Origin of the sequence: Streptomyces sp. NPDC001868 (assembly GCF_040297125.1) — a bacterium.
Lineage (GTDB): Bacteria > Actinomycetota > Actinomycetes > Streptomycetales > Streptomycetaceae > Streptomyces.
This window is the reverse complement of sequence record NZ_JBEOYO010000021.1, coordinates 57,672-157,543: the sequence shown is the minus strand read 5'-3', so window position 1 is coordinate 157,543 and position 99,872 is coordinate 57,672. Positions and strand designations below refer to the sequence as shown.

The window sequence follows — 99,872 nt, the reverse complement described above, 5'->3', positions numbered from 1 at the left end:
TGGCCATCGGCATCGAGTGTGTCACCGGCGTGACGGACAATGGAGCGCCCCGTGCTTCTCAGGCCCGCAGGGGCCTGATCTTTTAGGGGCGCGGGGAACTGCGCGAGAAGCCCCACCGGAGCCGCGGCCGCCGACGAACCCGCACCCCCGAGCTCATAGGCGCCCCCCAACCCGCGGAGCGCCCTGGTGACCATCTGACCATTCGCTCGTTTTGCTGAACGTGCAGTCACAGGATGTCGCCCCGCCCCCCGCAACTCCCCGCGCCCAGGAGTCGGCCGTGGACGTCGAGCAGGCGGAGGCCGCGCTCGTCGAGCACTACCCGCGTCTGGTCCGGCTGGCCTATCTGACGTTGCCGCCGAGCCTGGGCCGGAACCGTCGTGTGCTGACGGCGCACGCGCTGGCGCAGCGGGCGTTGCCGAGGGGACGCAAATCGGCGGCGCTCATCCCCGCACAGGCGACCGGCCGGGAGCGCAACCCCGGGTACGCCTACGTCCGGCTGCAAGTCGTACGCACCGCACTGGAGGCGGGCCTCCCCCTGCGCCGCAAGGCATGGCCGAAGCGGGCGCAGCTGCCGCCGCTGCTTCCGCGGGTGTGGGGGCTGCGGCTCTTCCCCCGTTCGGGCGGCGCCGACGAACTGGCCCTGGACCAGCGGCTGTCGGCGCTCACCTCCCCGGCCCGCGCCGCCTATGTCCTGCGCGGCCTGGAGCGGCTCCCCGACCCGGCGATCAGGACACTCCTCGACGAGGCCGGCGTCGACGACCCGGCGGCGGCGCTGAAGGAGGCCGACTCCGTACCGGCCCAGCAGTACGCGCTGCTCTCCTCCCCCGAGTACGACCCCTGTTCGCTGCACGCCCGCCCCACCGATCTGATGCGCCGCCGCCAGCACACGAAGGCCGCGCTCGCCGCGACGGCCGCCGTGGTCGTGTGCGGGGCGCTCCTCGGCCTGCCCGGGGAGGGGTGGGGGCCCGACGGCGCGGCGGCACCCTCGTACGCGCGGAACCCGGCGGCCCAAGCCGCCCTCGATCCGGGCAAGTTGACGACGGCGACGGCCACCGCGTGGCAGGCGACGGGGCGGACGGACTTCACCACCTGGCCCGCGCGCGGTGATCTCGTCAAGGACAAGGCGCTGCTGCGGCGGGCGCTCGCGGTCTGGGCCAGGCCCGGTGAGTCCGTGCAGGTCGCGGTCACGCTCGGCACCCAGGCCGGTCCCCCGCCCGGCCCGCCGCAGCTGCTGTACGCGGGCCGGGTCGACAACCTCCGGGTGGTCCTGCTCCACGACGGTCTGCGTATCGCCCGGTACGCCGAGCCCCTCGACGACCCGGGCCTGGCCGCCCTCGACCTGACCAGGGCCGACGGGGCGACCGGCGTCGGCGCGAGCGCCCTGGTGCTGGGCCGGTCCGACGGCAACGTCCGCTATCTGACGGCCCCTTGGGTGCGTGCGGCGGCCGTACGGGATCTGACGAGGCCCGACGCGGCGGTGCGCCGGCTCGCGCTGGCGAAGGACGGGACGACGGCCCCGTTCGCCAGTCCGGCGCTGCGTACCGGGGAGTGCCGGTCGTGGGACGTCCTGCAGCTGACCGAGGCCACGGGGGGTACGCGGCTGCTGACCGACCTGTCCGAGGTGACGCCCGCGCATCTCACCGTCGGCCGCCCGACGAGCGGGGCCGCCCGTGACGCCTCCGCCTCCCCCGCGACCTGGTCGCCGTTCGCCTGTTCCCTCGCCGCCGTACGGTCGCAGGGCGTGCGGACCGTGAACGCCTGGCAGTTCGCCCGCCAGCCGCTGCCCGACGGCAGCGGCACGGCCGACTGGGTGTGCACCCGCACCGAGACCTGGCGGGGCGCGGGGACCCGGGCGCTCACCCAGTTCGACACCCCGGCCGGCGCGTACATCACGGCCGCCGCCGACGAGATCCCCGCCTGCGGCCCGGCCGACCCGCATGTCCTCGCGGCCGGCCCGTGGAAGTCCGCGACCGGCGACTCGTATCTGCTCGCCGCCGGCAGCAAGGACACCGTCTCCGTCGAACTGAGCGGCGGGGCACGCGGTTCGGCGACGGGCAACCTCCTCGCCGTACCGGTCGAAGAGGGCGCACAGGCCGAGTTGAAGGGCACACTGGCGAACGGCCGGGAGATCGGCGGACTTCGGCCCACCCAGTAGCTCGGCGACCCGGCGGGTCGAACACCTCCACACGATCCGGTCCCTGCCGGGCCGGAATCAATCGGTAAGGTGTTCGTATGCGAACCGGTGCGCGCCGCAGGATGGGTGTGGAGGAGCGGCGGCAACAGTTGATCGGGGTCGCCCTCGAACTGTTCAGCCTGCGCTCGCCCGACGAGGTCTCCATCGACGAGATAGCGTCGGCGGCGGGCATCTCACGCCCGCTCGTCTACCACTACTTCCCGGGCAAACTCAGCCTGTACGAGGCGGCGTTGACACGTGCCTCCGACGATCTCGCGCACCGTTTCGTCGAGCCGCGCGAGGGCCCGCTGGGTGCCCGGCTGCTGCGCGTCACCCATCGCTTCTTCGACTTCGTCGACGAACACGGTCCCGGTTTCTCCGCCCTGATGCGCGGCGGCCCGGCCGTCGGCTCGTCCCGCACCAACGCCCTCATCGACGGCGTACGCCAGGCCGCCTATGTCCAGATCCTTTCGCACCTGGACGCGCACCTGGACGCCGACGCCGCTCCCGCCCGCCTCGAACTCGTCATCCGCTCCTGGATCTCCCTCGCCGAGTCCACGGCCCTCCTCTGGCTGGACGGCCGCCGCATCCCGCGAGCGGAACTGGAGATCCAACTCGTCCACGACTTCGCGGCCCTGGCAGCGGTAAGCGCGGCCCAGGACGAGGAAATGGCCGCCCTGCTCCGCAAGATCCTCGCGGAGGAACCGGCGGACGGGCCGTTCAGCGATCTGGCAGGGCGCCTGGTAGCTCTGGGGCGCGCCTGATCTTTTTGCTCTTGAGGGGCGCGGGGAACTGCGCGAACAACCACGACGCACCCGCAGCCGACAACGCCCCAGAAGCCCCAACGGCGCCTAGGTCTGTCCAGATCTACCTAGATCTCGAACTTCCGGTACGACGGATCAAGGTCCCGCACCTCCGCCGACGCGTGAAACGCCAGCCCGTCCCCCACCTTCACGTACTCCCGAAGCAGCTCCAGCACATTCTCCGTCAACGCCACCTTCGTCTCGTCGGTGCGCCCCGCGAGCAGCCCGAGCGTGACATGCACGATCGCGTGCCCCTCGGTGTCGGCCCCCACGGTCGTGTCCGCACCAGGCCTGAACTGCGTCTTGCAGGCCTCCGGCTTCGCGGCGGCGGTCCGTACGACCTCTTCGTGCAGGGCCTTGGCGAACGCGGGCCGGTCGAAGCCCTCGGAGAGAACGGCGGAGTAATCCACGGTGATCTGCGGCATGGGGCGCCCCTCACAACAAGGTCGGCAACAAAGACCCGGTCAGCCTAGCCGCAGGCGCAACGCCAGCATCGCGATGTCGTCCTCCCGGTCCCGCCCGAAGCAGTGCAGCAACGTGTCGCACAGCGCGACCGTCCCGCCCGGGGCGTCCGCCGCGGCGGCCCGCAACTGCTCCAGGGAGAGCGAGAGATCGATGCCCCGGGTCTCCACCAGCCCGTCCGTGACCATGAGCAGCCGGTCGGTCGGCCACAGCACCGTCTCCGTGGGCTCGGGCCGGTCGAGGCCGAGCCCGAGGAGCGGACCGGCGGCCTTCACATACTCGGCCTCGCCGGAGTCGCGGACGATCAGCGGCGGGATGTGGCCCGCGTTGGCGATCCGTACGCGCCCGCTGCCCGGCTCGACGAGGGCGAGACAGACGGTCGCGGTGACGTCGGGGTGGTAGTGCTGGAGCATCCGGTCGAGCCGTCGGGCGAGCGTCACGGGGTCGGACTGTTCGACGCAGTAGGCGCGCAGGGCGTGGCGGATCTCGACCATCACGGTGGCCGCGTCCAGTGAGTGCCCGACGACGTCGCCGACGGCGGTGAGGACACCGCCGGGGGTGGACAGCGCCGCGTAGAAGTCGCCGCCGATCTCGGTCTGGCGGGACGCTGGGACGTACCGGACGACCACTTCGAGGCCGGGGAACTCGGGCACCCGCTTGGGCAGGAAGCTGTGCTGGAGGGTGAGCGCGACATGACGCTCGACCTGGTACATGAGCAGGGGCTGCGCGGCCAGGGCGGTGGCCTGGGCGAGGCGGGCGACCAGGCCCGTGGTGCCGGCCGTCGCGCCCCGGGCGCCGCGCACGGGGGTGGCGACGCAGACGGGCGTACCGCTCTCGGTGCGGGCGAGGACCAGCCGGGCGTCCTCGGTGACGCCGGGCCGGAAGAAGCCCGGCGGCCACAGGGGCGCGGGGACGACGGTGTCGTGCGGTCCGGGGTTGCCGTCGGTGACGCGGCGGATGAGCCGGGCCACGGCCTCGTGCGCGCTGGCGTCGGGGAGGGTGGTGCGGGCCCGGGCCCGGGAGGTGCCGCGGTAGAGGTGGCCGTCCTCCCCGAGCACGAACACGGCGGCGGGCGACCGGGTGAGCCGGGCGGCCCCCTCGGCGGCGGCCGAGGCCAGCTCCTCCAGGGTGCGGGCGGCCTGGACGTCGACGATGGTCTCGGACAGCAGCGTGAGCCGTCGTACGAGGGCCTCGGCGCCGTTGCGCATACGGGCGCCGCGGACGGCCGCGCGGACGACCGCCTGGATCTCCTCCGGCTCGGCGGGGACCGTCAGATAGGCCTCGCCGCCCGCGTCCAGTCCCCGGCAGCGGTCGCTGGGGGCCACGGAGGCGGCGGAGAAGTGGACGACGGGCAGGGCCGCCGTCGGGGGCTGGGCCTTGAGTCGGCGGCACAGTTCGAAGCCGCTCATGTCGGGGAGACCGACGTCGACGAGGGCCACGTCGGGCAGGGCTCCCGAGCGGAGCCGCAGGTCGAGTTCGGTGAGTGCCTCGCCGGCGCTGGCGACAGGGACGACGCTGTGCCCGGCCCTACGGAGCACCGCGCCCATGGCGTACCGGCTGGCGGCCGCGTCGTCGACCACCAGGACCGTGGTGCTTGCTTCGTCGGACAGCAGGCTCATCGGGCTCTCGTCGTCGCGGTAACAGGGGTGGTGCGAGCGGTCCCCGTCCGCCCGCACCACCAAACTAGCGCCCTACCGATCGGATCGTGCGAATACCGCCACGGTCCGCCCCGGAACGACGAACGTCCCCGATTCCGCTTCGTAGGAGGAGTCCCGGACGGTAGAGTCCGCACCCGTCGCCTGTACCTGATGCAGGGCGTAGCCCTTGCCGGCCAGATCCTTGACGGTCTGCTTCCGCTTCTCGGGAGTGGCGTTGAAGACGACGACGAGGTCGCCGAGTTCCATGGTGATCACGCCCGGTGTCTCGTCCTTCCCCGACAGCGGGAACGAGAGCTTCGACTGCACCTGTCCTGCCGTGTCGAGGGAGAACACGTCCTCCGTCGTACGGATCCTCAGCAGGTCCCGGTAGGCCGCCGAGGCCCCCTCGATCTGTTCGCAGCCGACGCCGACCGAGGTCAACAGGGGCTTGGCGTAAGGCCACTTGGACTGGTTGTCGGCCGCGAGGGGCAGTCCGCGTCCGAAGCCGTTGCCGTCCCGGCAGTCCCAGTGGATCGCGTTGAACCAGTCGCCGCTGTCGTACGAGTTCCGGTCGAGCGACTTGGAACGCAGCAGGTCGGTGCCCGCCTGGGAGAGCGCCGGGCCCTGCGAGAGGGCGGCCGTCGCCATGGCGAGGACCTGCATCCGGGCCCGGTCGGCGGCGCTGGTCGACTTCGGGAGCTTGAAGGCCAGCGCGTCGAACAGCGACTCGTTGTCGTGGGCGTCGACATAGGCGAGGGCGTCGCCGGGCGCGTCCGCGTATCCGGCGGGCGCCCCGTTGTAGTCGACCTCGGAGCCCTTGACCTCCTTGCCGTCGGTGTCGGTGAACCGGTAGTTCGCGAGGTTGCCGCTCAGGCCGACCTTGATGAGGTCCTGGTAGTGCAGCAGCCGGGCCTTCTGCTCGGCCGGAGTGCCGTTGTCCTCCGAGGAGTTGGGCTCGGTGTAGAGGCCGGACGCGAAGCCCTGGACGCCGGGGTCCTCGTCGAAGGGGCCGCCGCCGCGCACCGCGTCACGGGCCCGGTCGGAGAAGGTCGCGATGCCCGTCCCGGCCATGTTCTTCTGCGTGGCCTGGACGAAGCGCGCGTCGTCGGCGACCTCGCCGAAGTTCCAGCCCTCCCCGTACAGGATGATCTTCTTCCCGTCGACGCCGTCCTTCTTGAGCGTCAGCGCGTCGAGGGCCTTCCTGACGGCGAGGATGTTGGCCTTCGGGTGGTGGCCCATCAGGTCGAAGCGGAACCCGTCGACCTTGTACTCCCTGGCCCAGGTGACCATCGAGTCGACGACCAGCTTGCCCATCATGGTGTTCTCGGGCGCGGTGTTGGCGCAGCAGGTGGAGGTGGCGACCGAACCGTCGGCGAGGAGCCGGTGGTAGTAGCCCGGGACCACCTTGTCGAGGACGCTCTTGTCGGCCTGGCCGCTGGCCGGGGTGTGGTTGTAGACCACGTCGAGGACGACCCCGAGGCCGTCGCCGTTGAGTGCCTTCACCATCTTCCGGAACTCGACCGTGCGCCGCGTACCGTCCGGGTCGGTCGCGTACGAGCCCTCCGGGACCGTGTAGTGGTACGGGTCGTAGCCCCAGTTGTAGCCGTCCTTCGCCGCGGCCTTCGCCACGCACTTCTGCTGCTCGTCGGAGTCGGCGGCGTACGAACCGAGGTCGCAGTCGACGGTCGCCTGGTCCGCCTTCCGCTCGGGGATGGTGGCGATGTCGGCGACGGGGAGGAGGTGCACGTACGACGTGCCCGCCTTCGCCAGCTTCCGCAGATGCTTCGAGCCGTCGCTCGCCTTGTCGGTGAAGGCGAGGTAGGTCCCCTTGTCCTTCGCGGGCACGGTCTTGTCGTCGATGGAGAAGTCCCGGACGTGCAGTTCCTGGATCCGCGCGTCCTTCAGCGGTACGGCCTTCGGCTTCGGGTACGACGACCAGCCGGCCGGGGCGAGGGACTTGTCGCCGAGGTCGACGACGAGGCTGCGCTCGGAGTCGGCGGTCAGGGCGACGGAGTACGGGTCGGTGACCTTGTTGGTGACGACCTTGGCGACGCTCGGCGCCCACACCTTCACGACGTACCGGTAGGGCTTGTTCTTCCAGGACTTCTCACCGGTGACGGACCAGACACCGGTGGTGTCGTTCCGCTTCATGGGGAGCGTCCTGCCGTCGAGGTCGAGCTTCACCGACTGTGCCGTGGGGGCCCAGACGGCGAGCGTGGGACGCCCGTCGCGGAAGGTCGGGCCGAGGTCGGCGTCCGCCGCCGCTCCGTACAGGTCGTCGAGCACGCCCGCGATCTGGACACCCGTGGCCGCCAACACGGCCCCGTTCGCGGCCCGTTGTGAGGCCACGAGCTGACCACGCAGGGCCTCGCGGACCCGGTCGCGGTCGCGTGGGTCGACGGTCCAGGCGGTGTACGACTTCAGGTGCGGGAACTTCGCCTTCTGTGCGTCGGTGAGGGCCGACTTGGTGAGGCGGAGCCACCGCTCGTCGGTGCTGGTGAGCGTGCCGTCCTTCGCCGTGATCGATCCCGTGCGGGAGTACAGGAGCTGGGTGGAGGCGGCGGTGTCGTCGCCGTTCCAGGCGACGGTGTTCCGGTCGATCCAGACCGCCTTGGAGGTGGTGAGGTCGAGGGCGGCGGCGGAGCCGGCCGGCTGCGGGAGGAGGTACTTCTCCTGGCCGTTGAGCAGCCACACCTCGTGGCCGTCGGCCTTGAGGTCGAGTGCCTGGTCGGCGGACTGATCCTTCTCGTCGCCCTTGTGGATGATGTAACTGAGGCTGGTGGCCCCGTCGGTGAGCGGTACCTCGAAGACGGCACCGTAGGCGTCGGTCCGCACCGGCTCCAGCGGCTTCGACCAGTCCGTGGGGTTCGCGGCACCGGACCAGACGTGCAGGCCCCAGCCGGCGTAGTTCCCGTCGGCGCGGTGGTAGTGCAGGACGGCCTTGCTCTTGTCCTGCTCCGGGTACTCGGCCGTGGGCTTCTCCGTCCGTACGGCCTCCTTGCCCTGTTCGACCCAGATCTCACCCGTCCTGGTGACGTCGATCGAACGGTCGGCGGGGACGTCCTTGGTGCCGTCCTTGTCGATCACGAGGTAACTGACGTTCGAGGCCCCGGGCTTGAGCTTGACGTAGGCGAAGGCGCCGTACGCGTCCCGCCCGACGAAGTCATGGCCGTCCGGCCAGGTCGTCCCCTCCCCCTCGGCGATGTCGCCCCAGGCGTAGAGCCGCCAGTCGGTGTAGTCGCCGTCGGCGCGCTTGTAGTGGACGATCGCGTAGTCGCGCGAGGAGGCGGTGGGGACCTCGGGGGCGGGTGGGGCGCCGGTGGTGGAGGTCGCGGTGGCGCTCGCCGTACGTCCTGTCCTGTCGATCACAACCGCCTTGTACCGCAGGGCCGTTCCGGCGGCAACCCGCTTCCCGACCGTCTGGGTGACCCGGTACGGGGCGTGGTCGGCGGAGCCCAGCGTCCGCCACTCGCCGTTGCCGACCTGGGCGGCGAAGACGACACGGTTGAGCTCTCCCCCTCCCCCAACGTCGGCGCTGATCTCGACCGTGCCGGTGGCGCCGGTGGCCGGGGCCTTGAGGGTGAGGGAGGGCTTGGTGGCGGGCTTCGCGAGCGGGCCGGCGGCCTTGAGGACGATCGCGGACCCGGCCGGGACGGTGACGGTGACCTTCTTGTCGGCGCCGCTCGTCACCTTGGCGTCGGTCCCGTGGATGCCCTTGAAGACCATGCGGGCCGAACCGGTCGCGAAGGTGGCCTTCTTCGCCTCGCCCGCGTTGTTGAAGGCGACGACGTACTCGGTGCCGGTCTTGGCGTCGGTGCGGGAGAAGGCGTAGACGCCCGCGCCGTCGGCCGCGTAGCGCTCGGTCTGGACGCCGTCGGCGAGAGCCGGGTTGGCCTTGCGGAGCTTGGCGAGAGCACTGATCTGCCGGTAGAGCGGTGCTCTCGTGTCGTACGCGTCGGAGGCGTGCGTCCGGTCCGTGCCGAGCTGGTCGTCGTCCAGGTAGTCGGCGACCTTGGAGGCGAACAGCGTCTGGCGGGCGTCCTTGTCACCGCCCGCGCCGGTGAAGCCCTGCTCGTCGCCGTAGTAGATGACGGGGTTGCCGCGGCTGAGGAACATCAGCTCGTTGGCGAGCCCGGCCTTCTTGACCAACTGGGCGTCGCTCGCCCCCGCGTCGTCCTGCTTGAGGAAGGTCCCGATGCGGCCCATGTCGTGGTTGCCGAGGAAGGTGACCTGCTCGTACGCGTTGGCCTTGTCGGTCGTGTACTTGTAGTCGTCCCCGAACACCGAGGCGAGCCTCTGCGCACTGCCGCCCTGGGAGGCGTACGCCCGTGCCGCGTCCTGGAAGGGGAAGTCGAGCGTGGAGTCGAGGCGGCCCTGGGTGACGTACGGGGAGGTCACGGAGGTGTCGGCGGAGTAGACCTCGCCGAACATGAAGAAGTCGTCGCGGCCCTTCTTCGCGGCGTACGCGTCGAGCGCGGTGGCCCACTGGGTCCAGAACTCCGTGTTGACGTGCTTCACGGTGTCGATCCGGAAGCCGTCGATTCGGAAGTCCCGCACCCACTTCTCGTAGATCTTCTCCATCCCGGAGACGACCTCGGGACGCTCGGTCCACAGGTCGTCCAGCCCGACGAAGTCGCCGTAGGTGGCGGACTCTCCGGCCCAGGTGGAGTCGCCCCGGTTGTGGTACATCGTCGGGTCGTTGAGCCAGGAGGGGACCTTGGCGTTCTTCTTGGCGGCGGGGACGACGGGGGTCTTGGGGAACGACTCCCGGTCGACGGACGGGAAGTCGGTGTCGCCGTCCGCGTAGTCGGCGTCGTCGAAGGGCTTCCCGTCCTTGGTCAGATAGGGGAACGCGCCCTTGGAGAGGTAGTCGTAGGACTTCTCCTCGTAGTCGACGACATCGGCGGTGTGGTTGGTGATGACGTCGAAGAAGACCTTCATGCCCTTGGCGTGGGCCTTGGAGATCAGGGTCTCCAGGTCCTTGTTGGTGCCGAAGTGCGGGTCGACCTGGGTGAAGTCGGTGATCCAGTAACCGTGGTAGCCGGCGGAGGCGTCGGCCCCCGTCCCCTGCACGGGCTGGTTCTTGAAGATGGGGGCCATCCAGATGGAGGTGGTGCCGAGGCCCTTGATGTAGTCGAGCTTCTTGGTCAGGCCCTTGAGGTCGCCGCCCTGATAGAAGCCCTTGTCGGTGGGGTCGTAGCCGGTCGCGAGGCGCGTGCCGGTGAGACCGCCCTTGTCGTTCGCCTTGTCTCCATTGGCGAAACGGTCCGGCAGGACGAAGTAGAACTGCTCACGGGTGAGGTCGTGACGCGCGGCGCTCTTCGCCAGCTTCGCGTCGGACGGCGGTGCGGGCGGGGTCGCGGCCCCGGCCGCGAGGGGCTGGACGAGCGCTGCGGTCAGCGCGGTCACGGTGACCGCGCCGACCACTGCGGCCCGTCCGGCGTGGGCGGTACGGCGCCTCGACGGCGTCGGCCATCTCGGTATCACGGATGGACTCCTTGCGATGACGGCTCTGGTGGGTCCGACCCCGCGCGACCGTATCGCCGCCGAAAGCTTTTCAGCAAGAGGCTTGAAAGTAACGGTAAGGACTTACAGGCGGGGTGGCTCAGCAGCTGGACTTGCCCGCGTAGATCGCGAGGGCCGTGTTGGAGGCGAGGGTGGCGGTGAGCTGGCCGGAGCCGTTCACGGTGACCGTCGTGTTGTTCTGCACGTTGCAGTACGTGCCGGCCGCGAGGGAGGTCTGGTACGTACGACTGAGGCTGCCCGACTCGTGGTTGATGGCCACGAAGCCCTTGCTGCCGCGTCCGAAGGCGATCGCGTCGTTGCCGTTGTCCCACCAGTTGGTGACGGCCTCACCGCGGGTGGCGTTGCGGAAGGGGACCATGCGCATGATCTCCGGCCAGGCGTGCTGGCACTTCCACCCGTCCTGCCAGCAGGCGTTGACCGTACCGTTGTTGGGCGGCCCGGCGTCGGTGGAGGAGAACTCGTAGCCGGAGTTGATGTCGGGCGCGCCGTACGGGTAGGCCAGCATGAAGACGTTGGCCATCGTGTAGGTGGCGTTGTCCTTGTAGCTGAGGGTGGAGCCGTTGCGTTCGGTGTCGTGGTTGTCGACGAAGACCCCGGCGACGGATCTGCTCATGTACCCCCAGCCCTCGCCGTAGTTCTTCAGATAGGCGAGGTTCTCGCTGTTGAAGACCCGCTTGAGGTCGAAGGCGTACCGGAACTCCTGTACGTCCCCGTTGCCGGTGTACTCGCTCGGCTGCACGGCTTCCCCGGAGCCGAAGATGGCCTCCTGCTTCCAGTACACGGAGGTGTTGCTCAGCCGGGACTTGATGTCGGCGAGGTCGGCGGCGGGGATGTGCTTGGCGGCGTCGATCCGGAAGCCGTCGACGCCGTAGCCGAGCAGGCTGTTCATGTACCCGGCGATGGCCGACCGCACGTAGTTCTCACCGGTGTCCAGGTCGGCGAGGGTGACGAGCTCGCAGTTCTGGACGTTGGCGCGGTTGGTGTAGTCGCTGATGGTGGCGGTGCAGTCGTCGAAGTCGAAGGAGGAGTAGAGGCCGGGGTAGTTGTACTTCGTGTACGACGAGCCACCGGTGCCCGTGCCGCTCCCCGCCGACATGTGGTTGATGACCGTGTCGACGACGACCTTGACTCCGGCCGCGTGACACGTGTTGACCATGTTCTGGAAGGCGGTGGCGTCCCCGAGCCGCCCGGCGATCTTGTAGCTGACGGGCTGGTACGACGTCCACCACTGCGAGCCCTGTATGTGCTCGGCGGGCGGCGAGACCTGGACGTAGCCGTAGCCGTTCGGGCCGAGGGTGTTGGTGCACTCCTTGGCGACGGAGGCGAAGTTCCACTCGAACAGGACGGCGGTCACGTCCTTGGTCCCGGGCGGCGACGCGTACGCGCTCCCCGCGGGCACCGCGAGCGCGATCGACGCGCCCGCCGCGAGAGCGAGCGCGCCGGAGAGGGTTCTGCTGGTCATGTGTGGGGTCCTTCTCCGTTGAAGGTGTCCGAAGGATCGGGAGGGCTGGGGACCCGAAGCGATCCACGCAAGATCCGCTGACGTTTCTTGCTGCAAGATGGCTGAAAACTTTCAACCGAGAGGAAGGTACGAGTCCACTTGTCAAACGGTCAACCCTCCGGACACACCTTCTTCACGCGCCCGAAATCTCTTCACGGGGTGGGGTGTTGGGGTGGAGCCGCAGGCCCTCGTCGCCGTCAGGAGAGGTCGGCTCTCCGTCAGGAGAGGTCAGCGAGATCCTCCCCGGTGAGGGCGATCGACCCGGCGGCGGTGTTCTCCTCCAGGTGGGCGAGGGAGCCGGTGCCGGGGATGGCCAGGGTGACGGGAGAGGTGGCGAGCAGCCAGGCAAGGGCGATCTGAGGGACCGTGGCGTCGTGCCGTTCCGCGACCTCGGTGATGCGGTCGCCGGTGAGGTCGGTGAGGCCGCCGCCGAGCGGGAAGAACGGCACGAAGGCGACGCCGGCCTCGTCGCAGGCGGACAGGAGAGCGGTGTCGTCGCGCTTGTCGGCGTGGAAGTGGTTCTGGACCGCCGCGACGGGGGCGATCGTGCGGGCCTCGGCGAGGTGGCCGGCGTCGACATGGCTCAGGCCGAGGTGGCGGATCAGGCCCTCCTCGCGCAGCGCGGCCAGGGCCTCGAAGCGTGCGGCGACGGACTCACCGTGCGGCGGCAGGCCTACGCCCCCGATGCGCAGGTAGACGAGATCGAGACGGTCGACGCCGAGGGTTTCGAGGTTCTCCTCGACCAGCGGCCTGAGGTGCGCGGGGTCGGTGGTCGCGGCCAGACCGCCCTCGGGGGTGCGGAGCGGGCCCACCTTCGTGGCGATGACCAGGTCGGCCGGGTAGGGATGGAGGGCCTCACGGATCAGGGCGTTGGCGCGGACGGTGCCGTCGCCGCTGGCGTAGAAGGCGGCGGTGTCGATGTGGTTGACGCCCAGCTCGACGGCTCGGCGCAGGACGGCACGCCCGGTCCCGGGGTCGCGGGCCGGGCCGTGGAAGGTGTTGGTGGGCAGGCGCATGGCACCGAAGCCGACGCGGTTGACGGGAAGGTCGCCGCCCAGGCGGAAGTCATCGCTCATGAACTCAGCCTGGGTGCCACGGCGTTCGGGCCGCGAACCGCTGGCAGCTTGCTGCCATCGGGCAGAATGGCGGGGTGGCAGAGATCGTGACGATCCGCGGTGACCTGGAACTCCTCACCCGTACCGAGCATCTGTTCTCCTCCGTCCAGGAGGAGTTCGTCTGCGCCGCCCGCGATCTCGCCACCTGGCCCCGCCCCGCAGCCCGGCAGACCGCACGGGCCCGGCTGCGGAGCGGCGGCCCTCACCGCATCCGCAAGCTGCTCAGCCCGGCCGCGCTGGCCGACGAACACAGCCGCGAGCACCTGACCGAACTCGCCGACAGGGGCGCCCAGGTGCGGATCGCCGCCACCGCACTCCCCCACGAGACGATCATCATCGACCACCGCTTCGCGATCCTTGCCGGCCTGGACTCCCCCGGCGGCCGCCAGTACACCCTCACCACCGCCCCCACCCTGGTCGGCGGTGTCTACGCCCTGTTCGAAGCCGCCTGGGAGACCGCGACCGACCTCAAGACCTTCCTGCGTGGCGAGCAGCCCCACCTCGACGCCGGCAGCCGAAGGGTCCTGCGCGCACTGGGCTCGGGCGCCACCGACGAGACGGCCGCCCGGCAACTCGGCATGTCCCTGCGCACCTACCGCCGCCGGGTCGCCGAACTGCTCGACGCGTTCGACGCGGGGTCACGGTTCCAGGCGGGGGTACGGGCGGGTGAGCTGGGGCTGAGCGGCTAGGTGCCGGGGCCGGTCCCGGACAACCACCGGACTGGGGGCGTCCAGACCGGACGGCACAGCGGTACAGGTCGCTTTGTCGGCCTCAGCCGTCGACTGCGGCCGGAGCTGTCGGTACGACCCTCACTCCGGCCTCGCGCAGGGCCACACAGGTCGCGTCGTCCTCCGGTGCGGTGGTGATGAGCGCGTCCAGATCCTCGGGGCCGCAGATCTTCACCATGCCGGTCCCCGGAAACTTGCTTCTGTCGGCCAGGAGCACCACTTTGTCGCCGGCGGCGATCATGGCGCGGCGGGCCGGCACCTCGGCCACGGTGGTGTCCATGACCTGGCCCCCGGGGCGGAGACCACAGGCGCCCATGAACAACCAGTCGGCGTGAACCTGGCGGAGGTTGTCCTCCGCCATGAAGCCGTCCAGCATGCGTGACTCACGGATGACCATGCCGCCGAGCAGCATCAGGTCGATGTTCTCGTCGTCGATGAGTTCGTCGTACACCGCGAGGTTGTTGGTGATCACGGTGATCCGGCGACCGTGCAGCTGTAGGGCCAGCCGGTGGACCGTCGTGCCGCTGTCGAGAATGACCGACTGTCCGTCCTCGATCATCGTGGCCGCCTGGGCGGCGATGGCGTCCTTCTCCGCCACCAGAACCTCGGCGGCCTCGTCGAAGGGAGCTCGCTCCTCGTCGATGACCGCTCCCCCATGGACACGGGTGAGCAACCCGTCCGCCTCCAGCTTCAGGAGGTCACGGCGGATGGTGGCCGCGCTGGAGTCGAGCTGCTCGGCGAGGTCGGCCACGGAGGCGGTGCCGCCGGAACGCAGGGCGCGCAAGATGAGTCGGCGTCGTCGTTCAGCCAGCACGCAACGGGACACTACACGCTGCCGCCTCGCACAATCCGCCGCCTTCTGGCCGCAGTTGGCGGCGACTCGCGCCCCGGACAAAAACCTCAGGGCCCGCCGCCCCATCGGGCGGCGGGCCCCGAAGCCGACCGCGGACATCCCGCGGTCGGCGTCCTCGCGGGACGGACGCTCAGCCGGTCGTCCACCAGACCGTAGTGTCCCCCGGCAGCTTCGCCTCGTCCTCCGCGATCGTCACCTCGCCGCTGGCGAGCAGGATGCGGCCGTACGCAGGGATCGTGACGGCCTCGGACGTGGTGTTCGCGGCGCAGACGAAGTCGCCGCGGCGGAAGGCGAGGACGCCGGTGGGGGACTTGAGCCATTCCACCGCGTCGCCGGCGCCGAGGCCGGGCTGTTCGCGGCGGACGGACAGGGCCGTGCGGTACAGCTCCAGGGTAGAGTCCGTGACCCCCGTCTGGGACTCCACGCTCAGGTCGCCCCACTCGGCGGGCTGCGGCAGCCAGGAGCCGCCCGTGCCGAAGCCGTAGGACGAGCCGGTGCGGGTCCAGGGGATCGGGACCCGGCAGCCGTCGCGGAAGCCGTCCTGGCCGGCGCCCCGGAAGTACGCCGGGTCCTGGCGGACCTCGTCCGGGAGGTCGACGACGTCCGGGAGGCCCAGTTCCTCGCCCTGGTAGACGTAGGCCGAGCCCGGCAGCGCCAGCATCAGCAGGGAGGCGGCGCGGGCGCGGCGCAGGCCCAGTTCACGGTCGCCCGCCAGGCGGATCTGCGTTCCGAGGCCCGGTTCGTTGGCGAAGCGCGTCGCGTGGCGGGTCACGTCGTGGTTCGACAGGACCCAGGTGGCGGGGGCGTTCACCGGGCGCATCGCGTCCAGGGTGCGGTCGATGACGACCTTCAGCTCCGCCGCGTCCCAAGCCGTGCCCAGGTACTGGAAGTTGAAGGCCTGGTGGAGTTCGTCGGGGCGGACGTAGTTCGCGGTGCGCTCCACCGTCGGGGTCCACGCCTCCGCGACGAAGATGCGGTCGCCCGCGTACTCATCGAGGACGAGGCGCCACTCGCGGTAGATCGCGTGGACGCCGTCCTGGTCGAAGAACGGCATGACATCGTTGCCCAGCAGCTTCAGCTGGTCGTGGGCGCCGAGGTCCGGGAGGCCGTCCGCCTTGACCAGGCCGTGGGCGACGTCGATACGGAAGCCGTCGACGCCCATGTCGAGCCAGAAGCGGAGGATGGAGCGGAACTCGTCGCCGACCGCCGGGTGGTCCCAGTTGAAGTCGGGCTGCTCCGGGGCGAAGAGGTGCAGATACCAGGCGCCGGGAGTGCCGTCCGGTTCCGTCACCCGCGTCCAGGCCGGGCCGCCGAAGATGGACTCCCAGTCGTTGGGCGGGAGTTCGCCGTGCGCGCCCTTGCCCTCACGGAAGTGGTAGCGGTCGCGCAGCGGCGAGCCCGGGCCCTCCGCCACCGCCCGCTTGAACCACTCGTGCTGGTCGGAGGAGTGGTTGGGGACCAGGTCGACGATGATGCGCAGGCCCAGGTCGTGGGCGTCGCGGATCAGCGCGTCGGCGTCCAGCAGGTTGCCGAACATGGGGTCCACCGCGCGGTAGTCGGCGACGTCGTAGCCGGCGTCGGCCTGCGGGGAGGCGTAGAAGGGGCTCAGCCATACGGCGTCGATGCCCAGGTCACGCAGGTACGGGAGTCGGGAACGTACGCCCTCCAGGTCACCCATGCCGTCGCCGTTGCTGTCGGCGAAGCTGCGCGGATAGACCTGGTAGATGACCGCGTCGCGCCACCAGTCGCTGCGCTGGGCGACGGTGGCGACGGCGGAGGTCGGGGCCGTGTCGGCGGAGTGCTGCTGGCTCATGGCGTCCTTGATACGTAACGGGGGCACAGGTCGTCTTACATGTGTACGGCGGCTGGTGTGACGAGACGGTCGCGGTGACAGCGGGGTCGGATGGCCACCGCGACCGCCTCGTGTCTTCGGGCACCCTTTGAGGGGCGCAAGCCCTTCAGGGGCGCGGGGAACTGCGCGAGAAGCCCCACCGAGCCGCGGACAACCGACGGCCCCTCGCGGCTCAGCCGGGCGGTCATCCCTTGGTGCCGCCCGCCGTCAACCCGGTGACCAGGTTCTTCTGCACCAGGTAGAAGAACGCCGACACCGGTATGGCGACCAGCACCGCGGTGGCGGCCATCAGGTTGCGCTGGGCGTCGTGTTCGCTGACGAAGCTCTGCAGACCGACGGCGAACGTGTACTTCGTGTCGGACAGCATGAACGTCGAGGCGAAGGCGACCTCCCCGAACGCGGTGATGAAGCTGTAGAACGCGGCGACCGCGAGACCCGGCTTGGCGAGCGGCAGGATCAGCCGGGCGAACGTGCCGAAGGGGGTCAGCCCGTCGACGCGGCCCGCCTCGTCGATCTCGAAGGGGATCGTGTCGAAGTAGCCCTTGAGCAGCCAGGCGCAGTACGGCACGGCCGTCGAGCAGTAGACGAGGATGAGGCCGAGGTAGCTGTCGATGAGCTTCAGTTCCGACAGGATCTCGTACATCGGCACCATCAGGACGGCCACCGGGAACATCTGCGTGACCAGGAGCACCCACATGAACTTCCGGTAGCCCGGGAAGCGCATACGGGAGACGGCGTAGCCGGTGGTCGCCGCGATCAGCACCCCGATGACGGTGGTGCCGAGCGAGACGACGAGCGTACTGACCAGCCAGTCGAAGAACGGTGTCTCCTGGAGCACGTACGAATAGTTGGCGAACGTCATCTTGCCGAAGATGCGCCCGGGATGCAGGTAATCGTCCTTGTCCGGGCCGAGGGACAGGAAGACCAGCCAGGCGATCGGGAAGAGCGCGGCCAGGCTCGCCACGACGAGGATCGCGTGGGAGGCGAGGGAGCCGGCGAGGCTGTTCTCACCGCGTCGGCGGGTGGCGCGCGGGGGCGTGCCGCCGGCGGACCGCGCCGACGAGGAGTCCGCCGAAGCCGTGGTCGTGACGTTGGTGGGCGTCGTGGTGCTCATGGGGGCTCCTGCCTCAGATCGCGAGCTGCTGCTCATCGCGGTTCAGCCAGCGGCGGTAGACGGAGGTGAAGACGATCAGGATGGCCAGCAGCAGGATGCCGTAGGCCGCCGACTGCGCGAAGTCACGCGGCTGCTGTCCGAAGCCGAGGTAGTACGCCCAGGTCACGAGGATCTGTGCCTCGGGGGCGGTGTCGCCGAACAGCAGGAAGATGACGGCGAACTGGTTGAACGTCCAGATGACGCCGAGCAGGACGACGGTGGAGCTGACGGAGCGCAGGCCCGGCAGGGTGACGTACCGGAAGCGCTGCCAGGCGCTCGCGCCGTCCATCTCGGCGGCCTCGTAGAGCGTGGAGTCGATGGACTGGAGTCCGCCGAGCAGCGAGACCATCATGAACGGCACCCCGCACCAGGTGTTGACCATGATCGCGGCGAACCGCTGCCAGAAGGTGTCCTCCAGCCACTGCGGCGCCGGCAGGTGCAGCGTTTCGAGGGCGGCGTTGATGACACCGCCGTCGGCGAGCATGAACCGCCAGCCGAAGACGGTGACGAAGGTGGGCACGGCCCACGGCAGGACCAGGATCAGCCGGTAGAAGGTGCGGCCGCGCAGCTTCTGGTTGAGCAGCAGCGCGAGGCCGAGGCCGATGACGTAGTGCAGGGCGACGCACAGGGCCGTCCAGACGATCGTCCAGATGAAGTGCGACCAGAAGCGGTCGTACGAGGTCGGGCCCCACAGGATGTCGGCGTAGTTGTCGAAGCCGATGAACTCGTAGGTGGCCTCGATGTGGTTGACGCCGATCGTGCGCGCCGAGTTGAGGCTGTTGGCGTTGGTGAGGGTGAGATAGAAGCCGCGCGCCAGGGGGTACAGCACCAGGACGCCGAGCACGACGACCACGGGGGCGATCATCGCGTACGCGTACCAGTACCGCTGGTACGACTGCCTCAGGCGCGTCAGCCGGCCCGGGCGCCCGCCCGGTTCACCTCGGCGCTTGCCGGTCGCTCGGTCGATGGCGACTGTCATCGTTCGACACCTTCTGGAAGATCACTGGAAGATCGGGGGCAGGTCTGCTCTGGGGCCGGGCCGCCGGGGCGACAGGCCGGTGACCGCCGCATCCGTCCCCCGGTACTGCTCCAGGCGGATGCGGCGGTCACTCGGGGTCACTTGCTGAAGTCCGGGACCAGCTTGGCGATCGCGGTCTCCGCGTTGCCCAGGCCCTTGTCCAGGGACGTCTTGCCGCCGGCGATCGCGAGCAGCTCGGTGTCGAGCGGGCCCCACAGGGAGCTGTACTCGGGCAGCTCGGGGCGCGGCTGGGCGGCGGCGAGGACGGTCTGGTAGCCGGCGATGCCCGGGTCGGCCTTGACCTCGGCGGTGTAGGCGTCGTCACGGGTGGGCAGCGTGGAGTTCTTCAGGGCGATGGTCTCCTGGGACTTCGCCGAGGTCATGAAGTCGATGAACTTCAGCGACGCCTCCTGCTTCGCCTTGTCCGAGCCGGCGTAGACCGACAGGTTGTGGCCGCCGGTCGGGGCGCCCGCCTTGCCGGAGGCGCCGGCCGGGACGGTGGCGATGCCGAGGTTGGCCTTGTCCTTGAACGCCGAGCCCTTGTAGAAGTTCGTGATCTCCCACGGGCCCTGGATGATCGAGGCGACCTTGCCGTTGACGAAGGCGTCCTGGATGTGGGCGTAGGCGTCGGCGGTGGTGTCCGCCTTGTGCAGGCCCTTGCCGTCGAAGAGGTCCAGCCAGGTGCCGTACGCCTTCTTCGCCTCGGCGGAGTTGACGGTGATCTTCTTGGCGGCGACGTCGACGGTGTCGGTGCCGTCGCCGTACAGGAAGGACTGGGCGTAGTAGGCCTGGGTGGAGCCCCAGTAGCCGTCGACGCCCGTCTTGTCCTTGATCGTGGCGGCGGCCTTCTTCAGGTCGTCCCAGGTCTTCGGGGCCTCGGTGATGCCGGCCTTCTCGAAGAGCGCCTTGTTGTAGACCAGCGCGAGGGTGTCGGTGACGAACGGGACGCCGTAGGTCTTGCCGTCGTACTGGGCCTGCTTGATCAGGCTGGGCTGGAACTTGTCCTGGCCCTTGAGGGCGTCGGTGCCGTCCAGCGGCAGGAAGAAGCCCTTCTTGGCGAAGGCGGGGGTCCAGCCGACCTCGGAGCGCAGGATGTCCGGGGCGCCCGTGGCGCCGGCGGCGGTGTCGAACTTGTTCTGCGCCTGGTCGAAGGGCACGTTGACGTACTTGACCTTGATGTCCTTGTTGGCGGCCTCGAACTCCTTGACCAAGGCCTTGTACGTCGGTGCCTCATTGGTGGCGTTGGAGGTGTCCCACCAGGTGATGGTGACCGGACCGTCGGCCGAGTCGCCGCTGTCGCTTCCGCCGCAGGCCGTCGCCGTGAGGGCGATCGACGCCACCAGCGCGGTGGCCGCTATGCCACGCCGCATGAGATCTCCTTGAGGGTGAAAGCCCGTGTGCCGGGTGGGAGGGCCCCGTCTGCCGTCCCACCGGATTGCCGCCGCGCCGTCGCCGCCGCCGGGCGTGGCCGAACGTAACAGCGATGTAAGCGGCGCGAAAGGTCTTGCAGCAAAAAAGTGCAAGAAGCGGTGATGGTTACTCCGCCGTGACCTGCTCGACGCCTTGCGGAGAGCCGGGTCTCCCCTGGATAAGCGCATGCGGGAGCCGCGCGCGAACCATGGAGGGACCGTGCGGGAACGGGTGTGCAAGACTCTGCAAGCTCTTGCCATCCCTTGCGGAGGCGGACATCATCACCCCGTCAGCGTCTTGCGGAAGTCACCCCTTTCCGTGCACGGGCGCCCCCACGGACACCGACCAGAATCACGAGGGACCGCGATGACGCAGCAGCCCGCAGCGGGCCGCACCCCCGCCCGCACCCGGCGCCGGGCCGGTGGGCAAGCGCAGGCCCGGCCGGTACAGTCCAGTGCTGTGACCACACGGCTTGCCGACATCGCAGCCCAGGCGGGGGTCAGTGAGGCGACTGTCAGCCGCGTCCTGAACGGGAAGCCGGGCGTCGCCGCCACCACCCGTCAGTCCGTTCTGGCCGCCCTCGACGTCCTGGGCTACGAGCGGCCCGTACGGCTGCGGCAGCGCAGCGCGGGTCTGGTGGGCCTCATAACCCCGGAGCTGGAGAACCCCATATTCCCGGCCCTGGCCCAGGTCATCGGCCAGGCGCTGACCCGGCAGGGCTACACCCCGGTCCTCGCCACCCAGACCCCCGGCGGTTCCACGGAGGACGAGCTGACGGAGATGCTCGTCGACCGGGGTGTCGCCGGCATCATCTTCGTCTCCGGTCTGCACGCCGACACCTCGGCCGACATGCAGCGTTACGAGCAACTGCGCGCCCAGGGTGTGCCGTTCGTCCTCGTGGACGGTTTCTCGCCGAAGGTGCAGGCCCCCTTCATCTCGCCGGACGACCGGGCGGCGATGTCCCTGGCGGTGACGCATCTGGTGTCGCTGGGGCACACCCGGATAGGTCTGGCCCTGGGCCCGAAGCGGTTCGTGCCGGTGCAGCGCAAGATCGAGGGCTTCGTCCGGACGATGCAGGACCAGCTGGGCCTGGCGGCCTCGACCGTCGAGTCCGAACTGGTCCAGCACTCGCTGTACACCCTGGAGGGCGGCCAGGCGGCGGCCCTGGCGCTCATCGACCGGGACTGTACGGCGGTGGTGTGCGCGAGCGACATGATGGCGCTGGGCGCGATCCGAGCGGCCCGGCAGCGGGGTCTTCAGGTGCCGCAGGACGTCTCGGTCGTCGGCTTCGACGACTCCCCGCTGATCGCCTTCACCGATCCCCCGCTGACGACGGTCCGCAAGCCGGTCCCGGCGATGGGACAGGCGGCGGTGCGTACGCTGCTGGAGGAGATCGGCGGGACTCCGGCGCCGCACAGTGAGTTCGTGTTCATGCCGGAACTGGTGGTGCGGGGGTCGACCGCCTCGGCCCCCGGGGACCGGTCTCGTACCTGAGACGGAGAAACGGGGAAGCGATGCCATACGTGCGTAGGAGACGCCTCTCGGCGCTACCCCGACGAACGTGCGTGATGAACCCGACCAGAGGATGATCGGTGGGGTACCGCTTATCTGGCAGACTCTGTGCCCATGGGTGACTCAACCGTGACGACACTGGAGGAAGGCCGGGAGCAGGCCGCTCCGCGGTCCGTCACGGATGCGCCGGGGCAGGGGTTCCTGCACCGGCTGAGGGTTCCGCGACGCCCACGCTTCTGGTTCGAGATCCTGCTGATCGCGGTGAGTTACTGGACGTACTCCCTGATCCGCAACGCGGTCCCCGAGCAGAAGACGCAGGCGCTGAACAACGCCGACTGGATCTGGAAGGTGGAGCACCACCTCGGGATCGCGGTCGAGGAGTCGATCAACCACTCCGTGAACTCGGTGACATGGCTGATCGTCGGCATGAACTACTACTACGCGACCCTGCACTTCATCGTCACGCTCGGTGTCCTCGTGTGGATCTACCGTAGTCATCCGGGTCGTTACGCGGCCACGCGTCTGGTCCTCTTCGCCACCACCGCGGTCGCCCTGGTCGGCTACTACTTCTATCCGCTGGCCCCGCCCCGTCTGATGACCAACGAGAACTTCATCGACACGGTCGTCGTCCACCAGACCTGGGGCTCGATGGCCTCCGGCGATCTGAAGAACATGTCGAACCAGTACGCGGCGATGCCGTCGATGCACATCGGCTGGTCCCTGTGGTGCGGGTTGACGATCTTCGCGCTGGCGTCGGTGCCGTGGGTGCGGGTGCTGGGTCTCCTCTACCCGACGCTGACGCTGGTCGTGATCGTCGCCACCGCCAACCACTTCTGGCTGGACGCGGTGGGCGGCATGATCTGCCTCGCCTTCGGATACACGGTGGCCCGGGTCTGGTACGGGACGCTGCCGTACGCGCTGCCGCGCCAGGTGGCGGGCAGGGCCGTGGAGCCGGAGCTGGAACCGGTCAAGGCGTAGCGCCGGGGGCGGGTGCCGCCTGCTGGTGCTGTGCTTGTGCCGCCTGCCGCGGGCCCGAGGCCCCGGCGGCGTCCCGCAGCGCCCGTACGAACGTCCTGAGGGCCGGTTGCGGCGGAGCCGTCGCGCGTACGGCCGCGTGGATGGAGCGCCGGGGTTCCGGGCCGGTGAAGCGGCGTACGACGACGTCCGGGTGGGGGCTGCCGAGGCCGAGGCGGGGGATGAGGCCGACGCCCAGTCCGGCGGCGACGAAGCCCTGCGCGGTCGTGTAGTCCTCGCTCTCCACCACGAAGCCGGGCCTGAACCCCGCCTCGGCGCACGCCTCCAGCTGGGCGTCCAGACAGGGCCCCGGCCACTCGCTGCCGACCCATGGCTCGTCGGCGAGGTCGGACAGGGCGAGGGCGGGCCGGTCGGCGAGAGGGTGCGCGGCGGGCAGCACGGCGAAGTAGGTGTCGTCGAGCAGGTGCAGCAGCCGTACGCCGTCGGGGTCGGCGCCATGCGGCCGTACGACGAGCGCGAGGTCGGCCCGGCCCTCCCTGACGGCCGGGAGCGGGTCGTCGGGGTCGATGAGCTTCAGCTCGATCCGGACGCCGGGGTGCTCGGCGCGCAGCCGGGCGACGGCGGGGGCCACCAGGGAGGCGCCGGCCGTGGCGAAGTAGCGCACGGCGAGGTGTCCCGTGCGCCCCGCCCGCAGATCGGCCAGGGCGGTCTCCGCCTCCGCGACCTGGCGGCCGATGGTGTCGGCGTACTCGGTGAGCAGCAGTCCGGCCTGCGTGGGCCGCACCCCGCGCCCGACCCGCTCCAGCAGCGCGGTGCCGGCCTCCTTCTCCAGCGCGGCGATCTGCTGGCTCACCGCCGAGGGGGTGTAGCCGAGGGAGGTCGCGGCGGCCGTCACCGAGCCGCTGGTCACCACGGTCCTGAGCATCTGCATACGCCGCACATCGAGCATGTAGACCAGCTTAAAGGTATGTGCACTATCTTTCGCTTGTCCTTATGGGTCTGGGCGCCCGATCGTTGAGCCCATGCCACCCATGCCTCCCATGCCTCTCGCGTCCACCCTCCGCATGGCCGTGCTCGCCCTGCTCTGGGGCTCCGGCTTCCTCTGGATCAAGCTCGCCCTCAACCACGGTCTGTCCCCGCTCCAGATCACGGTCACGCGGTGCGCGCTGGGCGCCGGGGTGCTGCTGGCGCTGGCCCTCGCCGCGCGTCAGCGGCTGCCGCGCGACCGCCGGGTCTGGGGCCATCTGCTGGTGGCGGCCTTCTTCTGCAACGCCCTGCCGTTCGCTTTGTTCAGCATCGGCGAGCAGACCGTCGACTCGGGCACGGCGGGCGTCCTCAACGCGACGACACCGCTGTGGGCCCTGCTTCTCGGCCTCCTCCTCGGCACCGACCGCCCCCTCTCCCCCGCCCGCCTCACCGGCCTGCTGCTCGGCTTCGCCGGAGTCCTGCTGATCTTCGCGCCCTGGCAGCGGACGGGGCTGATGACCGGCGGCGCGCTCGCCCTGCTCGGGGCGGCCGTCAGCTACGCGATGGCCTTCGCGTACATGGGCCGCCATCTGACGGGCCGCGACGCCCCGCTCGCCGTCTCCGCCGCGCAGCTCCTGACGGCGACGGGGTGGACGGCACTCGCGCTGCCCGCCGGGAACCCGGGCACGGCCGGGGTGGACGCGACCGCCCTCGTCGCGGTCACCGTCCTCGGGATCTTCGGCACCGGGGTGACCTTCTACCTCAACTACCGTCTGATCGAGGACGAGGGCGCGACGAGCGCGGCGACGGTCGGCTATCTGCTGCCGGTGGTGTCGGTCGCGCTGGGGGCGCTGTTCCTCGACGAGCGGGTGGGGCCCCGGGTGATCGTGGGGATGGTGGTGGTGCTGGCGGGGGTGGCGCTGACTCGGCGGCGCGGGGGCTCGGCGGGCCGGACCCCGGGGCGCGGAGGGTCGGCGAGCCGGACCCGGGGGCGGCTCGGGCCGGCCGGTCCGGCCGTCGCGCCGGTGGCCGATCGGCCGATTGTCCGGTCGTCGTGAAGCCGGGGCGCCCCGCCCCCGAGACGTCAGCCCCCGTAGAACAGCTCGTCCACCACGCCCCGGGCCCGCCGGGTGATCCGGCGGTAGTCGTCGAGCATGTCGCCGACGTGTCCGGGGCCGTACCCCAAGTACCGTCCCACGGCGGCGAGTTCGCGGCCGTCGGAGGGGAAGGTGTCGCCGGCCCGGCCGCGGACGAGCATCACGGCGTTGCGTACGCGGGTGGCCAGCACCCAGGCCTCGTCCAGTACGGCCGCGTCCTCGGCGCTCACCAGGCCGGCCGCGTGGGCGGCGGCCAGGGCCGCGCGGGTGCGGGTCGTGCGCAGACCCGGCACACCGTGGCCGTGGCGGAGTTGGAAGAGCTGGACGGTCCACTCCACGTCCGACAGGCCGCCCCTCCCGAGCTTGGTGTGGAGGGTCGGGTCGGCGCCGCGCGGCATCCGCTCCGACTCCATACGGGCCTTCAGGCGCCGGATCTCGCGTACGGCGTCGTCGCCGAGGCCGGCCGCCGGGTAGCGGAGCGGATCGATGAGGTCGATGAAGCGGCGGCCCAACTCCTCGTCCCCGGCGACGGGTTCGGCACGCAGCAGGGCCTGTGACTCCCAACCGAGGGACCAGCGGCGGTAGTAGGCCTCGTACGACTTCAACGTCCTTACGACGGGCCCCGACTTGCCCTCGGGGCGGAGGTCCGCGTCGACGATGAGGGGCGGGTCGGCGCTCGGGAGCTGGAGCAGGCGGCGCATCTCGGAGACGACCGCGTTCGCGGCGCGGGACGCCTCCTGCTCCTCGACGCCCTCCCTCGCCTCGTGAACGAACAGGACGTCGGCGTCGGAGCCGTAGCCCAGTTCATGGCCCCCGAAGCGGCCCATGCCGATGACGGCGAAGCGGGTGGGGAGGGTGTCGCCCCAGCGTTCGCGGACCACGGCCCGGAGCGTGCCCGCGAGGGTCGCGGCCGTGAAGTCCGAGACCGCGCCGCCGACGAGGTCGACGAGGGTGCCCTGGTCGGCGGCGGCGGGGGACGCCTCGGTGCCGTAGGAGCCGACGATGTCCATCGCGGCCGTACGGAAGAGTTCGCGCCGCCGCACACCGCGCGCCGCCGTGACGGCCTGCTGGGCGCCGTCGGCGCGGCCGACGGCGGAGAGGATCTCCTGTTCCAGATGGGCGCGTTCACGGGGTTCGAGCCCGCCGGCGCCACCGGCGACGCCGTCTCCGTCGCCGAGGAGGGAGACGGCCTCGGGGGCGCGCATGAGGAGGTCGGGGGCGAGCCGCCCGGCGGACAGGACCCGGGCGAGGTTCTCGGCGGCGGCGCCCTCGTCGCGCAACAGCCGTAGATACCAGGGGGTTCGGCCGAGGGCGTCCGAGACCTTGCGGAAGTTGAGCAGGCCCGCGTCGGGGTCGGCGGAGTCCGCGAACCAGCCCAACAGGACGGGCAGCAGCGTGCGTTGGATGGCCGCCTTGCGGGAGACCCCGGAGGCGAGGGCCTCCAGGTGGCGGAGGGCGGCGGCCGGGTCGGCGTAGCCGAGGGCGACAAGGCGTTCGCGGGCCGCGTCGGCGCTCAACCTGGTCTCACCGGGGGCGAGTTGGGCGACGGCGTCGAGCAGCGGGCGGTAGAAGAGCTTCTCGTGCAGCCGGCGTACGACGGCCGCGTGGCGCCGCCACTCGCGGTTCAGCTCGGCGACCGGGTCGGTGCGCAGGCCGAGCGAACGGCCGATGCGCCGCAGGTCGTTCTCGTCCTCGGGGACGAGGTGGGTGCGGCGCAGCCGGTAGAGCTGGATGCGGTGTTCCATGGACCGCAGGAAGCGGTACGCGGCGTCGAGCTGGGCCGCGTCCGTCCGCCCGACGTATCCGCCGGCGGCCAGCGCGCCCAGCGCGTCGAGCGTGGTCCCGCTGCGCAGTGAGGCGTCGCCGCGCCCGTGCACCAGCTGGAGCATCTGCACGGCGAACTCGACGTCCCGCAACCCGCCCGGACCGAGTTTGAGCTGCCGGTCGACCTCGGCGGCCGGGATCGTCTCGATCACCCGTCGCCGCATGCGCTGCACGTCGGGCACGAAGTTCTCCCGCTCGGCCGCCTTCCAGACGAGCGGTTCGAGCGCGGCGACGTACTCCTCGCCCAGCGCGAGGTCCCCCGCGACCGGCCGGGCCTTCAGCAGTGCCTGGAACTCCCAGGTCTTCGCCCAGCGTTGGTAGTAGGCGAGATGGCTGCTCAGGGTGCGCACGAGCGGGCCGTTGCGCCCCTCCGGCCGGAGGTTCGCGTCGACGGGCCAGATGCTGCCCTCGACGGTCGTCTCAGAGCAGATCCGCATCATGTGCGACGCGAGCCGGGTGGCCGCCCGGATCGCCTTCTGCTCGTCGGCCCCGTCCGCCGTCTCCCCGACGAAGATGACGTCGACGTCGGAGACGTAGTTCAGCTCATGGCCGCCGCACTTGCCCATCGCGATCACCGCGAGCCGGCACAGCGCCGCGTCGTCCGGCGCGGCGGCGCGGGCGATCGCGAGGGCGGCGCGCAGCGTGGCGGTGGCGAGGTCGGCCAACTCGGCGGCGGCCTGGGCGACATCGGTCGTCCCGCAGACGTCACGGGCGGCGATGGACAGCAGACAGCGGCGATAGGCGACGCGGAGCGAGACGGGGTCGGTGGCTTCCGCGAGCCCCCGCTCGAACTCCTCGACGCCCGGATGCAGGTCCTGCGCCTCATACGTGACGAGCGCCCGCCAGTCCTGCGCGTGCCGGGCCAGATGGTCGCCGAGCGCGGCGGACGCGCCGAGCACCCCCAGCAGCCGGTCCCGCAGCGGCTTGGCCGCTATCAGCGTGTCCAGCACCGCCCGCCGGGCCGTACGGTCCGGCTGCGCCTCCAGCAGCCGTACGAGGCCCAGCAGCGCGAGGTTCGGGTCGGCGGTCGCCCCCAGCGCGTCCAGCAGCACCGGGTCGTTCCGTACGGCCGACAGCTCCTCGCTCTCCAGCAGGCGCTCGGCGGCGCTCGGATCGGTGAAACCGTGCCGCAGCAGTCGCGAGAACGTGCTGCTCCTGCGCCCCGGCGCCGTCATCCCAGGCCTCCCGTCGGATCAAGCCCGCTCGTCCGCTCACCCGATCGCCCGACTGCGTCGATCAAGGTCGTACGGGCTTGAGCCTAACCGCAGTGCCCGGGAGAAGCGCCGGTCGGCCGGGGACCGCCGCCCCGGCGGCCCACGTTTGCCGTGTTCACGACTACTCTGCCGATGTGGCCGGAGAAGAGGGTGCGGGAGAGGGCGGCGAAGGCGGCGGGAACGACTCGGCGCGGCGCCCCTCGTGGGCGGCGGTGCCGGCGTCGGAGCCGGTGGTCTCCACCGTGCTGCTGGAGCTCGCCGGTCTCGCCCTGTACGGGGTCGTCGCGCTGGTGGGGTGGCTGATCGGGTGGCAGCCCTCCCCGCATCTCGCCGCGCTCACGACGAGCTTCGCCGCGGTCGGGCCCGCGGCCGAGCTGTACCACGCGGGGCGCCCGCCGCGTCGGCTGGCCGTCACCGCCGCCCTGTCGACGTTGGTCGTGGTGAGCCTTCTCGGTGCCGCGGCGACGAGCTGGGTCCTTCCCCCGGCGGCCGACCAGGGCATCGCGCTCCTCGTCGGCTACGTGGTCGCGCTGCCGGTCGGGGTGGCGGTGCTGGCCCGGTTCCTGGGTCCGGCGCAGACCCCGTGACAACGCGTGGTGTCGCATCGCGTCGCATCGCGTCGTGTCGCATTGTGCCGTGTCGTGTCGTGTCGCGGAACACTCCGCCCCCCTGTGAGATGAGTTCGCGAGCCCCGCGGAGTCCCCCCTGTGACGACGACAGGCCCCCGGTGACAGGAAGTGACACCCCATGTCGGACACCAGCACCCCGCAGACCCGTCTCGACCCCCGCTACAGCGACCCCACCGCCGCCGCGGTCCCCTGGCCGGAGGCCGAAGCCCGGCTGTCCGGGGCCGAGCTGTTCTGGATCTCGACGGTCCGGCCGGACGGGAGGCCGCATGTGACGCCGTTGCCGGCGGTGTGGTCGCAGGGGGCGCTGCACTTCTGCACCGGCCCGGAGGAGCGGAAGGCGAGGAATCTCGCGGAGAACCCGCACGTCGTGCTGACGACCGGCACGAACCGCTGGGACGAGGGCTACGACCTGGTGGTGGAGGGCGAGGCCGTACGCGTGACCGACGACGGACGGCTGCGGGAGCTGGCCGCCGCGTGGGAGGCCAAGTACGGCAGTTTCTGGCACTTCGAGGTACAGGACGAGTGTTTTCAGCACGGCGCGGGACGGGCTTTCGTGTTCGCGGTGGCGCCCGGCACGGTTTTCGGCTTCGGTAAGGGGGAGCCTTTCAGCCAGACGCGGTGGCGGTTCGGCTGACGAACGACCGCCGCGCGTCCGCGCTCAGGCACTCCCGTCAAAGGCGACTTGGAGGACCAGGGATGCAGTACACCCTCGAAGTGATTCCGCTGCCGGTGAGCGACATCGACCGGGCCCGGGATTTCTACCGGGACAAGGTCGGCTTCCATGTCGACATCGACCAGGAGGTCATGCCGGGCATGCGGATCGTCCAGCTGACTCCCCCGGGCTCCGGCTGTTCCATCGCCCTCGGCGACGCCATCTGGGACATGGCCCAGGGCCCCAAACCGGCCCCCGGCACCTACCAGGGCCTCCAGCTCTGCGTCGCCGACATCAAGGCCGCCCACGCCGAACTCCTCGAACGGGGCCTCGACGTCTCCGAACCCGTCCAGTACGCCCCCGACGACGGCGCCACCTTCATGTACTTCAAGGACCCGGACGGCAACGGCTGGTCGGTCCAGGAGTACCGACGCCGGGTCACGGAGCCGCTGCACCAGGTGCTGGCGGACCTGGCCGAGCGGCAGTAGCCCGGCAGGGAATTCGCTCGCGGCTCCCGTGCGGCGTCCGGCAGGGTGCCGTGCATGGCTTCCCAGTACGAGATCCGCGCGGACTTCGACGCTCGCACGATCGTGCTCTACCAGGCGTACGCGCCCGCGATCGCCGACGCGGCACTGCGGGCCGGCCGTTTCGTCGAGCCGTTCTCGTTCCGGCGGATGACGTGGATCAAGCCGTCGTTCCTGTGGCTGATGCACCGCAGCAACTGGGCCCGCAAGTCCGGCCAGGAGCGGGTGCTCGCGGTGCGGATCACCCGCGAGGGCTGGGAGGAGGCACTGGCGCGGGCCGTGCCGACGGCGGCGGACCCGGCGGCCGTGGCCGGGGCCGCCGTCCATGTCCAGTGGGACCCGGAGCGCTCGCCACGGGGGGCCGCGCTGAACCACTACAGCATCCAGGTTGGCATCGGCCGCCACCTGATCCGCACCTTCACCAACGAGTGGACCGTCGGCCTGACGGACCTCACCCCTCAGGTCCGCAAGGCCGCCGCCCTGATGCGGTCCGGCCAGGCGGCGAAGGCCCAGCGGCTGTTCCCCTCCGAGCGCGTCTACCCGCTGCCCCCGGCCCTGGACGGCCTCCACACATCGCGGTGAGCCGCCCGGCCCGGACCGGTGAGCAGGGCGGGCGGTGGTAGCACGTCAGACGGTCCCGGTCGCCGCGTACCGGCAGCCTTCGAGGCGGCGGTACCACCAGTCGCCGGGCCGCCACACCCGGCGGGTGTCGACGAACGGGTCCGGCAGAGTGCGTTCCAGATAGAGGACGTCGAGGGCCGCGACCAGGCGGCCCAGTTCGGCGCGGGGCCGTGGGGGAAGGTGCCGCAGGACCGAGTCGAGCATGTCGCGGACGTGTCTGATGTCCCTGAGGGCACAGGCGCGGCATCCGCAGTCGTCCAGGAACGGGTAGCGCGGCCGGCGTCCCGGCGTCGCCACGAAGGCTCGGTAGCGCCGCAGGGCGTAGGCGGTCACGCCGAGGAAGACGTCGTAGTCGGTCGAGACCGCCTCGTAGCGGTGTACGGCGGCACTGGTACGGGCCGAGAGGCCGTGGATACGGCTCTCCGGTGGCCTGTCCCGGCTCCGGGGGCGGTCTCCACCGAGTCGCCGCTGTGCGGCACGCAACGCGCCGGGCCGCTTACGCGGCATGGGCCTTTCGTCGGGATGCGTTCATGGAGATCATGATGCCGTCTCCCACCGGCAAGAGGAAGGGGAGCCCCGAGGCCGGGGCTCCCCTTCATGCTGTACGGCCGCCGCACGGCCCTACAGCACCGGCAGGTTCTTCCGCAGCTCGAAGGCGGTCACCTCGGAGCGGTACTCCTCCCACTCCTGGCGCTTGTTGCGCAGGAAGAAGTCGAAGACGTGTTCGCCGAGGGTTTCGGCGACGAGGTCGCTGCGCTCCATGAGGGACAGGGCCTCGCCCAGGTTCTGGGGGAGGGGCTCGATGCCCATCGCGCGGCGCTCCGCGTCGGAGAGGGCCCAGACGTCGTCCTCGGCGCCCGGCGGGAGCTCGTAGCCCTCCTCGATGCCCTTGAGGCCGGCGGCCAGGAGCATGGCGTAGGCGAGGTAGGGGTTGGCGCCGGAGTCCAGGGAGCGGACCTCGACCCGGGCCGAGCCCGTCTTGCCGGGCTTGTACATGGGGACGCGGACCAGGGCGGAGCGGTTGTTGTGACCCCAGCAGATGTAGGACGGGGCCTCGCCGCCCGCACCCGCCGTGCGCTCGGAGCCGCCCCAGATGCGCTTGTAGGAGTTGACCCACTGGTTGGTCACGGCGGCGATCTCGGCCGCGTGCTTCAGCAGGCCCGCGATGAAGGAGCGGCCGACCTTGGAGAGCTGGTACTCCGCGCCGGACTCGTAGAACGCGTTCCGGTCGCCCTCGAAGAGCGACAGGTGCGTGTGCATTCCGCTGCCCGGGTGCTCGCTGAACGGCTTCGGCATGAAGGTCGCCTGGACGCCCTGCTCCAGCGCCACCTGCTTCATGACCAGGCGGAACGTCATGATGTTGTCCGCCGTGGAGAGCGCGTCGGCGTAGCGGAGGTCGATCTCCTGCTGGCCGGGGGCGCCCTCGTGGTGGGAGAACTCGACCGAGATGCCCATGGACTCCAGCATGGTGATCGCCTGGCGGCGGAAGTCCATGCCGACGTTCTGGGGGGTGTGGTCGAAGTAACCCGAGTTGTCGGCCGGGGTCGGGCGGGAGCCGTCCGTCGGCTTGTCCTTCAGGAGGAAGAACTCGATCTCGGGGTGGGTGTAGAAGGTGAAGCCCAGGTCGGAGGCCTTGGCCAGGGCCCGCTTCAGCACATACCTCGGGTCCGCGAAGGACGGGGAGCCGTCCGGCATGAGGATGTCGCAGAACATCCGGGCCGTGCCAGGGGCCTCCGCACGCCACGGCAGAACCTGGAAGGTCGACGGGTCCGGCTTGGCGATCATGTCGGACTCGTACACACGGGCGAAGCCCTCGATGGCCGAGCCGTCGAAGCCGATGCCCTCGTCAAACGCCTGTTCCAGCTCGGCGGGGGCCACGGCGACGGACTTCAGGAAGCCCAGCACGTCCGTGAACCACAGGCGTACGAAACGGATGTCGCGCTCCTCCAACGTACGGAGCACGAACTCCTGCTGCTTGTCCATCTTCCGCTTCCACCCATTCCTTGCTGGTCAGGCCGCCTTGCTCCCGAGCGACGGGAGGCGGTCGGGCACCTGAGCATCCCACCACAACACCATTTCACGCGCGTTGCGCACCTTGATCGGCAAACCGACCTCCAGTCGAACGCCCGGCGTACACCAGGTGTACCTCCCACTCCGCGGGAGTACCTCTCGCTCCGCCGCTCAACCGCTCTGCCGCCCATCTTGCCTGCTCGGGCCGATATCCGTAACGCCCGGCCCGTTCCGGGGGCGGGCCACGGGGCCCAGGGGGCAGCATGGGAGGCGGGATCCCTCGTTTACGAGAGGGAGCGGATCAAATTACGATCAGTCGATCCGACCGCCCCAGCTGACCTTTCCAGCCCATCCCCCACTAAGGACACACCCCATGGCCGCCAAGACCAACAGCAGCGCCGAGCGCAAGGCGCGCATCGAGGCGATGCGCCGTGCCGAGCGCTCCCGCGAGCGCCGGAACCGGATCCTCACGATCGGCGCCAGCGTGCTGATAGTCGCCGGCCTCGTCGTGGGCGGGACGGTCCTGATCCGCTCGCAGGCCGACGACAACGGCAGCGACAGCGTGGCGAGCGACTCCAAGACGAAGGGCAAGTGGGAGACCGGGGCGGACGGCGTCAAGACCTGGAGCACCAAGCTCACGCAGAACCACGTCACCAAGACCGTGAAGTACCCGATGGAGCCCCCGGTGGGCGGCGACCACAACCCGGTCTGGCAGAACTGCAACGGCGACGTCTACGACAAGGCGATCAAGAACGAGAACGCCGTGCACTCGCTGGAGCACGGCGCGGTGTGGGTGACGTACAACAGCAAGGCCTCCGACGCCGACGTCAAGGCGCTCGCGGAGAAGGTCAAGAAGACCCCGTACACGCTGATGAGCCCGGTCGACGACCAGAAGGACCCGATCATGCTCAGCGCCTGGGGCGCCCAGCGCACGGTGACGAGCGCGACCGACGCGAACGTCGACAAGTTCTTCGAGACGTACGTCCAGGGCAAGCAGACGCCCGAGCCGGGTGCCGCCTGCACCAACGGCGTCTCCTGACGACGCCGGACACTGGCACAGTGGGAAGCATGAAGCACATCGGTTGGATCGCCTCCGGGGCCGCGGCGGCGCTCGTCGCGGCCGGGGCGATCACGTACGCGGTCGCCGACGGCGACGAGTCCGGGCTGAAGGCCCCCGCCGCCGACTCCGCCGACGCGGGGTTCGCCCGGGACATGGCCGTCCACCACCAGCAGGCCGTCGAGATGTCGTACATCGTGCGCGACCGGACGGACGACGAGGAGGTCCGGCGGCTCGCGTACGACATCGCGCAGACGCAGGCCAACCAGCGCGGCATGATGATCGGCTGGCTCGATCTGTGGGACCTGCCGAAGGTGTCGTCGGACAAGCCGATGGCCTGGATGGGCATGGGCGACATGGCCTCCGGCGAGGACGGCTCGCTGATGCCGGGCATGGCGACCAATGCCGAGATGGAGAAGCTCGGCAAGCTCAACGGCAAGCAGGCCGAGATCTTCTTCCTCCAGCTGATGACCGACCACCACAAGGGCGGCATCCACATGGCGGAGGGCTGTGTCTCCAAGTGCACGGTCGGCGTGGAGAAGAAGCTCGCCCAAGGCATGGTCAACGCCCAGGAGTCCGAGATCTCCTTGATGACGGGCATGTTGAAGGAGCGGGGCGCCGCGCCGCGGTGACCCGGTATTTCCTTTACGCGTACGGCCCTTGGGGCTTCCATACGTTTCCATACGCGCGCTTGGACAGTTCTTGGCGCAGCCCTGTCCGTCCGCATTCCCTGGCATGAACGGTTCGTCGCGAGAGTGACCACGACTGAGTGATCCACTCGCGACGAACCGCATTCCAGGGGGTTCATCCCATGAGATCCATGAGGCCCAGAGGGGCCGCGTGCGCCGCGCTGCTCGCCGCCGGCGCACTCGTGCTCGGCACACCCGTGGCCCACGCCTCGACCGACCCCGGCCGGGACACACTGCGGGGCACCAGACCCGCGTGGGCCACGGCGAAGGCCGACGCGGGGGCCGCGTCCGACAGTTCCAAGGTCTCCGCGCGCGTCTATCTGGCGGGCCGGGACGCGACGGGGCTCGCGGCGTACGCCAAGGCCGTGTCCGACCCGGCGTCCACGTCGTACGGGAAGTTCCTGAGCGCCGGACAGACCCAGGCGCGCTTCGGGGCGACGGCGGCGCAGGTGGCGGCCGTGCGGAAGTGGCTGAAGGGCGCCGGGCTGACCGTCACCGGCACGAACCGGCGCTACGTCTCCGTGACCGGTGAAGTAGCGGACGCCGAGCGGGCGTTCGGCACCCAGCTGCACAACTACCGCAAGAGCGGCCACACTTACCGCGCCCCGGCGACGACGGCCTCCGCGCCCGCCGGCCTGAACGGGGCGGTCCTGACCGTGACCGGCCTGGACACGGCACCCCACCGGGCCACCCACGACGACCGACTGCCGCCTCCGGACACGGTGTTCCGCAACGCCGGGCCCTTCTCCTCGTACTACGGCTCGAAGACCGCGAGCACGCTGCCCACCGCGTACGGCACGAAGATCCCGTACGCGGTGAAGGGGTACACGGGCAAGCAGCTGCGGGCGGCGTACGGGGCCGGGAGCCGTACGGGCAAGGGGGTGCGGGTCGCGATCACGGACGCGTACGCCTCGCCGACGATCGCGTCCGACGCGGCCACGTACGCGAAGGGGCACGGTGACGCGGCCTACCGGGGCGGGCAGTTGCGGCAGGTGCTGCCGAAGGACTACACGGCGACGGAGGCGTGCTCGGCGTCCGGCTGGTACGGCGAGGAGACCCTCGACGTCGAGGCCGTGCACGCGGTCGCGCCGGCCGCGGACATCACGTACGTCGGCGCCGCGTCCTGCCACGACGACGATCTCCTGGACTCGCTCGGGAAGATCGTCGACGGCCGTCTCGCCGACATCGTCTCCAACTCCTGGGGCGACATCGAGGCCAACCAGACCCCCGACCTGGCCGCCGCCTACGACCAGGTGTTCCAGCTGGGCGCGGTCGAGGGCATCGGCTTCTACTTCTCCTCAGGGGACGACGGCGACGAGGTCGCGAACACGGGGACCAAGCAGGTGGACACCCCGGCGAACTCGGCGTGGGTGACGGCGGTCGGCGGTACGTCGCTGGCGGTCGGCAAGGGCGACTCGTACCTGTGGGAGACCGGCTGGGGGACCTTGAAGGCGAACCTGTCGGACGACGGCACGAGCTGGACGGACTTCCCGGGCGCCTTCACCTCCGGCGCGGGCGGCGGGACCAGCCGGACCGTTCCGCAGCCCTTCTACCAGCGGGGTGTGGTGCCGAAGGCGCTCGCGACGGCGAACGGGGCCGCGCCGATGCGTACGGTGCCGGACATCTCGGCCGTCGCCGACCCGAACACCGGGTTCCTGATCGGGCAGACGCAGACCCTGCCCGAGGGCGGACAGGCGTACGGCGAGTACCGGATCGGCGGCACCTCGCTCGCCGCGCCGGTCGTCGCGGGCGTGCAGGCGCTGGCCCAGGAGGCGCACGGCGGGCGTCCGCTGGGGTTCGCGAACCCGGCGATCTACGCCCGGTACGCGGCCTCGTCGTTCTCCGCGTACGGGCCGACGGTGTTCCATGACGTGACCGACGACCCGACGGGCGCCGGTGCCGGGCTCGCGGTCGCCCGCGTGGACTTCGTCAACGGCCACGACCCGGGCGACGGGCTCGCCACCTCCGTACGCACCCTGGGCGCCGACAGCTCGCTGCACGCCGTGCGCGGGTACGACGACGTGACCGGGGTGGGGTCGCCCACGAAGGGTTACGTGGAGTCGTACCGCCGTTAGGGAGCACGCGCGGGGTGTGGGGCGTGCGAACGTGGGGCGCCCCACACCCCATTGCGTCGCATTGACGATTACACTGGGCCCCGTGCCTCAACTTCGTCTCGCTTTGAATCAGATCGACTCGACGGTCGGCGACATCGCCGCGAACGCCGAGGCGGTGGTCCGCTGGACCCGGCACTCCGCCGAGCAGGGAGCGCATCTGGTGGCGTTCCCCGAGATGGTGCTGACCGGGTATCCCGTCGAGGACCTGGCGCTGCGCGGGTCCTTCGTGGAGGCCTCGCGCTCCGCGCTGAGGGTGCTGGCCGCGCGGCTCGCCGACGAGGGCTTCGGGGAGCTGCCGGTGATCGTCGGCTACCTCGACCGCTCCGAGTCCGCCGCCCCGAAGTACGGCCAGCCGGCGGGCGCCCCGCGGAACGCCGGGGCGGTGCTGTACCGGGGCGAGGTGGCGCTCACCTACGCCAAGCACCACCTCCCCAACTACGGCGTGTTCGACGAGTTCCGCTACTTCGTGCCCGGCGACACCATGCCCGTCGTACGGCTGCACGGCGTCGACATCGCCCTGGCCATCTGCGAGGACCTCTGGCAGGAGGGCGGCCGTGTCCCGGCGGCCCGGTCCGCCGGGGCCGGGCTGCTGCTCTCCATCAACGCCTCGCCGTACGAGCGCGACAAGGACGACACCCGCCTGGAGCTGGTCCGCAAGCGCGCCCAGGAGGCCGGCTGCACGACCGCCTATCTGGCGATGATCGGCGGCCAGGACGAGCTGGTCTTCGACGGCGACTCGATCGTGGTCGACCGGGACGGTGAAGTGGTCGCGCGGGCGCCGCAGTTCGCGGAGGGGTGCGTGGTCCTGGACCTGGACCTCCCGGCGGGCGCCGCCGAGCCGGTCACCGGTGTCGTGGACGACGGCCTGCGCATCGACCGGCTGGTCATCTCCGAGGAGCCGCTGCCCGCGTACGAGCCGGAGCTGACCGGCGGGTACGCGGAGCGCCTCGACGACGACGAGGAGGTGTACTCGGCGCTGGTGGTCGGCCTGCGGGCGTACGCCGCGAAGAACGGCTTCACGTCGGTGCTGATCGGCCTGTCGGGCGGTATCGACTCGGCGCTCGTCGCGGCGCTCGCGTGCGACGCGCTGGGCGCGCAGAACGTGTACGGCGTGTCCATGCCGTCCAAGTACTCGTCGGACCACTCCAAGGGCGACGCGGCGGAGCTGGCGCGCCGGACGGGCCTGAACTTCCGCACGATCTCGATCGCGCCGATGTTCGATGCCTACATGTCGTCGACCGAGCTGACGGGCCTGGCCGAGGAGAACCTCCAGTCCCGGCTGCGCGGCACGCTGCTGATGGCGATCTCCAACCAGGAGGGCCACATCGTGCTGGCTCCCGGCAACAAGTCGGAGCTGGCGGTGGGGTACTCGACGCTGTACGGCGACTCGGTGGGCGCGTACGGGCCCATCAAGGACGTGTACAAGACGTCGATCTTCCGCCTCGCCGAGTGGCGCAACCGGGCGGCGGCCGAGCGGGGTCAGACCCCGCCGATCCCGGAGAACTCCATCTCCAAGCCGCCGAGCGCGGAGCTCCGTCCCGGGCAGGTCGACACGGACTCCCTCCCGGACTACCCGGTCCTGGACGCGATCCTGGAGCTGTACGTCGACCGCGACCAGGGCGCCGACGCGATCGTCGCCGCCGGGTTCGACCGGGAGCTGGTCGTCAAGACGCTGCGGATGGTCGACACCGCCGAGTACAAGCGGCGGCAGTACCCGCCGGGGACGAAGATCTCGCCGAAGGGGTTCGGGAAGGACCGGCGGCTGCCTATTACGAATCGGTGGCGCGAGCGGGCGTAGGTGGTGGGTTTTCGCCCCCGCCGCCCCTACCCGTCCCATCCCCCAGGGGCTGCGCCCCTTCGACCCCCTTCGACCCCCTTCGGCGCCTGACAGCTCGGAGGGGGTCGGTTCGTTGGCGGGTGCGGGTGGGTTGGGGTTGCTCGCGCAGTTCCCCGCGCTCCTCAGAAGGCGCGCGTTCCGCGCGCCTTCTGAGGAGCCGGCGTCTGCCGCCTCAGACCCGTACCGTCTCCGACTCCCCCGGCACGTGCGAGGCCACCACGCGGCCGCGGTGCGGTGTGGGGGTGGTGGCGCGGCGGTTGTCCACCGTGTAGGCGATGCCCGCGACCGTCAGGCCGATCACCGCCAGGGCCGCGCCCATGGTCGCCGGGGCCGTGGCGCCGAGGCCGGCGGAGAGGGTGAGGCCGCCGATCCAGGCGCCGCCGGCGTTGGCGAGGTTGAAGGCGGCCTGGTTGGCGGAGGAGGCCAACGAGGGGGCCGCGGCGGCCTTCTCCATGACCATCAGCTGGAGGGGGGAGCCGGTGGCGAAGGCTGCGACGCCGAGGAGGAGGACGGCCAGGGCGGCGCTCCACTGGGCGGACATGAGGACCGGGAACAGGGCCAGGACCAGGATCAGTGAACCCAGGCCGCCGAAGAGGGTGCCCCGGAGGGAGTGGTCGGCGAGGCGGCCGCCGGCCAGGTTGCCGATGGTGGCGCCCACGCCGAACAGCGCGAGCAGCAGGGTCACGCTGGTCTCGGCGTACCCGGCGGAGTCCGTGAGCATCGGCGTGATGTAGCTGTAGGCGGAGAAGAGCGCGCCGAAGCCGGCGACGGTCGTGCCGAGGGCGAGCCAGACGGGGAGCGAGCGCAGGGCGCCCAGTTCACCGCGCAGGCCGGAGGAGGAGCGGCTCTCCGCCCGGTCGGCCGGCAGCAGCAGGGCCAGGGAGGCGATGGCGGCCAGGCCGATCGTGCTCACGCCGAGGAAGGTGATCCGCCAGCCGAAGTGCTGGCCCACGAGGGTCGCGGCCGGGACACCGGCGACGTTGGCGATCGTCAGGCCCAGGAACATCAGCGAGACCGAGCGGGCCTTGCGCTCCGGCGCCACGAGGCCGGTCGCGACGACCGCGCCGACGCCGAAGAAGGCGCCGTGCGGCAGACCGCTGAGGAAGCGGGCGGCGAGCAGCCAGTGCTCGTCGGGGGCGAGGGCGGACAGCGCGTTGCCGGCGACGAAGAGGACCATCAGCCCGATCAGGACCTTGCGCCGGGGCAGCCGGGCCGTGACGGCGGCGAGCAGCGGGGCGCCGATGACGACACCCAGCGCGTACGCCGACACGAGGTGACCGGCGGCGGGGATCGAGATGCCGAGGTCGGCCGCGACCTCGGGGAGGAGACCCATGATGACGAACTCGGTCGTGCCGATTCCGAAGGCTCCTACGGCGAGAGCGAGCAGGGCCAAGGGCATGGCGGAGAGACCTTTCAAAGGGTGCGGGAGGCAGAGAGGGATCGGGGGTGCCGTCCCATCGTATGTTCACTGCCGGAACAAACCCGAACCGGGGCCTATTCCCCCGCCCCTTCTCGCGGCCCCCGCGACCACCCCACCAGCGCCGTCAGGTTCCCGACGTGTCGATCGTCACCCGTGCCGTCAGTTCCCCGACGTGTCGATCGTGACCCGTGCCGCCACCGGCAGATGGTCGCTGCCGGTCTGCGGCAGGGTCCATGACGCCGTCGGCTCCATGCCCCGGACCATGATCTGGTCGATACGGGCCATCGGGAACGCCGCGGGCCAGCTGAAGCCGAAGCCGCTGCCCGCCGCGCCCTGGGTGGAGCGCATCTGGGCGGTGACGGCGTTCAGGGCGCGGTCGTTCATGGTGCCGTTGAGGTCGCCGAGGAGGGCGACCTGCTGGATCGGCTCGTCGGCGATGGCCTCACCGAGGGCGTTGGCGCTCTTGTCGCGCTGGCGGGCGGTGAACCCGGCCTCCAGCTTCACCCGTACCGAGGGCAGATGGGCGACGTACACGGCGACCGGTCCGTCCGGCGCCGCCACCGTCGACCGCATCGCGCGCTCCCAGCCGAGCTTGATGTCGACGGGCTTGGTGTCGCTCATCCGGTACTTGCTCCACATGCCGACGGTGCCGACGACCTCGTGGTACTTGTACGTCGCCGCCAGCGCCTTCTCGTACACCGGCAGCGCGGACTCGGTCAGCTCCTCCAGGGCCACCACGTCCGCGCCGGAGGCGGCGACCTCGCGGGCCGTGCCGGACGGATCGGCGTTGTCCGCGTTGACGTTGTGGGTGACGACCGTGAAGTCGCCGCCGCTGCCGCTCTTGCTGGTGACGAGCCCGCCGAAGGTGTTCACCCAGACGATCGTGGGCACCAGGAGCGCGATGAGCGCGGTCGCCGACCTACGGACGAGCGCGAGGATCAGCAGCAGCGGGATCGCGATGCCCAGCCAGGGCAGGAACGTCTCGGTCAGACTGCCGAGGTTGCCCACGGCGTTGGGGACCTGGGCGTGCAGCACCATCACCAGGGCGACGAGGACCGCGAGTACGGCGAGGACGATGCCGCGCCGCCAGATCCGCCGGTCACCTCTCCAGCCGCCGAAGAGGCGGCCCAGCAGGCGCCGGAGCCGGGATTGTTCGCGGTCCTGGCCCGTGCCGCCGCCGCCCGTCTCCGTCATGTACGCCTGCGCCATACCGTCGCCTCACTGCCCGCCGTGCACTTCTTCCCCGCGACTAAAGACCCTAGGGGATGATCGCCGTCGTTCCCGCCGTCGCATCGCGGTCCCATGGGCACAAGGACGGACAACCCCCTGTTCGGGGTTCCGAACCGGCGGACACGTCACGCGGTCTGTAGCGAAACGCGCACATTGCACGCGCCCGTGGCTGTGACTCACTTCGCAGGAGGGCGCAGCCCTTCGAGCACCATGTCGACGATGTTCTCCGCGAGATCCTCGGGGAGGGAGGCGTCCGGGCGCATGACGGTGCGGACGAGCATGGGGCCGAAGACCAGATCGCCGGCGAGGTCGATGTCCACGTCGGCGCGGAGTTCGCCGTTGTCCCGGCCCCGGCGCAGGACTTCGGCGAGGACCCGGCGGCGGGGGGCGACGACGTCCGCGTGGTAGGCGTCCCAGATCTTGGGGCTGCTCTTCATCTGGGCGATGACGTTGTGCAGGATCGCCGAGGGCCGGTTGAGCAGTCCGCGCCTGCGGGCCGCCTCCATGAGGACGACGAGGTCGTCGCGCATCGAGGTGCCGGGCAGTACGGGGTCCGGGGGTTCGGCGGCGCGCAGGACGTCGACGAAGAGGGCCTCCTTGCCGCTCCAGCGGCGGTAGATGGTCGCCTTGCCGACGCCGGCGGTGCGGGCGACCCGTTCGATCGACACCTCCGAGAGCGGCACGCCCTCTTCGAGGAGTCTCATCACACCCTCGACGATGGATCGCTCCACGGCCTCGCTGCGGGGGCGCCCGCGCACGGGGCTCCGGTCCCGGACCCGCCCGTCTCCGGGGTGGCTCTCGGCGAGGCTCAAGGTCGACTCCGTCTCTCTCGTGGACCGGTTGATTCTCCGTCAGTGGTCGGCGGTCACCAACTCCGGCTCTTCCTTGCCCCCTTGGCCGCCCTTCGTCCGTCCCGGCAGGAACACCGCCATGGCCACGGCGCCGGTCAGGGCGATGCCTGCGCCGCACAGGGCGGTCACGTGCATGGCGTGCAGGAAGGCGTCGTGGGCCGGGCCGACCAGTGCCTCGCCCCGGTCGCCGAGGCGGGCGGCGAGCGAGAGGGTGGCCTCGATGGACTCGGCGGCGGCGTGCGGGGCGCCGGCGGGCAGCTCGTCCTCGATGCCGCCGCGGTAGGCGGTGGACAGCACCGAGCCGAGGACGGCGATACCGAGGGCGCCGCCGACCTGGCGGAAGGTGTTGCTGAGCGCGGACGCGGAGCCGGCCTTCTCACGGGGCAGGGCCTGCATGATGACGACGCTCAGCGGGGTCATCACGTGCGCCATGCCCACGCCCATGAAGAAGAAGATCACTTCGAGGATCCAGATCGGCGTGTCCGCGTCCAGCACGGCGAACGCGGCCAGCATCCCGGCGATCAGCGTCATGCCCGCCGTGCACACCGCGCTGTTGCCGAAGCGGTCCACGACGAGGCGGGCGCGCGGTGCGAAGACGAGCTGCGCGACGGCCAGCGGCAGCATCAGCAGGCCGGTCTGGAGCGGGGAGTAGCCGCGTACGGTCTGGGTGTAGAAGACGGAGAAGAAGGTCACGCCCATCAGCGCGAAGAAGACCACGCCGATGACGCCGATGGCGGTGGAGAACACCTTGTTCCTGAAGAACGAGATGTCGATGGACGGATGGTCGCTGCGCTTCTCGAAGACGACGAAGGCGGCGAGGACCGCGAGGCCGGCCGCGATGGTGCCGAGGACCGTGACAACGGTGAAGTCGGCGAGCTGGCCGCCGCGGATGATGCCGTAGACGAGCAGCACGAGGCCGACGACGGAGAGGAGCACGCCGACGGGGTCGATGCGTCCGGGGTTCGGATCGCGGGAGTCGGGGACCAGCCACACCATCAGGCCGAGCGCGAGGGCGACGATCGGCACGTTGACCAGGAAGACCGAGCCCCACCAGAAGTGGTCGAGGAGGACACCGCCGGTGATCGGGCCGATGGCGATGGCCAGGCCGACGCCGCCCGCCCAGATGCCGATGGCCTTCGGCTGTTCGTCGCGCTCGAAGACGTTCATCAGGACGGCGAGGGTCGCGGGCATCACGAAGGCGGCACCGAAGCCCATGACGGCACGGAAGACGATCAGCTCGGCCGGGGAGCCCGACAGGGCGGCCAGGGCCGAGCCGACGCCGAAGACGACGAGTCCGCCGAGCAGCACCTTCTTGCGGCCGAGGCGGTCGCCGAGCAGGCCCGCGGAGAAGAGCAGCCCCGCGAAGACGAGGGTGTAGGCGTTGATCGCCCACTCCAGCTCGCTCTGGGTGGCGCCGAGGCCGGTGGGCTCCGGCGTGGAGATCGTCTTGATGGCGACATTGAGGATCGAGTTGTCGAGCACCACGATCAGCAGGCTCAGCATCAGCACACCGAGAATCACCCAGCGGCGCCGGTGCACCGCCGCCGGTATGCGGGGGCGGGAGTCGTCAGGGACTGCGGTAGTCATGACGTCGAGCCTAGACCTATTTCGATACGGGACCGTCTCGTATCGTAAATCCTAGTCAATCCTTTACCCGGCTCTTACGTGTGCGTCGCGCCTGCCGAGCGTCCGCCGGGTGCCTGAACCGTCACACGCACCCGCCCTGGCCCTCCCCTGCCCGAGGTGCCACCATGGAAGCGGTCCGGGGACGCCGTAAGGGTGCCTCGAGATGACATGAAGGAGCTGTAGCGATGACACAGCTTTCGGCTGCCCAGGCGAATGCCCAGGTGAAGCCCTCCGACGGCAGCAAGGCGCTGTACGGGGGCAAGGGCACACGCCGTATCACCGTCCGGGACATCGCCCTCGCCAAGGAGCGCGGCGAGAAGTGGCCCATGCTCACCGCGTACGACGCGATGACCGCGTCCGTCTTCGACGAGGCCGGCATCCCGGTCATGCTCGTCGGCGACTCCGCGGGCAACTGCCACCTCGGCTACGAGTCGACGGTGCCCGTCACCCTCGACGAGATGACCATGCTCTCCGCGGCCGTCGTACGGGGCACCAGCCGCGCCCTGATCGTCGGCGACCTGCCCTTCGGCTCCTACCAGGAGGGCCCGACGCAGGCGCTGCGCTCGGCGACCCGGCTGGTCAAGGAGGCCGGGGTCGGCGCGGTCAAGCTGGAGGGCGGCGAGCGGTCCCACCGCCAGATCGAGCTGCTGGTCGAGTCCGGTATCCCCGTCATGGCCCACATCGGCCTCACCCCGCAGTCCGTCAACGCGATGGGCTACCGCGTCCAGGGCCGGGGCGAGGAGGCCGCCCAGCAGCTGCTGCGCGACGCCAAGGCCGTCCAGGACGCGGGCGCCTTCGCGGTCGTCCTGGAGCTGGTCCCTGCGGAGCTGGCGGCCGAGGTCACCCGGGTGCTGCACATCCCGACGGTCGGCATCGGCGCGGGCCCCGAGACCGACGCGCAGGTCCTCGTCTGGACCGACATGCTCGGGCTGACCGGGGGGCGGATGCCGAAGTTCGTCAAGCAGTACGCCGATCTGCGCGCGGTCATGGGTGACGCGGCGAAGGCGTTCGCGGAGGACGTGGTGGGCGGGACGTTCCCGGCGGAGGAGCACTCCGTCCACTAGGGCCGAGGGCCCCTTGAGCCACTGCGGTACCCCCTGCAGCCCGCCGATCTTCCCCCGTCGGCGGGCTGCGGCCTTGTCTGTGGGGCGCGGGAGGGGGTGGGCGTTCGGTTCGTCGGCGGGCGCGGGTGCGTCGTGGTTGCTCGCGCAGTTCCCCGCGCCCCTGGAAAGCAGGGGCTGCGCCCCGTGCTTTTCACCCCGCAGCCCCGCCACCTTTCACCCCGCAGCCCCGCCACCTTTCAGGCCGGCGGGGTCGTGGTCTTTCAGGCCCGCAGGGGTCGGAAGCTTTTAGGGGCGCGGGGAACTGCGCGAGAAGCCCCACTCACCCGCACCCGCCGACGAACCGAACCCCCACCCCCTGACGCGTGTCGGTGGGCTGTCGGACGTGTAGGTGCGCTGTCGGTGGTTTGTCGGTGGGGGCTGGGATCGTCGTTCGCATGACACGAATCGACAAGGAAGCCAGCGGCGCGAAGGGCGCTGTCACCGTGCGGGGGCTGGTCAAGCATTACGGGGAGACCAGGGCGCTGGACGGTGTCGACCTCGATGTGCGTGAGGGCACGGTGATGGGGGTGCTCGGGCCGAACGGGGCGGGCAAGACGACGCTCGTGCGGTGCCTGTCCACGCTGATCACGCCCGACGCGGGGCACGCGACCGTGGCCGGATACGACGTCGTACGGCAGCCGCGGCAGTTGCGCAGGGTGATCGGGCTGACGGGGCAGTACGCGTCCGTGGACGAGAAGCTGTCCGGCTTCGAGAACCTGTACATGATCGGCCGGCTGCTCGACCTGCCCCGGAAGGAGGCGAAGAGCCGGGCCACCGGTCTGCTGGAGCGGTTCTCGCTGACCGAGGCCGCCGGGCGCCCGGCGGCGACGTACTCCGGCGGTATGCGGCGGCGCCTCGACCTGGCCGCGTCCATGATCGGCAGCCCGGCCGTGCTGTACCTGGACGAGCCGACGACCGGCCTGGACCCGCGGACGCGGAACGAGGTGTGGACCGAGGTGAAGCGCATGGTCGGCGACGGTGTGACCGTGCTGCTGACCACGCAGTACATGGAGGAGGCCGAGCAGCTCGCCACCGAACTGACCGTGATCGACAAGGGAAAGGTGATCGCGGGCGGCCGGATCGAGGAGCTGAAGGCCCAGGTCGGCGGGCGTACGCTCCGGGTCCGGCCGGCCGATCCGACGCATCTGCGGCCGCTGGCCGGGGAGTTGGACGGCCTGGGCATCACCGGGCTCGCCACGACCACCGTGGACCCCGAGACCGGCACCCTCCTCGTGCCGATCCTCAGCGACGAGCAACTGACCGCCGTCGTCGGCGCGATCACCGCGCGCGGCGTCACCATCGCCTCGATCAGCACCGAACTGCCCAGCCTGGACGAGGTGTTCCTGTCCCTCACCGGCCACAAGGCCGGCGCGTCGCAGGACACCACCCCGTCCCCCGCCTATGAAGAGGTCGCCGTATGAGCGCCGCCACCACCGTTCCCACGACGCGGGAGACCGTCGAGGCCGACGGGCGGATCGGGCTGCGGGCCCATGCCCGGCACACCGGCGCGCTCGTCCGGCGCAATCTGCTGTGGATCCGGCAGGACCCCGAGTCGATGTTCGACGCGGTGCTCATGCCGATCGTGTTCACCCTGCTCTTCGTGTACGTCTTCGGCGGCTCCATCGGGCAGGCGCTGGGCGGCGGCCAGGAGCAGTACGTGCAGTACGTGGTGCCGGGGCTGATGGCGATGATGGGCATGAACATCGCCATGGGCGTCGGCACGGGCTTCAACGAGGACTTCCAGAAGGGTGTCATGGACCGCTTCCGGTCCCTGCCCATCGGCCGGTCCTCGGTGCTGCTCGCGAAGATCTCCGTCGAGCTGCTGCGCATGCTGGTCGCCACGACCATCCTGCTGACCGTCGGTGTCCTCATCGGCTTCGACATCACCAGCTGGCCGGGGCTGTTCGGCGCGGTGGGACTGTCGGTCGTCTTCGGCTCGTCCCTGATGTGGATCTTCCTGGTACTGGGCGTGACGATGAAGAACGCGCAGTCCGTGCAGGCGATGGGCTTCCTGGTGCTGTTCCCGCTGCAGTTCGGCTCGTCGATCTTCGCGCCGACCCAGTCCATGCCGGGCTGGCTGCAGTCCTTCACCGACTACAACCCGCTGTCGGCCCTCGCGGACGCCGCACGCGGGCTGATGACCGGCGGGCCGATCGCCCATGACCTGATCGTCACGCTCTGCTGGTCGGTGGGTCTGACGGCGGTGATGGCGCCGATCGCGATCCACAAGTTCAAGACGAAGAGCTGAGACAAAGCCCTGAGCCGAGGAGCTGAGCAGACGACGAAGAGCTGAGTGGCAGACGAAGCGCTGAGTGGCTGACCCGGTCAGACCAGGGCGGCGGCCTCCTCCGGGGTGAGGGCGCCGCCCTCGGCGTACGCGCTCTCGTACGCCGCGTCGTCCAGCAGGGCCCGGATCACGGTCTCGGCCTTGGCGCGGGTCTCGACCTCCATCGGGCTGGAGAAGTGGCCGGGCGGCAGCAGCGCGTCGGCGGCGCCGAGGAGGCGGGCCGCGTCGAGGGCGCGGGCGCCGCCGTCGGCCCCCGCGACGGAGATGGCGGCGGTCACGAAGTGGAGGGCGGGCAGATGGGGCGCGACCATCCGCGACAGCTGGTCCAGGCTCCGCTCCAGGGCCTGGCGCATCAGCCGCAGCGCCTCCTCGTGGTGTCCGTCCAGCGCCGCCAGCCAGCCCTCGACACCGAGGACGAACCCGGCGAAGAGCACGAAGTTGGCGGCGTGGAAGTCCTCACGCAGCAGGGCGAGTTGCTCCCGGGCCTCGGCCGGGCGCCCGGTACGGCCGAGGCGGACCGCGAGGAAGAGACGGGCGGCGGGCACCGCCTCGCGGGCGGCGCGGCGCCCGGTCTCCAACATGTCGAACAGCATCTTCTCGCCGCGCTCCGCGTCGCCGCCCTCGATGTACACACTGCCGAGCCGGACGCCGAGGATCCCCAACTGGGCGTTGGCGCCGAGCCGTTCGGCGTACTCGATGGCCCGCTCGAAGTCGGCGGCGGCGAGCGCGAACTCGCCCCGGCGTTCCAGGGACTCGCCGCGTGCCGAGAGCGCCTCGGCGGCACCCCAGGCGTCCCCGAGCCGGTCGAAGATCTCCAGCGACTCGTCGGCGTCCGGGATGGCGTCGCCCGCCCAGTCGCCGCGGTTGGCGAGGATGTTGGCCCGCATCTGCAGGGTCTGCGCCAGCTCCCAGGTGAAGCCGAGTGCGCGGCAGGTGTCGATGTTGGAGTCGAGGATGGCGCGCAGCCGGTCCATGTCACCGGTCAGCAGGACGGCGTAGAACCACATGAAGCCGGGGAAGCGGCAGGTCTGCGGCTGGCCCGGGCGGTAGGTCGCGCTGATGACCCGCAGCTTCTCCTGGCTCTCGGGTGTCTCCCAGGCGGGCAACTCCATGTCCATACAGGCCAGATGGACGAGATGCACCCCGCGCCGGGCCTCGTCGAGGACGTCCGGGCTCATCGGCGGCGGGTTGTCGACGGCGCGTTCCCGAAGGTCCGGGACGGGGCGGGCGGGTGCGGTGAAGGGGTCCGGGCCGAGCTCCTTGACCTGGGCGGACCAGTACCGGGCCTCGGTCTTCAGATCGCGCATCTGCCAGTACCAGCACAGCGACAGCGTCAGACAGAGCGCCTCCTGCTCGTCCCGCTCGGCGACGGTGCGCCGGAGGGCGGTGCGGATGTTCTCGTACTCCAGCTCCAGCAGCTCGATCGCGGCGCGCTGTCCGGACCCGCGCAGCAACGGGTCTGTGGCACGGGCGAGTTCGCGGTAGTACGTGAGGTGCGCGCGTTCGGCGGCGGGGCGGGTGCCCGTCTCGTCGAGGCGCTCGCCGGCGTACTCGACGACGGTCTCCAGGAGGCGGTAGCGCATCTCCCCGCCGCCCGAACCCCGACCGGTGCCCGCGCTCGCGCCTGCGCTCGTACTCGTATTCGTGCTCGTGCTCGTATTCGTGCTCGTGCTCGTGCTCGTGCTCGTCGAAGGGGCCGCCACGACGAGGGACTTGTCGACGAGCGAGCCGAGCGCCTCCAGGGCGGCGGGGCCGCAGACGGCCTCGGCGGCGGCCAGGTCGCAGCCGCCGGCGAACACCGACAGCCGCCGCAGGACGTACCGTTCGTCCTCGTCGAGCAGCTCCCAGGACCAGTCGACGACCGCGCGCAGGGTCTGCTGCCGGGGCAGGAGGGTACGGCTGCCGGAGGTGAGCAGCCGGAAGCGGTCGTCCAGGCGGTCGGCGATCTGACGGAGCGTCAACATTCTTAGCCGGGCCGCCGCCAGCTCGATGGCGAGGGGGAGGCCGTCGAGGCGGCGGCAGATCTCGGCGGCGGCCTCCGGGTCGTCGGCGACGGTGAAGCCGGGGCGGGCGGACGCTCCCCGGTCGGCGAGCAGGCGCAGCGCGTGCGGTTCCGTCAGGGGTTCCACGGGGCGCACCAACTCCCCCGGTACGCCGAGGGGTTCGCGGCTGGTCGCGAGTACGGTCAGCGACGGGCAGCGCTGGAGGAGCTGGTCGACGAGGTGGGCGGCGGCGTCGACGACGTGTTCGCAGTTGTCGAGGATCAGCAGCATGCGGCGTCTGGCGCAGTGTTCGGCGAGGCGGGCCAGGGGGTCGTCCTGGCGGTCGGCCGCGACGCGCATCTCCTCGGCGCCGGCGCCTCTCAGGACGGTCTCGCGGGCGCCCAGGGCGGTGAGGATCGCCTCCGGGACGTTCGCCGGGTCGTCGACGGGGGCGAGTTCGGCGAGCCAGACGCCGTCCGGCATGGCGTCGGCGACCGCCTCGCCGGCCTCCTGGGAGAGGCGGGTCTTGCCCGCGCCGCCGGGGCCCAGGAGGGTGACCAGGCGGGTGGTGGTGAGGTCGTCGCGGATGGTGTCCATGTCCGAGTCGCGGCCCACGAAGGAGGTGAGGCGGGCTCGGAGGTTGCCCGGGGGGCGGGTGGGGTGGGGGTACCGACCCGGTTTTTCGCCCCCGCCGCCCCTACCCGTCCCGTCCTCAAGGGGCTGCGCCCCTTCGACCCCCTGGGTGGGTGGGGCGGTGCGGGGTCGGTGGGGGTTCTCGCGCCGTTCCCCGCGCCCCTGACGAGGCGCGGGGTCGTCGGGTCGCAGGAGTTCCTCGTGCAGGGTGCGCAGGGTCGGGCCCGGGCTGGTGCCCAGGCGGTCCGAGAGGAGGCGGCGTACCTCTTCGTACGCGACCAGGGCCTCTGCCGTACGGCCGGTGTCGCGTAGGGCTCTGAGGCGGAGGGCCTGGAGGGGCTCGTCGAGGGGGTGGGTGTCGCAGAGGGCGGTGAGGTCGGGGAGGGCGGAGTCGGGGTGGCCGAGGGCCAGGGCGGCGGTGAGGCGGGCGCGGTGGGCGTCGAGGTGGCGGGCCTCCCGGCGGGCGGCCTCGGCGGCGCGGTCGGGGAGGTCGGCCAGCGGCGGGCCCTGCCAGAGGGCGAGCGCGTCGTCGAGGAGACCGGCGGCCCTGGCCGGCTCGCCGTCGGCGAGCGCCCGGGCGCCCTCGTCCGCGAGGCGTTCGAAACGGTGCAGATCGATGTCGTCCGGGGCCGCCGCGAGGCGATACCCGCCGTTGAGCGATTCGACCGCGTCCGGGCCCAGGGTCCGGCGCAGCCGGCCGACCAGGGCCTGTAGCGCGGCCGGGGCGTCGGCCGGTGGATCGTCGGCCCACACCTCGTCGACAAGTGCGGGCGCGGGCACCGTACGCCCCGGCCGCAGCGCGAGCACAGTCAGCAGGGCGCGCAGCCGGGCGCCCCCGACGGGGACGGGGGTGCCGTCGGTCTGCAGGGCCTGGGTGGTGCCGAGGATGCGGTAGCGCACGGGATCCATTGTCTCTGTCGGGTTTCGGGTTCGGGTTGGGATTCGGGTGTCCGGTACATCGATCCGGCACGTCGAGTCGGACGCTCCGTACGCCGTCGACCGTTCGTCCCCCGCCTTCCTGAGAACCCCACCTTCCTGAGAACCCCACCTTCCTAGGAACCAGGAGAGGATCGCGAGACGTTTTCGGCATACGCCCGGTACCGTCGGGCAGTCCGATCGAGTGATCGACCTTCCGCCGAGCGTCCTAGGAGCCCCATGACCACCGCCACGTCCCGCCGGAGCGACCGGAGGATCAGCCCCGTCTTCGTGGGGATCGTGGCCGTCATGGCGGTCACCGGATGGGCCACCTGGACCGGGTTCGCCGAGCAGCCCGGGCTGGCCGTCTTCCTCTTCGTGACCTCGGCGTGGATCGTCTCGCTGTGTCTGCACGAGTACGCCCACGCCCGCACCGCCCTGCACAGCGGCGACATCTCCATCGGCGCCAAGGGCTATCTCACCCTCAATCCGCTGAAGTACACGCACGCCCTGCTCAGCATCGTGCTGCCCGTCGTCTTCGTGATCATGGGCGGTATCGGTCTGCCCGGTGGCGCGGTGTTCATCGAGCGGAGCAGTATCCGGGGCCGCTGGAAGCACAGTCTGATCTCGGCGGCGGGCCCGCTGACGAACGTCCTGTTCGCGGCCGTCTGCACCGCGCCCTTCTGGCTGGGCGTCACGGACGGTGTGCCGAAGGCCTTCCTCTTCGCCCTCGCGTTCCTCGCGATGCTCCAGGTCACGGCGGCGATCCTGAACTTCCTGCCGGTGCCCGGCCTGGACGGCTACGGCGTCATCGAGCCCTGGCTGTCGTACAAGATCCGCCGCCAGGTGGAGCCGCTGGCGCCCTTCGGTCTGCTGCTCGTCTTCGCGGTGCTGTGGATCCCGGCGGTGAACGGCGTGTTCTGGGACGTGATCGACGCGTTCACGCGCGGCCTGGGGATCGAGGACCAGCTCTCCGACTGCGGCTACTGGCTCTACCGCTTCTGGCGCGAGGACAGCGACATCTGCCTCACCGGGATGTGACCTCCCGGCGCTCCACCTTGGCCTTGCGCACGTAGTACCAGGTCATGTTGGACGACAGACCGGCCATCAGCACCCACACCACACCCAGCCAGCTGCCGCGGCTGAAGGAGACCACGGCCGCGGTGATCGCGAGGAGACAGACGATGAGGGCGTAGACGGCGAGGCGGGGCATGGGGGTCGGCTCCTGGGAGGGCGGTCGGACGGGGTGGTACGGCCTCCAGTGTCCCCCATGCCCGTGCGCGTAGGTGGCTCGCCCTACACGTCCGTCAGGCGGATGCCCGCGTGGGCCTTGTAGCGGCGGTTGACGGAGATCAGGTTGGCGACCAGGGACTCGACCTGGTGGGCGTTGCGCAGCCGGCCGGCGAAGATGCCGCGCATACCGGGGATACGGCCGGCCAGCGCCTGCACGATCTCGACGTCGGCCCGCTCCTCGCCGAGGACCATCACATCCGTGTCGATCTCCTCGATCTCCGGGTCTTCGAGGAGGACGGCGGAGAGGTGGTGGAAGGCGGCGGTGACACGCGAGTCCGGCAGCAGGGCGGCGGCCTGCTCGGCGGCGCTGCCCTCCTCCGGCTTCAGCGCGTAGGCGCCCTTCTTGTCGAAGCCGAGCGGGTTGACGCAGTCGACGACGAGCTTGCCGGCCAGTTCCTCGCGCAGCGATTCGAGGGTCTTGCCGTGCCCGTCCCACGGTACGGCGACGATCACGATGTCGCTGCGGCGGGCGGTCTCGGCGTTGTCGGCGCCCTCGACGCCGTGTCCGAGCTCCTCGGCGACACCCTGCGCACGCTCGGCGGCCCGCGACCCGATGATCACCTTCTGGCCGGCCTTGGCGAGCCGGTACGCGAGGCCCTTGCCCTGCGGCCCGGTGCCGCCGAGCACGCCGACGACGAGCCCCGACACGTCCGGCAGGTCCCAGGGGTCCTTGGCCGGGGCCTTCGTGGGAGTGTTCGCGGCGGGCTGCTGTGCACTGTCAGTAGAGGTCATGGGCCGACTTTACGTCCGGCCCCGGGGCAGCCGGCGGTCAGGTGAGGCCCTCGACCGGGATCCGCCGGAACGTGAGCGTCTCGTACGCGCTGAAGTCGCCCGTCTCGTAGAGCAGTCCGACGGTGTCCGCGTCGACGCGTACGAGGTCGGAGTACGCGGCGGGCAGGCCGTCGACGGTGTGGACGGGGTGCCAGGTGACGCCGTGGTCGGTGCTGGCCCGGAGGGTCATCAGGGCGCGGAAGCCGGGGTCGGCGGGGCCGGAGTAGAGGAGCAGGTCGGGGTCGCGGAGCTGGAGGACGCTGCCCTCGACGACCGGGCCGACGATGCCCGCCTGCGGCCGGAAGGGTTTGGCGAGGGTCTCACCGCCGTCCGCCGAGTACGCGTCGGCGCGGGTGCCGGGGGCCGGGGAGTCGTTGCGGGTGTTGAAGTAGACGCGGCCGTCGGGGAGTTCGGTGGCGGTGGTCTCGTTGGCGTTGATGTAGCCGTCGGTGTTGTCGTCGACGTAGCCGATGCGCCAGGTGGCGCCCGCGTCGTCGCTCAGCAGACAGTGACCGCCGTTGTACTTGCCCTCCGTGCCGTTGTCCGCGCCGGCGGGCGGGAGGGAGTGGTTGGCGGGGACGACGACGCGGCCGGTGGCGAGCTGGAGCGCGTGGCCGGGGGTGGTGGCGTACCAGCGCCACTCGGGCTTCTTGGTCTGTGCGGTGATCTCCCTGGGGCCCGACCAGGTCGCCCCCTCGTCGTCGCTGTGCTGCACCCAGACCCGGCGGCCGTCCGCCGCGCTCACGGTGCCCCGGCGGATGGCGTCCTCGGTGGCGTCGGCGGCGTTGCGGACGTGGACCAGGAGGATCCGGCCGGTGTCGAGGACGACGGGGGCGGGGTTGCCCGCGAGGGAGTCGCCGTTCTTGGCCGCGACCTGGAGGGGGCCCCAGGTCCGGCCGCCGTCCGTCGACCGCTTCACCACGATGTCGATGTTCCCGAAGTCCTCCCGGCCGCCGACCCGTCCCTCGCAGAAGGCGAGCAGGTCGCCGGAGGCGGTGACGACGACCGCCGGGATCCGGAAACTGGCGTAGCCCTCGCGGCCGGCGCGGAAGGGGGTGCTGGTCTCGGGTGTGAGGGTCACTGGGGCTCCTGGGGTGGGGGGTGTTGTGGCGGGGTGGGTGGGTTGTTGCGGGGTGCGGTCGTCGTGGGATGCGGCTCCTCGTGGGGGGTGCGGTTCGGTTCCGTCGGTGCGGCGTGCGTGCCCGGCTCGGGCTAATTCCGGGTGAACACCGGGTCACGAGTGACCGGTTGCGGCAGGATGCGGGCGCATGGATGCCGTACGGGTCGCGTTGTTGCGTGAGGTGCTCGCCGGGACCGAGTGGCTGGGGGCCACGCGGCGGTTCGCGGGGGCCCTGCGGGGGTCCGTGGTGTCGTACGGCGGTGGGCTGCTGCTCGTGGGTACGGCCGAGTACGAGCCCTGGCATCTCGCGGCACACCTCGTCGACGAGGCGGCCTGGTCCGGTACGCCGGAGCTCTCCCCCACACTCGTACGGCACCGCGCGCGCCCCTCGGATCCGGCGCACCTCTCGGTGGGGCTCGGCCGGGTGTCGGCGGCCCGGCGGGGCGAGACCCTGCTCGTCGTGGCGCCCTCCGCGCCGGGCGCCGCCCTGCTGGAGCGGGTGCACGACGCGCGGCGGGCCGGGGCGACGGTGCTCGCGCTGGACACCGGGGACCGGGAGCTGGACGCGCTGGCCCACGAGGCGTTGGCGGCGCCCGCCGAACCCGAGGTCGACCTCGACACGGTGCAGCACCTGGTGAGCGCGGCCGTCGGGGAGAGCGCGCTGCCCGCCCCGCGAGGGCGCCGCGGCCTCCGTGACCGTCTGTCCCGGCTGGCCGACCTTGTGACGTCGCCGCCTCCCACGCGGTGGTGAGCCTTCTCCGCCCACCCGCCCGCCCGACTCGCTCCGGTGGGCCGCCTCCGGCAGGGCGGGCCGTAACTACCGGGGTGAGGTGAGGTGGTGCGGGGCGGGGGAAAAGTGGTTGCTGTGGGGGTGTGGGCGGTTGAGCATGGGCCGTCGTGACTGCTTCCGATGATGCCGGTGTGGACTCCGCGGCTGCTTCCCCTTCGTCTCATTCGCCTTCGGCCACTTCGTCTGTGCCTTCGCCTGCGCCTGCGCCTGCGCCTTCTTCGGCTTCGCCTTCCTCGGCTTCGGCTTCTTCGGCTTCGGCCTCGCGGCTCGGTGCGCTGTTGCCCGATCTCGCGCCCTGGCGGGTGTCCGTGGACTTTCGGCGGTTGTGGGTGGCGGGGCTGATCACGAACTTCGGGAGCTTTCTGACGTTCGTGGCGCTGCCGGTGCAGATGAAGGAGCTGACCGGGTCGGTGGTGGCGGTCGGGGCGATCGGCGCCGTCGAACTCGTACCGTTGATCGTGTTCGGGCTGTACGGCGGGGCCCTCGCCGATGCCCTGGACAAGCGGGCGCTGATCCTGTGGAGCGAGGTCGGGCAGGGGGTGCTGTGCGCCGGGCTGCTGGTGAACGCGTTGCTGCCGGAGCCGTTGGTGTGGCCCTTGTACCTGGTGGCCGCGCTGTCGTCCGCGCTCGTCGCGGTCCAGCGGCCGGCCCTGGACTCGATCGTTCCCCGGATCGTCCCGCACGAGCATCTGCCGGCCGCCGCCTCGCTCAACTCGTTGCGGTGGACGGTGGGCGGGGTCGCCGCGCCGGCCTTGGCGGGGGTCGTCGTGGCCTACGCGGGGCTCGGCTGGGCGTACGCGGCGGACCTCGCGACGTTCGTGGCGTCCGTCGTACTGGCCGTGGGGCTCGCCCCCTCACCCGCGTCGCACGAGGCCGCGAAGCCGTCGTTGCGGTCCATCGCGGAGGGGGCGCGGTATGCGTGGAGCCGTAAGGAGCTGCTCGGTACGTACGCCGTCGATCTCGCCGCGATGTTTCTGGCGATGCCGTTGGCCCTGCTGCCGTTTCTCGCGGACGAGTTGGACGCCGAGTGGGCGCTCGGGCTGATGTACGCGGCGTTGCCGGCGGGGTCGTTGCTGGTGACGTTGACGAGTGGGTGGGCGTCGCGGGTGCATCGGCATGGGCGGATGGTGGTGCTGGCGGCGGCGTTGTGGGGGCTGTCGGTGATGGCGGCCGGGTTGGTGCGGGATGTGTGGCTGGTGCTGGCGTTTCTGGTGCTGGGGGGTGCGTTCGACATGGTGAGCGGGATTTTTCGGGCCGCGATGTGGAATCAGACCATTCCGGATGAGTTGCGGGGGCGGCTGGCGGGGATCGAGTTGCTGTCGTATTCCGTGGGGCCTCAGTTGGGGCAGGTGCGGGCGGGGGGCATGGCGGCGTGGACGTCTGTGCGGGCGTCCGTGTGGGGTGGTGGGGTGCTGTGTGTCGGGGCGGTGGGGGTGCTGGCGCTGTGTCTGCCGGGGTTGATGTCTTATGACGTGCGGACGAATGAGCATGCGGTGCGGTTGCGGGAGCGGCGGGGGGTTGTCCCACCCGGCCCGCCGGGCACTCCGGGCTGACAGGTGCGGGTCTCCCGTGGGGGCGGGCCCGTGACGGGTCTCCCGGGGGGCGGGCCCGTGACGGGTCTCCCGGGGGGCGGGCCCGTGACGGCCTCTGCGGACCGTGGCTCCGCCGGTCCTTCTTCCCGGACGGCAGAACCATCTGGGCCCGCCGCCAGGTCACCACCGACCCGGTGCCCCTGCGGATGATCCGCAGCAGTCGCCGGCCCTCGTCATCGTCGATCTCCCGGGCCTGCACTCGTCCAGCCACTGATCATTCTGGCCGTCCGGTTGCCGCGCCGGGCGACACCGGCCTGTTGACCGGACTACGGGAGGACACGCCGGGCGGGAGCGCGTCCCCGCTCGGGCGTCGACGACTTCGACGACTGGGCGGTGGCGTCGGACCGCCGCTTTGCCAGGACGCGCCGGTTCCCGTCCGGAGCCGGCCGGGTGGTCAGCCCAGCGCGGGGCGTGTGCGGCGTGCGGCGCGTGCGGGCCGCCCGACTGCGGCGTACCAGACCAGGGACGCGCATATGAAGCCCGCCGCCGCGGAGACCAGTGACCTTGTGAGGGTGTCGTTCCGTGCGCCGGAGACGAGGGCGACGGCCAAGGCCAGCGTCAGGGTGATGACGGGCAGCGCACGGGGGCTCCACGTGGCGCCCGGCGCGGCGGCCGGCGGCAGCAGCCAGGTCGCGAGGCCGTAACAGGCACAGGCCAACAGTGCGGCTCCCAGCACTTCGCTGGGCCGGTGGCCGCCCATGGTCGCGCTGGCGGCGGCGATGCAGGCGAGCCACAGCACACCGACCGTGGCGACGTAGGGGCGGACGCGGGGAGAAACCACGAGGACGGCGGCGAGGGTCAGCGCGGCGGGGATGGCCGTGTGCCCGCTGGGGAAACCCTGATCGAGGAGATTCTCCGGCGCGCCCACCAGATCGGGGCGGGGCAGGATGGTCGATTTGAGCACCTCCTTGCCTCCGGCCGTGAGAATGACGACCCCGAGCGCCGCGCACCCCTGCCGCCAGCACCGCCGCACCAGGGTGAGGACCACGATGACGGCCAGGCCCACCATCACGGTGGGCTTGGCACTCAATTCCATCGGCGGCAGGGGCGTCGAGCCGTAGGCCGCTCCTGACAGGGGGTAGATCCATGCTTCTTCGCCGCCCTGTTCACCGAGATAGAACCAGACGTTCTCAGCTCGTTGCCCCCACGGGGTGCAGATGGCGAGCAGGTAGACCGTCAGGAACCCCAGGGTGTACAGCAGAGCCGGCATCCACGGCCGTGTCGTACGCGACGGGCTGGGGTCTTCGGGAGCCGCGGGTGCCTCGGGGGCCTGCCTTGAGGCCCCCGGACGGTACGCGGGCAGGGACGGAGAATCGTGCTGAGTCATGGCTCTGTTTCTTCCGTTGGGGAGTCGGTCACGCACGCATGTCTTGCGGCACGACGTGGGCCGCCGGGCTCGGCCGGCCCACCGGGGGTCCGCTCCTATTCGGCGAGTGCCTGCCCCTGTCGGCGCTGGGCGGCGATCGCCAGGGCGGGGAGGGGTGCGACAAGCAGGATGAGGACGACCAGGTCCGGAAAGGACTGCATGAACGCGTCCGGACGGACGACGATCGCCTGCGTGCGGACGATCGCGACCGCCGCGACGGGGATCAGCCACCGGTGGTCGCCGGTGGCCGCCGTCGCCGCCCACGCGGCGAGCAGCGCGGCGACTTCGAGGACGAACAGGCCGCGCTGGAAAGCCGGACTGACGTAGATGATGTGCAGGCTCCCAGCCATGAACATGGCGAGCACGACGGGGGCCAGCCAGCGGTACGAGCGGCGTCGCAGACGGCTGGGACGGCAGAGCGCCAGCACGGCACACGCGGCGCACAGTGCCCCCGACAGCACCAGGTCACGGGCCGTTATCGGAGCGCCGAGACCGTAGTAGCTCAGGCCCGCCTTGCCCTCGTCGCCGAAGACGGTGCGGCCGTGGGACGTGGCGCCGGCCCAGATCATGGCTGCCGCGGCCGGCAGCGCGATCCACGGTCTGCCACGCAGCAGAGCGATCAGGCAGCCCAGCGGGAGCAGGCCGTAGGGCAGCAGCCGTATCCGCGTGGGACCTTCGGCCCACGGGTACCAGCCGGAGAAGCGGAAGGCGATGGCGTGCTGTCCGGGGTCGATGCGCAGTGCCCAGTGCCACACGTCCTGCAAGTACGGAACCAGCGCCAGCGCGGCGAGGGCCAGGGCGGCCAGATGGATGCCGTCCAGCCACCACGGCCGGGCCGTGTCGTCGACGACGGCACGGGCGCGGGCCCGCACCCCGGCGCGCACCAGGGCGGCGACTTCCCGCGGCGGGGGCCAGGAGCGGCCGGGATACGCCTCGGACAGGCAGGCCAGCACCTCCTCTCCCTGCCGGGAACGGTAGGGCTCGGGATAGACCGCGAGCAGCAGACGATTCATGCCGGGGCCGCTCCGGCATCCCGCGAGCGTCCGATGACGACGGCCGCCGCCTGCTGCATCCGCAGCGCCTCGCGGCCGAGCGCCTCGGTGCCGTCCTCGGTGAGCCGGTAGTAGCGCCGCGCCCGCCCGTCCACGATCTCCTCATGGCCGGCGGCCACCAGCCCGGCCCGCTCCATCCGCTCCAGCGCGCCGTAGAGAGTGCCGACAGCGATCCGGAGTCGCCCGTCGGTGGCCTGCTCGGCAGCCTTGATGATGCCGTAACCGTGCAACGGACCATCCATGAGTGCAGCAAGGATGAAGTACTGCGGTTCCGTCAAGGGCGGATTCTGTCTGGTCATGCGTCGAGCATATATCGAGCTACGAAATATATCTGCCAGCACTGGGTAATCACCGGCAGCACCTTCACGCCCGCGCGGCGGGCGTCACCCTCTCCCGGCCGGCCGGCGGGCGCGACGGTGGTCTCCTCGACGCACCCGCGACGCGGCGTTGGCGGATGCTCACCGCGAACTGGTCCGGGCCGAGCGGAATGTCATGGCACTCGCCGTGAGGGCCGGTCCCCGATGGCGGCTGCGGAGCGTGGCTCGGCCGGTCCCTTTTCCCGCCCGCACCGCCCGTGACTCCCGGGTGACAAGTGCGGCACTCCTGTGGGGGCCGGTCCCCGATGGCGGCTGCGGACCGTGGCTCCGCCGGATCCTTTCCCGCCCGCACCGCCCGTGGCTGCCTAGCGACAAGTGCGGCACTCCCGTGGGCGCCAATCTCCGCTGGCGGCTGCGGACCGTGGCTCCGCCGGATCCTTTCCCGCCCGCACCGCCCGTGGCTGCCTAGCGACAAGTGCGGCACTCCCGCGTGCGCCAATCTCCGCTGGCGGCTGCGGACCGTGGCTCCGCCGGATCCTTTCCCACCCGCACCGCCCGTGGCTGTCAAGTGACAGGTGCGGGTTTCCCGTGGGGGCCGTCATCGTCGGCGGCTGCGGGGCGTGGCTCCGCCGGGTCGGGCCCCTCCGCGGTCCCCTCCCCTCTCCTCCCTCCCGAGCCCCCTCTCCCGGGCTCCCCACGCTCCCGCCCCCGGGCCCCCTCCCCACGCCCCCGCTCCGGGGCCGTCTCCCTCCCGGCACCCTCCCTCCAGACCCCCTCCCCCTGCACCCGCAGTCGCCGACGGCGGCGCACCCCCGTTCGAGACCTGTGCTTGTCACCCGGGACTCATGGGTGGGCGGGTGGGCGGGAGGGAGTGGGTCAGTTGGTGTGGGGGTCTGGGGGGGTGTCGTGCCAGCGGGGGTCCGATTCCCATTCCGCGTTGCGTTCCTGGGCCGTCTCCATCGCCCGGGTGGCGTCCTGGCGGGAGGCGTAGGGGCCCATGCGGTCCTTGCCGGGGCAGTCAGGGCCCTCTTCTACCTTCTTGTGCTCCAGGCAGTAGAACCATTCGCCGGGTTTGCCGACCGTGCGTCGTTTGAACAGGGGCATGGCCTGAGTTCCTTTCACCCGTCATCACCGATCCGCCACCGACATGGTCCCCCACCACCGCTGGTTAAACTCGCTCGCATGTCTGGCCAGTCGCTGCTCGCACCGGGGAAGCTCTCCCCCACCCGCCCCGTCCCGGGAAACATCCGCCGACCCGAGTACGTGGGCAAGCCCGCCCCGACTCCGTACACCGGGCCGGAGGTGCAGACGCCCGAGACCGTGGAGGCCATGCGGCTCGCCGGGCGGATCGCGGCGCGGGCCATGGCCGAGGCGGCGAAGCACATCGCCCCCGGGGTGACCACGGACGAGCTGGACCGAGTCGCGCACGAGTACATGTGCGACCACGGCGCGTACCCCTCGACGCTCGGCTACCGCGGCTTCCCCAAGTCGCTGTGCACCTCGGTCAACGAGGTCATCTGTCACGGCATCCCCGACTCGACCGTGCTGAACGACGGCGACATCGTCAACCTGGACGTGACGGCGTACATCGGCGGCGTGCACGGCGACAACAACGCCACCTACCTGGTGGGCGACGTGGACGAGGAGTCGCGTCTGCTCGTCGAGCGGACCCGGGAGTCGCTCGCGCGGGCCATCAAGGCTGTCAGGCCGGGGCGGCAGATCAACATCATCGGGCGGGTCATCGAGTCGTACGCGAAGCGGTTCGGGTACGGGGTCGTGCGTGACTTCACGGGGCACGGGATCAACTCGTCGTTCCACTCCGGGCTGATCGTCCCGCACTACGACTCCCCGCACGCCACCACCGTGATCCAGACCGGGATGACCTTCACGATCGAGCCGATGCTGACGCTCGGGTCGTACGACTACGACATGTGGGACGACGGCTGGACGGTCGTGACGAAGGACCGCAAGCGGACCGCCCAGTTCGAGCACACACTGGTGGTGACGGAGACCGGCGCGGAGATCCTCACCCTGCCGTAGATCCGCCCTCGCTCGTCACAGCCCGCCGCCGGCCTCTGCCGGACGGCGGGTTTTTCTTGTGCGGATTCCAGGTGGGGCCGGTGGGGATCCGGGGTACGGTTTTACCGACAGGGAGTCGGGAACCTGTTGACTTAGGTAAGCCTAACCATAGAAACTGGCCGCAGGTTCTCGTCCAACCCTCATATCGGCCCGGAGGCCTTCATGAACGCGATGCACGCGTCGACGGCAGCTGACAGCGGCTCCGCCGCGGGGTCCGCCACGGCGTTCTCCACGCTCATCCGCACCGCTTCGCACGAGCAGCACACCGAGGCGGAGTCCACGACGTTCATGGGCGACATGCTGGGCGGCAAACTCGGAGTCGAGGCGTACACGCGGTACACCGAGCAGCTGTGGTTCGTGTACGAGGCGCTGGAGAGCGCGGCGCCGGGGCTGGCCGGTGACCCGGTCGCCGGGCCGTTCATCCAGCCCGAGCTGATGCGGCTGCCGGCGCTGGAGCGGGACCTGGAGCATCTGCGCGGCCCCGGCTGGCGGGCGACGCTCACGGCGCTGCCGGCGACCGAGGAGTACGCGGCGCGGGTCGCCGAGTGCGCGCGCTCCTGGGCCGGCGGGTATGTGGCCCACCACTACACGCGGTATCTCGGGGACCTCTCCGGCGGGCAGATCATCCGGGACCGGGCCGAGAAGACGTGGGGCTTCGCCAAGAAGGGTGACGGGGTCCGGTTCTATGTGTTCGAGGAGATCACCAACCCGGCCGCGTTCAAGCGGGGGTATCGGGAGCTGCTGGACCGGGTGCGGGCCGATGATCTGGAGAAGCAGCGGATCGTGAGTGAGTGCAAGCGGGCGTTCGCGCTCAACACCGCGGTCTTTCTTGCGCTGGGTGAAGAGTTTCCCTTGAGTGCGTGAAGGCTCCGCCGGGGGGTCGGTTGTTCGCTGCGGGTGGGTGGGGGCTGGTCGCGCAGTTCCCCGCGCCCCTTAAAGGCAACCCCCTGCCCCCAAAGGCGCCCTAGCGCTCCAGGAACACCCTGCCCCCGACCTCCACCCAGCCGTGCGGCTGCGGGGCCGTGAGGAGCTGGGAGCCCGTGCCCTGGGTGATGTTCAGGGCGCGGCCCAGCTGGGCGGTCAGTTGGAGGGCCGCCGCGCCGGTGGCCTCGTCCTCGTCGATGCCGTCGTCGCGGCCGGGGAAGCCTCGGGCGCGGATACGGCCGGCGGCCTCGTCCTCCCAGGCCCAGGCGTAGATCCACTCGCCCGGCGCCGGGACGCTCAGGTCGTCGACCTCGGCGGCGGAGGCGTACTGGCGGAAGGTGCGGGGCGGGGCCCACTCCGGCAGGGCCTCGATCCAGCTGAACTCCCCGTCCAGCCGGGCCCCGACGACACCGGCCGGGGTGACCAGTTCGGGTACGTCGAGCAGCCAGGCGGCGCCCACACACGGGTATCCGGCGAAGGGCAGGCGCAGCGAGGGGGTGTAGATGTCGATGACACCGCGCTCGGGGTCGTCCACGAACACGGTCTCGCTGAAGCCGAGTTTGGCGGCGAACTCCTGGCGCTCGGCGCGGTCGGGCATGACGGAGCCCTCGCGGACGACGCCCAGTTCGTTGCCGTATCCGCCACGGGGTCCGCAGAACACCCGCAGCACATCGAAGTCGGTCACCCCCGCATTGAAACATCAACCGGGCCCGGGTCGTACCAGGTCACCGCAGTGCGGGACAGCGATCGGGCCAGACCGATCCCACCCAGGAGAGGACCAAGTGACCGTACTGGACAAGCCGGTCGAGCCGGTCGAGCCGGAGAGGTCCGACGGGCCCGCGGGGGCGGGCGAGGCGGCGCGGGCCGGTGGGGCACGGCCCCCCACCCCCGGCCGCCGTCGCGCCCCCCTCCTCCTCACCGTCGGTCTCCTCGCCGCCCTCCTCGTCCTGGTCCCCGTCGCCGGCGGGCTCGGGGCCTATCCGATTCCCACCGGTGATGTGATCTCCTCGGTCGTCCACCGGATCGGGCTCGGCGGGGCGGAGCTGGAGCGCGTGCCGGAGTCGGTGCTGTGGAACGTGCGGTTCCCCCGGATCGTGCTGGCGTTGCTGATCGGGGCCTCGCTCGGGTGCGCGGGGGCACTGATGCAGGGGATCTTCGGGAACCCGCTGGCGGAGCCGAGTGTCATCGGGGTCTCGCTGGGCGCGGCGGTGGGCGCGGTCGCGACGATCGCGTTCGGGATCACGTTCCTCGGGAACTGGACGGTGTCCGTCTTCGCGTTCGTCGCCGGTCTCATCACCGTGTTCGTCGTGTACGCGATGTCCCGGTCGGGCGGGCGTACGGAGGTCGTGACGCTGATCCTCACCGGGATCGCCGTGAACGCGTTCGCGGGGGCCACGATCGGGCTGTTCATCTTCCTGGCGGAGGACACCGCGGCCGTCAACCAGATCACCTTCTGGCAGCTGGGCTCGCTCGCGCAGTCGACGTGGCCGAAGGTGCTGGCCGTGCTGCCGTGCGCGGTGATCGGGCTGGTCGTGGCGCCCTTCTACGCGCGGAAGCTGGACCTGCTCGCCCTCGGTGAGCGGCCGGCGCGGCATCTCGGGGTGGATGTGGAGCGGCTGCGGATCGTGCTGATCCTGGTCGTCGCGCTGCTGACCGCCGCCGCCGTGAGTGTGTCGGGGGTCATCGGGTTCGTCGGGCTGGTCATCCCGCATCTGCTGCGGATGGCGGCCGGGCCGGGGCACCGGTTCCTGATCCCGGGCAGCGCGCTCGCCGGGGCGGTCGTACTACTGGCGGCGGACCTCGCGGCCCGCACGATCGTCCAGCCGGCCGAGCTGCCGCTCGGTGTCCTCACCGCCCTGATCGGCAGCCCGTTCTTCTTCTGGCTGCTCCGCAGGACCCGTCGTAGGCAAGGGGGTTGGGCATGAGGTTCAGGATGAGCGCGGGGTCCCTCAGGGGGCGTCTGGGTTCGGGCGCTCCCACTCCCCCGGCCCCGGCCGCCCCCGGTGACGTGCTCGCCGAGGCCGAGGACGTGACCGTACGGCTGGGCGCGCGGGAGGTGTTGCACGGTGTCTCCGTCGCCGCGCGGGCCGGTGAGGTGCTGGCCCTGGTCGGGCCCAACGGGGCGGGGAAGTCGACCCTGTTGGCCGCGCTGGCGGCCGATCTGGCGGTGGACGGCGGGGTCGTACGGGTGCACGGGCGGCCGGTGGGTGACTGGTCGGCGCCCGAACTGGCGTTGCGGCGGGCGGTGTTGCCGCAGTCGGCGGCGCTGTCGTTCCCGTTCACGGTGGAGGAGGTCGTACGGATGGGGCGGGCGCCCTGGGCGCGGCAGCCGGACCTCTACGACGAGGACGACGCGGCGGTGGCGGAGGCGATGGCCGTCACCGAGGTCACCGGGTTCGCGGCCCGGCCCTTCTCCGCGCTGAGCGGCGGTGAGCGGGCCCGGGTGGCGCTGGCGCGGGTGCTGGCCCAGCGGGCGCCGCTGCTGATGCTGGACGAGCCGACGGCCGCGTTGGACCTCAGGCACCAGGAGTTGGTGCTGCGGGTGTGCCGGGAGCGGGCGCGGGCCGGGGACGCGTTGGTGGTCGTGCTGCACGATCTGGGGCTGGCGGCGGCGTACGCGGACCGGGTGGCCGTGCTGCGGGACGGGCGGATCGCGGCGGACGGGCCGCCGGCCGGGGTCTTCGGGGAGGAGCTGCTGTCGGAGGTGTACCGGCAGCCGGTCGAGGTGTTCCCGCATCCCCGGACCGGGGATGTCCTGATCACGCCGAAACGGGGGTAACGGGATTCTTGACCGCGGAATGGGGCTCTTGACCCCCTCTTGACCGGACTATGAGGGCTGTTTTGAGTCACCGTGATCGGGCCGTGCTCGTACGGTCCCGGGGAGAGGGCTTCACTGGGAACACGGCGATTGGTGAGGTAAGCCTCAGATAACTGAGGGCGGCCTCACCTTCTCTGTGTGTCCCCTGTGTACTTCCTTGGAGCCGAAATGCGCCCCCTCAGACTCTCCGTCGTCACCGCCGCCACGACCGTGGCCGCCCTGACCGCTCTCACCGGCTGCACCGAGAAGAGCAGTGCCGGCGCGGACGGGGCGATCGCGGTGACCGCGACCGACACCGAGTGCGAGGTGTCGAAGAAGGAGTTCCCGGCGGGGCACGTCGAGCTGGACATCGAGAACAAGGGCTCCAAGGTCACCGAGGTGTACCTCCTCTTCCCGGACGACCGGGTGGTCACCGAGCGCGAGAACATCGGGCCCGGCACCAGGCAGAAGGTCACCGCCGAGGTGAAGGCGGGCGACTACCGGATCGCCTGCAAGCCGGGGATGAAGGGCGACGGCATCCGGCAGGACGTCACCGCCACCGGCACCGGCAAGATCGCCAAACGTGATCCGAGGCTCGACAAGGCCGTGGCCTCGTACCGCAAGTACGCGCAGGAGCAGGCCGACGCGACCATCCCGCTGGTGAAGGTGTTCGCCGAGGCGGTCAAGGACGGGGACGTCGAGGCCGCGAAGAAGGCGTACGCGCCCTCCCGGATCGGCTGGGAGCGCACCGAGCCGGTCGCGGAGTCCTTCGGTGACATCGACCCGAAGGTGGATGTGCGCGAGGACGGTCTGGAGGAGGGCCAGGACCCGGAGAAGGACTGGACGGGCTGGCACCGCCTTGAGCGCTCGCTGTGGCAGGACGGCAAGCTCACCGACCGCGACTCCGAGCTGGCCGACCAGCTGGTCACCGACCTGGAGGACTGGCAGAAGCGGGTCGGCAAGGCCGAGATCACCCCGACCTCCATGGCCAACGGCGCCAAGGAACTCCTCGACGAGGTCGCCACCGGCAAGGTCACCGGCGAGGAGGAGCGCTACTCGCACACCGACCTCGTCGACTTCAAGGCCAACGTCGAGGGCGCCGAGGAGTCGTACGCGCTGCTGAAGTCCGTCGCCGCCGAGAACGACCCGGCGCTGACGAAGGAACTCGACCAGCAGTTCGCGGCGTTGAACACGCTGCTCGACAAGTACCGCGCGGACAAGACGGGTTATGACTTCGTCTCCTACGACAAGGTCGGCAAGGCGGAGCGCAAGGAGCTGTCGGACGCGGTGAACGCGCTGGCCGAGCCCTTGTCGCAGCTCGCGGCCGCTGTGGTGAAGTGACGATGACGGACGACAACTCCCTTGCTCCGTCGAGGCGTTCGCTCATCGGCTGGGGCGGTGCCGGGCTCGCGCTCGGTGCCGCCGCGGCCGGGGGCGCGGTCGCCGTGGCGCGCACCGGCGACGACTCGGCGCCGACCGCCGGTGCGGCCGTCGCCTTCCACGGCACCCACCAGGCCGGGATCGCCACGCCCGTGCAGGACCGGCTGCACTTCGCCGCGTTCGACGTGGAGACGGAGGACCGCGCCGAGTTCGTGGCGATGCTGAAGGACTGGACGGCCGCCGCGCGCCGGATGACCGCCGGGAAGGCGGTCGGCGACGGGGCGTACGGCGGGCTGGCGGAGGCCCCGCCGGACGACACCGGGGAGGCGCTGGGCCTGAAGCCGTCCCGGCTGACGCTGACGATCGGCTTCGGGCCCTCGCTGTTCGAGCGGTTCGGGCTGGCGGAGCGGCGGCCCGAGGCGCTGGTCGACCTGCCGCAGTTCGCCGGTGACAACCTGGACAGGGCCCGCAGCGGTGGCGATCTGTGCGTGCAGGCCTGCGCGGACGATCCGCAGGTCGCGGTGCACGCCATCCGCAACCTCGCCCGGATCGGCTTCGGCAAGGTGTCGGTGCGCTGGTCGCAACTCGGGTTCGGCAAGACCTCGTCGACCACGCCCGAGGCGCAGACCCCGCGCAATCTCATGGGGTTCAAGGACGGCACCCGCAACATCGCGGGCACGGAGACGGCCCGGCTGAAGAAGTTCGTGTGGGTGGGCGAGAAGGACGTCGACGCGAACTCGGCCTGGATGAACGGCGGTTCGTATCTCGTCGCCCGCCGTATCCGCATGCACATCGAGCCCTGGGACCGGACCTCGCTGCAGGAGCAGGAGGACATCTTCGGCCGTGACAAGGGCGAGGGCGCGCCGGTCGGCAAGGCGAAGGAGCGGGACGAGCCGTTCCTGAAGGCGATGCTGCCGGACGCGCACGTACGGCTCGCGCACCCCGACTCCAACGACGGGGCGACGCTCCTGCGGCGCGGCTACTCCTTCACCGACGGCACGGACGGGCTCGGCCGCCTGGACGCGGGGCTGTTCTTCCTCGCGTACCAGCGTGACGTGCGGACGGGGTTCATCCCGGTCCAGCGCAATCTGGCCACGGACGCCCTCAACGAGTACATCCAGCACGTGGGTTCGGCGGTCTTCGCGGTCCCGCCCGGCGTCCGGGACGCGGACGACTGGTGGGGCCGGGCGCTGTTCTCCCCCACGACGACAGAAGGCTGACGCCCGTGTTCGCGAACTATCTCATCGGGCTGCGGGAGGGCCTGGAGGCCAGTCTCGTCGTCTGCATCCTCATCGCCTATCTGGTGAAGACGGACCGCCGGGACGCCCTGAAGCCCGTCTGGATCGGTATCGGGGTCGCCGTCGGGCTGGCGCTCGCCTTCGGCTGCGTCCTCGAATTCGGCTCCCAGGAGCTGACGTTCAAGGCGCAGGAGGCGCTCGGCGGCTCCCTGTCGATCATCGCGGTGGGCCTGGTGACCTGGATGGTCTTCTGGATGCGGCGCACCGCCCGCCACCTCAAGGCCGACCTGCACGGCAAGCTGGACGCGGCCCTCCGGATGGGCACGGGCGCCCTGGTGGCGACCGCGTTCCTGGCGGTCGGCCGGGAGGGACTGGAGACCTCGCTGTTCGTGTGGACGTCCGTACGGGCGTCCGGCGAGGGCACCGAGGGCCCGCTCGTCGGCGTCCTGCTGGGCCTGGCGACGGCGGTGGTCCTCGGCTGGCTGTTCTACCGGGGCGCGCTGCGCATCAACCTCGCCAAGTTCTTCACCTGGACCGGCGGCATGCTCGTCGTCGTCGCGGCCGGTGTCCTCGCGTACGGCTTCCACGACCTCCAGGAGGCCGACTTCCTGCCCGGCCTGACGGACAAGGCGTTCGACATCACCGGGGCCATCCCGCCGGACAGCTGGTACGGCACCCTGCTGAAGGGCGTCTTCAACTTCCAGCCCGACCCGACCGTCCTCCAAGTCACGGTCTGGCTCCTGTATCTGATCCCGACGCTCGCGCTGTTCCTCGCCCCGGTAGGGTTCGCCTCCGGGAAGGGGAAGGTGAAGATTCCTGATGAGCAGGGTTCTCGGGGTTCTGAGCCCACGAAGGCTTCGTGAGGTTCGTCCGGTTCTTTCGGTTCGTACGGCTCTTTCGGCTCGTGCGCACGGGAGACCTCTCGGGCTTCGCGCGTACGGCCGTGGTGTGCTGGCGACCACGGCGGTGACCGCGCTGGCGTTGACGGCGAGCGGGTGCGTGGTGGTCCGCGGCGACCTGGAGATCGTCCCCTCGGCGACCCAGGGCGAGGCGGCGCGGGCGCTGGAGGACTTCACCACCGCGTACAACAAGGCGGACAAGGCGTACGACCAGTCCCAGGACGCCTCCCGGGTCACCGGCGCGCTCGCCGACATCGACGGCGGCAAGCTTCGCTCGGGCGCGAAGCTCAACCCGAGCGGCAACCCGAACCATGTGGCGCTGAAGCTGACCGACGTCGAGTACACGATCCCGGAGAAGGCGGCCTGGCCGCGCTGGTTCGTGGCCGACGCCGCCGCCAACAAGGGCAACGCGAAGGACCGCTGGCTGTTCGTGTTCACCCGGGACGGGCTGACCGATCTGTGGGAGGTGTCGTTCCTCACGGTCGTGCCCGGCGACGACATGCCCGAGTTCCAGAAGGACGAGAACGGCCACGCTCAGGTGGTTCAGCCGAACGACGCCCAACTCTCCGTCGAACCGGCGCAGTTGCCCGACCGGTACGTCACGTATCTGAAGGAGGACAGCGCCCTCTTCGCGGACGGCCCGTACACCTCCGAGGAGCGCTCCCGGCGCCAGCAGAACGCGCGGAAGCCGGGACTGGCGCGGCAGTACCTCGACGAGGCCCTCACCAACGGCGACTACGCGCCGGTCGGTCTGCGCACCACGGACGGCGGGGCGCTGGTTTTCTTCACCACCCGCACCTACCAGAAGCAGACCGCCGCGCAGGGCGTGAACATCCCCGTCAACGACCCGGCCGTCAGGGCGCTGATGACGGGCGAGCCCAAGCAGTCCCTGACCCTGGAGTTCGTGAACAACCAGGCGGTCCTGGATCCGGCGAAGACCAGGTCGGACCAGCAGGTGAGGGTCCTGAGCCAGGTGGGTGGGCTCACGGGGGCCAAGGGCGAATGACGTGGGGCGCGCGGGACACGCGGGACACGCGGGGCGGATGACCCAGGACGCGCGGGGCAGGTGACCGCCAGGCCGCCTGCGCCGGCGACCCCGAGTGTCAGCCCCTGGAGGGCCAGGCCGTGCCGGCGTGGTCCGGCTGCTCGCCCACGTGGCGGGAGCAGGCGTCGGTGAGGATCTCCAGCAGGGTCAGCGGGTCCGGCAGCGGGTGCTCGGGGCCGCGTACCCAGTGGACGCCGAGGTCACCGGGGAGCCGGGCCGGAGGTACGAGGACGTAGGACCCCCGGCAGTGCCAGCGCAGCCCCGGGTGCTCGTCCATGGTCTCCGGGTGGCAGTCCAGCTCGCAGGGCCACCACTCGTCCTCGTCCTCGGGGGTGCCCCGGGTGAGGGTGAAGAAGAGGAGGCGTCCCTCGCCGGACTCGGACTCGAACTCCGCGACCGGCCCCACCTCGATCCCGGAGGCGAGCAGCCGCTCCAGGGCCTCGCTCCCGGCGGCGAACGGTACGTCCAGTACGTCGTGGACCATGCCGGTCGCGGTGATGAAGTTGGCCTCGGGCTGATGCCGGGCCCAGCGCTCGATCTGGGCGCGGTCGGTGGTGGACTGCGTCTGCCAGGCGAACGACACCGGGTGCCGGGCGGGGGTGGGACAGCCGACGCGGTCGCAGGAACACCGGAAGCCCGAGGGGTACGCGGCGGGCGCGAGCGGGAGTCCGGCAGCGGCGGCGGCGAGCAGCAGCTCCTCACGGCCGCCGGCGTCGGCGGCCTCGTCGAGCGGGCGGCCGGTACGACGGGCGCGCAGCCACTCGGAGAACCTGCCCTGCCGACCGCTGCTCCGGCCACCGAACGTCGCGCTCATCTATCGCCTCGCCTCGCCTCGCTGTGGTGCGGACAGCATGCTTCATGGTCCCACCATCCTGCGCCCCGGGTGGCCGGAGCCCACATCCGGGGTAGGTGGGGCGATGCCGGGGTGCGGACAGGGATGGTGGGCTATCGCGTGCTTTGACGGGATTTACGGTCCGGCCGTGGGCCCCGCCGGATCGGCATTTGGTCGACGCCTGGTCGGATTGGTCACATTCGGGCGGGGAGTTGACCGGGGTCGCGGGACGCGTCGCGGGGCGCGAGGCCGTAGAGGGCGTACTCGACGAGGGCGTCCGTGTACTCGTACGAGATGGGTCCCGTGTACTGGAGCCAGCGCTGGGCGAGCGGGGAGACGAAGAGTTCCAGGGCGATCCGGGGGTCGATGTCGGGGCGTACGGCGCCCTGGTCCTGGGCGGCGCGCAGGCGCTTCACATACAGCTGGAGCTGGGGTTCCAGCAGTTTGCCGACGAACTCTGTGCCGAGCTCCCGGTTGACCACTCCCTCGGCGGCCAGGGCGCGTGAGGGGACCTCGAACTTGGGGTCGAGGAGTTCGTCGACGGTGGCGCGCAGGACCGCCTTGAGGTCGGCTTCGAGGTCCCCGGTGTCCGGGATCTCGTACTCGGCGTACTCCCCGATGACGTCCGGCCGGGCCGCGGCCTCGGCCGCCTGGGCGCTCAGGTCGAGGAACGCCTCCAGCAGCACCTCCGCCTTGGAGGACCACCAACGGTAGATCGTCTGCTTTCCGACGCCCGCGCGGGCCGCGATGCCCTCGATGGTCGTCTTCTGGTACCCGACCTCGCCGACGAGGGCGAGGGCGGCGTCGTAGATGGCGCGGCGCGACTTCTCGCTGCGCCGGGCGGAATCAGGGGCGGTCTTCTTGGCCATGGTCCGAATTTATCAGGTTGACAAGACGGTGCGTCTCGCCTGATGGTGGTCAGCGTAAACGAGACGAACCGTCTCGCCCTAGTGAGGGAGTGTGTCATGACCCGAGGTGGAGCAGGGAACATGCTGGGCGTGGGCGGTTCCCGCCGGAACCTGAGCCGTAAGGCCCTGCGCGGCGGCCCCGCGAACGGCCGTGTCGGCGGAGGCCTCGACCCCCAGGCCCAGAAGCGGGAGCTGCTGCGCAAGCTCCAGGAGAATCGCCGGCAAGGGAAGACGGGGACGGGGATGGAGACGGACATGGATGCGGAGGGCACGGTCGGCGAGGCATCGTGAACCGCGGTGGGTCCGCCCCGGCCTGGGCCGCCTTCACGGGGCTAGGGGCTCCGGGTGGGGCGGACCCGTCGTCTCACTGAGCCCCGTGCTGGATCAACCGGACGGTGAGACCTTCCGGGCTGGTCAGCCGTAGTACGGAACGGTCGGGGTCGTTCGGCCACACGGCCCGAGCCCGGCCGTGGTCGCCGGCGCGGGCGCGGGCGGCTTCGTGGACGCGGGCGGCGACGGTGGCCAAGTCGTCCACGCCGACGACGAGTTCCCACTGCGGGGCGGCGCCCGGGGTGGTGACGGCGGTGGTGAAGTCGGCGCGGGCGAAAGCCGTGCCGCCGGTGATCTCGCGGTAGAACTCCCGTGCCCGGTCCGGCTGTTCACAGGCGAGGACCATGCGGTGCGGGGTGCCGGAGGAGCCCGGCGGGAATTCCCACCCGCCGAACCGGTGCGGCTGCCAGAGGGAGACGGCGGCGCCCGCCGGATCGACCAGCGTGGCCATGCGCCCCTGGTCGCCCGCGTCGAAGGGCGGGACGACGAGCCGGGCCCCGTGCGCCACCGCCGTGGCGGTGCGGCGGTCGAGGTCGTCGACCGCCAGGTAGAAGGCGATGTGGGCGGGGGTCCCCGGCGGGTAGACGGGGTGCGCCAGGTCGCTCACCCCGCCGATCCGGTGGCCGCCGTCCGCGGTGATCTTCACGGCCCGGCGCCAGTCCTCCTCGTCCACCGCGAAGCGCCAGCCCAGGGTGTCGGCGAAGAAGGCCGCGGTGCCGGGCAGATCGCGGGTCTTGAGGTCCATCCAGCAGAATTCGTTCGAGGAACCTGGGCGGGCCGTCATCCGGCCAGCTCCAGCACCCCCACGGTCTGGCCCCCGCTGGTCTCCCCCGTCGTACGGAAGCCGAGGCCGAGGTAGAAGGCCTCCGGGCCGTCGGGGCCGGGGTGCCAGGTGACGAAGAGCCGGTCGCCGCCGCGACGGCGGATCTCGGCGGCCACGGACTCGACGGCGAACCGGCCGAAGCCGCGCCCCTGTTCACCGGCGGCGATGTTGAGGCGCCAGAGTCCCGAGCGGATGTCGGTGCCCGAGCCGTCGTCCTTCCAGTCGATGTCGAGGAAGGCCATCAGGAAGCCGACGGGCCGGTCGCCGTCCAGGATGAGCCGGGGCCAGGCGACGCCGGGGCGGACGTAGGCCTCGGCGAGGGAGTGCGCGACCGGTTCCACCAGGTGTTCCTGGTCGGGGCGGATGCGTACGTCGAGCGCGGCTTCGAGGTTGGCGGGGGTTATCTCGGCGAGCTGTGGGGTGGTGGCCATGATCGATGAGATAGCAGGAAGGGGTGTGGGGGCCGCAACCGATTTACCCGGCCGGCGGCCAGGCGTCGCCCCACTCCGCGTCGCGGGCCGCGCGGTAGAGGAGGCCGTGGCGCTTGGTGACGGTGGTCCGGCCGAGGGCGGGCTCGGTCTCGCAGAGGTCCAGGAGGACCTGGCCCTTACGGATCTGGGGCCTGCGGACGATGCGGGAGGGGGCCGGGGCCGGGGGGAAGCGGGTGGCGGCGACGTAGCTGAACTTCTCGTCCTCGTACGGCAGGGAGCCGCCCTTGACCTGGCGGTGCAGGGAGGAACGGCTGACGCGGGCGGAGAAGTGGCACCAGTCCTCGCCGGGGACGATGGGGCAGGCGGCGCTGTGCGGGCAGGGGGCGGCGATGTGGAAGCCGGCGGCGACGAGGCGGTCGCGGGCCTCGATGACGCGGGCGTAGCCGTCGGGGGTGCCGGGTTCGATGATCACGACGGCCTGGGCGGCGGTCGCGGCGGCCTCCACGACGGCCGTGCGGTCGGCGGCGGTCAGCTCACCGAGGACGTAGGAGACGGTGACGAGATCAGTGCTCTCGATGGTGAGCGCCGATCCGATACGAGAGCGCCGCCACTCGGTGGCCTTCAGCTCCGGGTTGGCCGCGGCGATCTCCCGGCCGAGCGCCAGCGCCGGTTCCGCCCAGTCGAGGACCGTCACCGGGCGCGCGCCCTCCCAGGTCGCGTTCACCGCCCAGGTCGCCGCGCCCGTGCCCCCGCCGACGTCCACATGGCCGCCGGGCGCCCACCCGGGCACCGCCGCCGCGAACGCCTCCAGCGCCGAGCACACCGCCTCGAACGTCGCCGGCATCCGATACGCCGCGTACGCCACCACGTCCGACCGGTCCCGCAGCACCGGCGCGTCCGTCGGCGTCCGCCCCCGGTAGTTCGCGATCAGCCGCTCCACCGCCTGCGTGGCCGACTTGGGCGGCAGCCCGTCGAGCAGCCCGGCGAGCGCGCTACGGAGGGTGTCGGCGGAGGAGGCGGGAGTGGCGGGGGTGGCGGGGGCATTCACGTGGCGATTCTACGAGGCCGCGACGCACTGGCTCGGCGCCCGCCGACCGTGCCCCGGGCCGCACCGGGCTCCGACCGGGAAGGCCGCCCCGACCACCCACGCCGCCCTCCCGCAAAGCCGCCACACCCACGGCCCGGCAGGCGATCGGCCCACCGGCGGGCCGCGCCGCCACACCCCCTGTGGCTGCCGTGCCCGACCGCGGCTGCCGGTCCCCGCACCGCCGTATCTCCCGGCGTCTCGCATCCCCCGCGCCGCTGTGTCCCTCGACGCCTCACATCCCCCGTACCGCCCGCGCCACCCGGGTCCCCGCTGCTGCCCGGGCCGTGTTGACCGGGGCGTGGCGGTGGGGGTGGACCGCGTTCGTGAGGAGGATGAGGAAGGTGTCCGTGGCCTGGTCGAGGACCAGGGAGGTGCCGGTGAAGCCGGTGTGGCCGGCCGCGCCCCGGCCCGCCAGTTCGCCCATGAACCAGGGCTGGTCGAGGGCGAAGCCGAGGCCGGGCGGGGTGAGCATCAGCTCGACGAAGTCGGCGCCGAGGATGCGGGCGGGGCCGTAGGAGCCGCCGGCGAGCAGGGTGCGGCAGAAGACCGCCAGGTCCCGGGCGGTCGAGAAGAGGCCCGCGTGTCCGGCCACACCCCCGAGGGCCCAGGCGTTCTCGTCGTGGACATGGCCGCGGACCATGCCCCGGTCCGCCTTCGCCCAGGGTCGGCGCTGGTCCTCCGTCGCCGCGGCGGCCGGGCAGGGGCCGAAGGTCGTCGACACCATGCCCAGGGGATGGGTGATGCCGTCCCGGATCAGGACGTCGAGGGGCCGGCCGGTCAGGCGTTCCAGGACGTGCTGGAGGAGTAAGAGGTTCAGGTCGGAGTAGAGGTGGGCCGTGCCGGGGGGCGTCATCGGGGCCGCCGAGCGGAGCATCTCCAGCCGGGCGGCCGGGGACGGGCAGTCGTACAGCGGGAGTTCGGGGCGCAGCCCGGAGGTGTGGGTGAGCAGGTGGCGGACGGTGAGGCCGTGTTCGGCTGCGCCGGTGAAGTCGGGGAGGTACGCCGCCACCTTCGCGTCGATGCCGAGGGTGCCGCGTTCCAGTTGCTGGACGGCGGCAACGGCGGTGAACAGTTTGGTGAGGGAGGCCAGGTCGAAGGGGGTGCGGGGGGTCGCCGGTACGCGTGAGTCCGGCGGGAGTTCCCGTCCCCTGTCACCGTGTTCGTCGTAGGCCTCGTAGCGGACCGCCCAGCCCGCCGCCTCCTCGACGGCGATGAACGGGCCGCGGCCGGCGAGGACGACGGCGGCGGGGGCCCGGGGGCGCTCCCCCTCCGTCAGGGCGCGCACGTCCCGTACGAGATGGCGCAGTTCCTCGGGGTCGAGTCCGGCCCGTTCCGGGGTGTCCGTGCGCAGTCTCGGCGCGCTCAGCTGCCTGCTCCCTCCACAGTCGTGTCCACGGTCCTGCCCACCGCCGTACGGCTGTTCCAAGGACGGCACAGTGCCATGAAGCAGGCCGCGGCCACCAGTGTCGCGGTCAGCTGGACGACGGCCATGGGCACGGCGGTGTCCTCGCCCGCGACGCCGACCAGGGGGGACGCTATCGCGCCGATCAGGAAGGACGACGTACCCAGCAGCGCCGACGCGGAACCCGCCGCGTGGCGTACCCGCATCAGGGCGAGCGCCTGGGTGTTGGGGAGGGTGACACCCATCGCGGACATCAGGACGAAGAGGGCCACCGACACCGGGGCAAGGCCGACCTCGCCGAAGACGCCGAGCGACATCAGCAGCAGCGCGGTCGCGGAGACGGCGACGATCGAGAGGCCCACCGCGAAGACCTTGTCCAGGCTGACGCGGCCGACCAGGATCTTGCCGTTGATCTGGCCGACGACGACGAGGCCGACGGAGTTCACGCCGAAGAGCAGGCTGAACGTCTGCGGGGAGGCGCCGTAGATCTCCTGGATCACGAACGGGGAGGCGCTGATGTAGGCGAAGAGGGCGGCGAAGGCGAAGCCACCGGCGAGCGTGTAGCCCATGAAGACACGGTCGGTGAGCAGGCCGCGCATCGCGCCGAGGGTCTCGCCGATGCCGCCGCTGTGGCGTTCGGCGGGGGTGAGCGTCTCGGGGAGTTTCGCCCAGACGACCGCGAGGAGCGCGATACCGATGGCCGTGAGGACGACGAAGACGCCCCGCCAGTCCGTGACCCGGAGGACCTGGCCGCCGATCAGCGGCGCGACGACCGGGGCCACCCCGGAGATCAGCATCAGGGTGGAGAAGAAGCGGGCCATCGCGTCGCCGTCGTAGAGGTCGCGGACCACGGCCCGGGCGATCACGATCCCGGCGGAGCCGGCGAGGCCCTGCACCAGACGGAAGGCGATGAGGGTCTCGATGGTGGGCGCGAGGGCGCAGAGCGCGGTGGCGACGATGTAGACGGCGAGACCGAGGAGCAGCGGGCGGCGGCGGCCGAAGCGGTCGCTCATCGGGCCGATCAGGAGCTGGCCGAGCGCCATGCCGGCGAGACAGGCCGTGAGGGTGAGCTGGACCGTGGCGGCGGGGGCGTGGAGGGAGTCGGTGACCTCCGGCATTGCCGGGAGGTACATGTCCATCGCGAGGGGCGGGGTGGCGGTGAGCCCGCCGAGGATGAGGGTGACGAGGAGGCCGGTGCGGCGGAGGGCGGTGGGGCGGGGGTCCTTGGGGCGGAGGCCCTCGGGGCGGGTCTCGATGGCGCGGGTGTCCGTGGCGCGGGCGTCGGTGGGGCGCGTGTCGGTGGGGTTCGTCTTCGACGACCGTGGCTTCGGCGGTTTCGGCGGCTGTGGCGCCGCCACCGCGTCCGCCACCGTGTCCGCCGCCGCGTACCGCGCGGCCGTCGTGTTCGGCTCGGCCGGTGCCGAGCCCGGTATGTGCCCCTCGGGCATGTGCCCCTCCCTGTCCGTTCGGTCCGCCACCTATGCTCTCAGCTCGTACGACGTGGGCGGGGTCACAATCCCGCCCCGGGGCCGAGGACAGGGGTGGCGATGTCGAACGACGGACGTGTGCGGTGGGGGATCCTGGCGACCGGAGGGATCGCCGCGGCCTTCACGGCGGACCTCGTCGACCTGCCGGACGCCGAGGTCGTGGCGGTGGCCTCACGGAGCGAGGCCTCGGCGAAGACCTTCGCGGAACGCTTCGGGATACCGAGGGCGTACGGCGACTGGCGCGCCCTCGCCGAGGACGCGGACGTCGACGTGGTGTACGTCGCCACTCCGCACTCGGCGCACCGGGTCGCCGCCGGGATGTGCCTGGAGGCGGGGCGGAACGTGCTGTGCGAGAAGGCGTTCACGCTGAACACCCGGGAGGCGGAGGAGCTGGTCGCACTGGCCCGGGAGCGCGGGCGGTTCCTGATGGAGGCCATGTGGATGTACTGCAATCCGCTGGTGCGGCGACTGGCCGGAATGGTGCGGGACGGCGTGATCGGTGAAGTGCGGACCGTGCAGGCCGACTTCGGGCTCGCCGGGCCCTTCCCGCCCTCGCACCGGCTGCGGGATCCGGCGCAGGGCGGGGGCGCGCTGCTCGATCTCGGGGTGTACCCGGTGTCGTTCGCGCAGCTGCTGCTCGGGGAGCCGTCGGAGGTCACGGGGAGAGCGGTGCTCTCCCAGGAGGGCGTCGATCTCCAGACCGGAGCACTGCTCTCGTGGGAGAGCGGTGCCCTCGCTTCGGTGCACTGCTCCATCGTGGGTGGCACGGGCACGTCGGCCTCGGTGACCGGTTCCGAAGGCCGTATCGACATCCCGTCCGGCTTCTTCTTCCCGGAGGAGTTCGTCCTGCACCGGGACGGCCGCGACCCGCAGACCTTCGCCGCGGACCCGGCCGACGGCCCCCGCAACAGCCTGCGCCACGAGGCCTCCGAGGTCATGCGGGCCCTGCGCGCCGGCGAGACCGAGTCCCCGCTCGTCCCCCTCGACGGCAGCCTCGCCGTGATGCGCACCCTGGACGCGATCCGGGACCGTATCGGGGTGCGCTATCCCGGCGAGGACGACCGTCGGGGCGACGAACTGGCCGTTACGCCGGTGTGAGCCCGGGCCTGCCCGCCTCCACCGCGAAGGACGCCACCGTCGAGATGCCGGCCCCGGTCGTCGTCACGTACGGCACGGCCTTGAAGTCGGCGCGGGCGGACTCGCGGTCGAGAGCCACGGTCACGTATCCCCGCCGGCCGTTGTAGAAGCGCATGTGGGGGTTGGCGGTCATGTAGGTGTCCCAGTTGGCGGGCTTGTCGGAGCCGTTGCCGCCGCTGCTGATGGAGGTGGCGACGAGCTCCGTGCCGACGGTCCGGGACGAGCGGTCGTCGAAGTCGCGTTTGATGTCGAAGGCGTAGCCGACGTGGACGTCGCCCGTGAGGACCATCAGGTTCTCGACACCGGTGGCGTCCGCGCCCGCGAGGAGACGTTCGCGGGAGGCGGTGTAACCGTCCCAGGCGTCCATGGACACCTTGTAGACGTCGCCGACGGCGTTGCGGCGCTGGGAGAAGGTGACCTGCTGGGGGACGACGTTCCAGACGGCGTCGGACTCGGCCCAGCCGTCCAGGAGCCAGCGCTCCTGTGTGGCGCCCGTCATCGTGCGCGCGGGGTCGGCGGACTCCGGGCCGGGGATCTGCCAGCCGTCGCCCTGCGCCTGGTTGGAGCGGTACTGGCGGGTGTCGAGTATGTCGAACTGGGCGAGGCGGCCCCAGGTGAAGCGGCGGTAGAGCTTCATGTCGGGGCCGTCGGGGCGCTGCGGGCGGCGCAGCGGCTGGTTCTCCCAGTACGCGCGGTAGGCGGCGGCCCGACGCAGCAGGAACTCCTCGGAGGGCTCACCGCCGTCGGGGTTGTCGCCCGCGTAGTTGTTCTCGGTCTCGTGGTCGTCCCAGGTGACGACGAAGGGGTGCGCGGCGTGGGCGGCCCGCTGGTCGGGGTCGGTCTTGTGGAGGGCGTACCTCAGCCGGTAGTCCTCCAGGGTGACCGTCTCGTGGTTGAAGACGTCGGGCAGGACGCGGTCGGTGTAGTTGCGGGCTCCGCCGACGGAGTTCACGGCGTACTCGTAGAGGTAGTCCCCGAGGTGGAAGACGACGTCGAGGTCCTCGTCCGCGAGGTGCCGGTAGGCGGTGTAGTAGCCCTGGTCGTACCGCTGGCAGGAGACGGCCGCGAAGGAGAGGCCGGTGGCGCCGGTCAGGTGGGCGCGGCCGGGCGCGGTGCGGGTGCGGCCGGTCTCGCTGATCCAGGAGCCGGTGCGGAAGCGGTAGTAGTAGACGCGGCCGGGGGCGAGGTGGCCGACCTCGACGTGGACGGTGTGGTGGAACTCGGGGTGGGCGGTGGCGATGCCGCGTCTGACGATCCGTCGGAATCTCTCGTCGTGGGCCAGTTCCCAGTGGACGGCGACGCGTTCGGCGGGCAGCCCGCCGTCCGGCTGGTACGGGGCCGGGGCGAGCCGGGTCCACAGGAGCACCGAGGTGGGCAGCGGGTCGCCGGAGGCCACGCCGAGGGTGAACGGGTCCTCGGTGATGCGCCGCGCGTCGAGCGTGGCGGCGGCCGCGGCGCCGGCCGCGGGCAGGTTGGTGGCGAAGGCGAGGGCGGCTGCGGCTCCCGTGACGGTGAGGAAGCGGCGGCGGTCGAAGTGCCGGGCGGCGGCACGGATCTCGGGCGCGTGGGACGAGCGGGGCCGCATCGGCTCATGGGCTGCGCGTGTCATCTGGCCTTCCCCTGAAGGTAGTTGTGCTTGGTATTGGAGTGGCCAGATTCAACGATCTTCTGTCACGTACACAACACCCAGATGGCGGACGGATGAGTTCCGTATAGCGGGCCCCACCTGCGCGACCGAGCGCGGGCCCTCCTTTACGCTGCGAGCCCATGAAGGCTAAAGGAACCAAGATCGCGATCGTGACGGGTGCGGGCTCCGGCATCGGCCGCGCCGTGGCCGTGGAACTGCTGCGCACCGGCTGGTCGGTGGCGCTGGCGGGCCGCCGGGAGGAGAGGCTCGCCGAGACGGCGGCCGAGGCCGGGGTCGGTGCCGATACCGGTGCCGATGCCGATGCCGGTGTCACGACGGACGCGCGCACCGACCCCGGAACTGGCACCGGCACCGGCACCGGCACCCCGGAAGCGCTCTGCGTCCGTACGGACGTCTCACGCCCCGGCGACGTGGACGCGCTCCTCGCCGCCGTGCGCGACCGGTTCGGCCGGCTGGATCTGCTGTTCAACAACGCGGGCACGTTCGGTCCGGGCGGGGTGCCGGTGGAGGAGCTGGACTACGCGGCCTGGCGGCATGTCGTGGACACCAACCTCAACGGGGCGTTCCTGTGCGCGCAGGCGGCGTACCGCCAGATGAAGGAGCAGGACCCCCAGGGCGGCCGGATCATCAACAACGGCTCCATCTCCGCGCACACCCCCCGCCCGCACTCCGTCGCCTACACCGCGACCAAGCACGCCCTGACCGGCCTCACCAAGTCCCTCTCCCTGGACGGCCGGCCGTACGGCATCGCGGTCGGCCAGATCGACATCGGCAACGCGGCCACCGACATGACCGAACGCATGGCCAACGGCGTCCTCCAGGCCAACGGGCAGCTCCTGCCCGAACCCGTGATGGACGTGACCGACGTGGCCCGGACCGTCCGGCACATGGCGGAGCTGCCGCTGGAGGCGAATGTGCAGTTCGCGACCGTGATGGCCACGACGATGCCGTACGTGGGACGGGGCTGAGGCACGGCGCCCCCTTCGGGCACCGCCCCGAGGAGGGCGCCGCCGCTACCGGAGGACCGGGGACCACATGCCGAGCCACTGCTCGGCGCCCCAGGCCTCGAACCGTTCCACCTCGGTGAACCCCAGCTTCGCCGCGAGACGCATCGAGGCGGTGTTGGCGGTCTGGGTGGTGAGGACCACCGGTTCGCCAGGAAGCGTGTCGGCGAGCCAGCCGAGGGCCGCCGCGCACGCCTCGGCGGCGTACCCGAATCCCCATGCCCGCGGCAGGAACAGATAGCCGAGGTCGGCCTTTCCCACGGCGGCCGGGCGATGGCTCCCCGTGGCCCTCCTGAGCAGGATGTGGCCGATCATCGCCCCGTCGAGATCGACGACGAAGCTCCCGGGCCACCGCTGGGGCGTCCCGGGCATCTCCCGCTCCAGCTCCTCACGCGGCCGGGGACCGCCGAGATAGGTGTGCACCTCCGGCGAGGCGAGCAGGTCGACGAACGTCGCGCGGTCCCGGGCCTCGGGCTCACGGAGGACCAGCCTCGCGGTCCTGATCGGCTCGGGCGGCCAGGCCACGGTTCCCAGATCTTCCATCCACGCACGCTAACAGGCGGTCAGATCGACCGGTGGGGGCAGATCGACCGGCAGGGGTCGGCTCAATCGGTGGGAGCCGGCGGCCGGGAAGGCTGACGCGGCTCCGCGCCACGGCCCCGCCAGGACTCGTCCATGCCTCAACTTGCACAAACGGAGGCAGTCGCTCCGGACCATTCGAGCACGTGGCAGGCATATGCTCAGGACTCGTCTCCACGAGAGCTTCACACTTGGAGGCGGTGGCTTCCGTGGCCAACCCGAGGGGGGAGGCGGCAGCCGTTCCGTGGTCCGGAAGGGGGCGGACCTCGCGTGGGACCGCGAGGTAAGCACCGGAACTCGGAACGGCTGCCCGCCACATATCTCTTCTCCGGATATCTCTTCTCCGGGCGGTATCCAAGCGGCCTTTCCTGGCAATAGCCCCTCGGCAGCCCTGAATGCAACCTCGACGAGGGCACCCGCGACGAGATCATGGCCCAAGGCGGGCCGGCTGACGCTCACGGAGCAGGAACAGGAGCAGTACGCGAGCTGATGCCTTGTCAGGCTCTCCCGTACGGGCCGCTCACCGCCCCAGAACCCGGTCGATCTCGGCCACCTGGTCCGCGGTGAGCGGCCCTGTCGCGAGGGCGCCCGCGTTCTCCTCGGCCTGGGCGACCGAGCGGAAGCCGGGGATGGGCACGGTCCGCGGGCTGCGGGCCCAGATCCAGGCGAGGGCGCCCTGCGCGAGCGTACGGCCCTCGCTGGTGAGGATCTCGCGCAGCGCCTCGACCCGGCCGAGCCACTCCGGGTCGGCGCCGGCGTCCGCGGTGAAGCCCGGCAGCCAGGCGGGCGGGGTGCTGCGGATGTCACCGGCCTCCAGGGCGCGCCCGGGGGTGTGCTTGCCGGTGAGCAGACCCATGGCGAGGGGGCTGCGGTTGATGCTGGCGAGGTTCAACTCCTCGCACAGCACGAGGAGTTCGGGCGCGTCCTGCAAAATGTTCAGCCGGTGCTGCACGGCCGCGCAGTGCGGCCCCTCGGCGAACACGGCCGCGCGGTCCGGGTCGTCGGTGCTCCACGCGTAGGCCCGGATCAGGCCCTCCCGTACGAACTCCTCGCAGCTGTCACGGAGTTCGGCCGCGCGCTCGGGGTCGGCGTCGGAGAGGTGCAGCTGGTAGAGGTCGACGTGGTCGGTGCCGAGCCGGCCCAGGGAGGCGGTGAGGGCGCGGCGGGCGTGGGCCGGGGTGTCGTCCTGGCCGGTTAGGGTGCGGGTCGGCTCGTCGAAGACGTTGCCCCACTTGGTGGCCACGACGACATCCGCGCGGCGCTTGCCGAGGGCGCGGCCGAGGACCCGCTCGCTGTGCCCGGTGCCGTACGCGTCGGCCGTGTCGAAGAAGGTGACACCGAGGTCGAGGGCGCGGTGGACCGCCCGTACGGACTCCTCGTCGTCCACCTTGCCCCAGCCGAGCGGCTGTCCGTCGGCGGCCTGCCACTCACCGCCGATCGCCCAGCAGCCGAAGCCGAGGGCGCTGACCTGGATACCGCTGCGGCCGAGGGGCCTGGTGTACGGGTGCGTGGACGTGTGCGTGTTCGTCTCCATGACCATGGACGTTAGGAGTTGGAGTGCACACGAACGCAAGCCCTGGAACCGATCGAACCGCCCGAGCCCTGCGGGGAGTTACGCCTGGCCCGTCTCGAAGCGGCTGATCCTGCCGTCCTCCGACACCGTGAAGCGCCAGGCGGTGCGCATCTCGCCCCAGGTGTCGTTGCGGTAGTTGGCGACAAGGGAGCGGCCGCCGTTGGACTCCCGGTGGACGTCCATGTGGCCATGGGAGGAGAAGATCTCCCGGTCGGTCCACTCCGCGAGGTTCCGGTCCGAGCCGTCGTCCGCCATGGTCGCGTCGGGGGCGAGGAGGGCCATGAAGGCGTCGCGGTCATGGGCGTTCACCGCGTTGACGAAGGCCCGGACGGTCGGGTCACTGAGTTTGGCTGGTGCGATCGTCATGCCGGTCAGCCTCACACCGTTGCGACGGGTACGCCACCGGAGGCGCGGCCCGGATTCCGCGCCACCCGAACGGGCGCGCGGGCGGGCCGGGCAGGTGTGATCGGTGCGACGGTGGATACGCGGGAGGGGACATTCGTACGGCTGTCCGGGAGAGGTCATGACCGCATTCGACCGACGTGACTTGGGCCTGCTGCTGCTCCGGCTGGGCGCGGGCGGTGTGCTCGCCGCACACGGGACGCAGAAGCTGTTCGGCTGGTTCGGCGGGCACGGCATCGAGGGCACCGGCGCTTTCATGGAGTCCGTCGGGTACACACCCGGCAAGGCGAGCGCCACCGCCGCCGGGCTCGCCGAGACGGGCGGCGGCGCGCTGCTCGCGCTGGGCCTCGCGACGCCCGCGGCCGGTGCCGCCGCGGCGGGCGCGATGGGCGGCGCGACCGCGATCCACGCGCCCAACGGCTTCTTCAACGCCGAGGGCGGCTACGAGTACGCCGCGACCCTGGGACTGGCCGCCGCGGGCCTCGCCGTCACCGGCCCCGGCCGGATCTCCCTCGACCACGCGTTCGGCCATGTCTTCGACCGTGGCTGGATGGTCCCGGCGGCGCTCGCCGGTACGGCCGCGGTGACGGCGGTGGTCGTCGGCATGCGCAACCAGCGGGTGCGGAAGGAGAAGGAGGGCGAGCAGGAGGCGCTGTTCGAGGAGTGACACCTCTTCCGCCGACGGAGCCAACCCCTTCCTTCGGCGGAACGCCCGTCACTGTCATAGGCGCGTGACAAGCTGCGCCCATGAGCGAGCAGCCCCAGTCCCTTGACGGCCCCGACCTCTGGCAGTCCGTCTCCCGTCTCCACGCCTGGCTGGAGGCCGACCAGCCGTACGACGGCCAAGAGGGCCTGTTCCTGCGGATGTTGAAGCTGCAGGAGGAGGTCGGTGAGGTCGCGCAGGCGGTCATCGGCGCGACCGGGCAGAACCCCCGCAAGGGGACCACCCACACCTGGGACGACGTCCAGGCGGAGCTGTGCGACGTGGTCATCACCGCGCTGGTCGCCCTGCGCACCCTCACCCCGGACGCCCGCGCGGTCTTCGCGGGCCATCTGGCCCAGGTCACCGAACGCTCGCTGGGTGCCCGCCGTGGCTGACAGCGCGTTCTGGATCGCCGCGCTCACCGCCGGTACGGCCGTGCTCGCGAGCTGGGTGACGAGCCGGGGGACCGCGCGGGCGGCGCGGATACAGGCGGACACGACGGCGAGCGCGCAGCGGGTGGAGCGGCTGCGTGAGGCCCGGCGGACGGCGTACGCGGAGTTCATGGAGCAGGCGCAGCGGCTGAGCGATGTGCACTGGAAGGTGTCCGACGTGGTCCGGGGCGCCGGGAACGGCGAGCGCGGCGGGTTCGGGCCGGAGCAGGTCGAGGAGCTGCGGCGGCTGCGGGAGCTGCAGCGGGACGAGTACGCCACGCTGCGGAATCTCACCTGGGTCGTCTCGCTGGAAGGGCCCGACGAGGTCGCCGATCTCGCCAACAAGGTCCGGCGGACGACGAATCCGTTCCACAGGGCGATCGAGGCGATGATCGAGGGCGATGTCGGTGCCGCCGCCCGCTTCGACGCCTGCTACTCGCCGTTCTGGGACGCGTTGAAGGAGTTCATCAAGGCCTCCCGCGACACCCTGCACGGCATGTAGGCCGAATCCGCACGGCGCACAGGCCGATCTACGGTCATACCCCGGTGACGCCCCGGTCATACCCCGGGGTGACCCGGCGGCCGTGTCGTACTGCGTACTGAGTACCCGCGATTGTCGGCAGCCGCACGACGACGGGACGGGCCTCGGAACGGGAGTCTGAGCAGGCATCCGAGACTTCTGACGTGGAGACCTGCGACCCATGGCAACCTTCCTTCATCGGCTGGGCCGGCTGGCCTTCCGCAAACGCTGGTACGTCATCCTGTTGTGGGTGGCGGTACTGGGCGCCGTAGGTGTCGGCGCCCTCAAGGCCCCAGGAGCCTCCGACGAGGAGTTCTCCATGCCGGGCATCGAGTCCCAGAAGGCGTTCGACCTGCTGGAGCAGCGCTTCCCCGGTGTCACGGCGGACGGCGCCACCGCCCGGGTGGTGTTCGTGGCGCCGAGCGGTGAGAAGGTCACCGCCACCGAGAACAAGAAGGCCGTCGAGGAGACCGTCGCCGAGCTGGCGGACGGCTCGCAGGTGGCGAGCGCCGTCGACCCGTTCCAGGCGCGGGCGGTGAGCCAGGACGGCACGACGGCGTACGCGACGGTCACCTACAAGGCCGCCGCGACCGACCTCACCGACGCCAGCAGGGACCATCTGAAGGACGCGCTGCACAAGGCCCAGGACGCCGGGCTGACCGTCGAGGCGGGCGGCGACGCGGTGGCCGAGCAGGCCGGTGCGGGCGGAATGGCCGAGGTGATCGGTGTCGCCATCGCCGCCGTCGTCCTGCTGGTCACCTTCGGTTCGCTGGCCGCGGCCGGGCTGCCGCTGCTGACCGCGCTCGTGGGCGTCGGCCTCAGCATGGCCACGATCCTCGCCCTGTCCGACGCCCTCGGGCTGTCCACCACGACCGGCACCCTCGCGATGATGCTGGGCCTCGCCGTCGGCATCGACTACGCCCTGTTCGTCGTCTCCCGCTACCGCGAGGAACGCTCCAAGGGCCGTACGCCGGAGGAGTCCGTCGCGCTCGCGACGGGCACGGCCGGGTCGGCGGTCGTGTTCGCCGGACTCACCGTCGTCATCGCGCTGGCCGGGCTGTCCGTGGTCGGCATTCCGATGCTGACGAAGATGGGGCTGGCCGCCGCGGGCGCGGTCGTCGTCGCCGTACTGATCGCGCTGACCCTGGTCCCGGCCGTCCTCGGCTGCTGGCCGAACGCCGTGCTGTCGCGGAAGGCGCGCAAGAGCGGCCGTATCGAGGAGGGCGGCGAGAACAACGGGGGCACCCGCTGGTCCCGGTTCGTGCTGCGGCGGCCCCTGCCCGTGCTGATCCTCGGGGTGATCGGCCTGGGCGCGCTCGCGGTGCCGATGACCGATCTGCAGCTGGGTATGCCCGGCGACGAGGCCAAGTCGACCTCCACCACCGAGCGCCGGGCCTACGACGCGCTCGCCGAGGGCTTCGGGCCCGGGTTCAACGGGCCGCTGACGATCGTGGTGGACGCCAGGGGCACGGACGACGCGAAGGGCGCCGCGGAGACGATAGCGAAGGAGATCGGGGCGACCAAGGGGATCGTGTCCGTCTCCCCCGCCCGTTTCAACGAGGCCGGTGACACGGCCGTCTTCTCGGCGGTGCCCGCGACCGCGCCGACCGACGAGAAGACCAAGGACCTGGTGACGGTCATCCGGGACGAGCGAGCCGGGATCGAGTCCGAGACCGGGGCGACGTTCGAGGTCACCGGATCCACCGCGCTGAACATCGACATCTCCGACAAGGTGCAGTCCGCGCTGGTCCCGTATCTGCTGGTCGTGGTCGGTCTGGCCGTCATCCTGCTGCTGGTCGTCTTCCGCTCCCTGCTCGTCCCGCTGAAGGCCGCCGCCGGCTTCCTGCTGTCGGTGCTCGCCTCGCTCGGTGTGGTCGTCCTGGTCTTCCAGCAGGGCCACGGCGCGGAGCTCCTGGGCGTGGAGCAGACCGGCCCGATCATGAGCCTGATGCCGATCTTCCTGGTGGGGATCGTCTTCGGTCTGGCCATGGACTACGAGGTGTTCCTCGTCTCCCGGATGAGGGAGGCGTACGTCCACGGCGACCGGGCCGACGAGGCGATCACCAGCGGCTTCCGGCACAGCGCCCGGGTGGTCGTGGCCGCCGCCCTGATCATGATCGCGGTGTTCGCCGGGTTCATCGGCGAGAGCGACTCCATGATCAAGATGATCGGGTTCGGGCTGGCCTCGGCGGTCCTGCTGGACGCGTTCGTCGTCCGGATGGCGATCGTGCCCGCCGTGCTCGCCCTGCTCGGCGACAAGGCGTGGTGGCTGCCGAAGTGGCTGGACCGGGCGCTGCCCCACGTCGATGTGGAGGGCGAGGCGCTCACCCGCCGCGCCGACGCCCTGGAGCCGGCCCCGGCCGAGACGGCCGAACTTGCGGGGACGCGCACCTGAGCCAACCGCCCCACCCCCCACCGGGGGCCGTCCGTGGCCAAGGACACGGACGGCCCCTCGGGCGTTCCGCCCCGCAGTCGACCACCATGGTCCCCGACCCCGACCGGAGTCCCGATGACCACCGGAGTTCCCATGACCGCCGGAGTGCCCACGACCGCCGGAGTGCCCACGACCGTCAGCGCGGATCGGCGTTACGCCGATCGCCTGGAGGACTTCTCGGACCGCCACCCCTTCCTCGTGGATCTGGCGGCGAGCTGCGCGCTCATGGGCTGTGTGGTCCTCGGCCTGGCACTCACCCTGCCCGGTGCCAAGCCGCCGGAGCACGAGGGTGTCGCCGCCGCCGTCATGGGGGTGTCCTGCGTCAGCCTGCTCAAGCACCGCACGCATCCGCGCGCCGCCCTGCTGGTGACGGTGCTGTGCACCGGGGCCGCGATCGCGAAGGGCTTCCTCATCACCCCCCTGCTGCTGGCCCCGATCATGGCGGCGCTGTACTGGCTGGCCACCCTGACGCCCCGGCTCACCACCCGCCACTGGGGCCTCACCACCATCGCGGCGATGACGCTCGCGGCCCTGGTCTCCGACTCCATGGAGCACCTCTCCCTGGTGCTCCGGACGATCGGCCCCGCCTTCTGGCTGCTGCTGCCGCTCGCCGCGGGCCGGGCCACCCAGATCCGGCGGGCCTATCTGAAGTCGGTGCAGTCCCGGGCCGAGCACGCGGAACGCACCCGGGAGGAGGAGGCCCGGCTGCGGGTCACCGAGGAGCGGATGCGGATCGCCCGCGATCTGCACGACGTGGTCGCCCACCATCTGGCCCTCGCCAACGCCCAGGCGGGCACCGCCGCGCATCTCACCCGTACCGACCCCGAGCAGGCCCACCGGATCCTCACCGATCTGACGGCCACCACGTCGTCGGCGCTGCGCGAGCTGAAGTCCACCGTGGGTGTGCTGCGCCGCCCCGACGACCCCGAGGCACCGCTCGCGCCCACCCCCGGGCTCGACCAGCTGCCGGAGCTGACGGCCGCGTGCGAGTCCGCCGGTCTCACGGTCACCGTCATCACCGAGGGGTCCCCCGGGCAGCTCGACCCCGGGGTGGATCTGACCGCGTACCGGATCGTGCAGGAAGCCCTCACCAACGTCAGCAAGCACGCCGCCGCGGACACGGCCCACATCCGCCTCGTCTACGAGGAGGCCCATCTGACGGTCACGGTCACCGACGACGGCGGCGCCACCCCGTCCCGCCGGGCCTGCTCCCCCGATCCCGGCCGTGGTTTCGGCCTCATCGGTATGCGCGAGCGCGCCCAGTCCGTCGGCGGCTCCCTGCGCGCCGGCCGGCGCCCCGAGGGCGGCTTCGAGGTCACCACCGACCTCCCGCTGCGCCCCCGCCCCCGCGCCGCCGAACCGGCCCCGGAACCGGAACCGACCCGGGAACCGGAACCGACCCCTGACCAGCGGAAGTAGAACAGCACCATGACCATTCGTGTCCTGCTCGCCGACGACCAGGCCCTGCTGCGGGCCACTTTCCGGATCCTCATCGACTCCTGCGCGGACATGGAGGTGGTCGCCGAGGCCACCGACGGCCGGGAGGCGGTCGACCTCGTCCGTGTCCACCGCCCCGACGTGGTCCTGATGGACATCCGGATGCCCGGTACGGACGGGCTCACCGCCACGGCCGTGATCTGCGCCGACGAGGAACTCGCCGACACCCGCGTCCTGATCCTCACGACCTTCGAGATCGACGAGTACGTGGCTCAGGCGCTGCGCTCCGGCGCCAGCGGCTTCCTCGGCAAGGACGTCACCGCCGACGTGCTCCTCGACGGCATCCGCACGGTCTCCGCCGGCGACACCCTCCTCTCCCCCGCCGCCACCCGCACTCTCATCACCCGCTTCCTCGCCGCCCCGGCCCCCGGCAGCCGCCTCGCCACCCCCGACCGGCTGACCACCCTCACCACCCGGGAACGCGAGGTCATGTCCCTGGCCGCCGAGGGCCACTCCAACGACGAGATCGCGGAGAAGCTGTACGTCAGCCCCCTGACGGTACGCACCCACGTCCACCGCGCGATGACGAAGCTGGGTGCCAGGGACAGGGCTCAGCTGGTGGTGATGGCGTACCAGTCGGGGTTGGTGCAGGTATCACCACCGGAGCAGTGAGCCAAGCAGGGGCGCGGGAAACTGCGCGACCAGCCACGACGGACTGACGGATCGCGACGGCCCCGCGCCCCGAAGGCGCATCCCGCTCAGAACTGCCTACCGGCCTACTCCTGGTAGAACGTGGCGTCCTGCCGGTCGAGCGCCGTGCTCACCGGCTGGGTGTAGAGCAGGTTGTTGAAGTGCCGGATGTACCGGCCGGGGAAGTTGTACGACTCGTACGAGACCCCGGCGGCCGTGTCCGCGAGACCCGCCCGCTGATGGAACGAGGCGTCCGCGTCGAACAGCGCCGTGCCGTCGTCCTTCTCCACCCACAGCTCGTTGTTCTTGTGGCGCAGGTAGTACCCGGGGAAGTTCGCCGACTCCAGCGACACCGTGCCGCTGCCCGTGAGACCGGTGACGACCCGGAACTGCGAGTCGGCCAGGTTGGTGACGTTGGCCTCCAGCTTCGCCCGGTACTCCCAGTGCCGGATGAACCGGTCCGGGAAGTTGTACGAGGAGAGCCGGACCGGGGTCGCGCCGTCGGCGACGGGGATGCCGAAGTTGGGCGTGCCGTCGGCGTTCCAGTACAGCTTCTGGTAGCGGGTGCGGCGGTTGGGGTCGTTGAGCGGGTCGCCGCTGATGTCCTTGTAGCTGCGGTCGTGGTAGACGAGGATGTCCGACTTGCCGTCCTCGGAGACCGTGAAGGTGTTGTGGCCCGGGCCGTACTGGCTGGTGGCCGCGTTGCTCTTGAAGACCGGCGTCGAGGTCTTCACCCAGGAGGCCGGGACCATGAGGTCGGCGGTGGCGGAGGCGGTCAGCAGGCCGAGGCAGTAGTTGGCGTCGGTGGCGCTGGCCGAGTAGGTCATGAAGACCTTGCCGTTCTTCTGGATGACGGCCGGGCCCTCGTTGACACGGTGGCCGACGGTCTCCCAGGAGTAGTCCGGCTTGGAGATCATCACCGGGCTGCCGCTGATGGTCCAGGGGTTGGACATCTTCGCCAGATACAGGTTGGTGCCGGTGCCGACCGCCGGGTCGTTCTGCGCCCAGCTCAGATAGCGGGTGCCGTTGTGCGTGAAGGTCGTGGCGTCCAGCGAGAAGGTGTCGAGGGGCAGGGAGATCCGGCCCTTCTCGGTCCAGGTACCGGTCAGCGGGTTGGCGGCGCTGGTCTCCAGGACGTACGGGCGGATCTTCCAGATGTCGTTCGTGGCACCGGCCGCGAAGTAGACGTACCACTTGCCGTCGATGAAGTGGATCTCCGGCGCCCAGATGTGGGCGCCCATGTCACCGCTGGCGTGCTTGGTCCAGATGGTGGTCTCCGTGGCCGTGGCGAGGCCCTGGAGGGTGGTGGCCCGCCGCATGACGATCTTGTCGTACGCGGGGACAGTGGCGGTGAAGTAGTAGAAGCCGTCGGTGTGCTTGAAGATGTGCGGGTCGGCCCGCTGTGCGGCTATCGGGTTGGTGAAGGTGACGGCCGGGGACGCGGGCGCGGCGGCCTGGGCGGGGGTGGTCACGGTGGTGAGCACGGCGAGCGCTGCCGCCGCCGCCACGATGACCCGTCTGACGAGACGTCTCATGTTCTGCGGCCTTTCGGGAGATCAGGCGGTCGTGGGGACGAGCCGCCACTGCTGGCAGTTGTTGTTGAGCCAGGACCACTGGCGTACGTCGGCGCCGTTGGCGGTGGAGCAGTCGGCGACGTCCAGGACCTTGCCGGTGGAGGCGTTGACGATCCGGACGTGGTCGCCGCCGAGGTAGACCATGCGGAACTTCTGGCAGTCGTTGTTCAGCCAGGACCACTGCCGGATGTCGGTGCCGTCGGCGCTCGCGCAGTCGGCGACGTCGGCGACCTTGCCGGTGGCGACGTTCACCAGGCGGCTGGTGTCGTCGGCGCGGTCCTCGATACGCCACTTCTGGTTGGCCCCGCCGCTGCAGGTCCACTGGAGGATGTTGGTCCCGTCGGCCGTGTTGCCGCCGTTGACGTCCAGGCACTTGCCGCTGTTGCGGTTGACGATCGTGTACGCGGTCGGCGTCGTCGCCGTCTCACCGGAGGGCCCGGCGAGGGTCGTGCCGAGGGCGACCGGGGTGCCGAAGTTCGGGGTGCCGTCCGCGTTCCAGGTGAACTTCTGGGCTCGGGTCGTCCGGCCGTTGTCGCAGCCGTCGCTCGCCGCGTCGTTCGCGTGGTAGACGATCCAGTTCTCGGTGCCGTCGGGCGAGGTGAAGAACCCGTTGTGGCCGGGCGCGTACACGCTGTTGGCGTCGCTGCGCTGGAAGACCGGCGTCTGCTTCTTCGTCCAGGAGGAGGCGAGCAGCGGGTCGGACCCGGTCAGCTCCAGCTGGCCGAGCTTGTAGTCGGGGCCCCAGCAGGCGCTCGCGGAGTAGATGAGGAAGGTCCGGCCGTTGCGATAGAGCGGCTCGGGCCCCTCGTTCACCTCACCGCTCTGGGTCTCCCAGCTAAGGGTCGGGCTGGAGATGACGGTGAAGGTGTTGCTCGCGAGCGTGTACGGGTTGGTGAGCGGCGCGATGACGAGGCTCTGCTTGCTGCCGCCGGCCGAACCGCTGCCGACCAGGTACAGCTTGTTGTTGTGCTTGAGCACGCTGACGTCGATCAGCCAGCCGCCCGGGTTCAGGTTGGACCCGGCGAGGGTGTTCTTGAAGGTGTACGGCCCCATCGGGTCGGACCCGGCGCTCTCCAGCACATGGGTGCGCTGGCTGTCGCAGCAGGCGGTGCCGCGCGGCCCGGCGGAGTAGTAGAGGTACCACTTGCCGTCGAAGAAGTGGATCTCCGGGGCCCACATGTTCCAGTTGCGGCTGCTGGTGCTGTCCGACCACACCTGCACGCTGGGCGCGGTGTTCAGCCCGGCCAGCGTGGGCGACTTCCGCATGGTCAGTTCACCGGTGAACGAGGTCGTCACCAGGTAGTAGTTGCCGTTGTAGTACTCCAGCCACGGGTCGGCGCCCTTCTGGGACTTGACCGGGTTGGTGAACGGCTTGCCGTCGGCAGCGGCGGCGGGCGCCGCCGGCTGGACGGCGAGGAGCGACGCGAAGAGGGCCAGCAGCGCGGCCCCCAATGTCACCCAGTGACGGACTTGAACACGGAACAAGGCAAGTCCCTTCGGGGAGCGGCTCAGGAGGGGGGTCGGGGAGGGGCGGAGAATGGGGGTGGGCGATGGGGAGGGATTGTTCGAAATTGCGAACGTTGTGCGTAACTTCGGCCAGAAGGTAAAGGTGAGGCAGGAGGGACGTCAATGGATGCGACACGATTTGATGCCGACGAGCCCACCGGAATAGATCATGGAGGGGGGCGGGTTGGCGTTTGCATGGTGAAACAGGACCTGGGTCGATACGGCATCTGGAGCATCGGACTACGGACGGAGGACCCCGCCCGACGCACTGAACTCGCCGAGGCGGCCGCGGAGTTGGAGGAACTCGGCTTCGGTACGGCCTGGCTGGGCGGCAGCACCGGCGTACACCACGCCGTACCGCTCCTCGAAGCGACCTCGCGGCTCGCCGTCGCCACCGGCATCCAGAGCATCTGGCAGCACGAGGCCGCCGGCACGGCCGTACGCTTCGCCGAACTGGACGCCGCCCACCCCGGCCGCTTCCTCCTCGGCCTCGGGGTGAGCCACGCGAAGCTCACGGAGCAGTACCGGCGCCCGTACGCGGCGATGGTCGACTACCTCGACGCCCTGGACACGGCCGGGGTCCCCGCCGACCGCCGGATACTGGCCGCACTCGGCCCGAAGATGCTCCGCCTCTCCCGCGACCGGGCGGCCGGCACCCACCCGTACCTGGTGACCCCGGAACACACGGCCGAGGCCCGCGAGGCGCTGGGCGAAGGCCCACTGCTGGCACCGGAGCTGAAGCTGATCCTGGACACCGACGCCGACCGCGCCCGGACCCTCGCCCGCGCCCACCTGGCCTTCTACCTGACCCTGCCGAACTACACGAACACCTTCCTCCGCCTCGGCTTCACCGAGTCCGACCTCACGGACGGGGGCAGCGACCGGCTCATCGACGCGGTGTACGCGTGGGGTGACGACGACCGGATCCGGTCGCGGGTGGACGAGTTCCACACGGCGGGGGCGGACCATGTGGCGCTGCAGGTGATCGACGGGCGGCCGGATGACGTACTGCCCCGGAAGGCGTGGCGACGGGTGGCCGAAATGGTGAACTGAGGCATGAACACCGACAACAGGAACCATGAGGGGAACCTGCTGGGGGTGGGGGAGCTGGTGGGCTGAGCGGGGGCGGCTTGAAGGCCGACGCGTGGCGGGGACATCTTGAAGGGCGACGCGTGGCGGGGGCGGCTCGCGCGGGCCGCCCCCGCCCCGTACCCCGTGACTCAGCGCAAGGTGCGGACGAACACATCCCCGATCAGGTTCGTGTCCTCGGGCACCAGACCGGGGTAGTACGAGTCGAAGACGGCCGTGGACTCGTCCGTGCTCAGCGCCGCCCGCCCCACGGTGAGGGGTTTGCCGTCCTGCCCCGGTGACAGCAGTTCCTCCTGCCCGGTGCACAGATCGCGCAGGATCAGCCCGAGCGAGCGGCGGTCGGCGTCCGCCGTGTTGAGCAGCAGCTTCGAACCGTTCGCGGACAGGTCCGACACCTGAGTGAGATCGGTCGGAGCATGGCCGTCGTACCGCCGGAGCGTGCCGGTACGCAGATCACGGACGAAGGCGTTCCAGGACGTGGCGGTGTTCCCGTTGGGATCGGTACCGGGCACCAGGTTCGTGGCCACCGAGTTGAACCCGACCTTGGAGCCGTCGGCGCTCAGCACCGGAGCGATCGCCGACCTGTCGGCCGCCGCCCCGTCGTAGGTGGCGTCGGCGTGCACGGTACGTCCGCTCTTCCGGTCGTAGACGAGGATGTCGCCCTGGTCGTCGGCAGAGGGCCCGGAGTAGCCCTCCAGATAGGCGACCTTGCGCCCGTCGGCACTCATCGAGATCTGGTCGCACCGATGGAAGTCCTTGGACCCGTCCGAGTCCCGGCTGACCCGCCGCACCTCCTGCGTCTCCCGATCCACCAGCATCACCCGGCAGGCGAACGCCCCGTTCGGATCGGCGGCGGGCCGGGCGACGAAGGCGACGTACCGCCCGTTCGCGCTGATGGGCGCGATGCCGTACGACACCTGGTAGCCGTCGCCCATCGCGGGCGCCAGCCGCTCGACGGTCCCGGTGCTCAGATCCATGATGTGGACGGAGGACGTGGCGGTCGTGGTCGAGTACGACCCGAAGGTCAAGTACCGCCCCGAGTCGGACAGTTGAGGAGTCGAGGTCGTCTCCCCCGCCACCACCACACGCCGCAACGGCTCCCCGGGCCCCGTCCGGTAGTACACGCTGTTCCGCACATCCGTACCGGGCCCGAGATTGGTCGCCGACGACACGAAGGCGACGACACGCCCGTCCGCGCTGACCACGGGGTCGGTGGAGTGGCCGTTGCCGCCGGTGGCGCCGTCGGGGGCCACACTGATCCGCTCGGTACGCGGCACGACACCGGGCGCCTCATCACCGGTCGCCGCCTGCGCGGGCCAGGCGGGAGTCACGACGGCGGCGACCAGGACGGCATTCACGAGGACGCGTAAGGAAGGTCTTCTCAACTTGCTCTCCCCCTTCGACCGAGGGACAGCCACAGCCGCCCCCTGCCTCCCCGCCGCCCCGGCCCTGCGCAGAGGCCTCACGAGGATGCAGGCGATGAAAGCGCGCCACCGGCCATGGGTCAATGCATTCGACTACCTTCAACTACCTTGCGGGGGTGGATCTTTTCTCACACACGTGGACCGCGCTGCGCACGACGGTCGCCGACCTCAAGGACAAGGACTTCGAACGGCCGTCGGGCTGCACCGGCTGGCTCGTGAGGGACTTGGTGTGCCACCTGATCATCGACGCACAGGACGTCCTGATCACCCTGGTGACCCCCACGGAAGCCGAACCCACGGTCGACGCGACGACGTACTGGCACGTCACGAACTCACCCCCCACCGGCGAGGACCCCCTCGACGCCCTGACCGTCCGCCTGGCCGCCGCGTACGAGGACATGGCCCTCCTCAAGTTCCACCTGGACGACGTGGGCTCCGCCGCCGGCCGCGCCGCCCGACTCGCCGCCCCCACCGCCCGGGTGAGCACCCAGGACCAGGTCCTCACAGACGGGGACTACCTCACGGCGTACGTCCTGGAATGGACCCTGCACCACCTGGACCTCGTCGCCCACCTTCCGGGGCTCCCGGGGCCGCCGGCGGAAGGTCTGGCGCACTCCCGGGCGGCGCTGGAGAGGATCGCGGGCGGGGCGTTCCCCGCCTCGTTCGGCGACGGGGACGCGCTCCTGGTGGGCACAGGGCGCAGGGAGCCGACGGAGGGAGAGCGGGCTGAACTCGGCTCGTCGGCCGCCGAGTTGCCGCTCGTTCTCGGCTGAGCAACGCCGCCTCCCTGGCTGATGGCTCATACGTCCCGGGTACGCAGCGCGACATACCCGGCGACGGTCGCGGCCCCCGTCCACGCGACGAGCACGGTCAGCCCGGCGCCCGCCGAAAGGGTCGACCCACCCTGCTCCGTCACCTCCATGAGCTGCGCGCCCGCCTGGGTGGGGAGGTGGTACGCGATCCTCCTGAGGCCGGGGATGTTGAGCATGAGGGTCGGCAGGACGAAGTGGAAGGGGATCAGGACACCGAGGGACATCGCGGGGCTGCGCAGCACGACCGCCACTCCGGCGCTGAAGAGGGTGACGAGGGTCAGCTGGACGACCGCGCCCACGAGCGCCCACGGCACCCCCGGGCTGTCCAGCGGCACTCCGATGGGGCCGAGGGCCCGTTCGGAGGCGAGAAAGGCGACGGGCACGGTGAGGAGCGACACCGCGAGCGCCAGGCCGCCGCCGACGGTGAGCTTGGCCCCGTAGAGCAGACCCCGCCGGGGCACGGCCACGAGCGAGGTCCGGATCATGCCGCTCGTACCGCCGGAGTGCCCGCCCGAGTGTTCACCGGAGACAAGCAGGACGGCGAAGACCACCAGCGCCAACTGCCCCATGCCCACCCCGACGAACCCGGAGTCGGCCGGATGGAAGTCGGGCCGTACGAGGGGGCTGTCCTCGGCGATCGCCTTCTTGACGGAGAGGCAGTTGACGACACCGACTCCGACGCTGATCAGGAAGGTGAGCAGAAGTGTCCAGGCGGTGGACCGGACGGTGCGCGCCTTGGTCCACTCGGAACGGACGACGGCGGTGAGGGCGTTGGTCGTCATCACCGGCCGCCTCCCGCCCGGAACTCGGCCGCCCGCGCGGTCAGCCGCATGAAGGCCTCCTCCAACGAGCCGTGTTCGGCGGCCAGTTCATGGACGGGCACCCCATGGGCGGAGGCGATACCGCCGACGGTCGGCGCGTCCACACCCAGAACCAGCACGGTCCCGTCGGCCTGTTCGTGACAGCTGATGCCCTTCCCCGACAACAGCGACATCAGCCGCTCGCCCTCCGGGGTCCGGACCCTGACCTTCGACACGGAGTGGTCCTCGATGAAACTGTTCATGTCGGTGTCGGCGAGGAGCCGCCCCTGCCCGACGATGACGAGATGATCGGCGGTCTGCGCCATCTCGCTCATCAGATGGCTGGACAGGAACACGGTCCGCCCCTCCACGGCCAACTCCCTGACCAGGGTACGGATCCAGCGCACGCCGTCCGGGTCCAGCCCGTTGACGGGTTCGTCGAACAGCAGGATGTCGGGCTCCCCGAGCAGCGCGGTGGCGATCCCCAGCCGCTGCCCCATCCCGAGCGAGAACCCACCGACCCGCCTTCCCGCGACCCCGTCCAGCCCGGTCTGCGCGAGCACCTCCCCCACCCGCCGCTTCGGCAGCCGATTGCTCTCGGCGACGCACAACAGGTGGTGATAGGCGGTACGTCCGGGATGCGCGGCCTTGGCCTCCAGCATGGCTCCCACCGTTCGCAACGGCTCTCGCAGTTCCCCGTACCGGCGTCCGTTCAGCAACACTTGTCCGCCGTCGGGCCTGTGCAGCCCGACCATGGCCCGCATCGTCGTCGACTTCCCGGCTCCGTTCGGCCCGAGAAACCCGGTGACACGCCCCGGTTCGGCCCGGAAGGAGAGCCGGTCGACGGCGAGGGCCGCGCCGTACCGCTTGGTCAGATCCTGTACATCGATCACACCGTTCATGCCAACGAGCCTGTCGCCCAAGGAGGTTCGGCACATCGGACCGCAGTCCACGTCCCGCCCGGACCTCCAACCAGGCCGTATACCCCAGGCCGTATGCCCGAGGTCGTATACCCGAGGTCGTATGCCCCTGGTCGTATGCCCCAGGTCCGATGCGCTCTCGCCCTCTCCCGCTCTACGCTCATCCAGATGCCCACCCCCGACTCGACCGCACGCTTCCCGCACCAGCTCGGCCGCCGCCAACTGATCGCACTGGACGGGGTGGCCGCGCTCGCGTACATCGCCTTCCTTCTGCCGTTGGTGGTCGCCGAGGAGAGCGGCGCGGGGCGCGTCCCCCTGTGGGTACGGTGCACGCTGGTCGCGGCGGCGGGGGTACCGCTGGCCGCGCGCCGCGTCCGGCCCCGCCCGGTGTTCGCCCTCGTCCTGACCGCCACGCTGCTCCAGGTACTCCTCGGCCTCGCCATGGACCCCTTCGTCGCCGCGGCCTACGCGCTGTACCCCCTGGCGCTGACGACGACGTCGCAGCGGCTGATCCCGACGCCGGCGGTGGCCATGGCCTGCGCGACGGTCGTCCTGTTCGGAATGGTCGCGGGCTCGCCCCAGGGTTGGCAGCACGGAGTCGGCTTCCTCGTGGTCGGCGCGGCGGTCCTCGGAGCCGTGTGGACGACGGCGTTCGCGGTACGGGGACGCCGGACCTTGGCACGCGTGGAGGCGGCCCGCCGCGAGGAACAGGCCGTACACCGCGAACGCCTGCGCATCGCCCGCGAACTCCACGACGTCGTCACCCACACCATGGGCCTCATCACGGTGAAGGCGAGCGTCGCCAACCACGTCCTGGCGGCCCGCCCCGAGGAGGCGCACGACGCGCTCAAGGTCATCGAGACGGTCAGCCGGGAGGCGATGACGGAGATGCGGGGCATCCTGCGGGTGCTGCGCGTGCCGCCGACCGACGACCCGAACGGCGAATCGAACGGCGAATCGAGCGACGACCCGAGCGGTGACACGAGCGGCGAACGGGGCGGGCAACGGGGCAGCGGTCGAGGGGGCGAACGAGTCGGTGAACGAGTCGGTGAACGAAACGACGAACGAAACGATGAAGCAGTCGACTTGGCCCCTGCACCGGGCCTGTCCGACGTGCCCGCACTCGTCCGGCGGGCCGAACACGCCGGTGTGCGGGTCGAGTTGACCATGAGCCCGCGCTGCCAGGTACCGGACGGGGTCGGCCTGGCGGGCTACCGCATCGTGCAGGAGGCTCTCACCAACGTGATGACCCACGCCGCCCCGACAAGCTGCACGGTCCGGATCGAAGCAACCGCGTCCGACCTACGCATGGAGATCCACGACGAGGGTCCACCCACCCGGGGCCGAGCCCGCCCACGCCCCCGACCGGGCGGCGGCCACGGCATCACGGGAATGCGCGAGCGAGCCAAGCTGTACGGCGGCACGCTCACGGCCGCCCCGCACCGAGCCGGAGGCTTTCAGGTGACCGCACACCTCCCCTTTCCCCCGAAGCCCTCGGAGACCCTGTGACGACGCCCGGCTCCTCGCCCACCACCCGCATCCTGATCGCCGAGGACCAGGCCCTGCTGAGCGGCAGCTTCCGCGTACTGATCGACTCGGAACCGGACCTGATCACGGTGGGCGAGGCGGCCACCGGCGCCCAAGCCGTCGCCATGGCCCGCACCGAACACCCCGACCTCGTCCTGATGGACATCCGTATGCCCGAGCTGGACGGCATAGAGGCGACCCGCCGCATCTGCGCCTCCCCGCTCACCGCCGACGTACGGGTCCTCATCCTCACCATGTTCGACCTGGACGACTACGTCTTCGCCGCCCTCCGAGCAGGCGCCAGCGGCTTCCTCCTCAAGGACACCCCGCCACCCGACCTCCTCAACGCCATCCGCGTGATCACAGGCGGCGACGCCCTCCTCGCCCCCTCGGTGACCCGCCGCCTGATAACGGAGTTCTGCCGCCGCCCGACGGAGCCTGGATCCGGGTCCGGACCCTCACCCAGTGGCCCGGCCGGAGTCACCGACCGCGAACGCGAGGTCCTCCTCCTCATCGCCAACGGCCTGTCCAACACGGAGATCTCCACCCGCCTGCACCTCAGCCCCGGCACGGTGAAGACCCACATAGGCCGCCTCCTCACCAAGCTCGACGCCCGCGACCGCGCCCAACTCGTCATCACGGCCTATGAATCCGGGCTGGTCCGGCCTGCGGGAAGGCGCGGGTAAGTCTCCTCAGGCTTTACTGCCCGCCCCTGATTGAACAACCTTCCCTTCACTGACCCCCGAAGCCACTCGGCGCCGCACCGCCTCACGTACAGACTCGTCAGCGCCCCGTTACGAGTGTGCGGAGCATCTCGCGCGTCTCTCTATCTGTCGAGAAGAGCACTGTGCCCCGCATTCCTCGGGTGAGCAGGACTTTGTAGGTGTTGCGTATGAGGTAAGCGAAGTCCTCTGGCGGAGCGCCGGCGACCGCACCGTCCTTGCTGGCGTTCCTGTTAGCGCTCCAAGTGCCGTCGCGCCACACCAGGTCGGGTCCGAGGATCACACCGTTCCAGTCGTACTCGAAGCCCTGGGCCGTGTAGATGCATCCGACTTGGGAGAAACCGGCCGGGTCAGTGGCCCACAGGTTCTTGGACGGGAAGCCGCCGACGGGACGATCGCCCTTGGCGTTCCATGGGCGCGCCCAGCCCCATTCAGCGAGATCGACGTCGTCGACGAGTTCGATGAATTTCCGGCCGGCACCCAGCACGGGGTCGCTCCAGGGCCAGCAGAAGCCGGCGGTCATACGAGCCTGCTCGCCACCCTCTTGGCGAGAGCGAAGAACGGCTTCGAGTTCCTGCGGCGTTTCCGCCACCTGGACCATGAACCGGTCATCTCCTCCCCACCGCACGGGCCCACCGGGCCGTAGCCCCAGAAGGCGCAGCACCCACTCCTCGTAGGCTCGGCTCCCGCCACAACGGAACTGGGCGTCGAGACGCACATGACGAACGGGCAGGTTCATGGCTTTGGCGGCCTCGTCGATCACCGCGACATCGCATCTCTCCCCCGGGCGTACGACCTGCTCCTGGTCAAGGAGGAAGACCGGTACGCGGGCGGCCTCGAGGAGGGTTTCGACCTGACGGCGGTATCCACGTATGTGGTTCGCGGGGCGCCGGGAGGGCTCCCGTATGCGGTGCGCTTCGTCGCAGATCAGTACGTCGATGCCGTTCTTCGGTGCCTTGGTGAAGTCATTGAAGTAGC

At 71.0% G+C, this 99,872-nt stretch carries 85 protein-coding genes (1 of these 85 only partly in view); 41 read left to right on the top strand and 44 right to left on the bottom strand.

Annotated elements, in window-relative coordinates:
* The first annotated feature begins 220 nt into the window (after window positions 1-220).
* Together ABT147_RS24665 and ABT147_RS24660 are read left to right on the top strand one after the other, a co-directional pair.
* Complete coding sequence (locus ABT147_RS24665) at window positions 221-2,155, top strand: hypothetical protein (RefSeq protein ID WP_351409679.1); 1,935 nt, start codon at window positions 221-223, stop codon at window positions 2,153-2,155.
* A gap of 77 nt (window positions 2,156-2,232) precedes the next feature.
* Window positions 2,233-2,937, top strand: a complete 705-nt coding sequence (locus ABT147_RS24660) for a TetR/AcrR family transcriptional regulator (RefSeq protein WP_351409676.1) — start codon at window positions 2,233-2,235, stop codon at window positions 2,935-2,937.
* A gap of 107 nt (window positions 2,938-3,044) precedes the next feature.
* Here the strand turns inward: ABT147_RS24660 and ABT147_RS24655 are convergent, their stop codons facing one another.
* The 5 genes from ABT147_RS24655 to ABT147_RS24635 all read right to left on the bottom strand — a co-directional run bounded on the left by ABT147_RS24655 (window position 3,045) and on the right by ABT147_RS24635 (window position 13,178).
* Window positions 3,045-3,401 carry a 5-carboxymethyl-2-hydroxymuconate Delta-isomerase gene (locus tag ABT147_RS24655; protein ID WP_351409674.1) on the bottom strand — a complete coding sequence of 119 codons (357 nt, stop codon included), beginning with the start codon at window positions 3,399-3,401 and terminating at the stop codon, window positions 3,045-3,047.
* Window positions 3,402-3,440: 39 nt separating this feature from the next.
* Window positions 3,441-5,057 (bottom strand): SpoIIE family protein phosphatase, encoded by a 1,617-nt coding sequence (locus tag ABT147_RS24650; protein ID WP_351409672.1) that lies wholly within the window; start codon window positions 5,055-5,057, stop codon window positions 3,441-3,443.
* A gap of 72 nt (window positions 5,058-5,129) precedes the next feature.
* A complete protein-coding gene (pulA, locus tag ABT147_RS24645) occupies window positions 5,130-10,562 on the bottom strand; it encodes a pullulanase-type alpha-1,6-glucosidase (protein WP_351409669.1) in 5,433 nt (1,810 codons plus the stop codon).
* 118 nt (window positions 10,563-10,680) lie between these two features.
* A complete protein-coding gene (locus ABT147_RS24640) occupies window positions 10,681-12,063 on the bottom strand; it encodes an alpha-amylase (RefSeq protein WP_351409667.1) in 1,383 nt (460 codons plus the stop codon).
* A gap of 257 nt (window positions 12,064-12,320) precedes the next feature.
* Window positions 12,321-13,178: an oxidoreductase gene (locus ABT147_RS24635; protein ID WP_351409665.1), complete on the bottom strand. Its 858-nt coding sequence runs from the start codon at window positions 13,176-13,178 to the stop codon at window positions 12,321-12,323.
* A gap of 74 nt (window positions 13,179-13,252) precedes the next feature.
* On the opposite strand from ABT147_RS24635, the gene ABT147_RS24630 reads away from it, so the two are divergent.
* Window positions 13,253-13,906 (top strand): DNA-binding response regulator, encoded by a 654-nt coding sequence (locus ABT147_RS24630; protein WP_351409663.1) that lies wholly within the window; start codon window positions 13,253-13,255, stop codon window positions 13,904-13,906.
* An 82-nt stretch (window positions 13,907-13,988) separates the two neighbouring features.
* Here ABT147_RS24630 and ABT147_RS24625 read toward each other — a convergent pair whose 3' ends face one another.
* The 5 genes from ABT147_RS24625 to ABT147_RS24605 all read right to left on the bottom strand — a co-directional run bounded on the left by ABT147_RS24625 (window position 13,989) and on the right by ABT147_RS24605 (window position 20,191).
* Window positions 13,989-14,759, bottom strand: coding sequence for a DeoR/GlpR family DNA-binding transcription regulator (locus ABT147_RS24625; RefSeq protein WP_351409661.1), 771 nt, complete (start codon window positions 14,757-14,759; stop codon window positions 13,989-13,991).
* Window positions 14,760-14,928: 169 nt separating this feature from the next.
* Window positions 14,929-16,611, bottom strand: coding sequence for a glycoside hydrolase family 13 protein (locus tag ABT147_RS24620; RefSeq protein ID WP_351409659.1), 1,683 nt, complete (start codon window positions 16,609-16,611; stop codon window positions 14,929-14,931).
* Window positions 16,612-16,834: 223 nt separating this feature from the next.
* On the bottom strand, window positions 16,835-17,764 hold the full coding sequence (locus ABT147_RS24615) for a sugar ABC transporter permease (RefSeq protein ID WP_351409657.1): 930 nt from the start codon (window positions 17,762-17,764) through the stop codon (window positions 16,835-16,837).
* Between the two features lie 13 nt (window positions 17,765-17,777).
* Window positions 17,778-18,782 carry a carbohydrate ABC transporter permease gene (locus ABT147_RS24610; RefSeq protein ID WP_351409655.1) on the bottom strand — a complete coding sequence of 335 codons (1,005 nt, stop codon included), beginning with the start codon at window positions 18,780-18,782 and terminating at the stop codon, window positions 17,778-17,780.
* Window positions 18,783-18,919: 137 nt separating this feature from the next.
* Window positions 18,920-20,191, bottom strand: coding sequence for an extracellular solute-binding protein (locus ABT147_RS24605; RefSeq protein ID WP_351409654.1), 1,272 nt, complete (start codon window positions 20,189-20,191; stop codon window positions 18,920-18,922).
* Between the two features lie 499 nt (window positions 20,192-20,690).
* Between ABT147_RS24605 and ABT147_RS24600 the strand changes: the two genes are divergently transcribed.
* Both ABT147_RS24600 and ABT147_RS24595 read left to right on the top strand, forming a co-directional pair.
* The gene (locus ABT147_RS24600; protein ID WP_351409653.1) at window positions 20,691-21,725 is read left to right on the top strand and encodes a LacI family DNA-binding transcriptional regulator; all 1,035 of its coding nucleotides are present in this window, start codon (window positions 20,691-20,693) and stop codon (window positions 21,723-21,725) included.
* 132 nt (window positions 21,726-21,857) lie between these two features.
* Window positions 21,858-22,721 carry a phosphatase PAP2 family protein gene (locus tag ABT147_RS24595; protein WP_351409651.1) on the top strand — a complete coding sequence of 288 codons (864 nt, stop codon included), beginning with the start codon at window positions 21,858-21,860 and terminating at the stop codon, window positions 22,719-22,721.
* On the opposite strand, the gene ABT147_RS24590 is transcribed toward ABT147_RS24595, so the two are convergent.
* A complete protein-coding gene (locus tag ABT147_RS24590) occupies window positions 22,711-23,667 on the bottom strand; it encodes a LysR family transcriptional regulator (RefSeq protein WP_351409649.1) in 957 nt (318 codons plus the stop codon). The genes ABT147_RS24595 and ABT147_RS24590 overlap by 11 nt on opposite strands.
* 91 nt (window positions 23,668-23,758) lie before the next feature.
* Between ABT147_RS24590 and ABT147_RS24585 the strand changes: the two genes are divergently transcribed.
* Window positions 23,759-24,742 carry a DMT family transporter gene (locus tag ABT147_RS24585; protein WP_351409647.1) on the top strand — a complete coding sequence of 328 codons (984 nt, stop codon included), beginning with the start codon at window positions 23,759-23,761 and terminating at the stop codon, window positions 24,740-24,742.
* A gap of 26 nt (window positions 24,743-24,768) precedes the next feature.
* Here ABT147_RS24585 and ABT147_RS24580 read toward each other — a convergent pair whose 3' ends face one another.
* The gene (locus tag ABT147_RS24580; protein WP_351409644.1) at window positions 24,769-27,780 is read right to left on the bottom strand and encodes a bifunctional [glutamine synthetase] adenylyltransferase/[glutamine synthetase]-adenylyl-L-tyrosine phosphorylase; all 3,012 of its coding nucleotides are present in this window, start codon (window positions 27,778-27,780) and stop codon (window positions 24,769-24,771) included.
* Window positions 27,781-27,953: 173 nt separating this feature from the next.
* Between ABT147_RS24580 and ABT147_RS24575 the strand changes: the two genes are divergently transcribed.
* The 4 genes from ABT147_RS24575 (at window position 27,954) to ABT147_RS24560 (ending at window position 30,206) form a co-directional block, all read left to right on the top strand.
* Window positions 27,954-28,406 (top strand): hypothetical protein, encoded by a 453-nt coding sequence (locus ABT147_RS24575; protein WP_351409642.1) that lies wholly within the window; start codon window positions 27,954-27,956, stop codon window positions 28,404-28,406.
* A gap of 160 nt (window positions 28,407-28,566) precedes the next feature.
* Entirely contained in the window at window positions 28,567-29,082 is a 516-nt protein-coding gene (locus tag ABT147_RS24570; RefSeq protein WP_351409640.1) for a pyridoxamine 5'-phosphate oxidase family protein, read from the top strand.
* 62 nt (window positions 29,083-29,144) lie between these two features.
* The gene (locus ABT147_RS24565; protein WP_351409637.1) at window positions 29,145-29,588 is read left to right on the top strand and encodes a VOC family protein; all 444 of its coding nucleotides are present in this window, start codon (window positions 29,145-29,147) and stop codon (window positions 29,586-29,588) included.
* Window positions 29,589-29,642: 54 nt separating this feature from the next.
* Window positions 29,643-30,206, top strand: a complete 564-nt coding sequence (locus ABT147_RS24560) for a DUF4291 domain-containing protein (protein WP_351409635.1) — start codon at window positions 29,643-29,645, stop codon at window positions 30,204-30,206.
* 45 nt (window positions 30,207-30,251) lie between these two features.
* On the opposite strand, the gene ABT147_RS24555 is transcribed toward ABT147_RS24560, so the two are convergent.
* Both ABT147_RS24555 and glnA2 read right to left on the bottom strand, forming a co-directional pair.
* Complete coding sequence (locus ABT147_RS24555; RefSeq protein ID WP_351409633.1) at window positions 30,252-30,752, bottom strand: hypothetical protein; 501 nt, start codon at window positions 30,750-30,752, stop codon at window positions 30,252-30,254.
* 114 nt (window positions 30,753-30,866) lie between these two features.
* A complete protein-coding gene (gene glnA2, locus ABT147_RS24550; protein WP_152168250.1) occupies window positions 30,867-32,228 on the bottom strand; it encodes a gamma-glutamylpolyamine synthetase GlnA2 in 1,362 nt (453 codons plus the stop codon).
* Window positions 32,229-32,628: 400 nt separating this feature from the next.
* Here glnA2 and ABT147_RS24545 point away from each other — a divergent pair, with 400 nt between their 5' ends.
* From ABT147_RS24545 to ABT147_RS24530, 4 genes are all read left to right on the top strand, one after another.
* Window positions 32,629-33,294, top strand: a complete 666-nt coding sequence (locus tag ABT147_RS24545; RefSeq protein ID WP_351409631.1) for a thioredoxin-like domain-containing protein — start codon at window positions 32,629-32,631, stop codon at window positions 33,292-33,294.
* Window positions 33,295-33,323: 29 nt separating this feature from the next.
* A complete protein-coding gene (locus ABT147_RS24540) occupies window positions 33,324-33,944 on the top strand; it encodes a DUF305 domain-containing protein (protein WP_351409629.1) in 621 nt (206 codons plus the stop codon).
* A 179-nt stretch (window positions 33,945-34,123) separates the two neighbouring features.
* A complete protein-coding gene (locus tag ABT147_RS24535; RefSeq protein ID WP_351409627.1) occupies window positions 34,124-36,076 on the top strand; it encodes a S53 family peptidase in 1,953 nt (650 codons plus the stop codon).
* Between the two features lie 82 nt (window positions 36,077-36,158).
* Entirely contained in the window at window positions 36,159-37,913 is a 1,755-nt protein-coding gene (locus ABT147_RS24530; RefSeq protein WP_351409625.1) for an NAD+ synthase, read from the top strand.
* Window positions 37,914-38,124: 211 nt separating this feature from the next.
* On the opposite strand, the gene ABT147_RS24525 is transcribed toward ABT147_RS24530, so the two are convergent.
* The 4 genes from ABT147_RS24525 to ABT147_RS24510 form a co-directional block, all read right to left on the bottom strand.
* A complete protein-coding gene (locus tag ABT147_RS24525) occupies window positions 38,125-39,351 on the bottom strand; it encodes an MFS transporter (RefSeq protein ID WP_351409623.1) in 1,227 nt (408 codons plus the stop codon).
* A gap of 180 nt (window positions 39,352-39,531) precedes the next feature.
* Window positions 39,532-40,581, bottom strand: a complete 1,050-nt coding sequence (locus ABT147_RS24520) for an endonuclease/exonuclease/phosphatase family protein (protein ID WP_351409621.1) — start codon at window positions 40,579-40,581, stop codon at window positions 39,532-39,534.
* Window positions 40,582-40,778: 197 nt separating this feature from the next.
* Complete coding sequence (locus ABT147_RS24515; RefSeq protein WP_351409619.1) at window positions 40,779-41,414, bottom strand: TetR/AcrR family transcriptional regulator; 636 nt, start codon at window positions 41,412-41,414, stop codon at window positions 40,779-40,781.
* Window positions 41,415-41,453: 39 nt separating this feature from the next.
* Window positions 41,454-43,040: an MFS transporter gene (locus ABT147_RS24510; protein WP_351409617.1), complete on the bottom strand. Its 1,587-nt coding sequence runs from the start codon at window positions 43,038-43,040 to the stop codon at window positions 41,454-41,456.
* A 224-nt stretch (window positions 43,041-43,264) separates the two neighbouring features.
* On the opposite strand from ABT147_RS24510, the gene panB reads away from it, so the two are divergent.
* The 3 genes from panB (at window position 43,265) to ABT147_RS24495 (ending at window position 46,430) form a co-directional block, all read left to right on the top strand.
* On the top strand, window positions 43,265-44,143 hold the full coding sequence (panB, locus tag ABT147_RS24505) for a 3-methyl-2-oxobutanoate hydroxymethyltransferase (RefSeq protein ID WP_351409615.1): 879 nt from the start codon (window positions 43,265-43,267) through the stop codon (window positions 44,141-44,143).
* Window positions 44,144-44,577: 434 nt separating this feature from the next.
* Window positions 44,578-45,603 carry an ATP-binding cassette domain-containing protein gene (locus ABT147_RS24500; protein WP_351409613.1) on the top strand — a complete coding sequence of 342 codons (1,026 nt, stop codon included), beginning with the start codon at window positions 44,578-44,580 and terminating at the stop codon, window positions 45,601-45,603.
* Window positions 45,600-46,430 carry an ABC transporter permease gene (locus ABT147_RS24495; protein WP_351409611.1) on the top strand — a complete coding sequence of 277 codons (831 nt, stop codon included), beginning with the start codon at window positions 45,600-45,602 and terminating at the stop codon, window positions 46,428-46,430. Before ABT147_RS24500 ends, ABT147_RS24495 begins: the two co-directional genes overlap by 4 nt.
* A gap of 77 nt (window positions 46,431-46,507) precedes the next feature.
* On the opposite strand, the gene ABT147_RS24490 is transcribed toward ABT147_RS24495, so the two are convergent.
* Window positions 46,508-49,993: an AfsR/SARP family transcriptional regulator gene (locus ABT147_RS24490; RefSeq protein WP_351409609.1), complete on the bottom strand. Its 3,486-nt coding sequence runs from the start codon at window positions 49,991-49,993 to the stop codon at window positions 46,508-46,510.
* 246 nt (window positions 49,994-50,239) lie between these two features.
* Between ABT147_RS24490 and ABT147_RS24485 the strand changes: the two genes are divergently transcribed.
* On the top strand, window positions 50,240-51,040 hold the full coding sequence (locus tag ABT147_RS24485; protein ID WP_351409607.1) for a site-2 protease family protein: 801 nt from the start codon (window positions 50,240-50,242) through the stop codon (window positions 51,038-51,040).
* Here the strand turns inward: ABT147_RS24485 and ABT147_RS24480 are convergent.
* The 3 genes from ABT147_RS24480 to ABT147_RS24470 form a co-directional block, all read right to left on the bottom strand.
* Entirely contained in the window at window positions 51,027-51,212 is a 186-nt protein-coding gene (locus ABT147_RS24480; RefSeq protein ID WP_351409605.1) for a hypothetical protein, read from the bottom strand. The two genes, ABT147_RS24485 and ABT147_RS24480, sit on opposite strands and share 14 nt — an antisense overlap.
* Window positions 51,213-51,295: 83 nt before the next feature.
* Window positions 51,296-52,024, bottom strand: coding sequence for an NADPH-dependent F420 reductase (gene npdG / locus ABT147_RS24475; protein ID WP_351409603.1), 729 nt, complete (start codon window positions 52,022-52,024; stop codon window positions 51,296-51,298).
* A 37-nt stretch (window positions 52,025-52,061) separates the two neighbouring features.
* Entirely contained in the window at window positions 52,062-53,144 is a 1,083-nt protein-coding gene (locus ABT147_RS24470; RefSeq protein ID WP_351409601.1) for a sialidase family protein, read from the bottom strand.
* A 187-nt stretch (window positions 53,145-53,331) separates the two neighbouring features.
* Here ABT147_RS24470 and ABT147_RS24465 point away from each other — a divergent pair, with 187 nt between their 5' ends.
* Window positions 53,332-53,934, top strand: coding sequence for a hypothetical protein (locus ABT147_RS24465; protein ID WP_351409598.1), 603 nt, complete (start codon window positions 53,332-53,334; stop codon window positions 53,932-53,934).
* Between the two features lie 314 nt (window positions 53,935-54,248).
* Complete coding sequence (locus tag ABT147_RS24460; RefSeq protein WP_502983149.1) at window positions 54,249-55,526, top strand: MFS transporter; 1,278 nt, start codon at window positions 54,249-54,251, stop codon at window positions 55,524-55,526.
* A 433-nt stretch (window positions 55,527-55,959) separates the two neighbouring features.
* On the opposite strand, the gene ABT147_RS24455 is transcribed toward ABT147_RS24460, so the two are convergent.
* The 4 genes from ABT147_RS24455 to ABT147_RS24440 form a co-directional block, all read right to left on the bottom strand.
* A complete protein-coding gene (locus ABT147_RS24455) occupies window positions 55,960-56,775 on the bottom strand; it encodes a phosphatase PAP2 family protein (RefSeq protein WP_351409594.1) in 816 nt (271 codons plus the stop codon).
* Between the two features lie 212 nt (window positions 56,776-56,987).
* Window positions 56,988-57,944: a hypothetical protein gene (locus ABT147_RS24450; RefSeq protein WP_351409592.1), complete on the bottom strand. Its 957-nt coding sequence runs from the start codon at window positions 57,942-57,944 to the stop codon at window positions 56,988-56,990.
* On the bottom strand, window positions 57,941-58,282 hold the full coding sequence (locus ABT147_RS24445; RefSeq protein ID WP_037689838.1) for a PadR family transcriptional regulator: 342 nt from the start codon (window positions 58,280-58,282) through the stop codon (window positions 57,941-57,943). Before ABT147_RS24445 ends, ABT147_RS24450 begins: the two co-directional genes overlap by 4 nt.
* Before the next feature lie 894 nt (window positions 58,283-59,176).
* Entirely contained in the window at window positions 59,177-59,404 is a 228-nt protein-coding gene (locus tag ABT147_RS24440) for a hypothetical protein (protein WP_351409590.1), read from the bottom strand.
* Window positions 59,405-59,482: 78 nt separating this feature from the next.
* Here ABT147_RS24440 and map point away from each other — a divergent pair, with 78 nt between their 5' ends.
* Window positions 59,483-60,340: a type I methionyl aminopeptidase gene (gene map / locus ABT147_RS24435; RefSeq protein ID WP_351409588.1), complete on the top strand. Its 858-nt coding sequence runs from the start codon at window positions 59,483-59,485 to the stop codon at window positions 60,338-60,340.
* 210 nt (window positions 60,341-60,550) lie between these two features.
* The gene (locus ABT147_RS24430; protein ID WP_351409697.1) at window positions 60,551-61,243 is read left to right on the top strand and encodes a biliverdin-producing heme oxygenase; all 693 of its coding nucleotides are present in this window, start codon (window positions 60,551-60,553) and stop codon (window positions 61,241-61,243) included.
* 100 nt (window positions 61,244-61,343) lie between these two features.
* Here the strand turns inward: ABT147_RS24430 and ABT147_RS24425 are convergent, their stop codons facing one another.
* Window positions 61,344-61,988 carry a PhzF family phenazine biosynthesis protein gene (locus ABT147_RS24425; protein WP_351409585.1) on the bottom strand — a complete coding sequence of 215 codons (645 nt, stop codon included), beginning with the start codon at window positions 61,986-61,988 and terminating at the stop codon, window positions 61,344-61,346.
* A 97-nt stretch (window positions 61,989-62,085) separates the two neighbouring features.
* On the opposite strand from ABT147_RS24425, the gene ABT147_RS24420 reads away from it, so the two are divergent.
* The 6 genes from ABT147_RS24420 (at window position 62,086) to ABT147_RS24395 (ending at window position 68,623) form a co-directional block, all read left to right on the top strand.
* Window positions 62,086-63,228, top strand: a complete 1,143-nt coding sequence (locus ABT147_RS24420; RefSeq protein ID WP_351409583.1) for a FecCD family ABC transporter permease — start codon at window positions 62,086-62,088, stop codon at window positions 63,226-63,228.
* On the top strand, window positions 63,225-64,082 hold the full coding sequence (locus ABT147_RS24415; protein ID WP_351409582.1) for a heme ABC transporter ATP-binding protein: 858 nt from the start codon (window positions 63,225-63,227) through the stop codon (window positions 64,080-64,082). Before ABT147_RS24420 ends, ABT147_RS24415 begins: the two co-directional genes overlap by 4 nt.
* 207 nt (window positions 64,083-64,289) lie before the next feature.
* On the top strand, window positions 64,290-65,441 hold the full coding sequence (gene efeO / locus ABT147_RS24410) for an iron uptake system protein EfeO (RefSeq protein WP_351409580.1): 1,152 nt from the start codon (window positions 64,290-64,292) through the stop codon (window positions 65,439-65,441).
* Between the two features lie 2 nt (window positions 65,442-65,443).
* The gene (gene efeB / locus ABT147_RS24405) at window positions 65,444-66,700 is read left to right on the top strand and encodes an iron uptake transporter deferrochelatase/peroxidase subunit (protein WP_351409578.1); all 1,257 of its coding nucleotides are present in this window, start codon (window positions 65,444-65,446) and stop codon (window positions 66,698-66,700) included.
* A 5-nt stretch (window positions 66,701-66,705) separates the two neighbouring features.
* Window positions 66,706-67,581 (top strand): iron uptake transporter permease EfeU, encoded by an 876-nt coding sequence (efeU, locus tag ABT147_RS24400; protein ID WP_351409576.1) that lies wholly within the window; start codon window positions 66,706-66,708, stop codon window positions 67,579-67,581.
* The gene (locus ABT147_RS24395; RefSeq protein ID WP_502983148.1) at window positions 67,538-68,623 is read left to right on the top strand and encodes an SCO2278 family lipoprotein; all 1,086 of its coding nucleotides are present in this window, start codon (window positions 67,538-67,540) and stop codon (window positions 68,621-68,623) included. The genes efeU and ABT147_RS24395 overlap by 44 nt, the downstream gene beginning before the upstream one ends.
* Window positions 68,624-68,720: 97 nt before the next feature.
* Here ABT147_RS24395 and ABT147_RS24390 read toward each other — a convergent pair whose 3' ends face one another.
* Both ABT147_RS24390 and ABT147_RS24385 read right to left on the bottom strand, forming a co-directional pair.
* Window positions 68,721-69,476: a bifunctional DNA primase/polymerase gene (locus ABT147_RS24390; RefSeq protein WP_351409572.1), complete on the bottom strand. Its 756-nt coding sequence runs from the start codon at window positions 69,474-69,476 to the stop codon at window positions 68,721-68,723.
* A gap of 212 nt (window positions 69,477-69,688) precedes the next feature.
* Window positions 69,689-70,363 (bottom strand): TetR/AcrR family transcriptional regulator, encoded by a 675-nt coding sequence (locus tag ABT147_RS24385; protein ID WP_351409570.1) that lies wholly within the window; start codon window positions 70,361-70,363, stop codon window positions 69,689-69,691.
* 96 nt (window positions 70,364-70,459) lie between these two features.
* Here ABT147_RS24385 and ABT147_RS24380 point away from each other — a divergent pair, with 96 nt between their 5' ends.
* The gene (locus tag ABT147_RS24380) at window positions 70,460-70,693 is read left to right on the top strand and encodes a DUF6243 family protein (RefSeq protein WP_351409568.1); all 234 of its coding nucleotides are present in this window, start codon (window positions 70,460-70,462) and stop codon (window positions 70,691-70,693) included.
* A gap of 73 nt (window positions 70,694-70,766) precedes the next feature.
* Here ABT147_RS24380 and ABT147_RS24375 read toward each other — a convergent pair whose 3' ends face one another.
* From ABT147_RS24375 to ABT147_RS24355, 5 genes are all read right to left on the bottom strand, one after another.
* On the bottom strand, window positions 70,767-71,516 hold the full coding sequence (locus ABT147_RS24375; RefSeq protein ID WP_351409566.1) for a VOC family protein: 750 nt from the start codon (window positions 71,514-71,516) through the stop codon (window positions 70,767-70,769).
* On the bottom strand, window positions 71,513-71,986 hold the full coding sequence (locus ABT147_RS24370; protein ID WP_351409563.1) for a GNAT family N-acetyltransferase: 474 nt from the start codon (window positions 71,984-71,986) through the stop codon (window positions 71,513-71,515). The genes ABT147_RS24375 and ABT147_RS24370 overlap by 4 nt, the downstream gene beginning before the upstream one ends.
* Window positions 71,987-72,029: 43 nt before the next feature.
* Window positions 72,030-73,034, bottom strand: coding sequence for a small ribosomal subunit Rsm22 family protein (locus ABT147_RS24365; RefSeq protein WP_351409561.1), 1,005 nt, complete (start codon window positions 73,032-73,034; stop codon window positions 72,030-72,032).
* A 271-nt stretch (window positions 73,035-73,305) separates the two neighbouring features.
* Window positions 73,306-74,508, bottom strand: a complete 1,203-nt coding sequence (locus ABT147_RS24360) for a serine hydrolase domain-containing protein (RefSeq protein ID WP_502983147.1) — start codon at window positions 74,506-74,508, stop codon at window positions 73,306-73,308.
* Window positions 74,436-75,923 (bottom strand): multidrug effflux MFS transporter, encoded by a 1,488-nt coding sequence (locus ABT147_RS24355; RefSeq protein ID WP_351409556.1) that lies wholly within the window; start codon window positions 75,921-75,923, stop codon window positions 74,436-74,438. The genes ABT147_RS24360 and ABT147_RS24355 overlap by 73 nt, the downstream gene beginning before the upstream one ends.
* 99 nt (window positions 75,924-76,022) lie before the next feature.
* Here ABT147_RS24355 and ABT147_RS24350 point away from each other — a divergent pair, with 99 nt between their 5' ends.
* On the top strand, window positions 76,023-77,060 hold the full coding sequence (locus ABT147_RS24350; protein ID WP_351409554.1) for a Gfo/Idh/MocA family protein: 1,038 nt from the start codon (window positions 76,023-76,025) through the stop codon (window positions 77,058-77,060).
* On the opposite strand, the gene ABT147_RS24345 is transcribed toward ABT147_RS24350, so the two are convergent.
* On the bottom strand, window positions 77,047-78,708 hold the full coding sequence (locus ABT147_RS24345) for an alkaline phosphatase D family protein (protein ID WP_351409552.1): 1,662 nt from the start codon (window positions 78,706-78,708) through the stop codon (window positions 77,047-77,049). The genes ABT147_RS24350 and ABT147_RS24345 overlap by 14 nt on opposite strands.
* A 158-nt stretch (window positions 78,709-78,866) precedes the next feature.
* Between ABT147_RS24345 and ABT147_RS24340 the strand changes: the two genes are divergently transcribed.
* Window positions 78,867-79,715, top strand: a complete 849-nt coding sequence (locus tag ABT147_RS24340; protein WP_351409550.1) for an SDR family oxidoreductase — start codon at window positions 78,867-78,869, stop codon at window positions 79,713-79,715.
* 45 nt (window positions 79,716-79,760) lie between these two features.
* Here ABT147_RS24340 and ABT147_RS24335 read toward each other — a convergent pair whose 3' ends face one another.
* From ABT147_RS24335 to ABT147_RS24325, 3 genes are all read right to left on the bottom strand, one after another.
* Window positions 79,761-80,294, bottom strand: coding sequence for a GNAT family N-acetyltransferase (locus ABT147_RS24335; RefSeq protein WP_351409547.1), 534 nt, complete (start codon window positions 80,292-80,294; stop codon window positions 79,761-79,763).
* 556 nt (window positions 80,295-80,850) lie between these two features.
* Complete coding sequence (locus tag ABT147_RS24330) at window positions 80,851-81,870, bottom strand: aldo/keto reductase (RefSeq protein ID WP_502983146.1); 1,020 nt, start codon at window positions 81,868-81,870, stop codon at window positions 80,851-80,853.
* A gap of 72 nt (window positions 81,871-81,942) precedes the next feature.
* Window positions 81,943-82,269: a nuclear transport factor 2 family protein gene (locus ABT147_RS24325; protein WP_351409543.1), complete on the bottom strand. Its 327-nt coding sequence runs from the start codon at window positions 82,267-82,269 to the stop codon at window positions 81,943-81,945.
* Window positions 82,270-82,426: 157 nt separating this feature from the next.
* Here ABT147_RS24325 and ABT147_RS24320 point away from each other — a divergent pair, with 157 nt between their 5' ends.
* From ABT147_RS24320 to ABT147_RS24295, 6 genes are all read left to right on the top strand, one after another.
* A complete protein-coding gene (locus ABT147_RS24320; protein WP_351409541.1) occupies window positions 82,427-82,972 on the top strand; it encodes a DoxX family membrane protein in 546 nt (181 codons plus the stop codon).
* Between the two features lie 80 nt (window positions 82,973-83,052).
* Window positions 83,053-83,403 (top strand): MazG-like family protein, encoded by a 351-nt coding sequence (locus tag ABT147_RS24315; RefSeq protein WP_351409539.1) that lies wholly within the window; start codon window positions 83,053-83,055, stop codon window positions 83,401-83,403.
* Window positions 83,396-83,941, top strand: coding sequence for a hypothetical protein (locus ABT147_RS24310; RefSeq protein WP_351409695.1), 546 nt, complete (start codon window positions 83,396-83,398; stop codon window positions 83,939-83,941). Before ABT147_RS24315 ends, ABT147_RS24310 begins: the two co-directional genes overlap by 8 nt.
* A 199-nt stretch (window positions 83,942-84,140) precedes the next feature.
* Window positions 84,141-86,354, top strand: coding sequence for an MMPL family transporter (locus tag ABT147_RS24305; protein ID WP_351409536.1), 2,214 nt, complete (start codon window positions 84,141-84,143; stop codon window positions 86,352-86,354).
* A 114-nt stretch (window positions 86,355-86,468) separates the two neighbouring features.
* Window positions 86,469-87,812, top strand: a complete 1,344-nt coding sequence (locus ABT147_RS24300; protein WP_351409534.1) for a sensor histidine kinase — start codon at window positions 86,469-86,471, stop codon at window positions 87,810-87,812.
* Window positions 87,813-87,821: 9 nt separating this feature from the next.
* Window positions 87,822-88,502 carry a response regulator transcription factor gene (locus tag ABT147_RS24295; protein ID WP_351409532.1) on the top strand — a complete coding sequence of 227 codons (681 nt, stop codon included), beginning with the start codon at window positions 87,822-87,824 and terminating at the stop codon, window positions 88,500-88,502.
* A 104-nt stretch (window positions 88,503-88,606) separates the two neighbouring features.
* Here the strand turns inward: ABT147_RS24295 and ABT147_RS24290 are convergent, their stop codons facing one another.
* A complete protein-coding gene (locus ABT147_RS24290) occupies window positions 88,607-90,055 on the bottom strand; it encodes a family 43 glycosylhydrolase (RefSeq protein ID WP_351409530.1) in 1,449 nt (482 codons plus the stop codon).
* Between the two features lie 21 nt (window positions 90,056-90,076).
* Window positions 90,077-91,579, bottom strand: a complete 1,503-nt coding sequence (locus tag ABT147_RS24285) for a family 43 glycosylhydrolase (RefSeq protein WP_351409528.1) — start codon at window positions 91,577-91,579, stop codon at window positions 90,077-90,079.
* Window positions 91,580-91,795: 216 nt separating this feature from the next.
* On the opposite strand from ABT147_RS24285, the gene ABT147_RS24280 reads away from it, so the two are divergent.
* Window positions 91,796-92,653, top strand: coding sequence for an LLM class F420-dependent oxidoreductase (locus ABT147_RS24280; RefSeq protein ID WP_351409525.1), 858 nt, complete (start codon window positions 91,796-91,798; stop codon window positions 92,651-92,653).
* 167 nt (window positions 92,654-92,820) lie between these two features.
* On the opposite strand, the gene ABT147_RS24275 is transcribed toward ABT147_RS24280, so the two are convergent.
* The gene (locus tag ABT147_RS24275) at window positions 92,821-94,074 is read right to left on the bottom strand and encodes a TolB family protein (protein ID WP_351409523.1); all 1,254 of its coding nucleotides are present in this window, start codon (window positions 94,072-94,074) and stop codon (window positions 92,821-92,823) included.
* A gap of 155 nt (window positions 94,075-94,229) precedes the next feature.
* On the opposite strand from ABT147_RS24275, the gene ABT147_RS24270 reads away from it, so the two are divergent.
* Entirely contained in the window at window positions 94,230-94,886 is a 657-nt protein-coding gene (locus ABT147_RS24270; RefSeq protein ID WP_351409521.1) for a maleylpyruvate isomerase N-terminal domain-containing protein, read from the top strand.
* Between the two features lie 26 nt (window positions 94,887-94,912).
* On the opposite strand, the gene ABT147_RS24265 is transcribed toward ABT147_RS24270, so the two are convergent.
* Entirely contained in the window at window positions 94,913-95,707 is a 795-nt protein-coding gene (locus ABT147_RS24265; RefSeq protein ID WP_351409519.1) for an ABC transporter permease, read from the bottom strand.
* Window positions 95,707-96,618, bottom strand: coding sequence for an ATP-binding cassette domain-containing protein (locus ABT147_RS24260; RefSeq protein WP_351409692.1), 912 nt, complete (start codon window positions 96,616-96,618; stop codon window positions 95,707-95,709). Before ABT147_RS24260 ends, ABT147_RS24265 begins: the two co-directional genes overlap by 1 nt.
* Window positions 96,619-96,813: 195 nt before the next feature.
* Here ABT147_RS24260 and ABT147_RS24255 point away from each other — a divergent pair, with 195 nt between their 5' ends.
* Window positions 96,814-98,154, top strand: coding sequence for a sensor histidine kinase (locus ABT147_RS24255; RefSeq protein WP_351409516.1), 1,341 nt, complete (start codon window positions 96,814-96,816; stop codon window positions 98,152-98,154).
* Window positions 98,151-98,858 (top strand): response regulator, encoded by a 708-nt coding sequence (locus tag ABT147_RS24250; protein ID WP_351409514.1) that lies wholly within the window; start codon window positions 98,151-98,153, stop codon window positions 98,856-98,858. The genes ABT147_RS24255 and ABT147_RS24250 overlap by 4 nt, the downstream gene beginning before the upstream one ends.
* 97 nt (window positions 98,859-98,955) lie before the next feature.
* Here ABT147_RS24250 and ABT147_RS24245 read toward each other — a convergent pair whose 3' ends face one another.
* Window positions 98,956-99,872: the 3' portion of a DNA/RNA helicase domain-containing protein gene (locus ABT147_RS24245; protein WP_351409513.1), read on the bottom strand. It continues 949 nt past the right edge of the window; the window shows 917 of its 1,866 coding nt (coding positions 950-1,866); its start codon lies beyond the right edge, outside the window; the stop codon is at window positions 98,956-98,958.

Excerpts from the sequence above, each read along its gene's own strand:
- ABT147_RS24660 (WP_351409676.1), top strand. The coding sequence starts at position 2,233 with ATGCGAACCGGTGCGCGCCGCAGGATGGGTGTGGAGGAGCGGCGGCAA.
- ABT147_RS24655 (WP_351409674.1), bottom strand. The coding sequence starts at position 3,401 with ATGCCGCAGATCACCGTGGATTACTCCGCCGTTCTCTCCGAGGGCTTC.
- ABT147_RS24650 (WP_351409672.1), bottom strand. The coding sequence starts at position 5,057 with ATGAGCCTGCTGTCCGACGAAGCAAGCACCACGGTCCTGGTGGTCGAC.
- ABT147_RS24640 (WP_351409667.1), bottom strand. The coding sequence starts at position 12,063 with ATGACCAGCAGAACCCTCTCCGGCGCGCTCGCTCTCGCGGCGGGCGCG.
- ABT147_RS24635 (WP_351409665.1), bottom strand. The coding sequence starts at position 13,178 with ATGAGCGATGACTTCCGCCTGGGCGGCGACCTTCCCGTCAACCGCGTC.
- ABT147_RS24620 (WP_351409659.1), bottom strand. The coding sequence starts at position 16,611 with ATGAGCCAGCAGCACTCCGCCGACACGGCCCCGACCTCCGCCGTCGCC.
- ABT147_RS24615 (WP_351409657.1), bottom strand. The coding sequence starts at position 17,764 with ATGAGCACCACGACGCCCACCAACGTCACGACCACGGCTTCGGCGGAC.
- ABT147_RS24610 (WP_351409655.1), bottom strand. The coding sequence starts at position 18,782 with ATGACAGTCGCCATCGACCGAGCGACCGGCAAGCGCCGAGGTGAACCG.
- ABT147_RS24605 (WP_351409654.1), bottom strand. The coding sequence starts at position 20,191 with ATGCGGCGTGGCATAGCGGCCACCGCGCTGGTGGCGTCGATCGCCCTC.
- ABT147_RS24595 (WP_351409651.1), top strand. The coding sequence starts at position 21,858 with ATGGGTGACTCAACCGTGACGACACTGGAGGAAGGCCGGGAGCAGGCC.
- ABT147_RS24590 (WP_351409649.1), bottom strand. The coding sequence starts at position 23,667 with ATGCTCGATGTGCGGCGTATGCAGATGCTCAGGACCGTGGTGACCAGC.
- ABT147_RS24585 (WP_351409647.1), top strand. The coding sequence starts at position 23,759 with ATGCCTCTCGCGTCCACCCTCCGCATGGCCGTGCTCGCCCTGCTCTGG.
- ABT147_RS24580 (WP_351409644.1), bottom strand. The coding sequence starts at position 27,780 with ATGACGGCGCCGGGGCGCAGGAGCAGCACGTTCTCGCGACTGCTGCGG.
- ABT147_RS24570 (WP_351409640.1), top strand. The coding sequence starts at position 28,567 with ATGTCGGACACCAGCACCCCGCAGACCCGTCTCGACCCCCGCTACAGC.
- ABT147_RS24565 (WP_351409637.1), top strand. The coding sequence starts at position 29,145 with ATGCAGTACACCCTCGAAGTGATTCCGCTGCCGGTGAGCGACATCGAC.
- ABT147_RS24560 (WP_351409635.1), top strand. The coding sequence starts at position 29,643 with ATGGCTTCCCAGTACGAGATCCGCGCGGACTTCGACGCTCGCACGATC.
- ABT147_RS24555 (WP_351409633.1), bottom strand. The coding sequence starts at position 30,752 with ATGCCGCGTAAGCGGCCCGGCGCGTTGCGTGCCGCACAGCGGCGACTC.
- glnA2 (WP_152168250.1), bottom strand. The coding sequence starts at position 32,228 with ATGGACAAGCAGCAGGAGTTCGTGCTCCGTACGTTGGAGGAGCGCGAC.
- ABT147_RS24545 (WP_351409631.1), top strand. The coding sequence starts at position 32,629 with ATGGCCGCCAAGACCAACAGCAGCGCCGAGCGCAAGGCGCGCATCGAG.
- ABT147_RS24540 (WP_351409629.1), top strand. The coding sequence starts at position 33,324 with ATGAAGCACATCGGTTGGATCGCCTCCGGGGCCGCGGCGGCGCTCGTC.
- ABT147_RS24535 (WP_351409627.1), top strand. The coding sequence starts at position 34,124 with ATGAGATCCATGAGGCCCAGAGGGGCCGCGTGCGCCGCGCTGCTCGCC.
- ABT147_RS24525 (WP_351409623.1), bottom strand. The coding sequence starts at position 39,351 with ATGCCCTTGGCCCTGCTCGCTCTCGCCGTAGGAGCCTTCGGAATCGGC.
- ABT147_RS24520 (WP_351409621.1), bottom strand. The coding sequence starts at position 40,581 with ATGGCGCAGGCGTACATGACGGAGACGGGCGGCGGCGGCACGGGCCAG.
- ABT147_RS24510 (WP_351409617.1), bottom strand. The coding sequence starts at position 43,040 with ATGACTACCGCAGTCCCTGACGACTCCCGCCCCCGCATACCGGCGGCG.
- panB (WP_351409615.1), top strand. The coding sequence starts at position 43,265 with ATGACACAGCTTTCGGCTGCCCAGGCGAATGCCCAGGTGAAGCCCTCC.
- ABT147_RS24500 (WP_351409613.1), top strand. The coding sequence starts at position 44,578 with ATGACACGAATCGACAAGGAAGCCAGCGGCGCGAAGGGCGCTGTCACC.
- ABT147_RS24495 (WP_351409611.1), top strand. The coding sequence starts at position 45,600 with ATGAGCGCCGCCACCACCGTTCCCACGACGCGGGAGACCGTCGAGGCC.
- ABT147_RS24490 (WP_351409609.1), bottom strand. The coding sequence starts at position 49,993 with ATGGATCCCGTGCGCTACCGCATCCTCGGCACCACCCAGGCCCTGCAG.
- ABT147_RS24485 (WP_351409607.1), top strand. The coding sequence starts at position 50,240 with ATGACCACCGCCACGTCCCGCCGGAGCGACCGGAGGATCAGCCCCGTC.
- ABT147_RS24480 (WP_351409605.1), bottom strand. The coding sequence starts at position 51,212 with ATGCCCCGCCTCGCCGTCTACGCCCTCATCGTCTGTCTCCTCGCGATC.
- npdG (WP_351409603.1), bottom strand. The coding sequence starts at position 52,024 with ATGACCTCTACTGACAGTGCACAGCAGCCCGCCGCGAACACTCCCACG.
- ABT147_RS24465 (WP_351409598.1), top strand. The coding sequence starts at position 53,332 with ATGGATGCCGTACGGGTCGCGTTGTTGCGTGAGGTGCTCGCCGGGACC.
- ABT147_RS24455 (WP_351409594.1), bottom strand. The coding sequence starts at position 56,775 with ATGCCGGCTCTGCTGTACACCCTGGGGTTCCTGACGGTCTACCTGCTC.
- ABT147_RS24450 (WP_351409592.1), bottom strand. The coding sequence starts at position 57,944 with ATGAATCGTCTGCTGCTCGCGGTCTATCCCGAGCCCTACCGTTCCCGG.
- ABT147_RS24445 (WP_037689838.1), bottom strand. The coding sequence starts at position 58,282 with ATGACCAGACAGAATCCGCCCTTGACGGAACCGCAGTACTTCATCCTT.
- ABT147_RS24440 (WP_351409590.1), bottom strand. The coding sequence starts at position 59,404 with ATGCCCCTGTTCAAACGACGCACGGTCGGCAAACCCGGCGAATGGTTC.
- map (WP_351409588.1), top strand. The coding sequence starts at position 59,483 with ATGTCTGGCCAGTCGCTGCTCGCACCGGGGAAGCTCTCCCCCACCCGC.
- ABT147_RS24430 (WP_351409697.1), top strand. The coding sequence starts at position 60,551 with ATGCACGCGTCGACGGCAGCTGACAGCGGCTCCGCCGCGGGGTCCGCC.
- ABT147_RS24415 (WP_351409582.1), top strand. The coding sequence starts at position 63,225 with ATGAGGTTCAGGATGAGCGCGGGGTCCCTCAGGGGGCGTCTGGGTTCG.
- efeO (WP_351409580.1), top strand. The coding sequence starts at position 64,290 with ATGCGCCCCCTCAGACTCTCCGTCGTCACCGCCGCCACGACCGTGGCC.
- efeB (WP_351409578.1), top strand. The coding sequence starts at position 65,444 with ATGACGGACGACAACTCCCTTGCTCCGTCGAGGCGTTCGCTCATCGGC.
- ABT147_RS24395 (WP_502983148.1), top strand. The coding sequence starts at position 67,538 with ATGAGCAGGGTTCTCGGGGTTCTGAGCCCACGAAGGCTTCGTGAGGTT.
- ABT147_RS24390 (WP_351409572.1), bottom strand. The coding sequence starts at position 69,476 with ATGAGCGCGACGTTCGGTGGCCGGAGCAGCGGTCGGCAGGGCAGGTTC.
- ABT147_RS24385 (WP_351409570.1), bottom strand. The coding sequence starts at position 70,363 with ATGGCCAAGAAGACCGCCCCTGATTCCGCCCGGCGCAGCGAGAAGTCG.
- ABT147_RS24380 (WP_351409568.1), top strand. The coding sequence starts at position 70,460 with ATGACCCGAGGTGGAGCAGGGAACATGCTGGGCGTGGGCGGTTCCCGC.
- ABT147_RS24375 (WP_351409566.1), bottom strand. The coding sequence starts at position 71,516 with ATGACGGCCCGCCCAGGTTCCTCGAACGAATTCTGCTGGATGGACCTC.
- ABT147_RS24370 (WP_351409563.1), bottom strand. The coding sequence starts at position 71,986 with ATGGCCACCACCCCACAGCTCGCCGAGATAACCCCCGCCAACCTCGAA.
- ABT147_RS24355 (WP_351409556.1), bottom strand. The coding sequence starts at position 75,923 with ATGCCCGAGGGGCACATACCGGGCTCGGCACCGGCCGAGCCGAACACG.
- ABT147_RS24350 (WP_351409554.1), top strand. The coding sequence starts at position 76,023 with ATGTCGAACGACGGACGTGTGCGGTGGGGGATCCTGGCGACCGGAGGG.
- ABT147_RS24345 (WP_351409552.1), bottom strand. The coding sequence starts at position 78,708 with ATGACACGCGCAGCCCATGAGCCGATGCGGCCCCGCTCGTCCCACGCG.
- ABT147_RS24340 (WP_351409550.1), top strand. The coding sequence starts at position 78,867 with ATGAAGGCTAAAGGAACCAAGATCGCGATCGTGACGGGTGCGGGCTCC.
- ABT147_RS24335 (WP_351409547.1), bottom strand. The coding sequence starts at position 80,294 with ATGGAAGATCTGGGAACCGTGGCCTGGCCGCCCGAGCCGATCAGGACC.
- ABT147_RS24330 (WP_502983146.1), bottom strand. The coding sequence starts at position 81,870 with ATGGTCATGGAGACGAACACGCACACGTCCACGCACCCGTACACCAGG.
- ABT147_RS24325 (WP_351409543.1), bottom strand. The coding sequence starts at position 82,269 with ATGACGATCGCACCAGCCAAACTCAGTGACCCGACCGTCCGGGCCTTC.
- ABT147_RS24320 (WP_351409541.1), top strand. The coding sequence starts at position 82,427 with ATGACCGCATTCGACCGACGTGACTTGGGCCTGCTGCTGCTCCGGCTG.
- ABT147_RS24315 (WP_351409539.1), top strand. The coding sequence starts at position 83,053 with ATGAGCGAGCAGCCCCAGTCCCTTGACGGCCCCGACCTCTGGCAGTCC.
- ABT147_RS24305 (WP_351409536.1), top strand. The coding sequence starts at position 84,141 with ATGGCAACCTTCCTTCATCGGCTGGGCCGGCTGGCCTTCCGCAAACGC.
- ABT147_RS24300 (WP_351409534.1), top strand. The coding sequence starts at position 86,469 with ATGACCACCGGAGTTCCCATGACCGCCGGAGTGCCCACGACCGCCGGA.
- ABT147_RS24295 (WP_351409532.1), top strand. The coding sequence starts at position 87,822 with ATGACCATTCGTGTCCTGCTCGCCGACGACCAGGCCCTGCTGCGGGCC.
- ABT147_RS24290 (WP_351409530.1), bottom strand. The coding sequence starts at position 90,055 with ATGAGACGTCTCGTCAGACGGGTCATCGTGGCGGCGGCGGCAGCGCTC.
- ABT147_RS24280 (WP_351409525.1), top strand. The coding sequence starts at position 91,796 with ATGGTGAAACAGGACCTGGGTCGATACGGCATCTGGAGCATCGGACTA.
- ABT147_RS24265 (WP_351409519.1), bottom strand. The coding sequence starts at position 95,707 with ATGACGACCAACGCCCTCACCGCCGTCGTCCGTTCCGAGTGGACCAAG.
- ABT147_RS24255 (WP_351409516.1), top strand. The coding sequence starts at position 96,814 with ATGCCCACCCCCGACTCGACCGCACGCTTCCCGCACCAGCTCGGCCGC.